This is a genomic window from Moorena sp. SIO3A2, from assembly GCF_010672265.1.
GTDB classification, from domain to species: Bacteria; Cyanobacteriota; Cyanobacteriia; order Cyanobacteriales; family Coleofasciculaceae; genus Moorena; species Moorena producens.
Map to the genome: position 1 here is coordinate 115,343 of NZ_JAAHHC010000015.1, position 115,343 is coordinate 230,685.

General features: G+C 43.3%; 94 protein-coding genes, 15 tRNA genes and 5 pseudogenes (2 of these 114 running past the window's edge). 41 read left to right on the forward strand and 73 right to left on the reverse strand.

Features of this window, described 5'->3' with window-relative positions; all coding sequences use genetic code 11:
* Together F6K64_RS17915 and F6K64_RS17920 are read left to right on the forward strand one after the other, a co-directional pair.
* A protein-coding gene (locus F6K64_RS17915) for a universal stress protein (RefSeq protein WP_287265938.1) crosses the window boundary here: on the forward strand, nucleotides 1–171 show its 3' end. 264 nt of this gene lie to the left of the window's left edge; only the last 171 of its 435 coding nucleotides appear in the window; its start codon lies beyond the left edge, outside the window; its stop codon occupies nucleotides 169–171.
* Nucleotides 172–284: 113 nt separating this feature from the next.
* Nucleotides 285–1,097 (forward strand): carbon-nitrogen hydrolase family protein, encoded by an 813-nt coding sequence (locus F6K64_RS17920; RefSeq protein WP_287265940.1) that lies wholly within the window; start codon nucleotides 285–287, stop codon nucleotides 1,095–1,097.
* Between the two features lie 98 nt (nucleotides 1,098–1,195).
* Here the strand turns inward: F6K64_RS17920 and aroF (F6K64_RS17925) are convergent, their stop codons facing one another.
* The 6 genes from aroF (F6K64_RS17925) to F6K64_RS17950 all read right to left on the reverse strand — a co-directional run bounded on the left by aroF (F6K64_RS17925) (nucleotide 1,196) and on the right by F6K64_RS17950 (nucleotide 6,196).
* A complete protein-coding gene (gene aroF / locus F6K64_RS17925; protein ID WP_287265941.1) occupies nucleotides 1,196–2,260 on the reverse strand; it encodes a 3-deoxy-7-phosphoheptulonate synthase in 1,065 nt (354 codons plus the stop codon).
* 526 nt (nucleotides 2,261–2,786) lie between these two features.
* Nucleotides 2,787–3,296 (reverse strand): PAM68 family protein, encoded by a 510-nt coding sequence (locus tag F6K64_RS17930; protein ID WP_008188495.1) that lies wholly within the window; start codon nucleotides 3,294–3,296, stop codon nucleotides 2,787–2,789.
* A gap of 35 nt (nucleotides 3,297–3,331) precedes the next feature.
* A complete protein-coding gene (rpsO, locus tag F6K64_RS17935) occupies nucleotides 3,332–3,601 on the reverse strand; it encodes a 30S ribosomal protein S15 (RefSeq protein WP_008188496.1) in 270 nt (89 codons plus the stop codon).
* A 60-nt stretch (nucleotides 3,602–3,661) separates the two neighbouring features.
* Entirely contained in the window at nucleotides 3,662–4,117 is a 456-nt protein-coding gene (gene ruvX, locus F6K64_RS17940; protein WP_008188497.1) for a Holliday junction resolvase RuvX, read from the reverse strand.
* 109 nt (nucleotides 4,118–4,226) lie between these two features.
* A complete protein-coding gene (locus F6K64_RS17945) occupies nucleotides 4,227–5,465 on the reverse strand; it encodes a GNAT family N-acetyltransferase (RefSeq protein ID WP_044494888.1) in 1,239 nt (412 codons plus the stop codon).
* A 428-nt stretch (nucleotides 5,466–5,893) separates the two neighbouring features.
* The gene (locus tag F6K64_RS17950) at nucleotides 5,894–6,196 is read right to left on the reverse strand and encodes a hypothetical protein (RefSeq protein ID WP_008188499.1); all 303 of its coding nucleotides are present in this window, start codon (nucleotides 6,194–6,196) and stop codon (nucleotides 5,894–5,896) included.
* Between the two features lie 1,008 nt (nucleotides 6,197–7,204).
* Here F6K64_RS17950 and F6K64_RS17955 point away from each other — a divergent pair.
* Entirely contained in the window at nucleotides 7,205–9,496 is a 2,292-nt protein-coding gene (locus F6K64_RS17955) for a DNA polymerase III subunit gamma/tau (protein ID WP_008188500.1), read from the forward strand.
* A gap of 274 nt (nucleotides 9,497–9,770) precedes the next feature.
* Here F6K64_RS17955 and F6K64_RS17960 read toward each other — a convergent pair whose 3' ends face one another.
* Together F6K64_RS17960 and F6K64_RS17965 are read right to left on the reverse strand one after the other, a co-directional pair.
* Nucleotides 9,771–11,855, reverse strand: coding sequence for a tetratricopeptide repeat protein (locus F6K64_RS17960; protein ID WP_008188501.1), 2,085 nt, complete (start codon nucleotides 11,853–11,855; stop codon nucleotides 9,771–9,773).
* Nucleotides 11,856–12,390: 535 nt separating this feature from the next.
* Nucleotides 12,391–12,606: a hypothetical protein gene (locus F6K64_RS17965; protein WP_008188502.1), complete on the reverse strand. Its 216-nt coding sequence runs from the start codon at nucleotides 12,604–12,606 to the stop codon at nucleotides 12,391–12,393.
* On the opposite strand from F6K64_RS17965, the gene F6K64_RS17970 reads away from it, so the two are divergent.
* The gene (locus F6K64_RS17970) at nucleotides 12,593–13,417 is read left to right on the forward strand and encodes a fimbrial biogenesis chaperone (protein WP_008188503.1); all 825 of its coding nucleotides are present in this window, start codon (nucleotides 12,593–12,595) and stop codon (nucleotides 13,415–13,417) included. The two genes, F6K64_RS17965 and F6K64_RS17970, sit on opposite strands and share 14 nt — an antisense overlap.
* A 977-nt stretch (nucleotides 13,418–14,394) precedes the next feature.
* On the opposite strand, the gene F6K64_RS17975 is transcribed toward F6K64_RS17970, so the two are convergent.
* Nucleotides 14,395–14,925 (reverse strand): hypothetical protein, encoded by a 531-nt coding sequence (locus tag F6K64_RS17975; protein WP_008188505.1) that lies wholly within the window; start codon nucleotides 14,923–14,925, stop codon nucleotides 14,395–14,397.
* A 286-nt stretch (nucleotides 14,926–15,211) separates the two neighbouring features.
* Between F6K64_RS17975 and F6K64_RS17980 the strand changes: the two genes are divergently transcribed.
* Nucleotides 15,212–17,884 carry a carboxypeptidase-like regulatory domain-containing protein gene (locus tag F6K64_RS17980; RefSeq protein ID WP_008188506.1) on the forward strand — a complete coding sequence of 891 codons (2,673 nt, stop codon included), beginning with the start codon at nucleotides 15,212–15,214 and terminating at the stop codon, nucleotides 17,882–17,884.
* A 424-nt stretch (nucleotides 17,885–18,308) separates the two neighbouring features.
* Here the strand turns inward: F6K64_RS17980 and rpsF are convergent, their stop codons facing one another.
* Nucleotides 18,309–18,638: a 30S ribosomal protein S6 gene (gene rpsF / locus F6K64_RS17985; RefSeq protein WP_193374718.1), complete on the reverse strand. Its 330-nt coding sequence runs from the start codon at nucleotides 18,636–18,638 to the stop codon at nucleotides 18,309–18,311.
* A 566-nt stretch (nucleotides 18,639–19,204) separates the two neighbouring features.
* On the opposite strand from rpsF, the gene F6K64_RS17990 reads away from it, so the two are divergent.
* Nucleotides 19,205–20,005, forward strand: a complete 801-nt coding sequence (locus F6K64_RS17990) for a fumarylacetoacetate hydrolase family protein (RefSeq protein ID WP_008188508.1) — start codon at nucleotides 19,205–19,207, stop codon at nucleotides 20,003–20,005.
* Here the strand turns inward: F6K64_RS17990 and F6K64_RS17995 are convergent.
* Together F6K64_RS17995 and F6K64_RS18000 are read right to left on the reverse strand one after the other, a co-directional pair.
* The gene (locus F6K64_RS17995; RefSeq protein ID WP_287265942.1) at nucleotides 20,002–20,478 is read right to left on the reverse strand and encodes a Tic20 family protein; all 477 of its coding nucleotides are present in this window, start codon (nucleotides 20,476–20,478) and stop codon (nucleotides 20,002–20,004) included. The genes F6K64_RS17990 and F6K64_RS17995 overlap by 4 nt on opposite strands.
* A 169-nt stretch (nucleotides 20,479–20,647) precedes the next feature.
* The gene (locus F6K64_RS18000; RefSeq protein WP_008188510.1) at nucleotides 20,648–20,845 is read right to left on the reverse strand and encodes a hypothetical protein; all 198 of its coding nucleotides are present in this window, start codon (nucleotides 20,843–20,845) and stop codon (nucleotides 20,648–20,650) included.
* Between the two features lie 730 nt (nucleotides 20,846–21,575).
* Between F6K64_RS18000 and F6K64_RS18005 the strand changes: the two genes are divergently transcribed.
* From F6K64_RS18005 to F6K64_RS18020, 4 genes are all read left to right on the forward strand, one after another.
* Nucleotides 21,576–22,835, forward strand: coding sequence for an RNA-guided endonuclease InsQ/TnpB family protein (locus tag F6K64_RS18005; RefSeq protein WP_008188511.1), 1,260 nt, complete (start codon nucleotides 21,576–21,578; stop codon nucleotides 22,833–22,835).
* A gap of 230 nt (nucleotides 22,836–23,065) precedes the next feature.
* The gene (gene glyA / locus F6K64_RS18010) at nucleotides 23,066–24,349 is read left to right on the forward strand and encodes a serine hydroxymethyltransferase (RefSeq protein WP_287265943.1); all 1,284 of its coding nucleotides are present in this window, start codon (nucleotides 23,066–23,068) and stop codon (nucleotides 24,347–24,349) included.
* 315 nt (nucleotides 24,350–24,664) lie between these two features.
* Nucleotides 24,665–24,787 carry a hypothetical protein gene (locus F6K64_RS18015; RefSeq protein WP_267872101.1) on the forward strand — a complete coding sequence of 41 codons (123 nt, stop codon included), beginning with the start codon at nucleotides 24,665–24,667 and terminating at the stop codon, nucleotides 24,785–24,787.
* 1,193 nt (nucleotides 24,788–25,980) lie between these two features.
* The gene (locus F6K64_RS18020) at nucleotides 25,981–26,778 is read left to right on the forward strand and encodes a PEP-CTERM sorting domain-containing protein (protein WP_008188514.1); all 798 of its coding nucleotides are present in this window, start codon (nucleotides 25,981–25,983) and stop codon (nucleotides 26,776–26,778) included.
* A gap of 343 nt (nucleotides 26,779–27,121) precedes the next feature.
* On the opposite strand, the gene F6K64_RS18025 is transcribed toward F6K64_RS18020, so the two are convergent.
* Nucleotides 27,122–27,247: a hypothetical protein gene (locus F6K64_RS18025; protein WP_287250949.1), complete on the reverse strand. Its 126-nt coding sequence runs from the start codon at nucleotides 27,245–27,247 to the stop codon at nucleotides 27,122–27,124.
* A 111-nt stretch (nucleotides 27,248–27,358) separates the two neighbouring features.
* On the opposite strand from F6K64_RS18025, the gene F6K64_RS18030 reads away from it, so the two are divergent.
* A complete protein-coding gene (locus F6K64_RS18030) occupies nucleotides 27,359–28,954 on the forward strand; it encodes an efflux RND transporter periplasmic adaptor subunit (RefSeq protein ID WP_287265945.1) in 1,596 nt (531 codons plus the stop codon).
* 249 nt (nucleotides 28,955–29,203) lie between these two features.
* Complete coding sequence (locus tag F6K64_RS18035; RefSeq protein ID WP_287265947.1) at nucleotides 29,204–32,446, forward strand: efflux RND transporter permease subunit; 3,243 nt, start codon at nucleotides 29,204–29,206, stop codon at nucleotides 32,444–32,446.
* A 161-nt stretch (nucleotides 32,447–32,607) separates the two neighbouring features.
* On the opposite strand, the gene F6K64_RS18040 is transcribed toward F6K64_RS18035, so the two are convergent.
* Both F6K64_RS18040 and queA read right to left on the reverse strand, forming a co-directional pair.
* A complete protein-coding gene (locus tag F6K64_RS18040; RefSeq protein ID WP_008188518.1) occupies nucleotides 32,608–33,351 on the reverse strand; it encodes a Uma2 family endonuclease in 744 nt (247 codons plus the stop codon).
* 216 nt (nucleotides 33,352–33,567) lie between these two features.
* Entirely contained in the window at nucleotides 33,568–34,752 is a 1,185-nt protein-coding gene (queA, locus tag F6K64_RS18045; RefSeq protein WP_008188519.1) for a tRNA preQ1(34) S-adenosylmethionine ribosyltransferase-isomerase QueA, read from the reverse strand.
* A 139-nt stretch (nucleotides 34,753–34,891) separates the two neighbouring features.
* Here queA and F6K64_RS18050 point away from each other — a divergent pair, with 139 nt between their 5' ends.
* Nucleotides 34,892–35,281: a hypothetical protein gene (locus F6K64_RS18050; RefSeq protein WP_008188520.1), complete on the forward strand. Its 390-nt coding sequence runs from the start codon at nucleotides 34,892–34,894 to the stop codon at nucleotides 35,279–35,281.
* 294 nt (nucleotides 35,282–35,575) lie between these two features.
* Nucleotides 35,576–36,937 (forward strand): 3-phosphoshikimate 1-carboxyvinyltransferase, encoded by a 1,362-nt coding sequence (gene aroA, locus F6K64_RS18055; protein ID WP_008188522.1) that lies wholly within the window; start codon nucleotides 35,576–35,578, stop codon nucleotides 36,935–36,937.
* Nucleotides 36,938–37,335: 398 nt separating this feature from the next.
* Here the strand turns inward: aroA and F6K64_RS18060 are convergent, their stop codons facing one another.
* Nucleotides 37,336–38,487 carry a DUF1972 domain-containing protein gene (locus tag F6K64_RS18060; protein WP_008188523.1) on the reverse strand — a complete coding sequence of 384 codons (1,152 nt, stop codon included), beginning with the start codon at nucleotides 38,485–38,487 and terminating at the stop codon, nucleotides 37,336–37,338.
* 1,489 nt (nucleotides 38,488–39,976) lie between these two features.
* Between F6K64_RS18060 and F6K64_RS38940 the strand changes: the two are divergent.
* Together F6K64_RS38940 and F6K64_RS38945 are read left to right on the forward strand one after the other, a co-directional pair.
* Nucleotides 39,977–40,975 (forward strand): annotated as a pseudogene (locus F6K64_RS38940) (acyltransferase domain-containing protein); the annotation flags it as partial.
* Nucleotides 40,955–42,130, forward strand: a complete 1,176-nt coding sequence (locus F6K64_RS38945; protein WP_502708046.1) for a thioesterase domain-containing protein — start codon at nucleotides 40,955–40,957, stop codon at nucleotides 42,128–42,130. The pseudogene F6K64_RS38940 and the gene F6K64_RS38945, both read left to right, overlap by 21 nt.
* Before the next feature lie 202 nt (nucleotides 42,131–42,332).
* On the opposite strand, the gene F6K64_RS18070 is transcribed toward F6K64_RS38945, so the two are convergent.
* Entirely contained in the window at nucleotides 42,333–43,535 is a 1,203-nt protein-coding gene (locus F6K64_RS18070; RefSeq protein ID WP_008188526.1) for a glycosyltransferase family 4 protein, read from the reverse strand.
* Between the two features lie 216 nt (nucleotides 43,536–43,751).
* Between F6K64_RS18070 and F6K64_RS18075 the strand changes: the two genes are divergently transcribed.
* From F6K64_RS18075 to F6K64_RS18085, 3 genes are read left to right on the forward strand one after another with little or no spacing between them, the layout of a single operon-like run.
* Nucleotides 43,752–43,874, forward strand: coding sequence for a hypothetical protein (locus F6K64_RS18075; protein ID WP_008188527.1), 123 nt, complete (start codon nucleotides 43,752–43,754; stop codon nucleotides 43,872–43,874).
* Nucleotides 43,875–43,925: 51 nt separating this feature from the next.
* Nucleotides 43,926–45,110, forward strand: coding sequence for an AAA family ATPase (locus tag F6K64_RS18080; RefSeq protein WP_008188528.1), 1,185 nt, complete (start codon nucleotides 43,926–43,928; stop codon nucleotides 45,108–45,110).
* On the forward strand, nucleotides 45,110–45,685 hold the full coding sequence (locus tag F6K64_RS18085) for a DUF4276 family protein (protein WP_008188529.1): 576 nt from the start codon (nucleotides 45,110–45,112) through the stop codon (nucleotides 45,683–45,685). Before F6K64_RS18080 ends, F6K64_RS18085 begins: the two co-directional genes overlap by 1 nt.
* A gap of 81 nt (nucleotides 45,686–45,766) precedes the next feature.
* On the opposite strand, the gene F6K64_RS18090 is transcribed toward F6K64_RS18085, so the two are convergent.
* Nucleotides 45,767–46,801: a sulfotransferase family protein gene (locus F6K64_RS18090; protein ID WP_287265948.1), complete on the reverse strand. Its 1,035-nt coding sequence runs from the start codon at nucleotides 46,799–46,801 to the stop codon at nucleotides 45,767–45,769.
* A gap of 245 nt (nucleotides 46,802–47,046) precedes the next feature.
* Nucleotides 47,047–48,447 (reverse strand): hypothetical protein, encoded by a 1,401-nt coding sequence (locus F6K64_RS18095; protein WP_287265949.1) that lies wholly within the window; start codon nucleotides 48,445–48,447, stop codon nucleotides 47,047–47,049.
* On the opposite strand from F6K64_RS18095, the gene F6K64_RS18100 reads away from it, so the two are divergent.
* On the forward strand, nucleotides 48,447–48,644 hold the full coding sequence (locus tag F6K64_RS18100) for a hypothetical protein (RefSeq protein ID WP_287265951.1): 198 nt from the start codon (nucleotides 48,447–48,449) through the stop codon (nucleotides 48,642–48,644). The genes F6K64_RS18095 and F6K64_RS18100 overlap by 1 nt on opposite strands.
* 116 nt (nucleotides 48,645–48,760) lie before the next feature.
* Nucleotides 48,761–49,867 carry a glycosyltransferase gene (locus tag F6K64_RS18105; RefSeq protein ID WP_287265953.1) on the forward strand — a complete coding sequence of 369 codons (1,107 nt, stop codon included), beginning with the start codon at nucleotides 48,761–48,763 and terminating at the stop codon, nucleotides 49,865–49,867.
* A 139-nt stretch (nucleotides 49,868–50,006) separates the two neighbouring features.
* Here the strand turns inward: F6K64_RS18105 and F6K64_RS18110 are convergent, their stop codons facing one another.
* The 15 genes and pseudogenes from F6K64_RS18110 to aroF (F6K64_RS18180) form a co-directional block, all read right to left on the reverse strand.
* A complete protein-coding gene (locus tag F6K64_RS18110; RefSeq protein WP_008188534.1) occupies nucleotides 50,007–51,080 on the reverse strand; it encodes a sulfite exporter TauE/SafE family protein in 1,074 nt (357 codons plus the stop codon).
* Between the two features lie 500 nt (nucleotides 51,081–51,580).
* Nucleotides 51,581–51,886, reverse strand: a complete 306-nt coding sequence (locus F6K64_RS18115; protein WP_008188536.1) for a glutathione binding-like protein — start codon at nucleotides 51,884–51,886, stop codon at nucleotides 51,581–51,583.
* 99 nt (nucleotides 51,887–51,985) lie between these two features.
* Nucleotides 51,986–52,066: pseudogene (locus tag F6K64_RS18120) on the reverse strand (glutathione S-transferase family protein); the annotation flags it as partial.
* A 299-nt stretch (nucleotides 52,067–52,365) separates the two neighbouring features.
* Nucleotides 52,366–53,454 (reverse strand): SGNH/GDSL hydrolase family protein, encoded by a 1,089-nt coding sequence (locus tag F6K64_RS18125; protein ID WP_008188537.1) that lies wholly within the window; start codon nucleotides 53,452–53,454, stop codon nucleotides 52,366–52,368.
* A 113-nt stretch (nucleotides 53,455–53,567) separates the two neighbouring features.
* Nucleotides 53,568–54,743, reverse strand: coding sequence for a cupin domain-containing protein (locus F6K64_RS18130; RefSeq protein ID WP_008188538.1), 1,176 nt, complete (start codon nucleotides 54,741–54,743; stop codon nucleotides 53,568–53,570).
* Complete coding sequence (locus F6K64_RS18135) at nucleotides 54,740–54,925, reverse strand: hypothetical protein (RefSeq protein WP_008188539.1); 186 nt, start codon at nucleotides 54,923–54,925, stop codon at nucleotides 54,740–54,742. Before F6K64_RS18135 ends, F6K64_RS18130 begins: the two co-directional genes overlap by 4 nt.
* 167 nt (nucleotides 54,926–55,092) lie before the next feature.
* Complete coding sequence (locus F6K64_RS18140) at nucleotides 55,093–55,398, reverse strand: FAD-dependent monooxygenase (protein WP_008188540.1); 306 nt, start codon at nucleotides 55,396–55,398, stop codon at nucleotides 55,093–55,095.
* A gap of 93 nt (nucleotides 55,399–55,491) precedes the next feature.
* Nucleotides 55,492–56,952 carry a cupin domain-containing protein gene (locus F6K64_RS18145; RefSeq protein WP_161603191.1) on the reverse strand — a complete coding sequence of 487 codons (1,461 nt, stop codon included), beginning with the start codon at nucleotides 56,950–56,952 and terminating at the stop codon, nucleotides 55,492–55,494.
* A gap of 129 nt (nucleotides 56,953–57,081) precedes the next feature.
* On the reverse strand, nucleotides 57,082–58,284 hold the full coding sequence (locus tag F6K64_RS18150; RefSeq protein ID WP_287265954.1) for a 4-hydroxybenzoate 3-monooxygenase: 1,203 nt from the start codon (nucleotides 58,282–58,284) through the stop codon (nucleotides 57,082–57,084).
* Between the two features lie 83 nt (nucleotides 58,285–58,367).
* Nucleotides 58,368–60,095: an NAD(P)/FAD-dependent oxidoreductase gene (locus F6K64_RS18155; protein ID WP_287265955.1), complete on the reverse strand. Its 1,728-nt coding sequence runs from the start codon at nucleotides 60,093–60,095 to the stop codon at nucleotides 58,368–58,370.
* A gap of 68 nt (nucleotides 60,096–60,163) precedes the next feature.
* Nucleotides 60,164–62,764 (reverse strand): condensation domain-containing protein, encoded by a 2,601-nt coding sequence (locus tag F6K64_RS18160; protein ID WP_008188544.1) that lies wholly within the window; start codon nucleotides 62,762–62,764, stop codon nucleotides 60,164–60,166.
* 84 nt (nucleotides 62,765–62,848) lie between these two features.
* Nucleotides 62,849–63,103 (reverse strand): acyl carrier protein, encoded by a 255-nt coding sequence (locus F6K64_RS18165; RefSeq protein WP_131827248.1) that lies wholly within the window; start codon nucleotides 63,101–63,103, stop codon nucleotides 62,849–62,851.
* A gap of 49 nt (nucleotides 63,104–63,152) precedes the next feature.
* A complete protein-coding gene (locus tag F6K64_RS18170; RefSeq protein WP_008188546.1) occupies nucleotides 63,153–64,691 on the reverse strand; it encodes a class I adenylate-forming enzyme family protein in 1,539 nt (512 codons plus the stop codon).
* 39 nt (nucleotides 64,692–64,730) lie between these two features.
* A complete protein-coding gene (locus F6K64_RS18175; protein ID WP_287265956.1) occupies nucleotides 64,731–65,336 on the reverse strand; it encodes a chorismate--pyruvate lyase family protein in 606 nt (201 codons plus the stop codon).
* A 79-nt stretch (nucleotides 65,337–65,415) separates the two neighbouring features.
* Complete coding sequence (aroF, locus tag F6K64_RS18180; RefSeq protein WP_287265957.1) at nucleotides 65,416–66,513, reverse strand: 3-deoxy-7-phosphoheptulonate synthase; 1,098 nt, start codon at nucleotides 66,511–66,513, stop codon at nucleotides 65,416–65,418.
* Nucleotides 66,514–67,449: 936 nt separating this feature from the next.
* Between aroF (F6K64_RS18180) and F6K64_RS18185 the strand changes: the two genes are divergently transcribed.
* Nucleotides 67,450–67,635 carry a hypothetical protein gene (locus F6K64_RS18185; RefSeq protein WP_008188549.1) on the forward strand — a complete coding sequence of 62 codons (186 nt, stop codon included), beginning with the start codon at nucleotides 67,450–67,452 and terminating at the stop codon, nucleotides 67,633–67,635.
* 141 nt (nucleotides 67,636–67,776) lie between these two features.
* Here the strand turns inward: F6K64_RS18185 and F6K64_RS18190 are convergent, their stop codons facing one another.
* From F6K64_RS18190 to F6K64_RS38950, 4 genes and pseudogenes are all read right to left on the reverse strand, one after another.
* Nucleotides 67,777–72,093, reverse strand: coding sequence for a type I polyketide synthase (locus tag F6K64_RS18190; protein ID WP_287265959.1), 4,317 nt, complete (start codon nucleotides 72,091–72,093; stop codon nucleotides 67,777–67,779).
* 307 nt (nucleotides 72,094–72,400) lie between these two features.
* Complete coding sequence (locus tag F6K64_RS18195) at nucleotides 72,401–72,565, reverse strand: hypothetical protein (RefSeq protein ID WP_008188552.1); 165 nt, start codon at nucleotides 72,563–72,565, stop codon at nucleotides 72,401–72,403.
* A 530-nt stretch (nucleotides 72,566–73,095) separates the two neighbouring features.
* A complete protein-coding gene (locus tag F6K64_RS18200; RefSeq protein WP_287253763.1) occupies nucleotides 73,096–73,233 on the reverse strand; it encodes a plasmid stabilization system protein in 138 nt (45 codons plus the stop codon).
* Nucleotides 73,226–73,408: pseudogene (locus F6K64_RS38950) on the reverse strand (hypothetical protein). The gene F6K64_RS18200 and the pseudogene F6K64_RS38950 overlap by 8 nt, the downstream one beginning before the upstream one ends.
* Nucleotides 73,409–73,931: 523 nt before the next feature.
* On the opposite strand from F6K64_RS38950, the gene F6K64_RS18205 reads away from it, so the two are divergent.
* On the forward strand, nucleotides 73,932–74,489 hold the full coding sequence (locus F6K64_RS18205; RefSeq protein ID WP_287265960.1) for a Uma2 family endonuclease: 558 nt from the start codon (nucleotides 73,932–73,934) through the stop codon (nucleotides 74,487–74,489).
* A gap of 17 nt (nucleotides 74,490–74,506) precedes the next feature.
* Here the strand turns inward: F6K64_RS18205 and F6K64_RS18210 are convergent, their stop codons facing one another.
* From F6K64_RS18210 to F6K64_RS18220, 3 genes and pseudogenes are all read right to left on the reverse strand, one after another.
* The gene (locus F6K64_RS18210; protein ID WP_502708047.1) at nucleotides 74,507–74,848 is read right to left on the reverse strand and encodes a DUF5615 family PIN-like protein; all 342 of its coding nucleotides are present in this window, start codon (nucleotides 74,846–74,848) and stop codon (nucleotides 74,507–74,509) included.
* Nucleotides 74,849–74,894: 46 nt separating this feature from the next.
* Nucleotides 74,895–75,125, reverse strand: a pseudogene (locus F6K64_RS18215) (DUF433 domain-containing protein); the annotation flags it as partial.
* A 200-nt stretch (nucleotides 75,126–75,325) separates the two neighbouring features.
* The gene (locus tag F6K64_RS18220) at nucleotides 75,326–77,416 is read right to left on the reverse strand and encodes a pentapeptide repeat-containing protein (protein ID WP_287265964.1); all 2,091 of its coding nucleotides are present in this window, start codon (nucleotides 77,414–77,416) and stop codon (nucleotides 75,326–75,328) included.
* A gap of 152 nt (nucleotides 77,417–77,568) precedes the next feature.
* On the opposite strand from F6K64_RS18220, the gene F6K64_RS18225 reads away from it, so the two are divergent.
* Nucleotides 77,569–77,844 (forward strand): hypothetical protein, encoded by a 276-nt coding sequence (locus tag F6K64_RS18225; protein ID WP_008188565.1) that lies wholly within the window; start codon nucleotides 77,569–77,571, stop codon nucleotides 77,842–77,844.
* A gap of 197 nt (nucleotides 77,845–78,041) precedes the next feature.
* The gene (locus F6K64_RS18230; protein ID WP_131827246.1) at nucleotides 78,042–78,254 is read left to right on the forward strand and encodes a hypothetical protein; all 213 of its coding nucleotides are present in this window, start codon (nucleotides 78,042–78,044) and stop codon (nucleotides 78,252–78,254) included.
* A 90-nt stretch (nucleotides 78,255–78,344) separates the two neighbouring features.
* Here F6K64_RS18230 and F6K64_RS18235 read toward each other — a convergent pair whose 3' ends face one another.
* The 3 genes from F6K64_RS18235 to F6K64_RS18245 form a co-directional block, all read right to left on the reverse strand.
* A complete protein-coding gene (locus tag F6K64_RS18235; protein ID WP_008188569.1) occupies nucleotides 78,345–78,479 on the reverse strand; it encodes a hypothetical protein in 135 nt (44 codons plus the stop codon).
* Nucleotides 78,480–78,604: 125 nt separating this feature from the next.
* On the reverse strand, nucleotides 78,605–78,829 hold the full coding sequence (locus F6K64_RS18240) for a hypothetical protein (protein ID WP_008188571.1): 225 nt from the start codon (nucleotides 78,827–78,829) through the stop codon (nucleotides 78,605–78,607).
* Between the two features lie 251 nt (nucleotides 78,830–79,080).
* On the reverse strand, nucleotides 79,081–81,765 hold the full coding sequence (locus F6K64_RS18245; protein ID WP_287265965.1) for a COR domain-containing protein: 2,685 nt from the start codon (nucleotides 81,763–81,765) through the stop codon (nucleotides 79,081–79,083).
* A gap of 107 nt (nucleotides 81,766–81,872) precedes the next feature.
* Here F6K64_RS18245 and F6K64_RS18250 point away from each other — a divergent pair, with 107 nt between their 5' ends.
* Together F6K64_RS18250 and F6K64_RS18255 are read left to right on the forward strand one after the other, a co-directional pair.
* Nucleotides 81,873–82,043 (forward strand): hypothetical protein, encoded by a 171-nt coding sequence (locus tag F6K64_RS18250; protein ID WP_287265967.1) that lies wholly within the window; start codon nucleotides 81,873–81,875, stop codon nucleotides 82,041–82,043.
* 154 nt (nucleotides 82,044–82,197) lie between these two features.
* Nucleotides 82,198–82,449, forward strand: coding sequence for a UPF0175 family protein (locus F6K64_RS18255; RefSeq protein WP_071104102.1), 252 nt, complete (start codon nucleotides 82,198–82,200; stop codon nucleotides 82,447–82,449).
* Here the strand turns inward: F6K64_RS18255 and F6K64_RS18260 are convergent.
* The 3 genes from F6K64_RS18260 to urtE all read right to left on the reverse strand — a co-directional run bounded on the left by F6K64_RS18260 (nucleotide 82,435) and on the right by urtE (nucleotide 83,998).
* Nucleotides 82,435–82,623: a hypothetical protein gene (locus tag F6K64_RS18260; protein WP_287247764.1), complete on the reverse strand. Its 189-nt coding sequence runs from the start codon at nucleotides 82,621–82,623 to the stop codon at nucleotides 82,435–82,437. The genes F6K64_RS18255 and F6K64_RS18260 overlap by 15 nt on opposite strands.
* A 147-nt stretch (nucleotides 82,624–82,770) precedes the next feature.
* Nucleotides 82,771–82,995, reverse strand: a complete 225-nt coding sequence (locus F6K64_RS18265; protein ID WP_287247766.1) for a hypothetical protein — start codon at nucleotides 82,993–82,995, stop codon at nucleotides 82,771–82,773.
* 301 nt (nucleotides 82,996–83,296) lie between these two features.
* A complete protein-coding gene (gene urtE / locus F6K64_RS18270; RefSeq protein ID WP_287247768.1) occupies nucleotides 83,297–83,998 on the reverse strand; it encodes an urea ABC transporter ATP-binding subunit UrtE in 702 nt (233 codons plus the stop codon).
* A 172-nt stretch (nucleotides 83,999–84,170) separates the two neighbouring features.
* Between urtE and F6K64_RS18275 the strand changes: the two genes are divergently transcribed.
* Nucleotides 84,171–84,314 carry a hypothetical protein gene (locus tag F6K64_RS18275; protein WP_287265969.1) on the forward strand — a complete coding sequence of 48 codons (144 nt, stop codon included), beginning with the start codon at nucleotides 84,171–84,173 and terminating at the stop codon, nucleotides 84,312–84,314.
* An 85-nt stretch (nucleotides 84,315–84,399) separates the two neighbouring features.
* Here F6K64_RS18275 and urtD read toward each other — a convergent pair whose 3' ends face one another.
* The 6 genes from urtD to urtA all read right to left on the reverse strand — a co-directional run bounded on the left by urtD (nucleotide 84,400) and on the right by urtA (nucleotide 89,886).
* The gene (gene urtD, locus F6K64_RS38955) at nucleotides 84,400–85,536 is read right to left on the reverse strand and encodes an urea ABC transporter ATP-binding protein UrtD (protein ID WP_287265970.1); all 1,137 of its coding nucleotides are present in this window, start codon (nucleotides 85,534–85,536) and stop codon (nucleotides 84,400–84,402) included.
* Between the two features lie 182 nt (nucleotides 85,537–85,718).
* Nucleotides 85,719–85,850: a hypothetical protein gene (locus F6K64_RS18285; RefSeq protein ID WP_267872103.1), complete on the reverse strand. Its 132-nt coding sequence runs from the start codon at nucleotides 85,848–85,850 to the stop codon at nucleotides 85,719–85,721.
* Complete coding sequence (urtC, locus tag F6K64_RS18290) at nucleotides 85,840–87,006, reverse strand: urea ABC transporter permease subunit UrtC (RefSeq protein WP_287247773.1); 1,167 nt, start codon at nucleotides 87,004–87,006, stop codon at nucleotides 85,840–85,842. The genes F6K64_RS18285 and urtC overlap by 11 nt, the downstream gene beginning before the upstream one ends.
* Nucleotides 86,990–87,166: a hypothetical protein gene (locus tag F6K64_RS18295; protein ID WP_287247775.1), complete on the reverse strand. Its 177-nt coding sequence runs from the start codon at nucleotides 87,164–87,166 to the stop codon at nucleotides 86,990–86,992. Before F6K64_RS18295 ends, urtC begins: the two co-directional genes overlap by 17 nt.
* 14 nt (nucleotides 87,167–87,180) lie before the next feature.
* Nucleotides 87,181–88,350 (reverse strand): ABC transporter permease subunit, encoded by a 1,170-nt coding sequence (locus tag F6K64_RS18300; protein ID WP_287247777.1) that lies wholly within the window; start codon nucleotides 88,348–88,350, stop codon nucleotides 87,181–87,183.
* Nucleotides 88,351–88,602: 252 nt separating this feature from the next.
* Complete coding sequence (gene urtA / locus F6K64_RS18305; RefSeq protein WP_008188596.1) at nucleotides 88,603–89,886, reverse strand: urea ABC transporter substrate-binding protein; 1,284 nt, start codon at nucleotides 89,884–89,886, stop codon at nucleotides 88,603–88,605.
* Between the two features lie 515 nt (nucleotides 89,887–90,401).
* Here urtA and F6K64_RS18310 point away from each other — a divergent pair.
* The 3 genes from F6K64_RS18310 (at nucleotide 90,402) to F6K64_RS18320 (ending at nucleotide 96,836) form a co-directional block, all read left to right on the forward strand.
* The gene (locus tag F6K64_RS18310; RefSeq protein WP_008188598.1) at nucleotides 90,402–92,195 is read left to right on the forward strand and encodes a sensor histidine kinase; all 1,794 of its coding nucleotides are present in this window, start codon (nucleotides 90,402–90,404) and stop codon (nucleotides 92,193–92,195) included.
* Nucleotides 92,196–92,606: 411 nt separating this feature from the next.
* Nucleotides 92,607–94,223: an iron uptake porin gene (locus F6K64_RS18315; protein WP_287247781.1), complete on the forward strand. Its 1,617-nt coding sequence runs from the start codon at nucleotides 92,607–92,609 to the stop codon at nucleotides 94,221–94,223.
* Between the two features lie 1,299 nt (nucleotides 94,224–95,522).
* On the forward strand, nucleotides 95,523–96,836 hold the full coding sequence (locus F6K64_RS18320) for a TMEM143 family protein (protein ID WP_008188605.1): 1,314 nt from the start codon (nucleotides 95,523–95,525) through the stop codon (nucleotides 96,834–96,836).
* A 145-nt stretch (nucleotides 96,837–96,981) separates the two neighbouring features.
* Here F6K64_RS18320 and F6K64_RS38960 read toward each other — a convergent pair whose 3' ends face one another.
* Both F6K64_RS38960 and F6K64_RS18325 read right to left on the reverse strand, forming a co-directional pair.
* A complete protein-coding gene (locus tag F6K64_RS38960; protein ID WP_499882043.1) occupies nucleotides 96,982–97,188 on the reverse strand; it encodes a QAALIT motif small membrane protein in 207 nt (68 codons plus the stop codon).
* A gap of 81 nt (nucleotides 97,189–97,269) precedes the next feature.
* The gene (locus tag F6K64_RS18325) at nucleotides 97,270–98,691 is read right to left on the reverse strand and encodes a GTP-binding protein (RefSeq protein ID WP_008188607.1); all 1,422 of its coding nucleotides are present in this window, start codon (nucleotides 98,689–98,691) and stop codon (nucleotides 97,270–97,272) included.
* 248 nt (nucleotides 98,692–98,939) lie between these two features.
* Here F6K64_RS18325 and F6K64_RS18330 point away from each other — a divergent pair, with 248 nt between their 5' ends.
* On the forward strand, nucleotides 98,940–99,950 hold the full coding sequence (locus F6K64_RS18330; RefSeq protein ID WP_044494882.1) for a GAF domain-containing protein: 1,011 nt from the start codon (nucleotides 98,940–98,942) through the stop codon (nucleotides 99,948–99,950).
* Between the two features lie 124 nt (nucleotides 99,951–100,074).
* Here F6K64_RS18330 and F6K64_RS18335 read toward each other — a convergent pair whose 3' ends face one another.
* The 3 genes from F6K64_RS18335 to F6K64_RS18345 form a co-directional block, all read right to left on the reverse strand.
* A complete protein-coding gene (locus F6K64_RS18335; RefSeq protein ID WP_008188611.1) occupies nucleotides 100,075–100,494 on the reverse strand; it encodes a hypothetical protein in 420 nt (139 codons plus the stop codon).
* Between the two features lie 418 nt (nucleotides 100,495–100,912).
* A tRNA-Lys gene (locus F6K64_RS18340) sits at nucleotides 100,913–100,984 on the reverse strand.
* An 8-nt stretch (nucleotides 100,985–100,992) separates the two neighbouring features.
* Nucleotides 100,993–101,065: transfer RNA gene (locus tag F6K64_RS18345), tRNA-Lys, on the reverse strand.
* Between the two features lie 281 nt (nucleotides 101,066–101,346).
* Here F6K64_RS18345 and F6K64_RS18350 point away from each other — a divergent pair.
* From F6K64_RS18350 to F6K64_RS18360, 3 genes and pseudogenes are all read left to right on the forward strand, one after another.
* Entirely contained in the window at nucleotides 101,347–102,207 is an 861-nt protein-coding gene (locus tag F6K64_RS18350) for an RNA-guided endonuclease InsQ/TnpB family protein (protein WP_008188613.1), read from the forward strand.
* A 715-nt stretch (nucleotides 102,208–102,922) separates the two neighbouring features.
* Nucleotides 102,923–104,620 (forward strand): group II intron reverse transcriptase/maturase, encoded by a 1,698-nt coding sequence (ltrA, locus tag F6K64_RS18355; protein WP_008182183.1) that lies wholly within the window; start codon nucleotides 102,923–102,925, stop codon nucleotides 104,618–104,620.
* A gap of 96 nt (nucleotides 104,621–104,716) precedes the next feature.
* Nucleotides 104,717–105,037, forward strand: a pseudogene (locus F6K64_RS18360) (zinc ribbon domain-containing protein); the annotation flags it as partial.
* 191 nt (nucleotides 105,038–105,228) lie between these two features.
* Here the strand turns inward: F6K64_RS18360 and F6K64_RS18365 are convergent.
* From F6K64_RS18365 to F6K64_RS18435, 15 genes are all read right to left on the reverse strand, one after another.
* Nucleotides 105,229–105,302, reverse strand: a tRNA-His gene (locus F6K64_RS18365).
* A 44-nt stretch (nucleotides 105,303–105,346) separates the two neighbouring features.
* Entirely contained in the window at nucleotides 105,347–105,823 is a 477-nt protein-coding gene (ybiA, locus tag F6K64_RS18370) for a riboflavin biosynthesis intermediates N-glycosidase (protein WP_008188429.1), read from the reverse strand.
* Nucleotides 105,824–106,012: 189 nt separating this feature from the next.
* Nucleotides 106,013–106,085, reverse strand: a tRNA-Thr gene (locus F6K64_RS18375).
* A gap of 54 nt (nucleotides 106,086–106,139) precedes the next feature.
* Nucleotides 106,140–106,775 carry a hypothetical protein gene (locus F6K64_RS18380; protein ID WP_008188427.1) on the reverse strand — a complete coding sequence of 212 codons (636 nt, stop codon included), beginning with the start codon at nucleotides 106,773–106,775 and terminating at the stop codon, nucleotides 106,140–106,142.
* A 365-nt stretch (nucleotides 106,776–107,140) separates the two neighbouring features.
* Nucleotides 107,141–107,217, reverse strand: a tRNA-Met gene (locus F6K64_RS18385).
* Nucleotides 107,218–107,219: 2 nt separating this feature from the next.
* A tRNA-Leu gene (locus tag F6K64_RS18390) sits at nucleotides 107,220–107,293 on the reverse strand.
* A 4-nt stretch (nucleotides 107,294–107,297) separates the two neighbouring features.
* Nucleotides 107,298–107,371 (reverse strand) — tRNA-Pro (locus F6K64_RS18395).
* A 4-nt stretch (nucleotides 107,372–107,375) separates the two neighbouring features.
* A tRNA-Leu gene (locus F6K64_RS18400) sits at nucleotides 107,376–107,449 on the reverse strand.
* A gap of 190 nt (nucleotides 107,450–107,639) precedes the next feature.
* Nucleotides 107,640–107,712 (reverse strand) — tRNA-Gln (locus F6K64_RS18405).
* Between the two features lie 28 nt (nucleotides 107,713–107,740).
* Nucleotides 107,741–107,814: transfer RNA gene (locus F6K64_RS18410), tRNA-Phe, on the reverse strand.
* A gap of 31 nt (nucleotides 107,815–107,845) precedes the next feature.
* Nucleotides 107,846–107,918: transfer RNA gene (locus tag F6K64_RS18415), tRNA-Asn, on the reverse strand.
* A gap of 4 nt (nucleotides 107,919–107,922) precedes the next feature.
* Nucleotides 107,923–107,997: transfer RNA gene (locus F6K64_RS18420), tRNA-Glu, on the reverse strand.
* Between the two features lie 4 nt (nucleotides 107,998–108,001).
* A tRNA-Trp gene (locus tag F6K64_RS18425) sits at nucleotides 108,002–108,072 on the reverse strand.
* Nucleotides 108,073–108,076: 4 nt separating this feature from the next.
* A tRNA-Met gene (locus F6K64_RS18430) sits at nucleotides 108,077–108,151 on the reverse strand.
* 171 nt (nucleotides 108,152–108,322) lie between these two features.
* Nucleotides 108,323–108,396: transfer RNA gene (locus F6K64_RS18435), tRNA-Asp, on the reverse strand.
* A 575-nt stretch (nucleotides 108,397–108,971) separates the two neighbouring features.
* On the opposite strand from F6K64_RS18435, the gene F6K64_RS18440 reads away from it, so the two are divergent.
* The 6 genes from F6K64_RS18440 to F6K64_RS18465 form a co-directional block, all read left to right on the forward strand.
* Nucleotides 108,972–109,715, forward strand: coding sequence for an urease accessory protein UreF (locus F6K64_RS18440; RefSeq protein ID WP_008188423.1), 744 nt, complete (start codon nucleotides 108,972–108,974; stop codon nucleotides 109,713–109,715).
* A gap of 278 nt (nucleotides 109,716–109,993) precedes the next feature.
* Nucleotides 109,994–110,119: a hypothetical protein gene (locus tag F6K64_RS18445; protein ID WP_267872098.1), complete on the forward strand. Its 126-nt coding sequence runs from the start codon at nucleotides 109,994–109,996 to the stop codon at nucleotides 110,117–110,119.
* Nucleotides 110,120–110,407: 288 nt separating this feature from the next.
* Nucleotides 110,408–111,661: a response regulator gene (locus tag F6K64_RS18450; RefSeq protein WP_008188422.1), complete on the forward strand. Its 1,254-nt coding sequence runs from the start codon at nucleotides 110,408–110,410 to the stop codon at nucleotides 111,659–111,661.
* A 237-nt stretch (nucleotides 111,662–111,898) separates the two neighbouring features.
* Complete coding sequence (locus tag F6K64_RS18455; protein ID WP_008188420.1) at nucleotides 111,899–112,270, forward strand: response regulator transcription factor; 372 nt, start codon at nucleotides 111,899–111,901, stop codon at nucleotides 112,268–112,270.
* 31 nt (nucleotides 112,271–112,301) lie between these two features.
* Nucleotides 112,302–112,862 carry a chemotaxis protein CheW gene (locus F6K64_RS18460; RefSeq protein WP_008188418.1) on the forward strand — a complete coding sequence of 187 codons (561 nt, stop codon included), beginning with the start codon at nucleotides 112,302–112,304 and terminating at the stop codon, nucleotides 112,860–112,862.
* A protein-coding gene (locus tag F6K64_RS18465) for a GAF domain-containing protein (RefSeq protein ID WP_229414716.1) crosses the window boundary here: on the forward strand, nucleotides 112,817–115,343 show its beginning. 2,867 nt of this gene lie beyond the right edge of the window; the window shows 2,527 of its 5,394 coding nt (coding positions 1–2,527); its start codon is at nucleotides 112,817–112,819; its stop codon lies beyond the right edge, outside the window. Before F6K64_RS18460 ends, F6K64_RS18465 begins: the two co-directional genes overlap by 46 nt.

Sequence of the window (115,343 nt, forward strand, 5' to 3'; positions counted from 1 at the left end):
GGAAATCCTGCCTCAAACATCATCGACTACGCCAGGGAACAAGCTATTGACCTGATTGTGATCCCATCTCATGGCTATACCGGTCTGAAACGATTTGTCTTGGGGTCAGTAGCTGAGCGAGTGGTTCGATTTGCCCACTGTCCAGTGCTGGTTCTGCGACGGGAAGTCTAACAGTGATTAATTTTTTTTAATTTGGTTTGGGGCATTCTGGGGAAAATATAGAAAATAGATTTAATATCAGATTTAATATCTGTCTATATTGAAAACTCTAGGGTTGAATCATAATGAAGTGCTATCTTGCAGCTGCCATTCAAATGACTAGCTCCCCTGACCTAGAAAAAAACCTAGTTCAGGCAGAAGAACTGATCGACCTAGCCGTGCGTCGTGGTGCTGAGCTGATTAGCTTACCGGAAAACTTTTCTTTTCTTGGTACAGAGGAAGACAAAATTACCCACGCTGATGCGATCGCAGAGCAAAGTGAACAATTCATCAAAACTATGGCGCAACGGTTCCAGGTCACCATCCTTGGTGGTGGCTTTCCCGTACCAGTGGGTACTAGTAAAGTCTACAATACTGCCCTACTCATCGGTTCGAGTGGCAATGAACTAGCTCGCTACCATAAAGCTCATCTATTTGATGTTAACCTTCCTGATGGGAATACCTATAGAGAATCAGAGACAGTTAAGGCTGGAACTGAACTACCCAAGGTCTACTCGTCCCCAGAATTCGGCAATTTGGGACTCTCTGTGTGTTATGATGTCCGATTCTCGGAACTATACAGACACTTATCCCAGAATGGAGCCGATGTATTGTTTGTGCCTGCTGCCTTCACCGCCTACACTGGCAAAGACCATTGGCAAGTTCTGCTCCAAGCTAGAGCCATAGAAAACACCTGCTATGTCATTGCCCCAGCCCAAACTGGTCGTCACTATGCCATGCGCTACACCCATGGTCATGCTATGATAGTAGACCCTTGGGGGGTAATCTTGGCAGATGCTGGAGACACACCAGGAGTTGCGATCGCAGAAATTGACCCAGACCGCCTCCAACAAGTCCGCCAACAGATGCCTTGTCTAGAACACAGAGTGTTTGTTTGATTAGTTCTTAGTTATCTTATTAGCTATCAGTCTTAATTAACCTGAGTTCTGGATCAAGTTAGTAATCTCGAACTCAGGTCATCACTAAGAACTAACTACTAATGAGTAGCAACAGGCACAGCAGATTCAGACCAACGCCCTACGGCTTTGCCGATGACCGCCATTTCTTTCACCAACTCGTCAAACCGCTCCGGTGTCAAAGATTGTGGTCCATCAGACAGGGCTTTAGCGGGGTTGGGGTGAACTTCGATCATCAACGAGTCAGTTCCAGCTGCGATCGCTGCTTTTGCCATAGCTGGAACATAATCCGACTTCCCTGTGCCGTGACTGGGGTCAATCATAATCGGCAAGTGAGTGAGGGTGCGCAAGACTGGGACTACTGAAAGATCTAGGGTATTCCGGCTGTATTTACGGTCAAATGTCCGAATTCCCCGTTCACAAAGAATCACATTAGAATTGCCCGCTGCTAGGATATATTCAGCAGCCATCAACCACTCATCAATAGTTGCTGACATCCCCCGCTTCAGGAGTACTGGCTTATCTTGAGCCCCCACTTTTTTCAGTAGGGCAAAATTCTGCATGTTACGGGCACCCACTTGCAGAACATCTGCTACCATACCAATTTTATCCACATCAGCCGTGTCCATCACTTCAGTAATGATGCCCAACCCAGTTTCTTCCCGTGCCTTGGCTAGCAAATCCAAGGCACTTTCTCCATGACCCTGGAACGAATAGGGGGATGTCCGGGGTTTGTAGGCACCTCCCCGCAGGAACTTGGCTCCTGATGCCTTAACCCGCCGTGCTGTTTCCACGATCATCTCCTCGTTTTCCACCGAGCACGGACCGGCAACAATTACCAAGGGATGGTGTTCACCGAACACAACAGGTCCATTCGGCGTTGGCACTAATACCTCACTGGCTTCCCCATGACGATACTCACGGCTAGCCCGTTTAAACGGTTGCTCTACCCGCAGTACCTGTTCTATCCACGGACTAATTTCCTGAATTTGTAGGGGGTCTAAAGAAGCGGTGTCACCGACTAGACCCAACACCACTTTATGCTTACCAACAATTTTTTCTGGAGTCAGCCCCCATTGGCTAAATTCCTGGCTCAGGCGAGTCACCTCGACTTCTGGAGAGCCTACCTTCATTACTACTATCATAAAAAAATCCTCGTGAGTTTATAAACCCCGCGTCTAATGACCGGGGAGGAAAAACGAGCCGACTAAGAGCCGATTAATTGGTTGTACATCAAAACAAACATAATTCTAAGGCTGAAACCCAAGATTTCCCTTAGAGTGTCTCATACAACTAGATTTTTAACAGCTTAGGGCCTTTAGTCCCAGTCTGGGAATGTGGGTGGGAGATGGTCGAGTTACTCCCTTTTACTCCCTTTGCTGTTGACAGAGTGCTTTAATTATTCTACAGAACACTTTCTTGCTCTAGATATGCCTTTTTGGCTTATATTAATGTTTAACTAGTCGCGATATCTGTTTTAAGCAAAATTTTGAGGGAACTCCCTGTCTACAATCTTTGATTTAGGCGGAAGAACGCAAAAATATAACTAATTAATATAATAATATGTTAATTACCATAACAAATTACTTACCCAGGTTAGTTAGGAAGCACTTTTGGGCTTCCTACCTGGTAAACTTATCCCCAAACTGAGATCATAGGATTCCCAAAGGGTTAACTCTTTGTCTTAGCAGCACGCCATGCTGATGTCAATCTGCCTAGGTTAGTGGTGAACTCTTGCCAACCAAAAAAAGTTCCTGGTATATCTTCCTCCCACGAAGCAGAAAGAACACCATAGCTCAACCCCAACACACCTAGACCAAAGCATCCCATACTCACCAGAATCACTGCCACATGGGGTAACTCTACCCCAACCTGTGTGATCAATAAATAGCTAACCACAAATGTAACTATCCCTAAGAAACTGGGAATACCACACATTAGACCCATCCGACGCACCATCCTTTTACTGACCACATCGGGGATTGCCATTGAGTCATTTGAGGCTGCCGTTGGCTGATCTTGCTTCTTATTTTGCTTCTTATCTTGCTTGACAGTAGTTTGACTGGGTTTTTCCTTTGGAGTAGTTTGGGGATTTGTTGATGAATTTTGGGCTTTAGGGTTCTTTTTGCGCTTTTGACGTGGTTCAAAAGGCAATCGCTCCCGTGACGGTTCAGTAGACATACACTCTTTTACACTAGGGTCTATTCAACTAGGGTCTAACCCCGAATACCTAAGCGCTCAATCAATTTTTGATACCGTTGTTGATCGTCTTGACGAATATAGCTAAGTAAGCGCTTGCGGCGACCGATCATCTTTAATAATCCCCGTCTAGACGAGTAATCTTTTTTGTGGCTTTGTAGATGGAGACTCAATGTATTGATACGCTCAGTCAGGATAGCCACTTGCACCTCTGCCGAACCAGTGTCAGTTTCATGGACCTGGTAGCCATTAATAATTTCAGTTTTACGTTCTTGAGTTAGACTCATTGATAAAGTTTAATTAGTATAAGTCAACAGTTTTCTATTCTATCACCATCAAGAAGGGATTCAATTCCCAGAGGCTGGGGGATTGTTATGATTAGCTGAGCGCCGCCTATCTAACCACTGTTGTAGGATAATAGCAGCAGCGTGACGGTCAATCAGTCCTTTATTTTGGGTAAGCGATCGCTTACTCGCCTTGAGTCGCGATTCAGCCTCCCAAGAGGTAAGCCGTTCATCGATATACTCTACCGGCAGCTGGAGTGCTGCTGCTAATCGCGTCGCCAATTTTTGCACCTTTCGTGCCTGGAAACCCAGAGTCCCATCCATCGAATAAGGCAAACCTACCACCAGTAGCTGCACTTCTCTGGTTTCAACTAACTCTCGCAGTTGGTCAACATCCCTTTGAAATGAGGTACGATCAATAGTAGTTAAACCAGTAGCAATCAAACCCGTCCCATCACAACCAGCCACACCAATACGTTTGCTTCCCAAATCCAATCCCAGTGCTGAAATTCTTTCCATAACTTAAGCTCCTATCTTATAAATTTACAGTCACAGAGCTAATTTTGGAAATGGCACATTAGGTATGAAGCTTTCTTACATTAGCTATAACCCAACTTGGAATCTCTAACTACTTCTGTGGTGAAGATTTAACCGACACCGTCTCCTCTTGAGAGACTACACTCTTAGACTGGGAAACCCCAATAGAGACCTTTTTACCCTTAGCACGGTGTTTCTTCGATGGGGATTGTGACCAGGATATGCGGCTGGGGATTGGGGTTCGGGCTGGCTGTAGCCCCTGAAGCACATCCGATAACTCAAAAGTTACAGACTTGGTTTCTCGCAACTTATGCCAGACAGAACGGGACATCAGCAGAGTATGCTCAATCCGTTCTGCTCCCAGCTGAGCTAGATACTCTTCCTGCTCAGCTTGATAGTCAGCCGTTGCCAGATGTAGGGATTGGGAAGGCAGTTTTTGGGCAATCCGTGCTATTTGAGACAGTAACTCTGGATATAGGTAATTGTAGGCTGGATGAACTGTTAACTCAGCTGAGTTGGTACGGTTACCATCACGGCACAGTCGCAGCCGAAAATAGCCAACGGCGACTTTACGCTGTGGTTCAAATACATAGGCACTGATCACTTCAGTATGATTTAGCCACTGCCACAGTGAATCAATGATTTTCCGTGACATACTGGTTTGAAAATCCTGGATATGGCGGTCAAAAACCTTACGCACTATTGGTGGCATTGATGCCGTATCCAGCTGATAGAGCAACTGAGCATCTGCGTTACTGACAGGCAACAGGTTCGGCAAATCTGGTTCACGAACCGCCAATTTTTCCAGCAGTGTTGGCTCAATCGCCCAATAGGTCATCTGAGCTAGGGGTTGGAATCCGTTTTGCCGATAAAGAGCCAGTGAACTTTTATGATTGATATTGACTTCCAATAACCAAGTTCGCGCTTGCCAAATTTTTTCAAAGCAATGGCGCAACAGAGCCGAGCCAATGTCTCGAGTTGCCAGGGTGTTACTCACTAGAGAATTGTTGGCATCAACTAACACCTGCTCCACCCGCCAAGTACTACGGGTGTGATTAAATGGGGAAATTTTGATCAGTCCGCACAGCTTTTGGAGTTGCTCAGCCACATACATACAAAAGCTGTACTGATAGGGGTTGGGAAACCAACTCAAAAACTTCAGCAACCAATACCAGCGTCTAACGTGTTTAAGTGGCTGTTGGTCAACTGATGGGCAGATCTTACTCTGCCCATCAGTTGCCTGTTGCAGTAGCTTCTCAATTGCTGCCAAATCATGGTATTGAAATGGGCGGATCAAGTTCTTCGGGTTTTCCGAGACAGGTGAAGTCATTTTGGGTACGGATGCCATGAAGCTGCTCGCTCTGTTTGACCCATGTTCTTGCGCTGTAACCTACATTTGCAAGACTAGGGTTACTGCCAATATATTAGCTATTTTCCCATCATCCCAGTTGTGACAAGACATATGAGTAATATTAAGTTGTGTTCATGGGGTTTAATCAACCACTGGGAGTGTTGAGTGTTAATCGTTAAGGGTCGGTCAAGGGTGAACACTCAACATAGTCTCAACATAGGTAAGCTATCAGCTATCAGCGTGTCGCGTATCAGCTATCAGCCTGTGGCCACACTACTTGAGGAGTACACCGCAATTGAATCAAATAACCTGACCGCTGACTGCTGACCGCTGACTGCTGACTGCTTACCAACATAGTCTCAAGGTAGTATAGGCATGCCCTTATCTAGCGCTTAGTCTTGTAAGGCTTAGTCTTCATCCATTATATTCCCTTTGTCTACCCGTTCTAACTGCCACAGAATTTGATTACCTTCACGCCTGACCCTTGAGACAACCCAGTTGCGCCAAGACCAGTGGTTACCCCGACTAGTGACAGCGCTGGCGTTCACATCCATTAAATCGGCCAGTTCAGAACTACTAATCAGGTAGCCTTGGCTGGCAATTTCATCCGCGATGTGTAGAGTTTCTACCAGATTACGCAGTTGAGCAACTCTCACCTCGCGGGGTAATTCGTCAGTAGTACTAACAGAAGAAGAAATAGCTGATTCCATAATTAAAACAGAAGATATATATCGATGAGGTAGAAATGCTCGATTATATAGTTTACCGAAAGCTCTGAGGGCTCATCCCCTAACTTATCGTTATGGGGATGAGCCCGAAGGGAATTTATTCCCCGTCAGCTAATTTTGATCTCGAATGCTGATACTGGCTCTGGTAGTATATAATCAGATAGTAAGGCACGCCAGTATTGGAGATGACCCTTTGATATAAGTAGGTAACGTAAAAAATGTGTCTTGAGAATGCACATTGCGTAATTCAATCTAACGATATGATGGCCTATGAAAGTCATTGGGCAAGAAATTAGAGAAAGCCTGGCAAGTCTGAGGAAAAACCCTGAGTACGGTGGGGCACACCGGAACTTAGATCAATGATTCTGAACGCTTGGGGAGATTTGACCTCTACTGTGGTTGGTGTAAACCTGTCACGGCAAGTCAATTCGGTGAGCCAAGAATCCCCCTGCTTATAGCTGTGGGGAGTGTCAAGTAAGGTAACCCATCAGTAGTATAGGAGTCTGATATCCCTGTTACTATCTTTGGTGAAAGATTACCACCGAAGATAAAGGTTTAACAAACCCCTGTCTCCAGCAATCCCTAAAAAGACCCCCATATGTCTTGCCTAAAATTAAAACACTATTAGCTAAACCGCGAGAAGCCCCGCACTTTACCGGATAGGCTAAGTGTACTATGGTCAGCGCGGGGCAAGGGTCGGAACGTCGAAATGCCAAATGGAGGCGCGCTTGACCCGTAATTTAATTCGCCATGGGTCGCGCCTCAAAGTTTTAACCCTTTCAGCCAAGCCTCCTAGCCATAAAGGCTGCCCCAGCGAGGGATTGCTCGCTGGGGTAACTTCTGACCGTGTCGTTAATAAAGTAACCCGTGTAACCTAAGCAGTAGCTGGTGTTGGAAAGAAGCCCGCACTGTCCCGTGCTTGGCAGCGTCGGGAGTATGTCACTAAAACACTACTAGAGCAATCTGGTAAGCCCCCCACAGCACAAAGTCGTGAGCTACGAACCCCTACATCACAAATATCGTCCCCAGAGATTTGCAGATTTAGTGGGGCAAGATGCGATCGCAAAAACCCTAACCAATGCCATCGAGAGTGAGCGCATTGCCCCTGCCTATTTGTTTACTGGCCCTAGAGGTACCGGGAAAACCTCTTCAGCACGGATTTTAGCTAAGTCTCTCAACTGTCTCAAGACTGATTTGCCAACTCCATTTCCTTGTGGGGAATGTCACGTCTGCCGTGAGATCGCTGGTGGTTTATCCTTGGATGTGACTGAGATGGATGCAGCTAGTCATACAGGTGTAGATAATATCAGGGAAATCATTGAACGGGCTCAATTTGCCCCAGTCCAGTGCCGCTACAAAGTGTATGTGATCGATGAATGCCATATGCTTAGTACCGCAGCCTTCAACTCCCTTCTCAAAACCCTGGAAGAACCACCGGAGCGGGTAGTCTTCATCTTGGCTACCACAGACCCTCAACGGGTATTACCCACCATTATTTCCCGCTGCCAACGCTTTGATTTTCGCCGCATTCCCCTAGAGGCAATGGTGTCTCATCTGAAGGATATTGCAGTTAAGGAAAATATAACTATTACACCAGATGCCTTAACCTTAGTGGCACAAGGGGCTCAAGGCGGGCTCCGGGATGCAGAAAGTTTGCTAGATCAACTGAGTTTGTTAGATGAACAGGTCACGGTAGAGCAGGTTTGGGATTTAGTGGGGGCATTACCTGAACAAGACTTGCTGGCATTGCTAAACGCGATCGCATCTTCTGAAGCAGTAGCAGTACTAGAACAATGTGGCTATCTGATCGATAGAGGTCGAGAGCCCCTAGTTATCCTACAAAATCTGGCTAGCTTCTACCGAGATTTGTTGATTGCTAAAACTGCTCCTGCTCGTAATAATTTATCAGCCATCACCCTCCCCACCTGGCAGAAGCTGTGTGAGTTAGCTAAACAGCTGGATGTGGAGAGTATTTTACGTGGTCAACAGCATCTAAAAGACAGTGAAATTCAGATCAAAAACACTACCCAGCCCCGTCTCTGGTTAGAAGTAACCCTAATGGGTTTATTGCCAGCGGCTCTTGCCTCTCAATCCGTAGAAACCTCAAAGTTATTCCCTGAAAATCCATCAGTCAAACCCTCAGCACCTTCGGTTAAACCTAGGCACCAGCCTAAACTACCACCAGTTGGGAAACATCAGCCCAGAAAAGAGCCATACAATCAATCAACCTCTGCTCGAGATCAGACTACTCCTAAACCAGAGCATCCAAGTAAACCAGCTCAGAAGCCCAAGACTCAGAAAACTGAGGAGCCTAAGCCTTCAGAAAGGTTAGGGTTTCAACCACACCCAGACACCTCTACCAATGGCATACCCAAAACCCCTGATTTAGCTACAACCTCAATACCGAATCAGGAGGTTGACCATAGCGCTATTGTTGAGCAAGATAGCGAGGTTAGCAACCAGCCCTACGAAATCGAGCAGGTTTGGCAACAGGTCATTCGTAATATTGAACTGGATGGGTCTAGAGAAATACTGCGTAGCAACGGCTGTTTATTAGCTTTCAATGGCCGAGAGGCATCTATTGGCATCAAAAAGAAGGGTGTACAACAGCTTATAAAAGGAATGTTGCCCCAAATTCAAAAGGCATTTGCCAAAGTCCATCCAGGTCATGTGAAAGTTAATTTCCAACTCGTAGGAGCAAACCCGTCCCAGACCGCTCCTCAATCAAGAGTGACCCTAGCAGCAGTACCAACTCAGAAATTACCTCCACCAATCACTACCCCAGCACCACAGGAATCTTCAAACAGCAAGGGGGATTCAAAGGGGGATTCAACCAAGGCCAAACTAGTTGTGCCACCTAGCACCAGTGACTCTTCAAAGCCAGCAGTAAACCCCTCCTCCCAACCATCCCAGCCAGAAAACCTTGCCCCTCCTAGCAATTCTGAAGCATCTGAAGCAGTGGACACTGTATTATCCAAGGGAGGTTATGATTTCTCTGACTTAGACTGGGATGCTGATCAAATAGAGCAAGCTTTAGGGAAAATTAAAGATTGTTTTGGCGGAGAAATTATTGATTTAAATGATGAGCTGAGTAATAATGAAGTGATGCCCAAGGAGCCATTAGTAGAATCGTTTGTCAATGATACTCAGGCTATCTTTGACCAAGAGCAACCCCAATCATCAGTAGCCGAAAATCAACCTGATCCAAGACCGTTTCCTAGAAAGATTCACAACAAGCCTCAACAGTTACAATATGATCAAGATGGTGAACTATCTTTTTAGAATTATAAATTTGGGAATTGGGCTAGCAAAGGGAGCAGAGAGTAGGGAATATGGCATCAAAAATTATTTGTGATAATTTTTGATATCTAGAATTGGTAATTTAAATTTAAATTTAAATTACTAGGCTCCTATAGCGTTGGTATTTGAGATGGAAACCTGTATGGTCTTTTTTTATTGGACAATAAAACTGAGGTTCTCTTTCCCCTATTGCTAGCATGCCTATTGCCTTTTGCCTTTTGCCCCAATTCGTGTGTTTACAACCCAGAGACAAACCCTATAGGCGATGCAAAATTTCTGGTAATAGCTGACCTGGCACTTTAGAAAGGGCAAAGCTTTGTCCCGCAGGACCATTTTCCCGAGAGAATGCTCGAATGGTGTGGATTAGGTAATTCAGAGAAATTTGGTAGGTTTCCGGTTGCTCAACTGTACCCATACAAGCTTGGACATGTTGGTGTAGGGCAGCTTCTAAATGAGTTAACTTAGACCCTTTGCTTAAGGAAAATTGTGGGTGTGTCGCTAGCTGGAAATTAACTAGCCCCAAGTTGTTGTAGGTAGCTATAATATCAAAATTAACTGGTACAGGTGATCTGTTATGGTTAGAGACTTGGTCAGAAGGGTGTGGTTGATATCCTGCGATCGCAAGAGCATTTTCATAAGCCGTTATACATTGCTTAAAGTATTCTGCTTTTGCCCCATATTCCTCCTTTAACTGGTCGGCTAAGTGCCAGTAGGCGGTACCTAGGTTATTCTGGGTTGCAGCATAGCCAGCTGGGTCAACCTCCGGTTTCCGGTATTTGAGAGCATCTTGATAGGCATATATGGCTAGCTTCAACCAGACTGTTGGTTGTTCGTGCTGGGCAAGACTCCAGTAAGTCGTACCCAGGTTATTTTGAATCATTGCCCAATTCTGAGGATTGGCTGTGGTGTCATGATGAGAGATGGCTTCTTGGTAGGCTGCGATCGCTTTCTTTAAATTCGGCACTGGTGATTGATGTTGCGCTAGATTCCAGTAAGCCGTTCCTAAGTTATTCTGGGTTGAAGCATATTTAACCAAGTCATGGTCAGCACCGCCATAGCGCAAAGCTTCTTCATAGGCGCGAATAGAATTTTCCAGATTTTTAGCTAAATCTTGGTACTGGGCTAACTCTCCATAAGCTGTTCCCAAATTATTCTGTATCATGCTAAAAATTTCGGGAGATTGTTCCGCTAAAAAGTCAGTTAGTGCTACTTGATAGCATTTAATGGCTTGCTCTAAATAAGAGAGCATCAGGTTGTCATTGTTCGGACAACGAGATAGCATCCAGTAGAAATTTCCCACATCATTGAGGATAGCGGATTCTTCGATAGGTGTGAATTGTGACCATTGCAGCGCCTGCTCATAAGCCTGGATTGCGATCACTAAGTTTTCCTCAGAGGCATCTCCTTGTTCAATCAGGTAGCGATAATGATTGCCCAATTCAAGATAGGTTTGGCCTGTAGATGGTTTTTGAGTTCCAGGTTGCAAGTTATTTGGTTCAGAGTTATCTTGTGGTGTTTCAGTTTCAGTTGTCGGTCGCAGGTTATTTATTTGTAAGTTATCTTGTGGTGTTTCACTGTGATTTTCAAGTCGCACATTCTTTGATTGAAAGTTATCGTTTAAAGCTTCAACATTAAAACTTTTAACTGTCAACATATCCTCTTGCCCTAACAGTGTCTCCACATCTTCCTGACCAGGATCGATTACTGTTGTTGAGGGGGGTAATGTGTAAGAAGCCTGTGCTGTATCAGCCACCCTTTGGGATAGGGGTGTTGGTTCTCCTTCAAACTCAAAGAAACCAGTGTGCTGTTGCCAAAATTCTGGTACCGACTGCTGAATGGAATAAAACCAAGGTCGTGGCAACCAGAGCAAGAAAGTCAGTTCCCAGTAGCTGAGATTATTCCCAATTGACTGTAAATGCCTGAGAAACAATCGTTGCAGTGCTGCGGGTTGCCGTGTTAAGTTTTCTATACCCAGAATCTGAAATCCCGGTATACTTTCAGAAGTGTAAGATTCCTCATGGTCGGTTAACCATTGACTAATCTGAGCTAAGGGATTGGGTTCGCTCAGATTTAAATTCAGGCTGACCAAGTTTGGGTAACCTTGGTGGTTCATTGACCCGTTTGCTGCACATAAGCCTAACTCCCGGTATAATTGATCTGCTAGCTGGTTGCGCAGATTCAGGTCATCACACACTGCCAAAAAAAGCTGGCGGCGCAGACCAATACTCAAAGCGAGTTTCAAACGTTGATAGGTTTGCCGATTCCAACTGGAAATTTCTTGATTTGAGGCAATGTCCGTTACTATCATGCTGGCATAGGTGTCAGAGCAAAGGGATTCCATATCAACCTTTTCCTGGTTTTGTTGCCTAAGTCAGGATTGAACTTGAATATTCTGTGATCGTGGCTTAATTTATCACTACTTAGCACTCAGGACGATTTTAAGGTAAGTATTGTTTAAGTATCATTACAAAATAAATTACCTCTTCCTATTATCGGTAAGGCTTATAACATCAGGATTTTTATTTTGTAAAACAGGTAATTTTTTTTGTGTGACTACTTACAAATCACTTAGCATTGCTATATCCGTATTTATAACGATTGTTGAAAAATAATAGTATATAAAAATCAGTAATTTTAACCATAGCTATTACCATAAATTTAGTCAACAATAGATTAAAGTATAGCGCTACGCGCAAGGCAATAGGCAATAGGCATGCTAGCAATAGCTGAATATAATAGCTTTTGCTGCTTTTATAAATGTCCTAACCTTAATGGGTAGTGCTATATATCGCTGTTTACTAAATTATCGTAAGCATATGCGCTACAGATGGTGCTACTTGAGGTGCTATCAGCTATCAGCTGTCAGCCGTCAGCTGTCAGGCGTTGGCCTTTGGCACCTCAATTATCGTGGCATAGGCTTCGACGCTGGGACGTAGCGCATAAGCTAAATCCTTACTTTGTATAGTAAATAGGTACAAATATTTTTCCCGATTCCCGATTCCCGATTCCCGATTCCCGATTCCCGATTCCCGATTCCCGATGACCTGTTCCCTGTTCCCTGTTCCCTGTTCCCTAGAAATGATTAAACTCAATCAACATTTAATAACTTATTTAGGTAGCTGCGCCTTATCTGCACTGGTGCTATTTCCAGGATTAGCTAAAGCTCAGGTTCAAGTTTCTCCCTTAGTTATTGAAGAAGAAGCAGAACGAGGTCAAGCTAGAGGTATCATCAACGTCACCAATCGCAGTAATAAGGCATTTCGAGCCCGTGTCTATGCGACACCTTTCACCTACGATGAAAATGGGTTTGAAGCATTGGAATCTAGCTCTAATGATTTAACCCCTTATCTACAATTCTCCCCTCGTGAATTGGTGGTAGAACCAGGCGTAACTCGCCGCATCCGAATGATTTCCCGCTTTCCTCCTAGTATGGAAAAAGGGGAATATCGGGCAGTGATTTTCACAGAAAATCTGGAACATTCCCAGAATAACCGTGGTGGTGTCAGTATGGGCATCGTACCTCGCATTGGTGTGACTGTCTATGTACGTCATGGAGATATTTCTCCCAAATTGACCGTAGAGGAAGCGAGCTTTGATCACAAGAGTAAGCAGATTCTGTTACAGGTTAGCAACAGTGGCAATGCCACTGCACGACCCAAGGTGGAGTGGACTCTCAAGCAGGGAACCACTACGGTCACCACTGGCAAACAAAACGAATGGACAGTGATTGCTGGGGGGGAACGGAAGATTTCTATCGGATATCCTAGTGATGCCAAGGAATTGACAGCTGGACAATACCAATTGACTGGAACCTTGCTTTGGGGCGAAGAAGAGAATCGACAAAGTGTGCCTTTTAGTATTAATCTGACTATGCCCAGCAGCACCACTGCTCAGAGTAGGTAAATTCAGAGTACGCCAATCAGCAGACCTCTTGCAAAAGTCCAAAACTAGTCTCCACAATCCTGCCAATATCCAAAGTTATCTACTTCTCCAAGAAGCCGATTTGATTAAGTCGAATGGCACTAACTTAAGCAAAAGTAGAGAGGTAGCATGCTATCTCTCTACAAGACTGCAAAGACTGAATTAAAAAGGTAGTATTTAACACAGATATTATCTTTTTATTAATTAAAAATTATCCGGTTATCTGCTCCGAATTTACCTGTTTCCTGTTTCTTTTAAAAACTAATTATGATAAACTCCAGTTGTAAGCATTCAGCTGTCAGCTAATGGGCTACGCGCACGCTACGGGAACAGGTATCAGCTTATGCGCTACAGATGGTGCTAGTTGAGGTGCTAGCAGGCGCTTTAACTGCACGGGGTCGGATGAGTACAACGAGCAGGGATTTTCAACCAGCCATACCACCACCCCCCAGCTGGTTTACTACCTCCCTTTGATTACCTGACGGCACATCAAGTAGCGTGGCCTACGGCCAACGGCTGATAGCTGAATGCTTACATCTACTTGAGCTAGGGTAAACTGGTGGTGTAAAGGAAATTTTTAGAAATTATTTTAAAAAAATAAAAACTGTAACCATTCAGCAAAGATACCGAAATTTTAAACTAATTTAACTTGATTAATATGTAGAAAATTACGGGTAATATAGTAATATTTTTTATAGGATTATGGTGGTTTTTATTCCCATAGTAAATAATACAGACCCTAATTGTTTTTACTTAAATCTGTCTGGAAAGGCTGTTCTAGATATTGACAGAACAATTAGCTGATGTTAGATTATTATAAATCAACGGTTTGTTGGTAAAGTCTCCGTAGGAAAAATCGGGTGAAGCCGATTCCCACGGAGACAACTAAAAATATAGAGGTTAATTGCAGTTCAATTTTCCAGCGGAATACGTCGCTGGCTTCCAGCCAATAGTTGAGTTTAGTCAGCTGTAGCTGTCACCGTAAACTTATAGGCATAATCACCACCTTTAAGGGGTAAAAGTCCCTCGATCTCCATGTTAGCTTCAACATCGTATTGGTTAGGAGGTAACGATTGGGGTGGCAGTGCAGGTCCTTCCTTACTACGCCCAATCTCGCCAACTGGTCCACCCCCAAGATCAAAAAAAGTAACTCCATACTCGTAGTTATTGGCGGTGTCTAAAAGTTCTTCAGATAGACGATTCATCGGCATCAAATCCCCAAGAGAGACAATTGCGCCACTATTACACACCATCACACCTGTAGCAGGATCACCTTCTACGTCATTAGCAACTAATACTTCGGGAAAAGGGTTTGCTAAATTACCAGGTTGAACATTTAAAAAAGAACATGTTCCCTCTACTGTGCCGTGGAATTCAAACTCCTGCTCTGTCTCAGGAGCTTCCTGAGCAAAGGCACTGGTAGCACCAACAGCAACACCTAAAGCAGTCAAGGCGGAAATAAATAAGGATTTACCGAATTGGTTTCTCATGTCCTTTATCTGGTGGGAATAAACTGTTTGTTTGTAATTTGTTTGTAATTCTATTGTTTCCTAATTTCCTAACTGGATACATCCGGAAAGATACCGAATTTAAAATTCATTGAATTTGATTAAGGTGGATAAAATTACGGGGAATAAGGGAATAGTAGTGCTACTGCAATAAACCCGATGTATCAAACCCCTTAGTTACTGTTACTTGATCTGACCAAATTGGAAAGTATGTATGTAGTTTCCCTTAAAAAATTTAGTCAGCATTTAGTCAGCTCATAGGTGTTGGATGAAAATTATTTCACTAGCTTATCTAGCTGTAACAACTCTCTTGTCTTCTTTGATTACCATAACTTCCGTTGTTGCCCAAACACTAGCACCTGAAATCCCAAAACCGGAAGTCGCCGCCACTACCTCTAGCCCAAGGCGAAACGATAGTGATCAATTGATTATTCTTCCTGTAGGCGTCAATCTGGGAAAACAGAATGTGATTCCTAGTACCTTAGTGCGGGGATTTGAAGATGGTTCCCAGGCAATTAATTTTGAAAAGTGGCTGATTCCCTTAGATGATGTGATTAAGGGCTTGAAATTAGATGTCAAACCCTTAGAAGATGGTCAATTAGAAGTGCGATCGCCTGGTTTAGTCACCCGCATCAATCCAGAAGACTTACCAACTGACCCAGAATTAGGATTAGTCATTCCCGTCAAAACCATCCAAACTCTTCTAGGAGTCCCGACGGAGTTTGACATGATTGAATACGCCATTAGGTTTAATCCCCCCTGGTTGAATGTGCGGCGCAAAGGTCGGCGAACTCCAGAAATCCCAGTCGTACTTGAAGGATTATCTGAGATTGATGCCCCTGCCTTTAGCATATCCGCGATCAGACAACGGGTAAATATTAGTGGCAGAGGGGGTGGTAGCAGTTCTCTGTCTAATTCCACTAACTATACTGGAGAATTTACCACCATCGGCACCTTATTAGGAGGTAGCTGGTTTCTGAGGACTCGCCAACCGGATTTAACCGATACTGGGACGTTTCGGTTACAGGAAGCCCAGTATTTTCGCCAAACCGATGCAGCGGATTATGTCCTAGGTTCCCAGCCCACCTTTTGGCGAAGTCAAGGGACAGGTCAATATTGGGGTGCGACCACTATCCAGCGCTGGGGATTTATCCCACCACGGTCATCGGGGGGTGGATTTAGTCCTAGCCAACGGTTACAAGCCAATGACATTGGACGCAGCATTACTGGGGAAGCTGAACCGGGTACGTTAGTCCAGCTGACCCAAGGTTTTAATGATGTGGTAGTGGATGAAATCCTAGTGGACTCCTCTGGGGTTTACCGCTTTGAAAATGTCATAACTGGACGAGGCGGTAGCAATACTTATCGCGTCTTTCTATATCCCGATGGACAGCTTACTGCGGAACCGGAAATTCGAGAGGCAAAATTTTCTATTATACCGGGTCAATTGACCAAGGGAGCCTCTGCTTTAGTTGTTTCCACTGGCTTGAGTCGGGAATCGAGCCAGAATGGGAATTTCTTTGGTGAGTTTACAGACGTGCGGGGGGGAATTGCCTATCGCTTAGGAGTCACAGAAGACCTGACTTTGGGGATGGGGATGGTTTACGACGAGTCAGTATTGGGGTTAGGGGAACTATTCTATCAACCTGCTGGATTTCCCTTAAAGGTAAAAGTGTCGGCTCTTTTGGGTACAGAGGATGAGGGGATAGACTATGATGCCAGTATTAACTTCCAACCCTCCCCTAAGCTGAGCTTTAACTTCAACAGTGATAGTCTAGCGCAGCGGTTTCGGGTCAACTGGCAAGTCTTTCGTGGTTTAACCTTGAGAGCCAGTGGTAACACTCGGGAAGAAGCCTTAGCTGCTGGTATGAGCATTTCCCACACTAGCCAAAATTTCTCACTCTTTGCCAGTGCTGACATGGACACCAATAATAACTTGCGCTGGAGTTTGAGGTCTAACCTGGGAAGTCTGAGACTGTCCCATCGAGGCAATGAAATCACCACCAATTCCGAACTAATCTATTATTTGTCCGATAGCAGTGCCTCTAAAGGACATTCCCTGCTACTGGGTTACGAAACCCGGGATTCAAATAACCGTGATGATCACCTCGCTCGCTTAGCTTGGCGCTATCGTTCTCCACAACAGTCTAGTGATGGTCGATATCTATGGGACTTGGATTTCGGCTATGGCTTCGGTTCTCGGGGTAATGGATTGATTGCCTCAGCTTCCAGTGCCGTGATTCCCGGATTAGTATTGCGGTTACGTTATCAGGAAATATCTACTACCTCTGATGGCAGCACGTTCAGGATTGAGGTCTCTCCCAATATCAATGTCCAATCAGGGATTAGCGCTGCCGACACCCGCTTTGACCGCTTACGCAGCCGAGGGGGATTGTTAATTCAGCCTTTCTTTGACAACAATGGCAATGGTAAACGAGATAAAGGGGAAGAGATTTACCTCGAAGAGCCGGATTTACTGTTACTGCTGAATAATAAATCGATTACCTCTTTTCGACCAGACATTCGCAACAATGGGATTTTTGTCAAACTCGACCCTGACACCTATCGCCTTGACCTTGACCCCGCCGGATATCCCATCGACTGGAAACCCGAGGAATCGGCCTATGCGGTGGAGGTGGTGCCCGGTAGCTATACTCCAGTTACTGTGCCAATGGTACTATCCTACACCTTTGCAGGTGTAGTCACTGATGCTGGGGGAGAAGCGGTGGAGGGTGCGAAGGTAGAAGCAGTACCAGTTGATTCAGGAAAATCGATTTTTTCGATTACCAACGGTGCTGGGGTCTTTTATTTAGAAGGGTTGCAGCAGGGTAAGTATAATTTACTGATTAATGGTGAATCGGCTCAACCCAATCAAATCGAGATTAAGCCAGATTCCGAACCTTTCCAAGAACTGAATTTATCGATACTCCTTAGTCCTTAGTCTTTAATCCTTAGTGTTTTGTAGCCAGCAAAGAAGTAAGCATTCAGCCCTTAGCGGTCAGCCCTGGGCTTTTGGCCCACCCTGGGCGAACAGCTTTGTGGCACAGGCTTCGACCCTGGGACTTTCCTGATATTAAACGAATGCTTACCTGTTTTCTTGATCCCAAGCGCGAGTGGGGGAAACCCCCTTTGGCTGACTGCATCGCTTATTCAAAAGCTGTTCGGTGTAGCTTGCCCTATGCCCATAAGCACATCAAGTACCGTGCCCGCCCATAAGCTGATAGCACCTCAAGTAGCATGCGTGTAGCGCATATGCTGATACGCGACACGCTGATAGCTGAATGCTTACGTAATAGGTAATCCTCAACTACCCATTACCCATTACCTGTTACCGATTACCGATTACCCCCTGGAATACCGAGAGTTCAAGCTTCAACTTCTGCTGGTTCTGGTGTAGGGGCTGGGGATGATTCCTGTCTGATGGTGAGGTAGCGAATCACATCTTGACTTAGACGCATTGCTCGCTCAATCTTGGCCACATGGGTACCTGGTCCATTATAGTTCATTTGAATATAAATCCCTTCCCGGTACCTATCTATGGGATAGGCTAAACGACGCTTGCCACGATGCTGAATCTCGATTTGCTCTCCACCTAGTTCCTGCAACAGGTCTCGATATTTGCCGATAGCTTGATCTACTTGTTCCTCGCCCAAATCAGGACGCAGGATGTACATCATTTCGTAAGTGTTTTTCACTGGTATTAATCTCCTTATGGACAATTTGGCTTCTTTTTATCCGATACACAGCACTAACAATCAGCACTAACAATCAGCACTAACAATCAGCACTAACAATCAGCTTTCCTTGAACCACACCAAAGGTGAGAGTCAAGGTTGGGTAATTGACTTGCTTGCTACTGGATAGTTAAAGAAGCAAGGAATTGATCTACCGCTACTCAAGCGGACAGTTACCGGATCGGTAAGTTTGTGGGGTTGTTACACTTATCTGAATACTTTGATCTCAATACTTTGATCTCAATACTTTACAAGCATTACCCCTTCAGCATTTTAACCCCTTGTGCAACCAATTTCAATTAAATTTCAATTAAGTTGTGCTCAAAGAAAGTACATTCGTCAAAGGGGAATAACACTAGACACCACCAGACACTACTAGAAGATGCTATGTCTGAATGCAGCTTGTTATCTATTGTACTGTTAAGGACAATCTGTTATCGGTACTCAGTACTGACGTACTACCAACTCAATACTACCTTAGGTAAAGTAGAGAATTTTCGTAATATTATTAAGGAACATCTATTGTTATGACACAGCGTTACGTTCGAGTTAAATCTTCTAAAGGACAGACCTACTACGGCTTGTTACAGGTGACCCGCACTATTCAGGTGCTGGATGCACCACCTTGGTTACAGGGACAACCCATAGATTTAGAGTTGGAACCAGAAAGCTATCAATTGCTGGCTCCGTGTGCACCAACTAAAATCGTGGCTGTAGGCAAAAACTATACTGAACACGCAGCGGAATTGGGAACATCAGTTCCTGAGGAACCTTTACTGTTTCTTAAACCCCCTACCACTATAATTCCTGACTCTCAAGCCATCCAGTATCCGCCTCAGTCTCAGCGAGTAGACTATGAGGGAGAATTAGCACTGGTAATCGGTGACTATTGCTTAGACTGCACACCAGACGAAGCTCAATCCAAAATTTGGGGTTATACGATCGCTAATGACGTAACGGCTCGGGATTTACAAAAGCGGGATGCCCAATGGACCAGGGCTAAGGGATTTAATAGCTTTTGTCCCCTCGGACCCTGGATAGTCCGGGAATTGAGTGCTGGGGCAAAATTGCAGACATTTCTGAATGACAACCCTGAGCCAGTACAATCAGCTTTAATTAGTCAAATGGTATTTCCGCCAGATGTTCTGGTATCTTACATTTCCCAGGTGATGACCCTAGTACCAGGAGATGTGATCCTTACGGGGACACCCCAAGGAGTAGGACCAATGGAAGTTGGCGATCGCGTCCGGGTGGAAATTGAGGGAATTGGCCAGTTGGAAAATACGGTGAGCTTACGCCCTTCACAGGCCAAGACTAAGGAATACTAGGGGACTTGGCTGTAAACGGCTTGACTAAGGCTTGGTATTTCTGCGTAACGACCCATCAATGATTGAATCATGGAGTAGCCGCAGGCGGCAAGGATTCCTAAAAATACTACATTATACAAGGTTTCTGTTAGCAAGTTAACCCCTAGTGCTTGGCGTAAAATTGGCAACAATAGAAAACCCAAAACTAAAAGAATGTCTAAAAGAATCGCCTGCATGGTGTTAAAGCGAACAAAATGGCTGATTCGTGGGTTTCTGACTACGGCTAAGAACAAAACAAAGAAAATAATTAACCCCGCCAACGGCAAACGGTAGTAAATTGAAATTAATGGTTTTAGTGGCAGGTAAATAATGCCCAGAATGGGAAACTGTCTTAGCAGAAATTGACCAAAGGGCAAAACCACAATTAGAGGCAGTATATATGCAAGGGCTGCAAAAATCCGGTCTTTAACATCTGTTGATCCGCGCCAAGTCATCGTGATTTCTCCTTGAAGATGTTCAGATCAGGGTTACACTAACTATTATTCAGCATAGCGCAGCACAACACTCTACCCCATCGCAACCTGAAATGCGATTGACCTTTGGTCACGCTTCGCGATCGCTTAGTACAAAAGTTCTTACTACAAAAGTTCTTACTACAAAAGTTTACTCCATATTTACCAGACGGAAGCCCATTTCACACTCATACTGTTGAGCTTGCTTCTCACTTAGCTTCTTGAGGAGATGAGCACACACCAATTTGCCTTGATGCCAGCGAGGTTGACCACTTGGGTCAGCCAGTAAACAACATTGGCAGACAAGGTCGGGGGAAATTACTTGGTTGTCCGTTAGAATTACTAACATAGCACTAATCCTGTTACGCTATCAGGGCTGATGCCGAAGCAAGATACTCTAAGGTCTTCTCAACAGGCTGGAGGATAGGGAAAAATGTTTATTTGCTCACGACACCTTATGCCCATACTAATCGAGAAACTCTTGACCAATCACCTTAGTGCTTAAGTCTTGTTTATAAGTGCTGTTGATTAGAACTATTGCTTAACCCTATTCTTATCTTATTAGATCCCCTGGATGATAAGTGTTGTATAATAAATAATTTAACATAATAAAAACTTTAAGTTTTGCTAAAAATTGGCCTAATCTGAGTCTGAATCGTTCCAGAATCAAGCTTTAAGCTCATCCTTACCGATGAATTGTTTGACAGGACTTATGAAAAACTGGTGAAAAACTGGGCATCAAACGCCCATATGTAGTAGGAATAAGTAGTAGGGATAAGTAGTAGGGATAAGTAATAGGGTGCGTTAATAACCAACCCTGTAGGTATATTTACTGGGTAAGTCCTGTTTAAGGGTCGTGTCCAACTAAACGGGCAAGGGGTCTCCCGTTATAATCGCGTGATTTAACGGGTTAGAAGTTACCGTAAGACAGTTGAGCCTTATTTCATATAACTTAAACTTATGACTCACAGACTGTCGCTTATAAAGGCTAAACTGTCTAAGGCGCGCGTCTCCGGGGAATTGCCCGACTGGGTATATTGGTTCTTGAGATATTGTTTGAGTTGTTTAACTAAGGGCTGATGATACTGACCTACTGCTACAGAATTAAGCCGAACACCGAACAAGTAGCCATCATGGAAAGATGGCTAGAACTATTGCGCCGTCACTGGAACTATGCTCTAGGGCAAAGACTTGATTGGCTCAATAGGAGTCGTTGCTCTATTGATAGATGTAGTATCGTTAGTGAACCAATTGGTGAAATACCAGAACCACTCAATTATTACACTCAGCAATCAGCCCTCAAGGAAACCAAACGGTTGTTCCCTGAGTACAAAAAAATTTACGCAGAAACTCAACAAGTTAATCTACAACGACTTAATAAAGCGTGGGAAAGATGGAGGAAACCTGTCAAGGGTGGCAAGCGGGGTGGAAGACCTCGTTTCAAGAAGCCTGGAGAACTTAGATCTTTTGTCTTTCCTAGGGTGAATAGTTCTAAAGCGGGGGCGCACTTAATTGATGGAGTTTTAAAACTAAGCAAGATCGGTTCTATTCCTGTGGTAATGCATCGACCATTGCCGGATGGATTCACTCTCAAGCAGTGTACTATTGTCAAAAAAGCTGATGGTTGGTATTGCTGCATTTCAATGAAGGATCATACCGTCCCTGAAATATTACCTATAGATTCAGTTAAGTCTGCTGTCGGAATTGATGTTGGCTTAGAAAAGTTTTTAACTACATCTGACGGTGAAGCAGTACCGATCCCACAGTTCTACAGGAAGGCTCAAGACAGACTGGCATTAGCTCAAAAAGCGATGTCCCGTCGTGTCAAGGGTTCTAACAACTGGAAAAAAGCTAAAAAGCAAGTTAGCTTGTTGCATCTTCACTTAGCTCGTTGCAGAAAAGAGTTTCATTATCAGGTTGCTCATTGGTTGTGTAATAAATATGACTTAATTGCTCACGAAAATTTAAATATCAAAGGACTTGCTCGAATAAGACACGCAAAATCAATACATGATGCTGCGTGGGGGTCATTTCTAGAAATCTTACAAGCAGTGGCGGTCAAACGCGGTTTGTTAGTCCAGGAAGTTAATCCACGGGGTACAAGTATCGAGTGTTTCAATTGTGGAGCTTCAGTTGAGAAAAATCTCGCTGACAGAGTCCATCATTGTCCTGATTGTGGAGTAAAAATTGACCGCGATTGGAATAGTGGCATCAACATTTTGAATCGTGCATTAATGGCGGTTGGACTGCCGCTCAATGGCTGTGGTAAATCGATACAGGATATCGAGGAGCAGCAAGTCTCATTTGCGAATTTGAGAAGCCCACATCATAATCTCTGATTTGATGTGGGAGTGGTCACAAAATCTTCAGGGCGACTAAAGCTGCTATGTCGGTACCGGTAGTCGCTGATGGGATAAACCCGTGCATCAAAGCGCTACCTCAGTTTTTGATTCCCGCTCCTGCCTAGACGGGGCTTGATTGCCTCAGAGGATTTTTTGTAAGCATATACACCTTTAAGGTTGTTGTGTCAATACCCAAACGTGATCGATCCTAGGAACAAGTAAAGAAAGTGACTCAAACTAACTTCGATTTTCTCGCCGAAACCGATCCCACGATAGCCACGTATCTGGGAGAAGAACTCCAACGTCAACGGGAGCATCTGGAACTTATTGCTAGTGAGAACTTCACCTCCCCAGCGGTGATGGCAGCACAAAGCTCAGTGCTAACTAACAAATATGCTGAGGGATTGCCCGGAAAGCGCTACTATGGCGGCTGTGAGTTCATTGACAAAGTCGAACAAGTAGCGATTGACCGTGCTAAAGAACTTTTTGGTGCTGCTCATGCCAATGTGCAGCCCCATTCTGGCGCTCAAGCGAACTTTGCAGTATTTCTAGCCTTACTAAAACCTGGTGACAAGATTATGGGGATGGATTTGTCCCATGGCGGACACCTTACCCATGGGTCACCGGTCAATGTGTCGGGCAAATGGTTTGAGGTGTGTCACTACGGTGTCAGCCAGGAGACTGAACAATTGGACTATGGTCAGATTCGGGAACTTGCTCTGAAAGAGCGTCCCAAACTGATTATTTGCGGCTATTCCGCCTATCCCCGAATCATTGACTTTGAGAAATTCCGGGCCATTGCTGATGAAGTGGGTGCCTACCTGATGGCGGATATGGCTCACATTGCTGGTTTAGTTGCTACTGGTCATCACCCTAACCCCCTTCCTCACTGCCATGTGGTCACTACTACCACTCACAAGACCCTGCGTGGTCCAAGGGGTGGCTTGATTCTGACCAATCAATCGGATTTGGGTAAAAAGTTCGATAAGGCAGTGTTTCCCGGAACTCAGGGGGGTCCGTTGGAACATGTGATTGCTGGTAAAGCTGTTGCCTTTGGGGAAGCCTTGACCCCAGCATTCAAAACCTATTCTGCCCAGGTGATTGAAAATGCTAAGGCTTTGGCAACGGCACTGCAAAACCGGGAGTTAAAGATTGTTTCTGGTGGTACAGATAACCATGTATTACTGGTAGATTTGCGCTCTATTGGTATGACAGGTAAGCGAGCTGACCAACTGGTGAGCGGTGTCAAGATTACGGCTAACAAAAACACTGTTCCCTTTGACCCAGAGTCGCCCTTTGTCACCAGTGGCTTGCGCCTAGGTTCCCCCGCCATGACTACCCGAGGCATGGGAGTGGCAGAATTTACTGAGATTGGTAATATTATTGCCGATCGCTTACTGAATCGAGAGGATGAGCAAGTGGCAACTCAATGTCGCCAGCGTGTGGCACAGTTATGCGATCGCTTTCCTCTGTATCCCCATTTGACCATTCCTTTACCAAGTTTGGTCTAAGGGTTGAGGGTTGACGGTTGAGGGTTAAGCGTCAGCATAAAACCAACAGTAGGGTGGGCTAATAACGCACCCTACTGTAGTCTTCGCTTTGGTTTATCAGGGAGTCGGGAGCGGTGCGCTTGACCCGTAATTTAATTACGGGTCAAGCGCACCGAGGGAGTCGGGAGTCGGTAACTTCGGATTAAAAGAACTGTCCGCCGTAACCCACCAATAGTCAGCGATTTCAGTTGTCTTAAGATTTAGTTTATAAACAGTTTCTAAGTCCTATTCTGTCAACATCAATAATGGAACAGCCCTTATTCACACATTTAAATTGTGAATAGGGGCGCTTTGGGGAGATGGGGAGATGGTCAGAGGGTAGACCGGCTTTTTCACAAGTGGATTGACCGTTGGTCACGCTACGGGAACGATTGGCCGTTGGCCAAGCTACGCGATTGACCGTAGGTCACGCTACTTGAGGTGGAAATTTAAATGCATCTTAGGGAACCCAAGTATAGCGTTTTTATTTGAGATGTAAACATAGGACTGCATCAATATAGGGAACAGGAAACAGAGAACAGGGAAGAGTAGGAAGGGTGCATCTCATATTTGTAAAAAAGATCGGAAGTGTGGGGCCCGGGCGCGGGGAGTGTGGGGCCCGGGCGCGGGGAGTGTAGAAATTTTCGCCCGAATTTTTGCCTAATTGCAAAACTGAGATGCACCCAGTAGGAAAGAGCTCCGAATAGTTTTTGATGTTATCAGAAAGCGATGCAGCGCGGTCATGGGGGGAACCCCCATGACCGACTGCATCAAGACACAGCAATATTGTTTATGACCTATTGGTAAATGCTATATTGACTGAATTATCTCTTATCAAAGAATTTTTCATTAAAACTTTATTATTTTAAAGATTGAGTAAATTTTACTTGGATTAGCTCAATTTTTCCAGATTTATATGTAATATTATTCTTTGGAAATAAATCAGTCATCAACGTTAAATCGTTCATGGTTGTCATAGCTACCAACCTAAAGCAGTAAAAGAAAAGACCTCCCTCTGGGGATAATAATCAACAATGAACTCTATCTTGAGAGAGCGCTGCTTGAGTTCGTAGCGATTTTTCTGATTAGTTACATCCATGCTTAAACTAGTTGGCTTGGATGTGTCAGATCATGGTGCTTGCGTATTAAGAGGCTCTAGATTTTAGAATTAATTGATTTGAGCCCCTTGATATTTAGATGTTCTGACTTATAGCTTTTATGGCCTTGATGAGGTATGGTTATCAACCTCAAAGTCCTCCTTACAAATGGGGACCAACGGGGGATCGCTTTGTACCTCATTGAAGAGAGAATTGCTATATTAATAAATTCTCCAATACTCTCCAAACCGATGCAGTGGCTCATAGGATAAAGGGTGCATCTCATTTTTGCAATTAAACAAAAATTCTAATAAAATTCCCAAACTGCCTACACTACCCACCCTCCCTAAAATCCCCACGCTTCCGACACTTCCGGCACTTCCCTTCTTTTTTACAAAGATGAGATGCACCCTAGGATAAACCCCCTTTTGCCGCGCTGCATCAAGACATAGTTACAGCAAATAGTGTCGTCGCGAAAACCATCGTATTTTCCCTAACAAAGGAGTAATCAAGTTTATGTCTACTCGCCAATTGTTCAATGTCTTAACCCTATGCTCAGGTACAGTAAGTTTAGTTAGTGCCGCAACTCTTTTAAGTGCTAACCCAGCTTTGGCAATTGTCAATGGCAGTTTTGAGACTGGTGATTTCAACCCATGGGCAACCATAGGCGACACTAGTATTGAGACAGCAGAGTTTGGAAGTGGTCCAACAGATGGAGACTTCCAAGCTTTACTAACTACTGGTGTTGGCTCAGTTCCTGTCTCGGATATAGAAACATTCCTAGGATTAACAGCTGGAAGCTTAGCTACTATCCCTAATCTTCCCAATGTAGATACTCCCACAGAGGGTTCTGCAATTCAACAAACCTTCACTGCCTATGCCGGAGATATTTTGACTTTTGATTGGAACTTTCTCACGAATGAATTTACATCATCTTTGAATCCAGAAGATTTTAACGGTCTTCCCTTTGTTAATCCAGAAGTTTTTAACGATTTTTCCTTCGTCAGCATCTCTCAAATGGTAGATGGACTAGCTGACACCAACTCCCCACTATTCATAGAATCTTTGACACCTTTCTTTCAGACACCTTTCTTTGAAGAGACTGGCTTTCAGAGTTTTTCTTATACCTTTGAAACTTCTGGAACCTTTAGTTTAGGACTTGGAGTCTTGGACGAGGATGATCCTTTTGTTGACTCTGGACTGCTGATTGACAATGTTCAGCTAACACCCGTTCCGGAACCTGCTTCAATTTTGGGCTTACTAGCATTAGGTGCTTTGGGAACAGGTGCAGCTTTCAAAAAAAAGACTGCTTAAGCATATGCGCTACGCGCACGCTACTTGAGGTGCGGTCAGCGGTCAGCGGACAAAATAAATTCTTGTAATTAGTTTCAATTAATAATCATAAAACCCCACTGGTTTAAGACACTGGTGGGGTTAATTTATGATTTATGATTTATGATTTGTAATTTTTAATTTGTCCACAAATTGACCAAGATTTAAATGCAGCAATTAATTTATCCAGTCTGGCGTACAGCTGAAAGCCTATAGAGGGGTAACCGCTTCCTACTCCCTACTCCCTACTCCCTACTCCCTACTCCCTACTCCCTACTCTCTACTTTAATACAATTATCCCTAGGTTTTAGTACTTATCCTGATTTCAACACAGGTTTTGAAGCTGTATACTTGACAAAACTTCCGGTAATCCTATACCACCGGTTGATGGCAGGGTTGCTCCAACTGATATATTATGAGTTTCTGCTCGTTCTGATTGCCCCTGTGGCATTTCTCTAGAAACAAACTCCTTGGTTACAGGCGATATCCTTTATATAGGGTAACTAACCCCATACTGTGCAACTCAAAAGTACTTAAGACTTGATGCTACAGGAAATAAACAATGAAATCAAATCCTTTGCCTCAAAAGCACTTGTCCTCACCTCAACCAATTCAGGAACACATTGATCAAGGGGTTGAACAGCAACCACAAGACCCATTACCCGAAGTAGAAACGGAAGCTGCCAGGGAAGCAACCAATACCCCCGCCAATCCCTCCCGTAAAAAGCGACCGATGTGGCCTTTTCTGTTGCTAGGTATCGGTATTATAGCATTGGGTGCGATCGCTTTCAAACAGTCCCAACCTAATCCCGAGGTATCACAAAACACCATCACAGCAGCCCCAGCTGAACCTAACCGGTTACCTGTACGAGCCACCCCAGTCAAAATTTATCCACTGCAACAGTTAGTTTTTGGCAATGGTTTCGTTTCAGCAGTGCGAGGCAAACACCTGACCTTCCAAACCTCAGGAACTATCACCTATCTCAAAAAAGTTAATGGACGGGATCTACGAGAGGGAGATTTTGTCAAAAAGGGTGAATTACTAGCAAAATTAGATGACCGCAGACTGCGAGCAGAGCTGGCACAAGCTCAAGCCCAAACTGCTGAAGCTCAGACCCAACGGGTAACAGCACAAGCAAATTTGTCTCAATCTCAAGCAAATGTAGAACAAACCAAAGCACAAGTAATCAGCGCCCAAGCCCAGTTTGAAGCAGCAAAAAATGATTTTGATTTAGCGATATCTGAATTCAAACGCCGTCTAGAACTTTTCGATGCCGGTGTAATCTCAGAGAGTGATGTTGATGTCTACAGAAATAGAGCCGAGGATGCTCAATCCCAAGTCAGAGCAGCACAAGCTCAAGTTAATGCTGCCTTGAGCAATGTCAAAGCTGCTGAAAGTCAGTTAGCATCTGCCCAGTCACAATTAACTGCTACTCAAGCCCAGATTGCTTCAGCCAAGGCTGGGCAAACTCGCTCTACCATTAGTTTAGAAGATACGGAGATTGTAGCACCCTTTGATGGAATTGTAGCCCACCTTAATATCCGAGAGGGAGACTTCTGGACAACCCAAATTTTAAACAGTGTAAACACTAGTAATTATCAGACTGTAGTCGATTCAGTGCCGATCATTGTCAATGACCCTAGCGCTTATGAAGTCGATGTCGAACTCCCGACCTTTTATGGCCCATTGGTGCAACCCGGTCAATCAGCTTATGTGGTGTTAGATCAAGACATGAGTAGTGCCTCTAGTAGAGGCATGACCCAACAGGAATTGTTTCGCCTTGCTAAAGCCCGAGGCGCAATTTTTTCAGTCAGTCCTTCGGTTAACCCTGGTGAGCGTTCTGTAAACGTGACCATCCGCCTGTACCAAGGAAGTAAGAATGTACTGGATAGGGAGCGAGTTTCTGTTTGGATTGCTGTGGAAGAAAACCCCACAGCCCTAAGTGTTCCTATTAATGCAATTGTCTACCGCGACCATAAACCCTATGTATTTGTTGTAAATCAACAAGAAAACGTCGTCAAACTGCGTCCGGTAACAGAGGGTATTAAGGGGATTTCTATGCAAGAAATTAAAAGTGGTGTTGAACCTGGCGATTTAGTTGTCACAGAAGGACTCAATCGCTTAGTTGATGGCACACCAGTTGAAGTTATTAACTAGTAAGGAATAATTTGGGCAGTTGGTAATTGGTAAGCATTCAGCGGTCAGCGGTCAGCTATCATGCAGACGTAACTCAGATTAAACAAATGGTTACCTGTTTTATTCAAAAGCACCGATTGCGCGTAGCCCATAAGCTGAATGCTAATAGCTAATAGCTAATAGCTATTAACTGAATGCTGAATGCTGAATGCTGAATGCTGAATGCTTACGGTAATTGCTAAGATGACGTTTTCCTTTGGTAGGTAATTGATGAGTAGTAAGCTGGTTTCCTCCAACTCTAAACCTGAGGTTTTACAGGATAAATTAGATCATAATGGGCATAATGGGCATAATGGGCATGATGTGCCTGATGTTAACCGAGCCTCAGGTTTAGCTAAATTCTTTTTCCTGAAAACAGTATTTGGTATTCTCTTGATCGTTTTGCTAACCTTGGGTGGATTGATGGGTTATCAGTCCATGGTCAAAGAAGCCGATCCAGATGTGGAAATTCCCATGGCGATAGTGACTACTACTTGGCCAGGGGCTGACCCAGAAACCATAGAAACTCAAGTTACCGATAAAATAGAAAAAGAACTCAAATCCCTCAAGGGATTGAAGAAAGTTGAGAGTGCTTCTTTCAACGGTTTCTCCCAGATATTAGTTGAATTTCAAGCTAATGCCAATGTTCAGGAGTCGATGGCACTGCTGCGGCAAAAAGTGGATGATGCTGAACCGGAGATTAATTCAGAGGCTGAGCAACCCAATATAGAGCAAATCTCTGCCCAAGATGTCCCAATTTTCTCGATTGCTTTATATGGTAATCTCGATCCGGCGGTGTTCAGTCGGGCGGCGGAAGATATTCAAGAAAGACTCGAAAAAGTCTCGGGTGTACGGGAGGTTAATGTAGCAGGACAACGGAAAGAAGTTATCAATGTCCAACTTATCCCCAGCCGCATGATTACTTTGGGGATTTCCCCAACAACAGTAAGTGACCGCCTCAGAGTTGCTAACCAGGATATGCCCTGGGACCAGATTGAAAATGAACAGATTGGGGCTCAGGTACGATTGTACGGTAGGTTTCGTACCTTGGAAGATTTACGTAGCTTGCCTATCACTCGTTTGGGTGGTGCTGATGGTAGGGTAGTGCGCCTCGATGAAGTTGCCTTAGTACGTCGGGATTTGGAAAGGGAAAAGACTCGTGCCTTCATTAGTTGGCAGGGTTCTGAGTTTGAACCCACCGTCAGCATGGATGTAGTGAAAGTACCAGGGTCTGACTCAATTAAGGTCATCGAAAAAACCTTAGAAGAACTGGAGTCTCTCAAGCAAGACCTCAATGTCTGGCCTTTTGGGATGGATTATCGGATTACCTACAGGCAGGACGAACAGATTCACGATGAGCAGAATAACCTGATCAGTAATGTGATTCAGGCAGTTATTGGTGTTTTTATCATCTTGTTCATTGCCCTGACCTGGCGAGAAGCCATAATTGCAGGGTTATCGATTCCTTTAACCTTTCTCGGAGCTATATTTCTGCTCTGGCTTAGTGGGTACACCCTTAACAATATGATCTTATATGGGATGGTCATAGCACTAGGATTGCTGGTGGATGTATTCATCTTAATGATGGAGGGGATGCATGATGCACTGTTTGTGGAGGGGTTAACCTTTAATCAGGCAGCCCTTAAGACTGTGAAAACCTATGCAGCACCAGCGTTTTCCGGTCAGCTCACAACCATTCTAGCTATGGCACCCCTGCTGGTAATTAGTGGCACGATGGGCAAGTTTGTACGGTTGATGCCCATCACAGCAATTATCTGTCTGTTGCTCAGTTATGCGATCGCTTTATTAATCGATATACCCTTGTCTCGCTTTGTGTTAGGTAATGTTAAAGGCCGGATTCAAAAAACCCGCATTGATAAACTAACCGAATCCGCCTCTGAATGGTTTAAAAACTGGAGTCTCAAGTTTACAGTACGTAACCGAGCAATAGCTGGTGCTTGGATTGTCGGAACTGTAGTTATTTTTATTACCTCTTTGGTTGCGGTTGCGCAATTACCAGGAACGCTTTTTCCTGATGCTGACACCCGCCCCATCAGTATCAATGTGGAATTACCCCCCACAGCCACCTTGGCAAAGTCTCAACAAGTGGCAGATGATTTAGGAGAAATTTTGCGTTCCAAGGATTATTTTGAAAGTGTCACCAAATTAGTTGGTCAAAAAAGTGCTTTAGTGGCAGAGAGTGGTCTTAAGCCGACACAGGATAACTATTTACTAGGTTTCTCAGCACTATTTACCAAAAAAAACGAGCGCGACCAGTTCTCCTATGACTATATAGATGACTTGCGAACAGAACTGAATCAGGCCATCCGTAATTATCCTGGAGCATCCCTAGTCATCAATGTTCCTGGTACTGGTGAAGGCGGAGACCCGATTGCCATTGAGCTAAAAGGCAATGACATGAACACACTGCGGCAGATTTCCGGTGAAGTCCAATTAGCACTGCGCCAGATTGATGGGACTGAAGATGTCCGTGATGGCTTGGGAGACTTGCGCAACGATATCAAACTTCGACCCAAACGGGAAGCTATGGATTTTTATGGCATCAGTGAAAATGACCTAGCCCTGCAGGGACGCTACATTATGACCGATAACGAGATTACAGACTCTGCCATTAGAGCAGGAAAAGACGACTTAGAAATTCGCCTGAGTACTGCGTGGCCCTCCCGCAATGGCGCTGTAGGTGGTCCCACTCGTCGTGATGAGTTGAGAATGATTCAACTGTTTTCATCAGACCACGGAGCAATATCGGGAGAGGCGATATTGGATATTGAGCAGAGCATGGCTCCCCTATCGATTACCCATACAGATACCGAACGCACAGTTACTGTTTATTCTAAAGCTAAAGGTCGCACTCCTGGAGAGATTTTGGCAGAGTTACAGCCAAAATTAGAGCAAATGAAGAAAACATGGTCTCCAGGTTATGATTACAAATTTGGCGGACAGGCTGAAACTCAAAGTGAGACCTTTGGTTCCGCAGTTAACATGTCCTATGTATCACTTTTCTTAGTTTTTTCGGTACTGGTGCTGCAATTTGGCTCTTTCAGCCAGCCTTTCATTATTATGCTCTCTATCCCCTTTGCTTTGATTGGCACTTTTAGTGGTTTCTCTTTGCTCGGGATACCCCTTTCGTTTCCTAGCATGATTGGGATTATTTCTCTAGTGGGGATTGTAGTTAATGATTCCATCGTGATCGTAGAAACCATGAACAAGCATCGTTCAAGTGGAATGAAAGTGCGACAAGCTGCAGCTCATGGTGCTTCTGACCGACTGCGCCCGGTACTCACCACCAGTATTACCACCATGGTTGGTTTGATTCCTTTAGCACTAAGTGATCCCATTTGGTTTCCGTTGTGTATGGCAATTATCTTCGGTTTATGTGCCTCAACCTTGAGTGCTTTGCTGGTGATTCCTTGTTTATATTTACAGTTGACGCCAGCTAATACTAATTCTTAAAAGATAGGCAAGAGGCAAGAGGCAAACGTTGGTTTTACTGTCAGTTATCAGCTATCAGCTATCAGCTATCAGTTAAAGGCTCTCAACTATCAGCTAAAGACTGACGGCTGACCGCTGACCGCTGACCGCTGAATGCTTAGAGAATTATTAATTCTTATTCTTCAAACTTGATCTGGATTCACTCCCATTGCTCGTAAGCGAGCAGCCAGTTTTTCAGCCCTTTCTTGAGCGATCGCCGCTTGTTCTTGAGCGATCGCCGCTTGTTCTTGAGCGATCGCCGCATTTTCTTCAGGAGTAGGTAGCACAATTCCCTCCAAAGTAGCCCAACGCAGCCAAGTGGCCTCCACATCCTTGTAAAAGCCTGACCAACGCACTAAGGCTAACCCTAATATTTCGCTAACTAGTCGCTCCTGTTCATCTTCACTTAAAGGTTGATAGACTCCATTGTCTAAGCTAAATCCGGCAAAATCCTTTGGATTAAACGGGTCGTACCAAAAATACTCTGGTACTCTAACTTGGTCTTGATAAACTAGCTTTTTGGTAGTTTTATCGGTCTTGGCTGTACTGTCAGAAATTAATTCAATGATCACATCAGGTGCTTTACCTTCTTCCCAAACTACCCAACTAAGTCGTTCGCCTTTGGGAACTCCAAGCACTACAAAGACATCTGGACCTCGGAAGTCTTGATTTTTAAGTTGTGCTTCACTGAAATGAAGAAACATATTACCGCCCACATAGCCATCTTCCCGCTGGGCTAACCACGGCAATAACGGATCAATCAGCAATTGCATCTGGAGTTTATGTCGTTCAGTTTCCATCGGAATACCGTCATCACAGGGAAGGTCATACTGAGTTGGCAGTAAAGGAGTATCAGGTACAACAGCAGAGGTCATGGTTTTAGACATAGCGATCGCATTACCTACTCAAATTTAACGCCCATAGCTACGGTATCGTTGAAATTTGGGAAAAAACCCAGCGCTTGGATCTATCTTTTTGGCTAAAAATCTGGTACGGAAGTTCAAAATTAAATTATTGTTTATAGCGTTTCTGATAGTAACCAGGTACACAGGATTTTTTACCTCTTCCCCATTCCCTACTCCCTACTCCCTATTCCCTATTCCCTATTCCCTATTCCCTATTCCCTGTTCCCTGGGAACATCTCTAGCTTCTGGCAAAATTAACATCGCATCACCAAAGGAATAAAAGCGATAACCCTGAGCGATCGCATCCTGGTACAAGGTCAGTAACCGCTCCCTACCTACCATGGCGCTAACTAACATTAATAAACTCGACCGAGGTAAGTGGAAATTGGTAATCAATCCCTCCACTACCTGCCACTGATAACCTGGGTAGATAAATAAGTTAGTCTTACCACAATAGGGTTGTAATTCCCCATCCACAACAGCTCCCTCTAGAGCACGGACTACCGTTGTGCCTACGGCAATAACTCGACCTCCCGTTGCTCTAGTTTCCTGAATTTGCTCCACAGTTGATTGGGGGACTTCTAACCACTCTCCGTGCATGTCGTGTTCGGTAATATCCTCCACTTCTACAGGTCGAAATGTACCAACCCCCACGTGTAGGGTGATATACCCTAGCCGAATTCCCCGTTGGCGGCAGTTTTCCAATAGCTCATTGGTGAAATGGAGTCCAGCGGTGGGAGCCGCAACAGCACCATTCTTTTGAGCATAAATGGTTTGATACTGGTCTGGGGTAGCTTGAGAGTCTTGGATATAGGGGGGTAGAGGAACCTGGCCATACAACTCCAACAGGGTTTCCCAGGATACTCCCTCTGGGAAATCAAACTGCAATATCCGCCCACTGGTTGCTTCATCTGTTGCCAGAACAGTTGCTTTAAGAGGAGGTAGGGGGGTAGTTAGCTGTTTCGAGACGCTACTATCGTTGAGCCCAACTTGGGATGAGGGGGTAAACCAAATCTCTGCTCCTGGCTTAAGACGCCTACCTGGTTTCACTAAAGCTAGCCAACTCTGGTGTTGTCCCTGATGTTCTCGCTCTTCTAACAACAATATCTCCACAGGCGCACCAGTGGATTTACGCCCATAGAGTCGAGCGGGGATAACCCTGGTGTTATTGAGGATCAATAGGTCACCCGGTTGCAGTAGCTGAGGTAATTCCCTAAAGATGTGGTGGCTATGGTGAGTTGGTGAATCTACCACCAGCAGTTTTGAACCATCCCTCTCGCTCAAGGGTGTTTGGGCAATTTGCTCTTGGGGTAGTTCATAGTCATAGCTTGAGACTAATTGGTCGATTTGGTGCTTGGATGTCTGTTTGTCAATCCCTGTCATGCTGTTATTCCTACATTGGGGAATATCCCCTATCTAAGATCGGGGGAGTATCCCCTACCAGTTAGCAATCCTGGCTTGCGAAAATAAAGATATCGGATATGATATCAAGCCTCAGTTGGTTACTAACTAACTCCTCTCTATGGATTACCTTTACTTTTTAGCTAATGCCAGTCTAACTCTGCGAGTCGTTGAGTATCTAAAAGACTCGCCCCAGCTACCTATCAAATTTGCCACGGTGATTCATCGGATTGATGGCTGGGTGGTTAAGGTCAAGATGGACACACCTTTAACCGCTCAACAACATGGAGACTTTCGGGCTTATATGAACGAGTTGGGGATTCCCTACAGCCCTGACATTCGTGTGCAAATGGCTCTGTGGAGTCTGGAAACCGGACAGTCACCGGTAGAGGTCATGCGTCGCTACCAAGTTGCTGTGGTTTCTCATGGTAGTCCAAACCAGAGCGACATAGAAGCTTTTTGCGAACAATTTACCATGGGTTTGGGATATTGTCCAGAAACCTTGGCTTGAGCAACGCTCAATTAATGTAGGGTGGGCAGTGGATCAGTTCATGTAGGGTGGGCAGTGGATCAGACAGATTCAGAAGCTGACAAAGCACCTTGCTAGGCACTGCCCACCGTAGGATTAATCACTGGAGGAAGTTCATGTAGGGTGGGCAGTGGATCAGACAGATCCAGAAACTGACCAAGCACCTTGCTAGGCACTGCCCACCGTAGGATTAATCACAACGGTGCCAGATCTCAGTAATACCTAGAATTTTGATAAAATCGGTTATGATTCAGCACGGTAATGTAACCGAAGTCTATGCCCTTGCCAGCAAATCTAGTCACCCTAACTACGACGGAAAATCAACAGACTTTAAGCATAAATCCCCCAACCTCTGGTCTATCTTTGCAGGGAGTTATCAGCATACCAGGGGATAAATCGATTTCCCACCGAGCCTTAATGTTGGGAGCGATAGCCTCAGGAAAAACTACCATTAAAGGGTTACTGTTGGGAGAAGACCCCCAAAGCACTGCTAGCTGCTTTCGTGCTTTGGGCGCAGATATCTCGGAACTTAATACTGAACAAGTGATTGTTAAGGGTATAGGACTAGGGAAACTGCAAGAACCCGTTGATGTCTTAAATGCAGGTAACTCGGGTACTACCCTACGACTGATTCTGGGACTACTCGCCTCTGCTGCTGACCGATTTTTTACTGTAACCGGTGACAAGTCTTTGCGATCGCGTCCGATGTCCCGTGTGGTGAAACCCCTACAACAAATGGGAGCCAGCATCTGGGGGCGTGAAGGTGCAACGCTCGCTCCCCTGGCCATTAAAGGCTCCGTTCTTAAACCAATTCACTACCACTCTCCCATCGCCTCAGCTCAAGTAAAATCCTGTATTATCCTCGCTGGTTTAATGACCGAAGGACAAACAACTGTCACTGAACCAGCCCTCTCCCGTGACCACAGCGAACGGATGCTCAAAGCCTTTGGAGCTCAGATTATTACTGACCCAAAAACCAATAGTGTTACGGTGACAGGACCGGCTCAGTTGCAAGGGCAAGCCGTAATTGTTCCTGGTGATATTAGCTCAGCTGCCTTTTGGTTAGTAGCCGGAGCGATTGTACCCGGTTCAGAACTGATTGTGGAAAATGTGGGTGTTAACCCTACCCGTACAGGTATTTTAGAAGCCCTATCCATGATGGGGGCTGATATTGAGCTGTTAAATCAGCGAGTAGTGGCTGGGGAGCCGGTGGCAGATTTGCGGGTACGTCACGGTAACCTCATCAAAGGATGCACCATTGCGGGTGACTTGATTCCCCGCCTGATTGATGAAATTCCGATTTTAGCAGTAGCAGCAGTCTTTGCCCAAGGAACTACTATCATTCGGGATGCAGCAGAACTGCGAGTTAAGGAAAGCGATCGCTTAGCGGTGATGGCATCCCAGTTGAACCAGATGGGAGCTAAGGTCACTGAATTGCCCGATGGTCTAGAGATTATTGGTGGTACTCCCTTAACCGGTACAGACGTGGATAGTCATACTGACCACCGTATTGCCATGAGTTTAGCGATCGCAGCCCTCAATTCCCAAGGTACAACTACCATTCACGGTGCTGAAGCGGCTGCCATCTCCTATCCAAACTTCACTACCACCTTGCAAGAGGTAATTAAGGCTTGTTGACCGTAAGTATTCAGCTATCAGCTATCAGCTATCAGCGGTCAGCTGTCAGCTTTTGAATACAAGAGGTAAGCATTCGTTTAATAGTCACGAAAGCACAGCGCTTGTGGCCTGTGCCACAAAGAAGCCTGTGCCACAAAGCACCGATTGCGCTACGCCCACGCTACGGGAATGGCCAAGGGCTTTTACCCAGACTTTCAATTCTGATTAATCTTGAACTATTAAATTCTATCCTTAGAGGTTTATTTTAAGCATTAGGCTGACGGCATTAGGCTGACGGCTGACCGCTCAAAATAAATAAAAGTAAAGGGTAAAAGTTTCTAACATTACCCTTTACCCTTTACTAGTTACCCTTTAACCCAAATTTTTCCCCGAGCAGCTAGCCTAACTTATGAAGGCTATCACTCTATTTCAGGGATTGGAGAACTTAACAAAGCTAGTTTATGCAGCTGCTTGGCTTTGGATAGGAACAACCTTTCGTAGGCTTTAATATCCTTATCCTGAGCAAATTCCTGATAGTAGCGCTCTTTGCTGGCTAGTTTCATTTTTTGCAGTTCATCACCATCATTTAGCAGTATCTCCAGCTTCTCGTCCAATTCCGATTCATTTTTGAAATAGTGAGCACCAGGTCCTGCAACCCAACGATTGAAGCGATTATTGTTTGCCAGAACCGGTTGACCAGCGCTGAGGGCTTCTACTAAAGAAGGATTAGTGCCACCAACTTGATGTCCATGAATATAGAGTCGTGCGTGGAATCTCAAGGCATTAACCACTGACTTATTATAGATAGCACCAGGAAAGATCACCTCATCACTGGCTGCTTCTAAAACTTGTTTGTGATAGGGTATCTGATCAGGTAAATAGCGACCAAGCACCACCAATTTAAGACCCCGATGTCGCCTGGAAAAGCCAGAAACAATCTCTAGAATCGAGTTTTCTGGTTCAGGTCTGGCAATCACCAAAGCATACTCCTTCGGAACCAGATTATAGGGGGTTAAAAGTTGTGAGTCGGCATCAACAACTTTCTCGGTTCCATAAGGAATCATCGTGATTTTATCAGAAGCTACTTTTCGGGTCAATAAATGACTCTTGATTCCTGGATGATCAGCAATTAAACTGTTAGCTAACCAACACCCAGCCCATTCATTGAGATATAACCAAATTTTTTCAGGAAGCCTCCATTTACTGCGTTTCCATTCCAGACCATCCATATTCATAAAATTGGTAATCCCTTTGAGGCGATACCAAATACTGAAGATGGCTGTGTTATAGCCAAGGGTAAGCACGATACCCTTTTGTTTGACCGCATGTAATGTAGATTTCCAGTCAAAAATAATCGATCCCAGTGCGTTGCCATAGGGAACCGGTATATGAACCAGACGAATACCATGCCAGTATTCTTCAAACATCTGATTTTTGTGCTCTTCCTGACAATATACTGTGACTTCCCATCCCTGAGATACAAGATATTTTGACAGCCGTTCCGCGAAAGTTTCAAATCCACCATATTGGGCGGGAATGCCACGGATACCAAGAATTGATAGTTTCAACATTTTAGATGCCCGAGTCTAACAGTATACAAAGGAAAAAACTTGCCTTCCCAATTCACGATTTACTTGGACTAAGTGAGCTAAATCACGAAAATGCACCGAACAGCCGATAACAAACGGCTATCAAAGCGATGCAGAGGTGCGACCCGTGGCGAATTTAATTCGACGACTGTAAGCGCACCTAAGCGGTCTTGGGGGAAACCCCCACTCGCTATTGCATCAAGACAGGTAGATAAACCCGATAATTTTTTTTGCCTACCTTGAGCTGCTTTATCAATCAAGTAGATTTCTAGGATAAGGCTAGGCCATGATTTGTCAAAACTCTGTTAGTTTGGCGCAGTTTGACAATGGACTATTACCTGCCATTACTGAGATAGTATTTATCAACAAACCCTTAAAACCATTAAGTATAATACGTTCCAGCGCGGTTGTTAATGTCAGACTTGATTTGATTGTAATACTGCTGGAACGCACTACCCGGAGCAGAGGGGATGTGACGCGCTTCACGCTGTGTCCCCTACAAATTTAGGATTTGTGTGATCAATAGTCTCTGAACTTTAGGCGGTCGTTGAAGCGGTTGTGCCAACTTGTCAAAACTGCCATAATCTGTTACCATTTCAGGATTTTTTAGGACGAATAACTTGACCATAGATGCAAGAATCACCATTAGTTTTCCAAACGGTTTAACGATGGCTTTGCTATTTAATCAGCCTTTCACACAGTATCTTAAAATCCCTGTCCAAATTCGATATTTTAACAAAAGTTAATGTTGTAAACAGCGGTCAATCAATTATCAATAAACTGCTACATATTGTAGTATCTCCCATTCAATCAACTCAACGGTGATCGACGTGGCACTGAGCGAGTTCATGGAAAAACCTCCAACAATTAAATTGAGCTGAAGCAACATCTGATTAGTGATCAGACTTGAGTGATCAGACTTGGGTAACAGGTTAATCAGACTTTGTGAAAAAACTGTGAACTCATCTATCCGGTAGAGTAAACAATTAGCTATTTTAAGGTAATAAACTACCTAGTGACGTAGATTTGATGATAAAAGTTCCAGGATTTATAGGAGTTACTAAATTTAGTTGGTTTTGGCTCGCTAACCCACCAAATATGGGGGGTAATACTCAAAAAATATACTAAGTTTGGTGTAGGAACGGGGGCAATGGGTAAGTCCTGATTGATCAAAAAAATCTCAAAAAAAATCTCAAACAGCGCGCTGAGTTGGCTTACAGTAAATCGTTTTACCCTGTTTTCAGGCTCAGTCTTGAAGAAATCCCAAAAAAAAGCTATACTGTATGAATTGAATAAGTAACGTTTGCTATATTAGTTTTGCTGTGAAATCTGAGCAATCATGGCTCCCGCAAGTAACCTAATCAGCAACTGGGAAATCAGGGATGTGTTAGAACCGAGTACTCGCCAACCCCAACAACTACCGAAACAATTACCGAAACAATTATTGATAAACGGCCAACAGCCCAAGCTTCAGCCGGTGGCATTTATGTTTCCAGGACAGGGAGCACAATATGTCAATATGGGGCTGGAACTAATCCATGAAATATCAACATTTCGTGATTTGATTGATCGATGCTCAGAACTCCTCAAACCCCATCTGGGTATTGACCTGCGCCATGTACTCTACCCAAAGCAGGAACAGACGAATCAGGCCACAGAGCAACTGAAACAGACTACTATTACCCAGCCAGCCATGTTTGTGATCGAGTACGCCCTAGCTCAGTTATGGATGTCTTGGGGAGTCAGTCCCCAAGCGATGATCGGTCACAGTATCGGTGAATATGTGGCAGCCTGTGTAGCTGGGGTCTTCTCCTTAGAGGATGCATTATCTCTGGTTGCCCTTCGAGGGCAGATGATGCAACAACTGCCTGGTGGTTCAATGCTTGCTGTTCCTTTACCAGAACAAGAGCTGCAATCCCTGCTGGGTCAGGAACTATCCTTAGCAGTGATTAACGGGCCATCCCAATCAGTGATTTCTGGTCCTACTGATGCGATCGCATTATTACAAAACCAATTGGATCAACAAGGGCTAGAGTACCGCAGGCTACATACCTCCCATGCCTTTCATTCCAAGATGATGGAACCGATCTTGGACTCCTTCACCAACCAGGTAAAACAGGTTAGTCTCAATCCCCCACAAATTCCCTACCTATCTAATGTTACTGGCACTTGGATTACAGCCGAGCAAGCAGTCAATCCAGGCTATTGGGCTCAGCATCTGCGGCAAACTGTGCGATTTTCTCAAGGTGTGCAACAGCTGTTGAAACAACCAGAGACGATCCTGCTAGAAGTAGGGCCTGGGCGAACCTTGAGCACATTAACTAAACGACACTCTCAGAAAGCGGTTGAGCAGCTGGTGCTAACGTCGGTACGTCATCCACGACAGGAGCAATCGGATCTAAGCTTCTTGCTCACTACCGTAGAACAGCTCAGGGAAGCAGGGGTATCAGTGGATTGGGATGGATGCTATGGTCAGACACCTGACCAGCAAGACATCCCAAGGCACAAAGGCCAAGAAGAGGATGCCCAAAAAGACAACAGTACTCTGGTAGCACCTGACCAACCTCAGCCAGACTCATCCAACACCTTTGTTGCTCCCCGAGATGACTTAGAACGTCAATTGACCAAAATTTGGGAAAACGTCTTAGGAATCAAATCTATCAGTGTTACAGATAACTTCTATGACCTAGGAGGAGACTCTCTCCTAGCCGTGCGCCTGTTTGCTGAGATTGAGAAGGTTTTCCAGAAAAAACTGCCCTTAGCTTCTCTGCTGATGGCTCCAACTGTAGCCCAATTAGTCAACCAGCTGCGCCAAGACCAAGGAGCAGCACCTTGGTCCTCAGTAGTATCAATTCAGCCCAATGGTTCCAAACCGCCTCTATTCTGTATTCATGGAGCCGGTGGTAATGTTCTCAGTTTTCGGGATTTGGCACATTATTTGGGTTCCGAGCAACCGTTTTATGGACTACAATCATTGGGTCTCGATGGCAAACAGACTCCCCTGACCACAGTTGAAGATATGGCTCGCTGCTACCTCCAGGAAATACGTAGTATTCAGCCCAAGGGTCCCTATTTTCTGTCAGGATACTGCTTTGGAAGTAAGATTGCTCTGGAAATTGCTCAGCTGCTCCGCTTAGACGGTGATACAGTGGCTTTGCTAGCTCTCCTTGAACCTAGCCCTCTTGAATTCTCCACAAGTGAAAAGCAACTTCCCTATAAGCGCAGCTATAGTGACCGATTAAAAGGACTGTTTCAGCGATTGATTCACAGAGGTTTTCAAGACGTAATCAAGCAGCAATTCCTAAAGCTTGTTTCTAAATTATATCAGTCCTTTGGGATTTCTTTACCGCAATCTCTCCAAATCATCAAAGTCCAAGAAGCTAACACCTTCGCTTCAAAAAACTATGTGGCCAAACGCTACTATCCAAACCCAGTAACAATGTTCTTGACCAGTGAGCGGATTGCCCAGTCTCCAGAACTCCAAAAAGGCTGGATAGATTTAGTTACTGGAAACCTGGAAATCCAGGAAATCTCTGGTAAGCACTTAGATGACCAACCAGGGAGTTTTCTCAAAGACCCCCATGTAGAGCTACTAGCTCAAAAAATTAGGGCTTGCATAGATTAGGTAATGGTTAGTTAATTGTTAATTTAAACCTAAGCATTAAGCCGTCAGCGATCAGCTGTCAGCCATCAGCCATTGGCCACGCTGCGCGAACAGCTTTATTCAAAAGCACCTCAAGTATCACCATCTGTAGTCCATAAGCTGAGAGCTGAGAGCTGATAGCTGAATGCTGAGAGCTGATACCTGATACCTGATACCTGAATGCTTACGAATTTATAACTTCCTGATATAGATTCAACATTTGTTCACCGATTATCTCCCATGACCAATTCTCTGAAACTATCACTCGTCCTTTTAGTCCCATAGATATGCGCTTTTCCCCATTAGTTGCTAACTGCAACAGTGCTTGATCTAAATCATTGATCACTTGGGATAGGTTATCGACAGGCACTTTAATTCCCCAGTCTTCTTGAACCATCAACGACGGTCCACCAATATCGAGACAAACCACAGGTCTACCAGAAGCCATTGCTTCCAACACCACCGTCGGCCAATGATCATGGAAGCTCGGATGCATTAACACGTCCACCTCTGCCATCCGTTGTAGCACCTGATCACGGGAAAGCTTCCCCCAAAAACGTACAGCATCACCGCATCCAAGGTCCTTGGCCAATTTCTGTAGCCTCTCCTTTTCAGGACCATCACCAATCAGCCAGTATTCACTAGTAGGTCGTTCACGATGGAACTGGGCAAAGGCACGGATGCCCAATGCAAACCCTTTCCAACCCAAAAATCTGCCGATACTAACCACTCGAAAGGGTTCGTCTTGGCGCTGGGGCAGTTGACCTAATCTTTCAATATCCTTTTGATTAAGACCAAAGGGAGGAAAAGCCTTAACTGGTAAATTGTCTGACCATTGGCTCGCTTCCCGAGATAGAATTAATTGGGCGCGAGAAGCAACAGACCACTGGGTAAAGCCACCTAGAAGATTCATCGACACCATCCGAATCCGTTCCATCATGGCCGATTGTAGGGATAATGTCTTCAAGAGTACCGAAGGAATTTTATCTTTAGCTCCACCATTCCAAATGAATGGTACATCTAGCCAGCCTATCCATGTTGGCAACCAGGAATTTTGATAAGTGACATGGTGAACTAAATCAAAGCCAATTTCGCTCTGGAGTTTTTTGGCCACAAAAAATGCTCTAATCTGCCAGGCGATATAGTACAAATAATGGGACAATCCTGAATTCCGAGACCCTTCAGACATTGCTACAAAGATAAAGGTGACATTGTCTAAAGGTGAATTAGCCAATTCCTGTTCAATCTGAGATTGATCAGTTATGTTAGTGAGCACCCAACACTTATGGCTATGGTCTTTAGCTATTTGTTTTACGACATTCCAACCTATACCATATTCAGACCCTCTTACTGGGGAACAGCCATAAGCAGAAATCAGGATATTCATGATTCTTTTTCCCTGATTAATTCAGCTGATAATTAGTTATATTTTAACAGTTAACAGACTTAGGCGTCTGACTAGGGAGTATGTTACCTTTGGAATTAGGTAAATTGATCCCCTCCGATCACAGGATAGACTATCCTGAAGCACTATAGAAACATCCAAGTGTGGGTCAGTGCTCACCAAAAACAGAGCTAGCCTTGAGAACTTGATTGGGCTGTAATGGCTGTATGGCAGACTTGGGAACAGTCAGCGGAGATTAATCTAGGGGTGGTGGCGGCGGAGTTGAAGGAAGTCGATCGAGATTTGGTAGAAATTGATGCTACGATCGAGGGAGTTTTGTGATTAGTTGGGGATAGATGCTCCTTAAATGTTTGTTTAGGTAAATTAAATAGTATGAAAATCCTTTCCATAAAAATCAAAAACTATCGTGTCTTTGAAAACCTTGAAATAAAAAATATTCCCGCATTTTTTGTGATCGTTGGTGCCAACGGTACCGGTAAATCAACCCTATTTGACATATTTGGTTTTATCCACGATGCTCTCAAAAATAATATTCGTCAAGCTCTCCAAGTTCGTGGCGGTTTCAATGAAGTTATTACCCGAGGGAAAGAGCAAGAAGATATCGAAATAGAACTGCAGTTCCGTATGAAAATTCTTGGAACTCAGCGCCTGGTCACCTATATTCTGATCATTGGACAGGAGAAGAGACGACCGTTCATAAAACGAGAAATTCTGCGTTATAAACGTGGCAAACAAGGTAAACCTTTTCATTTCCTAGACTTTCGAGAAGGAAAAGGATTCGCTATCATTAACGAAGAAAACTTTGAACAAGCTGACACAGAACTAGAAAGGGAAGAACAACAACTTGAATCCAGCGACATTTTAGCAATAAAAGGCTTAGGACAATTCCAACGCTTCAAAGCCGCCAGTGCCTTTCGTTCCCTGATCGAAAACTGGCATGTTTCCGACTTTCATATCAATGAAGCTAGAGGCAGCAAAGACGCACTCTATGCCGAACACCTCTCCCCCACAGGAGATAATATGGCATTAGTAGCCCAATACATCTATCAAGAACATCCCGAAATATTCGAGAAAATTCTCCAGCGAATGCAAGAGCGAGTCCCCGGCATTTCCAAAGTAGAAGCCAAAAACACCGAAGACGGCAGACTAATCCTAAAATTTCAAGATCAAGCCTTTAAAGACCCCTTTATCGATCGCTATGTTTCCGATGGCACCATGAAAATGTTTGCCTATTTAATATTGCTCTTCGATCCTAAGCCTCACCCCCTGCTCTGTGTCGAAGAACCCGAAAACCAACTTTACCCCAGCCTTTTACATGAACTCGCCGAAGAATTTGCCAGCTATGCCCATCGTGGTGGCCAGGTCTTTGTGTCTACCCACTCCCCTGACTTTTTAAATGCCGTTCCCCTGGAGAGCATCTTTTGGCTGACCAAAGAACATGGGATCACCAAATTTTCAAGGGCTAAAGATAATCCAACCCTTGTCAATCTAGTCGAAGCTGGAGACTTACCCGGCTATCTCTGGAATCAAGGCTGGTTTAAAGGAGTTGCCCCCTAATGAGTTACGACCTAATTTTTATGCTAGAAGAACCCTCCATGAAAAACGTTTTAGATCAACTACTACCCCAAATTATCCCCAATGAAATTACCTATATTTGTATTACCCACCAAGGCAAACAGGACTTATGGAAATCTATTCCCAAGAAAATTCAAGCCTTTCAATATAGTCCTGACACTAGATTCATTATCGTCCATGACCAAGACTCCCATGATTGCAAAAAACTAAAATCCGAACTATTAGAAATTTGTCAAACTGCCGGAAAATCCAAGAATGTGATGATTCGGATCATCTGCCATGAATTAGAATCCTGGTTCTTAGGAGACTTAGCCGCAGTCGAAAAAGCCTATAGAATGAAACCTGATAGCCTCAGTAAACAACAAAGTAAACAGAAATACCGTAACCCCGATCAGCTTGATTCTGCAAAACAAGAGCTTAAACGTTTAGTTAAGGAATATTATCCAGGAACCCATTCTAAAAAAATTGCACCTCATTTATCTTTAACTGACAATACATCCCACAGTTTTCAAGTCTTTATTAAAGGTATTAAACATCTCCTATCGGTATCACCATGACCAACAAAATCTATGCCTTTTGCCTTTTGCCTTTTGCCTTGTCAACATCCACGGTTTATGAGACTTATGCAAGAGGTCTATTTACAAGCGTCTGCGAATTGCTTCTACAATGTTTCGGGTTCGGTGAAGATTCATTAACAAGGCTAGGGTCAATTTTACCGGTAAAAATGCCCAGCTTAATGCTAACATCAAGGGGTTGGGTTTCATCGAAGCATAGGAGTAACCATGGTTGAGCATGTTAGTATAGGTTACTTGCTGGCAAATATGAATCTCTGTGACGGAAAGTCCGCCACGCCGCCATTTTCCAGTGGTATTGGGGTCAATCCCCCGACTTTTTGGTGTAATTTGCTTATGGGATGAGACACCACCTTCATTTTGAGGAACGTCCAACATTTGTGATTGGAACTCCAGACCCAGAAACTGGCACATCTGTTCCACAGTCTGCTCTGGATTTGTTACCAAATCTTCAAATCTCACCGTACGACATCGGGGATGATTGGCAAATTTTTCAGCAGCGTTAATCGAGGCATTCCAAAGTTTTGAGATGGTAAAGGGATGATAATTGCACCAAGACCGGAAGGCTTCTCGATAGGGAATATTCTTAGCACCCAGGAATTTGATTCGCCACTTATATTTTTGTGACAGCAGTACGTCTCGGGGGTCACGAACCATATTAATAATCCGGCTTTCGGGATAAAGTTCCAGGATTTCAGCGATGTATAAAACATTGCGCGGAGTTTGCTCACAAGGAATCTTCTTACCGTTTTTACCAGCTTTGTATTCCAGAAATACCTTAAAGACATCCCCAGAGGTGAGCTTTTGCTCCGGAAGCTGGGAAATAATTACTTTGGCTTCTTCACTAAAGTCACTGGGATCCCCTGGACGCAAAACATCACTATGCTGAATTGATAGGAGACGAGCCGCTAGCTGTTCTGCTTCTGCCTGAGTCAGGTAAGAGTCCCGATGCTCCTCGGACCATAACTGCCCAAAAAAATGGAGTTCCTCAAAGGTGAAAACCTCTGAATTTAATCCCAATATTAGACCCATCAGAGTAGTTCCACTACGGGAGTTTCCCACTACAAATATCTGTTCCACTCTTGGTTGATGATCAATCATGATGGGCTGATGGGGTAATAGGGTGATAAGGGAATTGCCAACAGTATGATGATAAGTATATCAGCACTAAGGATTCACCATAGCAAAAAAATGCTTGTCTTTTTTTGATACTGTTCTCTTTTGCATTTTGCCTTTTTCCTTAAAAAGTGGTGCGTTACGGGGCTACTGGCTACAAAGTTGAATATGATGGTAATGCCGCCCCTAACGCACCCTACTCCTTTTGCCTGTTCCCTATTCCCTGTTCCCTATTCTCTATTTCCTTGTTGAACAGACCAGGAATTAACTACCAATCCAGCCAGTAACCAAAAATAAAAACTAAAGGGTCGTAGTTTAAATGTCCGTTCCACAAAGGTGTAAAAGAAAGAAACAATAATTATAGTACAAACCATCACCCCAAGGGATTTGTATTCCAGGGATGAAGAGGATTTAATCAGAGATTGAGAGGTTTGGTAAAGCCGTAGCAATATTAGCCAGAAAATCCCCAAACCAACAATTCCAAAATATCCCAGGAATGCAAACCAGTAGGCATCTTCTAGGAGTTCTACATGCCAGGATAAATGCCGTTGTTCATCTGGGGATAGAATCACAGAATTTTCTATTCCTCTTTGTAAGGCACCAGGCTCTGGACCAAAGCCAAACCAGCCTCCTGAATTCATCAAACCATTAACAATAGTCTTGGCTGCCCAACCCCGCTGAGCTTCTAAGTTGTGTTGCCAGTAATCTGGAGAAAAAATCGAGAAGAAATAGGAAGTCAGATCAGGTATTTCACCGTCTTCAGACACTGAAGCGGCTGATGTTTGAAGATTGAGTAATGGGGAAATTAATACTACACTTATCAAAAGTGCTGTAGCAAACCAGAGGATGAGGGCAGTATCTCTTTTTCGTTTGAGATGAACTAAGACTAGAATAGGAATTAGTAAAGATATCATCAGTCCAGCTCGCTTTTTGGAAGCAAAGTTAGCGAAATAGAGCACTAAAATACTAGCGGAGTCTTTGAAGGTGGGAATAATATGACTAGAGTTGGTGTAGACATGACTAATAAATACTGAAATTGCTAACATCAGGAATCCTGACAAGATGGCACTGTCGCCAAAGGTGCCAATGCTGGCATTTTTGGCAGCCATTGTGCCGGAGTGGATGACTTGCCTGGTGAATAGTTTTTGACTGATGCTGGCGGGTAAGAAGTATTGGATGGAGGCTATACCTGCCTGGATTAAACTGGCTATTCTAATACTTTTTAATAATAGGGCAAGCTGTTCGATAGAAATGTCAATATTAACGACAGTATAGTAAACTGAGATATACCGAAAGTTAGTGCGTAAATTTTTTATGCTCCCTGCAATTCCAGCATGGTTAACCACAATGGAAATAATGCTACCAATGAAAAAGGCAATAATTAGGATATCTAGGGGAGTTTTTCGTATACCTTTACCAGAATATAGCCGCAGGTAAATTACCCTTACCATTAGGATATAAAGGATAATTTCGGGAACAAAACGGATTAATGCTATTAACGGTGATGGTAAGGGCAGCCAGTTAAGAACAAAGTCTTCAAAAGGTTGGTAGATGGTAAGGGTTAAAATTATAGCAAATGGTAGTTGCCCTGTTTGCATCGCCCATCTATACCAGGCAATTATTTTGTTCATTGTTGGGAGTTGAAAGTAGGGAGTCGGGAGTAGGGAGTCGGGAGTCGGGAGTCGGGAGTCGGGAGTCGGGAGTCGGGAGTCGGGAGTGGAAAGTGGAAAATTTTCTAAATGCCTGTTCCTTTATGATTTTATTCAGTGGTATTGTAACTAAGTTAGAAATTATGCCTACATCTAAGCTACAGCGGTTTTCATATTAGTGGAGTACACACACGGATTTTTTGCCTGTTCCCTATTCCCTATTCCCTATTCCCTATTCCCTATTCCCTATTCCCTATTCCCTATTCCCTGTTCCCTGTTTCCGGTGCTATAAGCTATGTCTGTTGCTTTAATTGCCCATTACCTTGGTCCTCGCTTAGGCATTGGGCAGTATCTAAATCGATTACTACCACCTCTAGTTGAGGAACTGATCAGCCGAGGCACTAAGGTGAAAATCTTGGCTTCTCCGAATGCGTTTGAGAATACCCCTACCCTACAGGAGTTGGCAGATAGTGTTAATATCCTACCACCGCTGGATTACTCCCCAGCTAAGCGGTATGGTTGGGTGGCGACTCGCTTGAATGGGTATTGTGCTCAAGCAGGAGTAGAGGCTCTTGTCTGGCTATCTAACCCGATCGTTCTGCCGTGGCATCCACCTACTATTGCAGTGCTTCATGATGTGAATGAATGGAAAGCGGCTAATAAGTATGGCGATCGCATAAAAACGGCTTTGCGATCGCTAATTTACCTGGATGCCTCGATTCGTTTTGCCCAGGAGATTATCGTGGTCAGCAAAGCTACCGAGAATGACCTGCTACACTTTCGTCCTAACCGAAGGATTCGACAGAAGGTGAAAACTATTCCGAATGGAGTAGACTCAGCCTTAGCTAAGTTACCGACCGTATCAATTCCTGCTCCCAGTGGACCATTCTTGTTATCGGTAGGTCGCATCGACCCAGCGGCTAAGCGTTTACCGGAAGCTGTGGCATTAACAACTCAACTCAGAGAGCTTAGTGGTGAACCTTGGGAATTGCATTTAGTGGGAGGGATGAATACTTCCACCCAAGCTAGCGGTGAAGCGTTCCTCAAGTCAATTGAGAGCTTGCCTTGGGTTCAGTATCATGGCCACATAAGCGATCGCATTCTGGCTCAATGGTATCGAGAGGCAACAGCGGTAGTGTTTCTATCTGACCGGGAGGGATTTGGACTACCGATTGCCGAAGCGGCATCATTTGGTCGCTTTGTGGTGGTATCTCAAGGGAATCAAGCTGGTTTGGAAGCGGGGGGGTCTGCCATCATTACCGTTGACCCTGATCAGCCCAGGGAGGCAGCCGAGAAGGTAATGGGTGGCTTGAAAGAAAAACAATTAGCTGAGATTAGTAGTAATTTGCCGAAGTGGGAAACAGCAGCAATGGCTTATGCTGATGCCATTAATGAACTATAGTGCAGGGGGCTGCTGAAATCTCTTACCCTGCTCCCGGTTGTACCGTTTTGTCAAAGGGGAACCTCAAGTGGGAGGACACACGATTGTGTTTACTCCCACTGATGCTTCACTTTTAATGATAAAACCTAGAATCACTCAATTAAGCGCGTCTCAGTTTTGTGCGATACATCAGATAATAAAATGAAGTAAATAAAATCAGGGCAAACAATCCAGCCGAAACTACGGATGTCGTGAGCGGAATCAACAGTAAAGAAGTCAGCAATTCAATTACAATTAAACTAATCAAAATCCCAACCACCATTTGGCGTTCCATAAGACTACAAAGAATTGCTCCGGTTGGCGCACCCACTACCACAACCGGAACCGCTGCTAACCAATAATTACTGACGGGAGTGACAAAATCCCCCAGGATAAAGTTATGAATTAAAAAGCCTGTGACGGCATTAATTGCCATCAAAATCACTGAAGTTGGAGTGCTAACTTTCTCACACAAACCAAACAGTAACACCATTACAGAGTAGGCAAAAACATCCATTCCACTCCCAACTAACCCACTAATCATACCGCCCATTACTCCGACGACTAGAGATAAAATTTTTTCTCGTTTACCCCAGTGTTCAATCGTAAAATTACGTTCAGTCTTAGTTAAATTTAATTGAATTAAAATGAGGGCAAAACTGCTCACCATCATTGTAAATGAAATTTTTATGACTTCGGGAGGAAGTAAAGGAGCCAGAAAAGCTGTTCCCATAAAAATACCTGGAATTCCCCCTAAACTCACCCAACGAATTAACTTCCATTCTACTGGAGTTTTCATAGCAACAATCGTAAAAGATGCGGCACTCATTCCAATACTTTGAATGGCTAAAGAAAAGAGTTTTGCATCGGGGGGAGAGACGTGAAGCCACTTTGTTAAAGCTGGAAAAGCAACTGCGCCTCCTCCCATACTTGTCGCTCCTGCAACCATGGAACCAAAGACCATTGTGAAGGCAAATTCCCAATGTTCAATCAGCTTATAAATAGCTCGACTGGGTTCAAGAATAATCAGCCAGCTTGTCCAAACTGTGAGTACACACAATAGACTATAACGAATAGAACGTTGGGATAAAATAAACTGAAACAATGAATACATAAAATTTAAAAGATTGAATATTATTTGATTGATATGGAAAATAATTTTAGAAGCTTTTTGATTTCGGTTTTGGTAAAACATAATTACTATTGTTTAGCTTTATGATTATCAAAAAATGACATGAGAGAGATTTAAAGCATCATCAAAATATGATAATTTAATCAACAAACAAACTATTGAGTTAAGTTTCATCAGTTGTAACAAAAAATCTAATCAGTTGAGCATCAGAAAGTGAAGGGTTTTTGATCTTTGATAAATAGTGTTTTTAAATAGTCGAGTTCAACTACCATCAATAAGGGCAGAGCTGTTTCATTTTCAGGAATAAATTTACAGGTCAATCGGTTGAAAGGGAGCTGGGGTGCTGGAGAGAGAGTATTTTTAGTAAGAAAAATATCCCTATCTCCCTACCCGTGAAATTTTAGTCGAACTATGAAACAGCCCTGCCTCAATAAGGGGGATCTGAAGGGAGTAAAAGTAAAAATCTAGAGAGAGATAAGAAAGATGTCTGGAATCAGAAAATTGCAGAATGCATAATATTTATGTTGAAATAGCACCAGACATCTCTATCTATTGTGATGAACTTAGAAAGGAAGAGGCCCAGGAACTTGAATTCCTTTCTGAACCGCAGGACGTTCTGCAATTTGATCATGCCATGGGATTAAGCTGGAAAACTGATCGAAGCTAAATCCCATACGTTTAGCAGTATAAATCCAACCCCAATGGGCAATATCTACAATGGAGTATTCATCACCGCAGAGATATTTTTGCTGCTTCAAACGTTGTTCAAGGACACCATACAGCCTTTCAGTTTCTTTGGTATAGCGTTCAATTGCGTAAGGGATTTTTTCGGGAGCAAACAAGGCAAAGTGTGCTCGTTGTCCGAACATTGGCCCAATAGAAGCCGCTTGGAAAAAGAGCCATTGAATTGCTTCCCAACGACCTTGAGTTGATTGCGGTACTAACCGTCCAGTTTTATCTGCAAGATAGAGTAAAATTGCACAGGATTCAAATACCGTTTGTCCAGTTTCTTGATCTACAATTACTGGAACTTTAGCATTAGGATTGAGTGCAACAAATTCTTATTTAAATTGTTCTCCTTCATAGACATTTATATGCTTTACAGTGTAAGAAAGTTCAAGTTCTTCCAAACAAATAGAAATTTTGTGACCGTTTGGGGTATTGTGTGTGTACAGTTCAATCATTGAAGACTCTTGGGTTGATTAGTGAAATGTTCAGTGAACTTGAGAGGAAATCATCAAGATTTAATTGTTTTAAAATAATTAAATCTTGCTTGATTTGTTTTAATTTTTTATACTCTCAATATCTTTATATTACTACAATTAATTGTAGCTTAATTCCGGATGATTTATCTTGTTTTTTTTGATAAATTATTACTCACAAATAATAATGCCAATACAATCACTAATCCGGAATTAAAAATTGAAGGTTCAGGTACAGATTGAAGGGGATATTCTTGAGTCGCTTTGACAATACTCAGCACTTCAGAAACCTCAGAAAGAGATTTCTGAGCCTGATTTGCAAATAAATTATGAGAACGAACAGTAGGATGAATGGGATTCCAGAATACAAATTCATCAGGATTGGTTGCATTCGTATCTAAAAAAGCCTCTGTGACATTAGAAAAGCCAAAGTTAGCTGGATTTTCTATAGCTTGATTCAGGGCTGAATACATATCAACCTGAATAATATTGATGTCTGAATTTTGTTCAACTTCTTCTAAAGCTATTTGCAACGCCGCATTATGATCTCGGGTAGCTTGTGCCAGTCTTTGCTGAACTTCAGGAGAACCATTAACAGCAAGGGGAATTGCACCTAAATCAAAAATATTAGGTATCATAATATTTTTTGCCCCTGCATCGGCTAACTTATCAATTGTTGTTAATAAGTTGGTAATGGGTGTATCAACTTCCGTTAAACTTAAACCCACATAATCATTACCTCCTCCCCAAACCATATAAAGTGCATCGGGATCGGCAACGGGATTTTCGGCGACAAAATCATCAATTTGTGTTTGGATTCCCGGTAAAGGCAGTAGGTTATCGGGTAAAACATCTGTTCTCGGATTGAGAACATTATCGGTTCCTGTCGTTGCACCTCCATGGGCGACATTATTTTCAGGATTGATCTCTAAACCCAACTCAGGGATTAAAGTTTCAATCCAAATTATCCCATTGGTAAAACGTCCTTCAAAATTTGGAAATTCTGGAAAAATACCGTTAGTCAGTTCAAACAAATTCCCATCATCAGAAAAACTATCTCCAAAAACATAAACATCGCTAAAAAGTTTGCCGGGAAGATAACCCTGATATTGACCAACTGTTAGGTAATGATCAATGGGACTCTTGGCTGTACCATTTGCGATCGCATCAGCCACTTCTGGATATTGAGAAAGATAAAAATCCTCATCAAAGATTTGATCGATAGTGATGCTCATCAAAAATTTATCCTTGTCCTAGTTGATTTATCAATTTAAGTCCTAGAGCGGGATTTTTACCCACTCCAGTTTTGAGTTTTTAATATTGAAAAAGTCTGACGCTAAACTTCTGTTTATACCGTTTTATAATACTTTTTTTTAGATGAATTAAACATGAAATGACGTTCTACATTCCATTGATTTGAATTACGATTTTTGAGCATTAAGCCTGCACCTATTGCACCAAAAGCTAACAAACCAATAGGGAAAGAAGACTCAGGTATTGATATTGTGCTAATAATAGCCTGGTCTGCTAGCAGACCAATAAAAGCTCCACCCGTAGGATTTTTTAAGAATAAGTCAATGGTGTTAATGTCATCAGGTAGGGGAATATCTATACTTTGAAAACTCTGGCCAATACCAAACTCAATGGGGATTTCAGTTCCAGTGCCTAGAAAAATGCTACCACCAACGATATCCTCAACAGCACCAGTGCGGATTACGTCTACTGTTGCTACAGAAGACCCTTTCTCAGTGAAGAATTGATTACCGGCAAACTCTAGTGAGCTAGGAAATATAAGCCCGTTTGCTGGGGCAGCTTCCAAAAGTTCTTCAGGATTTACAGGAGGTTGATTAAATGGATCTGTTACGGGCTGACCGACTTCCCGGAAAAAGTCTTCAACTCCTGTAGGTTCATAATAAATGAGTAGCCTCGCCAAATCTGATGTCTGATTTCGGAAGGCGTGCTTGCCATTTTGGGGGCCAAAAATAAGCGTTTCAGATGGTGTCAGTGCTGTTTGGTCTTCTAATTGAAACTCTAAAGTACCATCCAGCATGAAAAACCACTCAGCTTCATCTTCATGGAAGTGTAATGGAGTACCACCGCCAGGGACAACAACGACATCTAATAGTGTGTACTGTTCATCAGTGGTCTCGCCTGTTTCGACAAAGGAAATTCGTCCACCTGCGACCCATGCAGTTTCTAAATCTTGGTAGAATAAAGATGTCGATGATGTATCATCTAACCCGGCTAAATAATCAGTGATAGGCGTGGGAATGGGGCCATTCAAAAAATCAGAGATATCAATCGAGCTAGATGTTACTGTTGAGGAATCCTGTTGTCCATGCTGATGGAAATCAAAACCAAAGTGAGCTTCTGCGGGAAAACTAATTCCCAAAGTTAATAGAAATGAGCTAGCGACGTAAAATGCGGTAGACTTAGTTTTGAGATTCATGGGTATACCTACTAAAAATTTTGACAATGTAATGGTCTGAAATTCCCTGATCTTCCAAGGAATTTCAAAAATCATACAATACCAACGTAGTTCCGGGCAACATTTTTAGCAAAAGTTAATGAAGTTGTCAGTTGAGAGAGTTTGGATTCACTTAACTTGCGTCGAAAACGCACATCTTCTAAATATTCTCCTTCTGGTGAGTGCAGCATGGTTAACAAGCTGTAAGAGAATTCTTGAGCACGCCAGATGTAGGGCAAGCGAATTTCGGAGTACTGCTCAAGATAAGAAATATCATTGTTTTCGAGATAAGCTGTTGAGCATTTAGATTGGGATACCTAAATTGCTCAAAGGGAACAGGTAACAGGGAATAGGGAACAGTAAAACAACCATTTAAATGCGCAACAGCTTAGTAGCTAATCAATGTTTATGCTAGGACTACTGCATCTTGCACCGCTAAATTTAAGCCTTTTCCACCCATTGGGGTAATAATATGAGCCGTATCTCCTACTAATAATAATCGCTGATAACCCATGGGTTCCATCACATAATTTCGCAGCTCCATAATATGCTTTTGAAAGATTTCACCTTCATTTAATGGGCATCTTTTTTTAGCAAGCCGCTGGTGTAAATTACTCCAGATGCGTTCATCTGAGCAATCTTCTAAAGTATCGGTGCTGGGAAATGGAAACCCTGGTTTATCTTGCTCATCTTTGGAAAACACACGACTCATGCTTGTCTATTTATTGTGGGGAAATTTAAAATATTTAATTCCCCCTAAATTTCCAAGATAAATGTTTGTTATAATGGTCTCAGGAAACCTTGATCAAATTAATTTGACTCGAAAATTAATATTCTCATTTAATGATTTACGATTTTTATTCAACAGAGCGCCTGCACTGCAAGCCATGAGTAGTAAACCGGAAATCAAAGAAGGCTCAGGAATATTTACATTCTCTTCATCATTTGTAACACCAAATGTTTTAACAAAGTTTTCTAATTTATACGGATTATCAGCCGTAAATAGTAGAGTGCGAGCGGACAATTGTCCCAAGTTACTAAAACTGTACTTGCTTCCTTCTGGCAAGTAAATAAAGGTATTCGGATCAGCACTAAAAGATTGATCGGCAACATTAATAGTTAGCTCTCCATCCAACGTGTAGAGTGCTAAATCAGTTGGAGCTATTAATAATTCTTCAAGCCCTGAGTTTTGTTCGGGAATAAATACATCGAATAATGAGAGCAGTCCTTCCGTTTGATTCACGTTAGCAACCTGTGTATAATTACTTCCACCTAACCAAAAAGAATTCGGATTCGGATCAGGGAGTAACAGAGGAAAATCATCCGGAGAATACCCATCAATTAAGGTGTAAGTATTATCCTCACCCAAGGTTAAAAGGGCTTTATTTTGTAGGAGTGCAATACTGGTATCAATCGGATCAACTAAGGTCAGTTCAAAGTTCTGATTTTCTGCACCTTCAATACCCGTAATCTCTACGTTCTGAATTCGTTCTCCATCCCCAAAGGTAACAGGAATTTCAGCAACAGTTGAGTCATCTTCAGGATTACTAACAATCAGTGTCGCACTCGCTTCTCCATCAGCTTCACCCGGACGAATAACCACAAGTTCAGGATCACCCTCTTGGGTAATTCCAAATTGAGGGGGAGTAATGAGTAATGAGTCAGGTGCCACCACCCCAAAATCGCTCAACAGTTGGAAGCCACCCTCTATCAATTCAGGGGTTGGAAGTTGAGGAAAAGGTGGATTATCAGAGGTTCCCGGTTGACCCAGCCCTTCAAATAGGCCATCAATTCCAGCTGGGATTACAAACTCTATGTGACGGGCAGGTTGTTCACCTGCATTAACAAAAGCGTGGAGAACATCTTTCGGTTTAGAAATGAAGGTTCCAGGTGTCGCCGTAAAGAGTTGATCTTCCAGTTGATACGTGATTTCTCCATCAAGAACGTAGACAAACTCATCTTCAAGGGTGTGATAGTGAGGGAGTGGCCCACCCGGTAAGGTAGTGAAATCAAAGACTGCTAATTGCCCATCAGTATTGTCACCGATTTCAACAAACTCTGCGTTGTCACTGAATAGCCAAAACCCTGGACGATCTACATCAGGTAATACAACTGGAGTGTCACCATCTGCTGTGATTTCAAGAGTATTTGAAGCTTCAGTAGCATTGGTCGGAATGGTAAAAGAAGAAACATTTGAAGAATCCTGTTGTTCATGCTGATGGAAATCCCAACTAAAGTGAGCTTCTGCGGGAAAACTGATTCCCAAAGTTAAGAGAAATGAGCTAGCGACGTGAAATACGGTAGACTTAGTATTAGGATGCATGGGTATACCTAACTAAAAATTTTGACAATGTAATAGTCTGAAATTCCCTGCTCTCCCAAGGAATTTAAAAAATTATACAATACCAACGTAGTTTCGGGCAAAATTTTTAGCAAAAGTTAATGAAGTTGTCAATTGAGAAAGTTTGGATTCACTTAATTTGCGTCGGAAACGCACATCTTCTAAATCTTCTCCTTCCGGTGAGTGCAGCATGGTTAACAAGCTGTAAGAGAATTCTTGAGCACGCCAGATGTAGGGCAAGCGAATTTTGGAGTACCGCTCAAGATAAGAAATATCATGGTTTTCGAGGTAGTAGCTAATCAGTGTTTCTGCTAAAACTCCCGCATCTTGCACCGCTAAATTTAAGCCTTTTCCACCCATTGGGGTAATAATATGAGCCGCATCTCCTGCTAATAATAATCGCTGATAACCCATGGGTTCCATCACATAATTTCGCAGCTCCATAATACGCTTTTGAAAGATTTCACCTTCATTTAATGGGCATCCTTCTTTAGCAAGCCGCTGGTGTAAATTAGCCCAGATGCGTTCATCTGACCAATCTTCTAAAGTATCGGTGCTGGGAATTTGAAGGTAATAGCGAGAAATCTTGCTATTGCGAAGCATATGAGCCGCAAAACCATCTGGATGTACACCATAAAGAGTATGCTGAGCCGAAGGGGGAGCGTAGGCTAAAATGGCTAACCAGCGATAGTTATATTGTTTGCTGTAAATGTCTACAGCTTCAGAGGGAACAGATTGACGAGCTAAGCCATGATAACCATCACATCCAGCTACAAAATCCGCTTGAATCGTTACAGTTGTTTGATTATCTAAATCAGAACATACAACTTCGACTTTGTCATCACTTTGAATAATCTTTTTGCCTTCATGATGAAAGAGTAAATTACCGCCATCCTTGATATATTTTTCAATCAAATCATCGTTGAGATCGCTTTGAGGATAAACATAATGAACATCTCCTCCACTTAAGTTTCCATATTCAAAATTTAGGCTTTTATCGGGATAGCGAAATTCACAAGAACCGTGAGTATAAGCCTTTTTGAGCAGGGTATTCGCCAGGTCATTTTTTCTGAGGATTTCAACCGTTGTACTTTCTATAACTCCGGCTCTTCCTCTGGCATAAATTTCTTCACGATTGTATTTATCAATGATAATACAGTCTATCCCATTTCTCAGCAAAATACTTCCGAGCACAATACCAGCAGGGCCAGAACCGAGAATACAGACCGATGTTTTTAACTGTGTATAAGTTTCCATAGTAAACTCCTGATATGTGTCATTTTTGCTTGAGCAATAATGTGAGTTAAATACCCACATTATTGCTCAGTTTAAGTGAATCATTAAACCGTCACAAGTTGCTTGACAACTGAAGGAAAATGAATTTTTTTTCGTAGCTGTTGAGTCATTGGATGTAAGTCACGGGGTTGAGTTATGGGGCGGAATAATCCATCCTTTTCCCATCGGTGTTCATTGAGGCTAATTGCCCAAGCATTTAACCAGGCAGACTCCGGAAAATCAGCTAATTTTTCAGGCATTGTATCTTCAAGTGCCATGCGAAAAATAACCTGGGCAAGTTCCTCAAACATTTCTAAACTAGCAATATGATCATCGATGAGTTGCTGCTCAGTTTTATTGGATTGTAAATTACGCGATCGCAATTGCTTGATGAAATCCATTTCTAAGTAATCAAGATACTCATAAGTTCCCCGATTTTGCGAGAGTTCTGCCCAGTCTATAAACAACTTTTGCATCCGGTGAGCTAACAAAAAGAATTGACCTGAACCTTGACGAATTTTTGCCCGTTTTTCAGAGTCAAGGAAAATCGAATTAAACATCAGAGGCGCACTAAATGCCCAGCCGGATAAGGTATCCCAAATCACCTTAATGGCCATGACCAAATCTTGATCAAAGCAGGAGTAAACTTTGTGAATATTATCTTTTACCCCTTCGGAATAGGTGAGTAAAAAGCGATTTGCTTCCGCCACTATTTCTGAAGTTAACTTGCCTTGCAAATCCGCTTCAATCATCTGAGTGACGAGAGAATTTCCAAATCCAATTAGGTCAGTGCCAGGAGAATAGAATGGATCGGGAAATACCCCAGCTTCACCAACACAAGCCCAACGATTATTTGAGAAAACTTGCTTAGAGGAATAGCTATAGTGAGGCATCTTCATAAATTTTTGAGTTGAAATCCCTTGAAGATGATTAGCTAAAGTAGGTTCATAGGTTTGGAGCCAATTAAATGCTTTTTCCTCAGTGTTATGTTCTCCGAAAGGATGAACCGTTTCATCAGTGACAATCCCAATACTGGTATAGTTACCGGGGAGCGGAATCATCCAAATCCAGTAGCCTTTTCCACACAAGTGATTAGTTGAATAATATCGTTGATTTCCAGGGACACGCTCATGCCAGTTTTGGTTACTTTTGGGAACAAAATCACTGACATCCACCCGTTCATTGACCCAGAACCAAACCGCACTATGTTTAGAACTATTCCGTTGAGCTAAACCCAGTTTTTTCTGCAAAAATCGACGACGACCCATCGCATCAATAACCCATTTAGCTTTAATAATATTTTTTTGCTTCGTGTCATCTTGAGTGTAAACAATTTCATGGAATTCTTGATTATTTTTAGATAGTATAATATCAATAATCTTACAATTTTCTAAAGATTCAATTCCTGCTTCGATGTTTAAGTTTCGCAGATCATTTTCAAACTTACCTCGGTCAATTTGATAAGAGGAAGGGGAATGAAATTTAGAGAGTCCGAGTTCAGGACGTTCTTCAAATTTACCTTGAGCATCACCTAAGAAGAAACGGAGTCCCAACTTTGGCATATGATTCAGTTTAAAATAATTATCGCTAAACTGAAGTATTTCAGCAAGATAATAGGAACCGACTTCAACCGTTGATTCTCCAACTTTAAAAGCACCTTCAGGTAGAGGTCGAGCCAAACGGTCGAAGACAATAATAGAAAGATCAGGCATTGTTAACTTCAACTGTCTAGCTAAAGTTGAACCCGCTAAACCACCACCGCAAATTGCTACATCATAAGTCATTGTATTCATTATAAAATCTCCTGCTGTATTGAGAGTAAACCTGATTTTAGTTAACATTAATTCAAAGAAAAATGAGACTAACCTAAGCAAGCCTTTAAAGTCTCAGCTAAGACCTGTACATTCGGTTGATCAAAAATTGAATAATGGTCTCCCGGTACATCGTAAATTTCTAATTTGTCGCTTGCTAAATTACCCCAGCCCTGTTCAGGGTCACGAGTTTCCCAATCTGCTTGATTCGGTAAATAAAACTTATTGAATTTAGCAGGTTTTTTAGCCCGAAACATGGTAATTTTACCGGAATAAACCTGTGGTGAATAAGCCCACTTTGCCTGCATATTCGCCTCAGCTACGATAGCACGACTGAGATGATGAGGTAAAGGTTTTCCTAAACCTAGATAAAGCTTGCAAAGGATGGCTTGCAGTTGGCGTTTAGTAACGTCTTTGAGTTCCTCAAATAGTGACTTGGATAGTCCCAATTGGGATAAGTATTTGAAGTAGTGTTGGTTTCGGAATACAAGGCGAGGAAAAGCACTTTTATTGAAAGTGTCAAACATCACCAGCAATGCCACCTTTTCTCCTTGCTGTTGAAGTTGTTGTGCGGTCTCAAAAGCAATCGTACCTCCCATAGAGTTTCCTCCGATAAAATAGGGGCCATGGGCTTGAACACTGCGAATTTCTTTAAGATAATTAGCCGCCATTGCTTCGATTGTAAAGTCAGGCATTTGTTTGCCATCTAACCCTTTAGCTTGCAATCCATAAAACGGTTGCTCTGAACCTATAGATTTGGCTAATTCTCGTAAGTTCAACACATTTCCTTGTTGTCCATGAATGCAGAAGAAAGGCGGTTTAGAACCACGAGGTTGAAGTGGAACTAATGAAGACCAAGGGAGAGAAGATTCGTTTTCAGCAAGAATTTCGGCCAGTTGTTCAATGGTTGGAGATTTTAGTAGTGTTACCAAGGGTAAAGTTTTACCAAAGGTTTGTTCAATTTGAGTAAACAAACTCATCGCCATTAAGGACTGTCCACCTAAATCAAAGAAGTTATCTCGAATTCCAATGGATTCAATTCCTAATACTTTACTCCATAATTGAACGAGTTTGAGTTGAGTTGAATTGCGGGGTGCAATATAAGCAGGTTTAGACGAATTCCTGGATGGTTTGAATGTAGATTGATTGGCTCGTTTCTCCTCTAATTGTTGCTGTTCAGTTGCGCTTAAAGGGAGTACATCCAAGATAGACTGCTCTGGATTGATTAAAATGTTTTCCAGAATAGTACGATAATTCTCCTGCATTTGAGCAATGGTTGCTTCCTCAAATAAATCAGCATTGTATTTGAATATAGCAGCCAAAGTATCACCTTCTTGAATCAGATAGAGATAGAGATAAAAATCCGCTGTTCCGCTATCAAGATTGAATGTTTCGACATTTAAACCTGGTAATTTTAAGGTATGAATTGTTGTATTTTGCAGTGCAAACATCACCTTAGATATAGGGGTTTGCAGTAAATTTAGAGCGTTAATAATTTCTTGAATGGGTAAATCTTGATAAGCGTAACCTCCGGAGACAACCTGACGAACTTGACTCAAACACTCCCGAAAAGTTTGGTTTACTTTAAACTGTGTCCGTAGAATCAGTAAATTCGCAAAGTAACCGATTAATCCCTTTGTTTCTTTCCGACTCCGATTCGCAATTGGACTACACACAAAAAAATCGTCTTGGTCAGTGTAGCGATATAATAGCACCTTAAATGCAGCTAATAACGTTGCAAATAACGTTGCTCCTTCTTTTCGACTGAAGCTTTTAAGTTGAGTCGTGAGTTCAACAGAAAGTAACTGTTTATTGTAGGCACTAGAATGGGTAGGATTAGTCGGATAAGGATGGTCAGTTGGCAGCTTTAAAGCTTGTAAATTATTGCCAAGTTGTTGCTTCCAATAGTTTAGCAAAGTCTCTTTAAACTCACCTTGAATACATTGACGTTGCCAAACAGAAAAGTCCGCATACTGCACTGGAAGTTCTGGGAGGGGTGAAGATTGACCGAGAGAAAATGCTTCGTAGAGTGTTGCTAACTCCTGAAATAAAACTCCTTTTGACCAGGCATCGACGATAATATGGTGAACATTCAGTAACAGAAAATAATCCTGTTCATCAAGTTTAAAAAGTCTTCCTCGAAACAGAGGCAGTTGAGTCAATTCAATCGGTTGCTCAATATCTACCTTCACTAATTCCATTACCTTCTTTTCCCGTTGTTTTTGAGGGAAGCTCTGTACATTAATTACAGATAAACTAAAGGAGAAAGAGGAGTGAATGACTTGAGTGGGTTGACCTTCAACTAAGGTAAAAATCGTTCGCAAAGCCTCGTGACGTTGAATAAGTTCATTCAGACTTTGCTCTAAAGCCAATGGATTGAGTGAGCCGGAAATGCGAAACCCAAACGGCATATTATAAGCAGCAGCTTTTCTTGGTTCCAACTGTTGTAAAAACCATAACCGCTCTTGAGGAAAAGAGAGAGGAAGTGGATTTTCTCGGGAAACAGAGACTAAGGGTGGAGCTTGATTTTGTAAGCTAATGACCGTTCTAATTGCTTCCCATAGCTCCTTTTTAGCAGCCACTGATTGAGTTGAATTATTGGCAACTGGAGAAGTTTTATGTTGTTTTTTGTTCAATGTTTCGAGTGACATATCAGAGCCTAGATACTGTCCAGAGAGTTGGTGAGGAAGCGGCTGGAGTAAAAAATACTCGCAGCCTAGATAGATTTTAAAAATTTAACAACTTTTTTTTTCTTCAATCATCTCCACAATTGTTGAGATATTTTGAAAGTTATCAAAACTAATCTCACTCACATCTAACTGAATTTCAAAAGTCTCTTGCAAGTTAGAAATTAGAGTCATCGTGTTAATCGAATCTAGACCCAAGTTGAAGATATCTACATCGTATTGCAAATCTTCTAGGGTCACATCGGGTATAACTTCCAAAACTAACCCTTGAACTTGTTCTTGAATTGTTGTAGTTGTCATCATGGTGTTAGGCTCCTTAAAATTTCAGTATTTGGACTGTGATGATATCGGTTTAAACTAATTCCTTTCTCATAATTTTTCCGAGTGGACTTTTGGGAATTTCTGGGCGGAATTCAATGATTTTTGGAACTTTAAACTCCGCTAGACGCTGCTTACAAAATGAAAGAATCTCTTGATACTCACAATTTTTTAGACCTTTTTTGACAATTACAGCTTTAACCAACTCGCCAGCATAAGACCCTTTTACACCGACAACAACAGCTTCTTTAACGTGAGGATGATTCATCAAAATATCCTCTACTTCTATCGGGTCAACTTTGCGACCTCCGGTATCAATGAGCAGCTTCTTGCGACCGGTAATATACACTCGACCCCACTCATCTTTTTTCCCTAAATCACCTGTATAGAAACATCCCTCCTTAAAGGCTTGTTGATTCAGTTCTGGCTGATTAATATAACCTTGGGTTAGAGAACGACTTTTTATCACAACTTCTCCACTCATTCCCATGGGTTGTTCATTCCCACTTTCATTAACAATTTTGAGTTCAACATTATTGAGCGGAAACCCAACAGAGTGATAAATTTTGTTGATGTCTTCCTCTAAATTAATTGCCACAGAGCCAGCCTCAGTACAGCCATAAAGCTGTCGAATAGGAATCCTAAATCGCTGCCAAAACTTATCGAAAATGTCTTTGGACAAGAAGTTTCCGGCTGAAAAGCATAATCTCAAACTAGATAGGTTCACCGAGGTTTTTGTTCGAGTTTCTGCTAAAGCCTTGAAGATATAAGGCACTGCTGGAAAGATTGTAATCTTCTCCGTTTCAATCAGTTCAAAAACTCGCGGACACCGGAAGACAAAGGGAACCTCAACAGGTGTACCATCCTTTTGCAAAACCTGTTCTAAAATAACTAAGGTTGCACCATTACAAGTTGCTGCGAGGAGACAATTTCCTAACCCATGGGCATGATACATCGGAACTGCACAAAGAATCTTGTCTGAGGGCTGAATTTGGGTGGTTTCTGCGAAGTTTTTAACCTCATGGTAAAGACTCGCTTGGGTGCGTGCAATTCGTTTTGGTTTCCCCGTTGATCCGGATGAATATTGATACAGAAGCTCAGAAGAAAGAGCGTTTTCTGAATACTCTTGATGTTGAGATTTTCCTGGCAGAATTAGATGGTAGAGATAGTGGCTTCCCGGATAAACACCATCCACAACAATTAACTCAATTTTTCGGTCAATATTTGCAATAATATCCTGAAAAATTTTGGCACGCTTGAGGTCAGTAATTACTGCTTTTGCCTTGCTATCACTGAGACAATAACTCAGTTCTTCGGCTTTGAATAAATGATTGAGGGGCAGAACAATTCCCTGTAACTGAGCAACAGCATAGAAGCTATAAACAAACTCAGGACAGTTGGGTAAAACAAAAGCGACACAATCACCTTGACCAATTTCTAGAGAACTTAATCCCTCACTTAATCCTTGAACTTTGGAGTCAAGTTGCTCATAGCTAATTCGGGACTCATTATAGACAAGTGCTGTATGTTTTGGAAAGGAATGGGCAGCTTCTTTCAACCGTTTAATAATCATACTTTTACCTCTATTATGGGACCTTATCAACCGATACTATTAGAGCTTTCGCCTAAAATTATTTTCCGGAAACTTTTCTGTAATCATCATAGTGTACTGATGATTGGAGATGACGCAGTAGGTTCTATACAGGAGATTTTCTTCGGGTTCAATCTGGAAATAATCTGCTAAATCACCTGCATGTTCTTTGCCAAGTTCGACATTTTCTTTGAAGATTTCCACTTTGTTCTCGACCCAGAGTTTACCAATGGGAGTTTTGGTCTGTAACAGTTGGGTTCGCATTTTTTCATTCAGTCTGTCGAGAACTAAAATTGAATCGGCATAGACATAGTTGCGGTCACTCATCTTACCTTGAAGTAGCACTTTGCGAGCGATGACTTCTGTGCCTTTTTTGAGGTTCATCGGCAGGATGTCTTCTTTGATTGTAATCTTGTCTTCAAACAGCTTTTTGATTTTGATTGCTTCCCCCGAGTAGGCTTCAATCATATCCGTAACAGTGCCGTTTGTCGTCAGCAATATTCGCTGAAATGGGCTGAGTAATACAGGTTCGATGTAATTCCGCTTTCGCGGAAAGTGTTGGGAAAAAATTGGCCTTAAGACTAGGGTTTGAGCGTTCATTTCCATTATTTCTCTAGAATTGGGCAAAAAGATCTGTTTGATGAGATATTGTGAGTTGAATCAATCTAAGTTAGCCTTCAATTTTTTCTTCAACTCACAACAAGTTTTAAACAATGGCACTGAATTTTTGGGTAGCTTGAGGGCATGAAGGGGTGAGGGCTAACTTTTCCGGCCAACGACCCACTGTTTCACCAATAACTGCCATTTCTTGCATCAGTTCTTGATAACGATGAGGCGTCAAGGATTGAGGGCCATCAGACAGGGCTTGGGAAGGGTTGGGATGAACTTCTATCATCAGAGCATCAGCTCCTGCTGCAATTGAAGCCATTGCCATTGCCGGGACGTATTCGGCTTTACCAGTCCCGTGACTGGGGTCAATCATAATGGGAAGATGAGTCAATGTCCGCAAGACAGGAATCACGGATAAATCGAGGGTATTGCGGGTATATTTGCGGTCATGGGTGCGAATTCCCCGTTCACACAAAATAACATTGGAATTTCCGGCTGCTAAAATATATTCAGCCGCCATTAACCATTCCTCAATGGTTGCGGACATTCCCCGCTTCAGCAGAACCGGTTTCTCTTGAGCACCAACTCTTTTTAACAGAGAAAAGTTCTGCATATTACGAGCACCAACTTGGAGAATATCTGCAACAGTTGCTATCTTTTCAATGTCGGCTGCATCCATTACCTCGGTGATAATTCCCAAGCCTGTTTCTTGACGTGCAATGGCCAGCAATTCCAAAGCACTCTCACCATGCCCTTGAAAAGCATAAGGAGAAGTCCGAGGTTTGTAGGCTCCACCACGTAGGAAATGAGCACCTGCTGCTTTAACTTGTTGGGCGGTTTCGACAATCATCTGTTCATTTTCAACCGAACAAGGGCCGGCAGTTTGAACGATGGGACTGTGTTCGCCAAAAGCAACAGAACCGTTCGGTGTTTCAACAATAATTTCACTGGGTTCACCATGTCGGAAGTCTCGACTCGCCCGTTTAAAGGGATGTTCAACTCGTGATACTTTTTCAATAAAAGGACTGACAGCCTGAATTTTTAAGGGATCGAGTTCAGCCGTGTCACCGACTAAACCAATCACCACTCGGTGTTTGCCGATGATTTTTTCGACGCTGACTTTGTATTGGGACAGTTCGTGTTTAATGCGTTCAATTTCGACTGTCGGAGTGGCTGCTTTGAGGACAATTATCATGCTTTATTTCCGTTGAGATTGGGTTTTATGATTTGGGAAGTGATTAACCGGACTTGATCTAACATCAACTTAGTTTTGACGAAGATCAGAAGTTGATATGTAGAGTGTGTAGGTCTTGGTGTGCATACTGAAAAACCCTTGATTGTTAGCTTCTAAAAACTTTTCGGGGTTCAGCGTATGTTTTATGCCGAAGAACGATTTTTTTTTCGAAACTTCTCAAAACTGACCTAGACCATTGGGTGAACAAGATTCACCGAAGCCTTGCTCCACTTGAGCTCAAACCAATTTCCAAACCTAGGTCTGATCAAGGGAACAGGACTTACTCAAAACTGGAATCCAAACCCTATAAGTGGTAAGTTGAGTTAGTAACGCACCCTACCAGTAGCCCTTGAGATTGGGTTGTCTGATTTGGGAAGTGATTAACCGGACTTGATCTAACATCAACTTAGTTTGGACGAAGATCAGAATTTGATATGTAGAGTGTGTAGGTCTTGCTGTGCATACTGAAAAACCCTTGATTGTTAGCTTCTAAAAACTTATCGGGGGTCAGCGTATGTTTTATGCCGAAGAACGATTTTTTTTTCGAAACTTCTCAAAACTGACCTAGACCATTGGGTGAACAAGATTCACCGAAGCCTTGCCCCACTTGAGCTGAAACGAATTTCCACACCTAGGTCTCATCAAGGCAACAGGACTTACTCAAAACTGGACTCCAGGAAAATTGGCGTACACCAATTACCAATTACCGATTACCAAGTCAACTTCGTAAGTCCTAGCAGGAATGAATACTTCCACCCAAGCTAGGGGTGAAGCGTTCCTGAAGTCAATTGAGAGCTTGCCTTGGGTTCACTATCATGGTCACATAGCGCGTTCGCGTAGCGTGGCCGAAAGGCCATCGCATTCGCGGCTCTTTGGTATCGACAGGCAACAGCGGTAGTGTTTCTGTCTGACCGGGAGGGATTTGGACTACCGATTGCCGAAGCCGCATCATTTGGTCGCTTTGTGGTGGTATCTCAAGGGAATCAAGCCGGTTTGGAAGCAGGGGGGTCTGCCATCATCACCGTTGATCCTGATCAGCCCAGGGAGGCAGAAGATCAGGAAACCCCCTGGAAGAACTCCTAGCTGCGATCGCGGTAGAGCAACCACCCACGAAAAACTTAGCACTAGCCAGATATCCGGCTGCTGACTGGATTACGAAACAGGTAATAGTCAGGACAAAACTAACTCCATCTTTGCCCCTTGGGGAAGAATGATGGATCCAAACTAGGACTTGGATAACTTCTTTTTAAAGACATCCGAGTTGAACTTAGCAGCGATTAGTTGAGGGCTGTTGGACCCCAGAAGGTATGGCAAAATGGTGATGGCTTCTTCTGGTTGCCATGGGTCTACTCCTATGCGCTTCAATAAGGTCTTGACCTGTTCAGACACCATGGCACTTCCAGACCAGGGTGCCCAATTGATGCTCAAAGCAGGTAATCCTAGGGCTTGACGATGATGTGCGATCGCATTCAGGAAAGCATTAGCAGCAGCGTAATCAGCTTTTCCCTGACAGCCCCACAGGGAGGCAATCGAGGAGAAGCAGACGAAAAAGTCTAGGTTCATCTCTTGGGTAAGTTGATGGAGCAGCCATGCCCCCATTACTTTAGGTTGCAGGGTAGCCTGAAATACATTCAGGTCCATCCCTTGTATCTCCTGATAATTTTCAATCCCGGCAGCATGGATAACACCTTTGAGGGGAATCTGAGTATTACGCAAGTGTTCAAATACCTCAGACATCTCATCCTGATTACTGACATCAGCCTGAGCCACAATCACCTTGGCTCCCATGGCTTTGAGTTCTTTAACCGCGTTAACCCGTTTCCAAGACTCACTGTCTTGGGGTAAGCTTGCCCACTGATCTGATGGTGGAAGTTCTCGGCGTCCTAGTAGCACTAGGTTTTTTGCCCCTTGTTCAACCATCCACCGGGCAACCCGGAGTCCTAAACTGCCCAAGCCACCAGTAATCAGGTAGATACCATCAGCCTGCACTGTTAAACATTCCGTTTGAGTGGGTTTGCTAGATACCAGGCGAGCCAGATAGCGTTGTCCCTGGCGGAATGCTACATGGTCTTCCCCGTCTCCCTGGCAAATTTCTGAGAACAGAGCCATGGCCTGTTGCGTAGCACCCTTATGATCAGAATTATCAGAATTATCAGAATTATCAGATATAGATGGGTCTAAATCCAGTAGCCCTCCCCAAATTTCAGAGTGTTCTAGGCCAATTACTCGTCCCATGCCCCACAAAGAGGCTTGAGCCAGTGCTACCGGAGCAGGGTTGGCTTCCACTGCTTGGCTGCCAGAGGTTACTAACCACAATTTCGGTAAGGTTGAACTACCAGTATTGACCAGTGCCTGAACTAGTCCCTGAACTAGGTGCAGTACGCTTCCACAACTCAATACGTGAGACTCTTCGAGAGAGGATGGTGTGAGTGCTTCAGACTGTTCAGTCTCTAGACTCCACAGATGAATTACTCCATGACAGGGCAATGGATTATTTCCAAGAATTTCCTGGAACAGCCGCTTAAAATGATTGGGATCAGCAGGGTTGATGGTTCCAAGTCCTCCTGGTAGGCTTTGGTCAACTTCACCTGGATAAATCAGGCAACAGCTGTGACCATGCGATCGCAAATTTTCTGCTAATGCCTGTCCTACGCCACCGTAATCCGCAAAGATCACCCATTGACCAGGCTCAGTTGCTTCAGTGGCCTGAGTTTCTGCTTCGGGTGTACGCTCTTGAAGTTGCCACTGAATCTCGTACAGGGAATCCTCGACCAGGGAATCGGTCAGGGACTCTGGGGTAACCTCCTGTTGCTCTTCCCCTACCAACAAGTTCGGTAGTGGTGTTTGAGATGGTGTTTGAGATTTCTGCTCGACCCAATACCGTTCTTTCTGCCAAGGGTAGCAGGGTAAACTCACAACCCGAGAATTGGAAGATCGGAATAGTTTATGCAACGCGACTGTAAAGCCCTGGGTGTAGAGTTTACCTAGAGAGGTGAGCATGGTGGCCCGTTCCCCCTGACTAGGGCGTAGGGAGGGTAAGACAACCCCCGCTTGATCGAGATGGTTGAGGGTTTGAGCAATATATCCGGAAAGGACAGGGTCAGGGCTAATTTCTAAGAAGATGGTATGACCAGCTTCCACTAGCGCTTCAATAGCTGGAGCAAAGCGGACAGCTTCCCTGATATTTTGCCCCCAGTAGATAGCATCGAAAGCTGAACCTTGACTAGAGCTACCGGTAACTGTAGAGTAGATGGGAATAGTTTCTGGCTGGGGTTCGATCCCTTCAAGTGTCTGCACCAATTCCTCTTGAAATGGTTCCATTTGGGAACTATGTAAGGCATAATTCACTGGCAGCAATTGGCATAACACCGACCGTTGCCGCTGTGCCAGGAATTCAAGGAATAATTCCATTGCTGTAGACTCTCCAGACACCACCGTTGAGGTGGGACTGTTAATTGCTGCGATGCCTAGGTTGGGGTTTGCCGATTCGAAAATAGGATCGTATTCAGACAACAGTTGTTCTGTATCCGCTACGGAGAGTTCCAATGCTGCCATCTTGCCATTGCCTGTGGCTTGCTGCATCACGCGACCGCGATCGCAAATTAACTTCACAGCATCGGTTAAGCTCAGAGTACCAGCAATGTGAGCTGCTGCAACTTCACCTAAACTGTGACCCACCACTGCTTTTGGCTCTATGCCCCAAGAACGCCACAGCCGAGCCAGGGCAACTTGTAGGGCAAAAATAGCAGGCTGAGCAATTTCCGTTTCCCCAAGGCGGGATTCAGACTCGTCCGCTGTTAACTCCGCTAACAATGACCAGTTAGCCTGGGAGCGAATCAGGGCATCGCACTCCTCTATAGCCCCTCGAAATACTGGTTCCGATTGCAGTAGCTCTCGTCCCATCCCCCACCATTGAGGCACCTGACCAGAGCAAACAAAAACTAGATTCGGGGGGTGGTTGTTCCCTTCACTACCACCAGCTAGGTCAACATCTGAGGGGTCTTGGAGTAAATCTTGCAGGCGCTCCTTCGCGTCTTCAGGGGAGTTAACTACCACAGCTAAGCGGTGTTGATGGTTAGTGCGCCGGACACTAGCGGTGTAGCAAATGTCCTCTAATAAGGTAGGGTCGATATCTCTAGTGGCTAACCAGTCTTGATAAGCCTGAGCCAGGGATTTGACCGCTTCTGGACTATGGGCTGAGAGCGGTAGTAAGTAGGGTGGCTTGAGGGGTCTTGTCTGATCCGGGACTTGGGAGGATTCAGGAGCTTGTTCTAAGATCACATGGGCGTTAGTACCGGCAAACCCAAAGGAACTGACCCCAGCCTTGGCTAAACCAAACTCCTCAGGCCAAGGACTTAGAGTCTGCTGAACCCGTAGCGGTAGAGTATCGAAGGGAATATCGGGGTTAGGGTCTTCAAAGTGCAAGCTGGGGGGTAGTTGTTGATGTTTGAGGGATAAGGCAACTTTGATTAAACTAGCAATGCCAGCAGCAGCTTCCAAATGGCCAATATTGGTTTTAACTGCTCCGACAGCACAATAGTTTCCCTCCTGACGATCAGTGGCAAGCACGGAAGCGAGGGCGATCATTTCCATGGGATCTCCCAGGGGTGTGCCAGTACCATGGGCTTCAATGTAGCTAATTTCCGAGGGTGCTACGCCAGCATTGTCTAAGGCTTGAGCGATCAGTTCTTCTTGAGCTGAACCATCGGGAACCGTCAGTCCCTTGCTACGACCATCGTGGTTAACCGCACTGCCTCGGATAGTGGCGTAAATCGGGTCATTATCAGCTAATGCCTGGGATAGGGGCTTGAGGACAATGCAACCTGCTCCTTCACTGCGAACGTAGCCATTGGCTTTGGCATCAAAGGCTTTGCAGCGACCATCGGGAGACAGGGCTTTTAGCTTACTTAGGGCAATGTGACCAATGGGTGACAGGATAATATTCACACCCCCAGCCAAAGCCAAGGTAGACTCTCGAGTCCAAAGACTCTGACAGGCCAGGTGAACTGCAACCATTGAGGAAGAGCAGGCGGTGTCGATTGCGATCGCAGGGCCTTTAAAGTCGAATAAATAGGAAAGGCGACCAGCGGCAATATTCAAGGCATTACCGGTCAGATCGTATCCTTGGGGCTGAGTGGAATACTCTGGATGAGTGTAGCTGTAATCATTGTTGGAAATTCCCACAAATACTCCAGTTCGGGAGCCAGCCAAGTGGTCTCGCACCTGTCCTGCATCTTCCAGGGCTTCCCAAGCCACCTCTAGCAATAGCCGTTGTTGGGGGTCCATGGCAGTGGCTTCTTGGGGGGAGATGCCGAAGAAGTGGGGGTCAAACTGGTCTACTTGGGGCAAAAAGCCCCCGTAGCGAGAGTTCATTTTGCCAGGAGTATCTGGGTCAGAATCATAGAGGTCATCGAGATCCCAACGGGTTTTGGGGATTTCAGTAATGGCATCGACTCCATCACATAATAATTGCCAAAAAGCCTCTGGATTTTCGGCACCAGGAAAACGACACCCGATGCCAATTATTGCAATTGGTTCCATGTTAAAAATCCTTTTAATTACAACGTAATAGTCTTGAAATTGAGTCTTATTGATTAGTCAATTTATGTGTGGCGTGTAATAGTCAAGACTAAAGTTATTGGGGAGCATCCCATTGCTGTCAATCTAGGATCTAAACCAATCAATTGCAATACTAGAGAGAACAGCATTTTTTCATGATACTTTTTCCAAATTGTAATGCTCCGATTTATTGTTAAAACTATGAATCTTGAACTAAGCGCTGAGCAAGTTATTCAACTGTTGGATAGTTAAAAATTAAGACTGGATTAAATTCACGTCCAAGCCACTTTTATAACCGTCCCAGCAAAATCAAAGCCTGGCTATAATCTAAATCATAGTTATCAAAAGGCTCATTAATATCAATATCAGCTGGTTCCATTTCCAGACGCTCAGCTAACTGATCAATTAACCAAGTTTTAATTTCGTCTTGAGTAATAGTAATAGATTGGGCCATTTGCCTAACTCTGGTATTTTTTTCATGGTGACTACAGTAAGGTTTGGTTTGGTTTGGATATCAATTATCCTGTCAGCCTGCAACAACGTTTTACTGCCTTTTGGTAATTGGTAATTTGCAATTGATAATAGCGGTAATTTTACCGAGCATCGATTACTAATAACCCGACAATCTTTTGTTGCATCCCTTTTAGAGAAGGGGTATGATATTCAACTTATTGTACCAAGTTGTTCTATTTATTTGTCTGGGTCACTCAGAGAAGTTACGCAGCTATTTACAAAACTTTATAATTTTTCTGCAATGGTAGTAAAAGTTACCAGGGGGCGGGCGTTTGGGGAGATGGGGAGATGGGGAGATGGGGAGTTGATGTAGGGTGGGCAGTGGTTGATACAGATCAGATTAGCTGACCAAGCCCGTTGGTAGCCACTGCCCACCATCGGATTAATCACAATGGTGCCAGATCTCAGGAGTCCAGTAGGGTACGTTAATATAATGTAACGCTCTCAATAAATATAGAAACTATAGCATTTTTAATAGCTATTAGGATTATGCTGATTATCAGCCAGTAATCTTAATTTTGCTTCAATTTTTGGCTTTAAATTCGGTTCACGTTTAATGATTGCCTTAAAAGCTCGTTTAAATGATGAAGTTAAAATTAAATTAGTCATTGTTTAATTCGGCGATAACATCATCAACTGTACCCCGAAAAACGTTACCTTGTTGATATTATTGGTGAGCTTTAGTAATATTAACAGTGATTTCTTCTCTTCTTTGTTCAATTTGTCTATGTCTAACAATATTAATTAAATCGTTCTGTTCATCTAAATAAAGAGCGTCAATCATTTATAAAATTTGATTGAAGTTACTTGTTATAATTTTTTCCTCTTTTGTCAAAAAAAATCTTATTTTACTCTAATTTAATCTAATTTATTCCTAGAGGGGCGACAAGCGCCCCTCTAGGTTGTATGTAAGCATATGCGCTACTTGAGGTGCTGCGCGAACAGCTATCAGCCGTGAGCCAAAGGCTCACGCTTGGCCTTGGCCGTTGGCCACGCTACGCGAATGGCCACGCTGCTTGAGGTGCGAACAGCCGTCAGCTAATTAACGGGAGGTAGTTCACCTAGGGTGGGCAGTGCTTAATACAGATAACCTTACAAAGCCCGTTGCTAGGCACTGCCCACCCTAGCCATCTTTTAGGGTACGTTACTATAATGTAACCCACCATCTCAATAAACATAGAAACTATAGCGTTTTTCATAGCTACGAGGTACACATAATTTTTTACTTATTGCCTCTTGCCTCTTGCCTCTTGCCTGCTCCCTGCTCCCTAAAAAAAAGTACCTCACCTAATTCAAAACCGCTATATATGACCACTGCCACTCCACCCCTAACCTTAGAGGAGTTCCTCAAACTCCCAGAAACCAAACCCCGATCAGAATTTATTAATGGGGAAATCGTGATTAAGCCCATGGCACAAGGCCAACATAGTCTGCTTCAGATTGAGTTGTGTCAAGCTATCAATCGAGTCGCTAATCCCAACAAAATTGCCAAGGCTTTTCCCGAATTGCGCTGTACCTTTGGGGGTCAATCAATTATTCCCGACATCACAGTCTTTCGTTGGGAAAACATCCCCATTGAACCAACTGGCAAAATTGCCAACCGCTTTGAAATATCTCCAGATTGGGCAATCGAAATTCTTTCCCCAGACCAAAGACAAACCAAAGTCCTGAGCAACCTGATCCACTGTTTGCGTCACGGAACTGAACTAGGATGGTTAATTGATCCGGAAGAAGAAAGTATTATCGTGATCGATCAGACTCAACGATTGGAAATTCTTTCAGCAACGTCTACGTTACCGATTCTCAATGGAGTAGAGTTAGAACTAACAGTTGAGGAAGTTTTTGGGTGGTTAACTCTAGGGTAGACCGTATCAATCTTAATTTAGGGAGTATTGGTTATTTCCACAATCATTTCTCCTTGCTGCAACTGTTCTAAAGCATCAGGCAAAGTAGCGCTTAGTAATTGCCGTAAGTTGCGGTTTGTGACGTTACCACAGGTTAGCCACAAAATTTGAGGAGGTGTTCCCAAACGACATACTAAATCGATGAAGTCACTATCTTTGGTCATAATAACAGCGTTTTGAGATCGTGCAGCTTCAAATATCTCGATATCATGAGCATCTCGAAGATCCAAGTCTCGCAGAGCAAAAGCCTCTAAGCCAAAAGTGGTTGACAGCCAATTTGCTAATGTTGGAGGCAATTGAGCATCAATCCAAATCTTCAGGTGCGACCCGTGGCGAATTTAATTCGCCAACGGAAAGCGCACCTAATGCTGTCAGTCTGGGAAAATCAGTGCGTCGTGCAGCAAAAAGTAGACAAGCTTGAATATCTGCGAGTTCCAAATCGGGGAAATCTTCTAAAATTTCAGTAACACTAACATTTTCAGCCAACATTTCTAAAATATCGGTAACTCGAATTCGCATCCCTCGAATGCAGGGACGACCACCACACTGACCAGGGGTTTGAGTAATGCGAGCGATCAAGCTAGTTTTTGAATTCATGAGGGTGTCTAAAAGTTGCTTTGTTTGTCTCCATTTTACTTACATATGTAAGGATATGCGCTACTTGAGGTGCGGTCAGCGGTCAGCGGTCAGCCGTCAGCTGTTGGCCTTGGCCTTGGCCTTTGGGCCACGCTACGCGAATGGCTGATAGCTGATAGCTGATAGCTGATAACTGATAGCTGATAACTGATAGCTTACCCCTAAGCCTCCCCCCATCCCTCAATGGTAGCTACCAAAATGTTAACTAAAGGATGGTCTAGGGCTTCCTTGAAAGCTTCCACTCCTCCTGCTTTCAGGGCATTGATAACCTTAGCTTTTAGGGTTGGGTTATTCTCAATTTGGTCAACAACTTCACTGACAACTATCATCTTTTCTTGACTTGTTGTAGTGGGATTACTCTGGGATAGTTGGTTTAGAAGTTGCTGGATTTCAGCTGCTGCTTCGGCTAGGCTTTGTTTTTGCTCTGGTGTCGCATTATTATTCTCAATATTTTGTGTAGCGTTGTCGCCTGTTGCGACCGGAGCATTAGCATTAATAGCGTGCCTTTGGTCTATATTAAAATTACGTGAATTATCTGACATATTATTCTCCGCTTCAGCTTTATTTATAACTTTGACTATAGAATTGGATGACTGGTTACTGATCAAAGCGTCTATAACATCTTTGAAGTTATGAACATAGCGATTGTTAGCCTCATATTTACCCTCTAGAAAAGCAATTATTTTAGCATCTTCCAACCTAGCATTATCATAACTTTCCAAAAATTGTCTCTCAACCTTACCCTTATCTATTGATTCTGGAACTTCCAAAGTAAGTAAAACATCATTTCCCTTCCTCTCAATTCCTTGAATCGAATCACCAGTAATTTCATGATTTTCCGCCATTAATTTTTGAAAGGCTTGACGAAATGCTTCTGGATTAACCCCATTACGCAGAAGAATCTGCACCGTATTCGTAATCTGCTTATAAAGCTTGTCAAAATCCCCTGGTTCAAAAACCCGATTAAAGTCATGGGGACGACGCTCTCGACTTCCCATATCATTGGGATTCTCTAGTAAAAATAAAAACCGACAATCAACCTTAGTTAAGGTAGTTGTTGAATCAATATTCCACGCTTCTAAACAAGCTCCCGTAAGATAAGCATGGGTAAAATCAGTACCAACGCAATTAGCTTTAGTTAAATTAGCCCATTCTAAATTAGCATCCTCTAAAGTTGCTTCGCTAAGATCAGCCAGTTTTAAATTAGCCTTATTTAAATTAGCCCCTTTTAAATTTGTACCTCTAAGATTACCATTAACATAAGACTTATTGTAACCATTACCACTAACCAATAATTTTCTAACAGCCGTATCAGCTAAGATAGTATTACCAGGTCTAGCTCGGTCAAGCTTAATAGTATTTTTCCAACAAGTACGAGTAAGATTAGCCTCTCTTAAATCTGTACTTTTAAGAATAGCTCCCGTAAAATCAGCATCGGTTAAGTTAGCCTTGTAAAAACTTGTTCCTCCTGTGGCAGCAAAAGCAATAGCAATAGTGCGAATCCAGGCATCTCTGGGGTCCCCCTTTAGAGCACGCCAGCCCAGGTAAGTGCCAAGTAAAACGAAGGCTCCGGCTCCGGCTAAGGCTACGGCTACGGCGAAAGCTACGGCTTCGGCTAAGGCTACGGCTAAGGCTACGGCTACGGCTACGGCTACGGCTAAGGCTAAGGCTTCGGCTACGGCTACGGCCACAGCGAAGGCTACGGCTAAGGCTACAGCTACGGCAAAGGCTACGGCTACGGCTTCGGCTAAGGCTCCGGCTGCGGCTTCGGCTAAGGCTACGCCTACAGCTTTGGCTACGGCTACGGCTACGGCTAAAGCTACGGCTAAAGCTACGGCTAAGGCTACGGCGAAAGCTACGGCTCCTCCGATGCCTTGACGAAGGATAACAAAAAATAAGACAATTATTACAACCAGTGCTATCCAGCCGAAAATTTGTACCTCTACCTTGCTAGACACAAATATTGACGTTATTAACACCCCACCCAATAAAGAAATAATTCCTGATAGTCCTGACGTTATCCAGGAAACCAACAGAAGAACAATTACCTGCCGTTTTTGTAATCCAGCCTTTGCCTTACAGAACTGAGTTTCCTTTAGAATAGCATTCTTAAAATTTGTTCCTCGAATATCAGCGTAACTAAAATCTGCTCCTGAAAGGTCTTTCTCCTGAAACGATTGACCTCTAAGATTTACCCCTTGGAAATCCCGTTGTCCTGCTGCATATCGTCTCAGAACTTTTTTAGCTTTCATTAGCGATAATTATATATAGTTGAATGAAGGCCGAATCGCTCCTCGATGTAAACTACAGTCGATGAATCAGGATTCCGGAAATACTTACGTAGGAATAAATTTACTTGGTCACATAGGTGTTCTTGTAACCCTGTTACCGTCCCACCCCTGGGATGCGCTACGCACAGCCAAAGGCGATTGGCCTACGGCCACGCTACGCGAACGCAGGTATTCAGTTAGGTTCATCTGAACTAGAACACTGTTACCAGCAGTGCGATTGGCCTACGGCCACGCTACGCGAACGCACCAGTACCAAGAACCAACATTCCAATTCAAACGCGATCGCACCAGAACCAATATCCCAATTCAAACGCGATTGGCCTACGGCCACGCTACGCGATCGCACTCTTTGGCAAAAACCAATCATCCCAATTCAAGCCCATCGCTAATTAAAACTTGTTCAAGAATAAGCTAAGTTTAGAGGCTCCAGCTATTTCCCAGTTTCTTTGCCATCTTCGTATATCCAGCACATTCTTTCCGGATTTTTTACAAATATGAGATAAACCATTAGCAGCTGTGTATACCCGCACAGCTGATCACACAGGTGCATCTTACTGATTACTAAATTACTATGTTGGACTTCTTTTTGAGCCGCGACACCAACTGGCTGTTTGAAACTGCCATGGACAACCCCGAATTGGCTCCGTCCGTGGTTGAACTGCTCTTCCTAGAAGAGATTAAGTACAACGTTCGTGACAGCTCAATCTTAAAACACGACTATCATCTGACAAATTTAAGACAAGTCTATGTTGACACTCTCCGGTCTAAAGACCCGGGGCAGGATAGTAGTTATCAATAGTGCTAAGATAATAAGTTGCACTATATATAAATAGTTCATGTAGGGTGGGCAGTGCTTGATACAGATCAGATCAGCTGACAAAGCCCGTTGCTAGGCACTGCCCACCATCGGTGTAGCCCCAATCGGAATCTGATCGGATTGGCCGTTGGCCACGCGGGGCGCGATCGCACTTCCCAATTCCATTAAATTAAAACCAAAAAAAATAGCCGTAGAAATACTATCCACGGCTATTTCACTGCTGTAAACCCTATGTCATATCTATCAGTTTCCGAATCAATCCGCATGTGATCCTACGCGAACAAATCGGATCCTTTGACCGGGGGGGGAAACCCCCCCAGAAATTTAACCTATTAACGCCAAGTCCGATACTTGGTTGCAAAACTAATTACTTCCCCTGGAATACCCGTCGGCTGCAAAGGGCTCCACTCGGAAACATCTGCATACCCCAGTACATAAAGGCCGTAAATAGTATTAGTTACTGCTTCAGGAGAACCCTTAATATACTTAATACGTTTTTTCTTCGGCTTAGAATCATCAGCATTATTGTCTTGATTCGGAATAAAGTCTGTAGACATGACTAAAAAACTCAATTACGTTTATAATGATTATTGTAATGATTATAGTTTAATTTTTCAAGGGTTTTGAAAAATTTTTTTTGGGGAGGTAATTTTAGGAGAAATTGTCAGGGTGGGCAGTGCTGAATAGGGATCACCTTAAAAAGCCCCTTGCTAGACACTGCCCACCTTACGATTCATCTAGCTTATGTAGGCTGGGCAGTGCTGAATATATATCCTCTTAAAAAGCCCCTTGCTAGACACTGCCCACCCTAGGATTCATCTAGTTGCTCTTGTTGTGTTGCTGGATCTGGACTAAACCATTCTATTACCTTGTCATTAAGAAGTCCGCCAAACAGCCAAGCCCCTAATCCTACAAATAAGGTCGCTATTATGCTGATCAGAGCAAGTTTATTTGAGAGAGTCCATTCCCCATTTCTGGGGTTCGGTGTAGGTCGTGGGTCGGGTTCAGGCTTATTATTAGTAGGTGGTTGGAGATCTGGTGTGATCTTCCCTAAATCTATATCATAATCATCAATTAAACTTGATACCTCAACTGTGTTATAGGGAGGAATATCACATTTATCCGTATGCTCACCATAAGCAATCCGCTCTCTTAATTTATCAAATTCATAGAAATGAGGATTTTGACTGTTTTTACAAGTAGAACAATTACAGGGGATTAACTTACTACACCTCAATCGGTTATAAGACTCATGGATCTTATCTAGTTCGTTAGTAACAATAGTCAACCAGTCTCGTTTATGTCTACCAGTAACTCTAATTTTAATTTCTGGCTGTTCGTAAGATTCAATTACTTCTGCTTTGGTGTTATCTTTGTTTAAAATAACACCACTTTTCCACACATATTGCTGCTGGTAAATCCACTTATGCATTACTACAATAAACCGAGTAATAATACCTTTCGGCATGAATTCATAGGTATAGCGGAGAATTAGATTGTCAGATTCATCCCAATCATACTTAGGTTGATTTAACGTTAGTAGTTGTGGCGCGATGTAGCTATCTTTCCTCCCAGGGATTAGATAGCAAAGTTGAAACTTGATCATCAATTGTAGCAGTTCATCCTGCATATAAGCATATTTTTCTTCCGACCAAATTTTTTCTAAATCAGCGCGGTTAAAGCAACCTAGATTGCGACTAACGTCATCGTTATCCAGCACTTTATATACAGCATCAGTACCCCATTCCGGTTTGAGAATCACCGTTTTCTTTAACAGAGGGTCATCTTGAAAATGCAAACACACTCCCAGATCGTGTAGGTACCCGCTTAACTGTAATTTATCCTTGTATAAAGTAAACCCATTTTTTGAGCAGATCCTTAGATATTCCTCCAGACTGATGTGATTACGGCTATCTTCTTCTAAAGCTTCTCGGACTTGTTTCCATGTTCTAGGTAAAGCTGCTTCCTTGATGTGGGGGAGGTTGCTAATATCAAATTTAATTTGGGTAAGAATATCCTCTAAACCTCGGTTAGTCGCTAGGTTGGTTGCTAGGGTTTTTTTCAGATTGGTAAACTGTCCCCGTAAGGCGCGCTCGTTTATTTCTCTATGACGATCTTGTTTCTCGTTCTTGATAATTAAGAGAGGACTGTTGTCGCTTAAGAGTTCTACTATCTTAAGCCAGTAGTGGAAGTCTGTGTCTTCTTTCCTGGTATCTGCTACTAGGGTGTAAAGGGAACGTTTGGTCAGGAAGAATTGATGGGTGGCGTGATAAATTTCTTGTCCCCCAAAGTCCCAGATATTAACCCGAAATTCTCGACCGTTATCCAGTGGAAATTCCCATTGGATAATGTCAATTCCTTCGGTAGATTTTTCGTTTTCCTGTAGTTGATAGTCTGGGTTTTCTATCTTTTTGGCTAGTGTTGTTTTTCCAGCACCTGCTTCACCGACAATCAGGAGTTTTGCTTCATAGATATAATCTTTTCCTTCTTTCAGTTGTCGGAAATAATCTCTGATTGCTTCAATACCATTTTTTGCAATTTCTATTGGTGGAGTTTCAAGGGGATTTATCCTTAAATCAAGCTGGGTTAATTTGGTAAGCTTGGTGATGGAGTCTGGGACTGTTTTTAATTGATTATCGCTTAAATCAAGCTCGGTTAAGTTGGTAAGCTTGGTGAGGGATTCTGGGACTGTTGTTAATTTATTATCGCTTAAATCAAGCAGGTTTAAGTTGGTAAGCTTGGTGAGGGATTCTGGGACTGTTGTTAATTTATTATCGCTTAAATTAAGCTCGGTTAACCTAGATAGGTTTCCGATGGATTCTGGGACTGTTGTTAATTTATTATCGCTTAAATTAAGCTGGTTTAATTTGGTAAGCCTACTGATTGACTTTGGGACTGTTATTAATTTATTACTGCCCAAATCAAGCTGGGTTAAGTTAGTTAGCTTTCCGATGGATTCTGGAACTGTTGTTAATTGATTATCGCTTAAATCAAGCTGGGTTAATTTGGTAAGTTTAGTGATAGATTTTGGGACTGTTATTAATTGATTTTTACCAAAATCTAACTGGGTTAAGTTAGTTAGGTTTCCGATGGATTCTGGGACTGTTGTTAATTTATTATATTTTAAATTAAGCTGGGTTAAGTTAGTTAGGTTTCCGATGGATTCTGGGACTGTTGTTAATTTATTACCTGTTACATTAAATTGGGTTAAGTTAGTTAGGTTTCCGATGGATTCTGGGACTGTCGTTAATTTATTACCTGTTAAATTAAGCTGGGTTAAGTTAGTTAGGTTTCCAATGGATTCTGGGACTGTTGTTAAGTCATTAAAGCTTAAATTCAATACTTCCAACTGTGGTAAATTAAAAACTTCAGTTAGGATTTCAGTTAACTGTTCACCATCGTACGAAACCAAAGCCCTGCTTAAATCTAACTGTTTAAGCTGCTTCTCTTTTGCTTCTCTTATTCTATAAACAATATGTTTTGGTACAGCCATTTTTATCACTTATTAATTAGAAATTATAGCGGTTTTAAATAAATTATAGCGGTTTTAAATTAGGTGAGGTACAATTTTTTTTAAGAAACAGGGAGTAGGGAGCAGCGATGCAGCGCGGTCTTGGGGGTTTCCCCCATGAGCGACTGCATCAAGACGGGAGCAGGGAGCAGGTAAAAGGCAAGAGGCAAGAGGCAAGAGGCAAGAGGAACCCACCCCTAACCCCTCCCAGGAGGGGAAGGCAAGAGGCAAGAGGTAAAAAATCCTATGTACCTCATTAAAATAAAAACTGCTATACTTATCAAGTTCGTAGGGTGCGTTAGGGACGGGGGAGCGATGATTGTAGTGTTAGGATAATCCCTCCCGTAACGCACCATCCAAACGGCAAAAATGAGATGCACCCTTTCAAGAATACCAAATTTTAGCATATAACTAATGTCAGAAGTCACAATTAACTTACCTGAAGACGTTTTTAGTGCCCGTCGCCTTCCCCCAGAAGAATTTGTGCAGGAAATGCGGCTTGCTGCTGCTATCTACTGGTATCAAAAGCGGGAAATCTCGATGGAAAAAGCAGCCTCCGTCGCTGGGTTAAACCGTAGGGACTTTCTTGCCGCCCTAGCCCGGGAACAAATTGATGTCTTTGCTGTTGACTTTGACGATCTAGAGCGTGAGTTAAACCGTGGCTGAACTTCCTGCTATCAACACCTGCTCACAGATAAAAAAGTTATAATTTGGGCGTTGCGTCAGTCTTTGAATGAATAGGAGTAGAGTGGGCATCCTGCCCGCCCGAAAATAAGGAGGAAACTGGCAAGATGCCAGTTCTACACAAGATGCCAGTTCCACGTCTGATGCCCATTCCACCTGACTCTTAAAATCATTCCATTATTAAGCAACGCCATAATTTGAGTCGAGTAGTAACTCACTAAAACGAGATTTGTCTCTGAGTAATGCTGAGAACAAAATGTTGGTATCAACTATAACTGGTTGGTTTTGTCCAATCACAATTTACTACTTATCAAGTTTAGATTTCACCTTAGACCAAACCGTAGAGTCAATCTCATTAGCTAATTCAGCCGCCACCTCTTCTGTAAGTTGACTGCGCTGGCTGATTGACTTGAGTTCAAGATAGTTGAGGAGTTGGGTCAGTTGCTGATAATCAATTGCTGTCTTATCAATCTTGATGATGATCGTTTGGTCATCAACACTAAGATTGTAATAAGGATTGTTAGACATAAGTTATAATCCAATACAGTAGTATTGTAGTATATTCCATATAAGTAAGCATTAAGCTATCAGCTATCAGCTATCAGCTTATGCGCTAATTGAGGTACTTTGCGAACAGCTTTTGAATAAGCGATGCAGCAAGGGAACAGGTAAGCAAAAGTTTAATCTGAGTTACGTTACATCCATTAAGCCTGTGCCACAAAGCATCTCAAGTAGCGTGGCCTTTGGCCAAGGCCAAGGGTTTTCCCCAGACTTTCAATTTTATTTTAAGCTGAATGCTGATAGCTGATAGCTGAATGCTTACGCCGATTCAAACCGCTAAGAATTGCTGAATCACATCCTGGCTCAGTTCACTAGTCGCCCCTGATGCCACAATTCCACCCTTCTGCATGGCATAGTAGCGGTCAGCTTGTCGGACAAAATGTAGATGCTGCTCCACTAAGAGCACGGAAATCCCAGTGGTTTTAATAATCCGCCGCACAGCTGCTTCAATTTCTAAAATAATCGACGGTTGAATCCCTTCCGTGGGCTCGTCTAACACTAATAACTGAGGACGTCCCATTAATGCCCGTGCGATCGCTAATTGTTGCTGTTGTCCACCACTCAAGTCACCACCCATCCGGGACAACATTGATTTTAAGACTGGAAACAGCTCAAAGATACTGTCTAGGATGTCGTCTTCAGCCTTTCTACCCCCTCGACGTGCTTCTAAACCCAGCAACAAATTCTCTTTCACCGTTACCCGAGGGATAATCTCCCGCCCTTGGGGCACATAGCCAATCCCTAATCTGGCTCGTTTATCCGTCGATAGTTTGGTCAGCGGTTGACCAGCAAAGGTAATGGTGCCAGTGCGGGGTTTGAGTAATCCCATAATCGTTTTGAGTAGAGTAGTTTTGCCCACACCATTCCGTCCAATCAGGCAAACCATTTGTCCTGCTGGTACATTCAAATCTACATTTCTGAGAATGTGGCTTTCACCGTAGTAGACATTTAAATTGGAAATTTGCAGCATAAGAGTTTTTTAGAAGTTAGAAGTTAGAATTTAGAATTTAGAATTTAGAATTTAGAATTTAGAATTTAGAATTTAGAATTTAGAATTTAGAATTTAGAATTTAGAATCGGAAATCGGGAATCGGGAATCGGGAATCGGGAATCGCAAAAATCCCGATATAGTAGATTAACTCTTGCCTATTGCCTATTGCCTATTGCCTATTGCCTCTTGCCTCTTGCTTCTTGCCTCTTGCCTTCCCCTCCTGGGAGGGGTTAGGGGTGGGTTCCTCTTGCCTATTGCCTCTTGCCTCTTGCCTTCCCCTCCTGGGAGGGGTTAGGGGTGGGTTCCTCTTGCCTATTACCTATTACCTATTACCTATTGCTAGCATGCCTCTTGCCTTAAATGCTATAACACTTTACCCTTTACCCTTCTCCTACTTCTGCTTCCAAGCTTTTTACCACTTCTGCTGGCAGATCCAACAGCTGCACCAAGTTTTGGTAAGCCGCTGCTTCAGCATCGTTAATTTTTGGTTCGGTAGGTGTACGGGAACTTGATTTAATCACTTCATAAGCCAGCTTTACGATTAGTTTTCGTTCTTCAATAGTTTCTATGTCAGTAGTCAACTCTTCGATGGAAACATTAAGTGCTAAATAATTTTGTAACTCTTGTTGTAATTGTTGCTTTTGTTCTGCATCTGTAGCAAACACTTCGCTAAAGCGAGATATCATCACATCAATTTCTTCTGGTGCCAGATTACCATCAGACCAAGCCATAGCAGACACAATCCGTAGCATTTTCATTTGCTGTGCTGTAATCGATGGCTTTTGTCCTAAATACACTTCAATCACGCGGGGGTCATTTTGGACTTGATCCATTGTGCCTTCACACAACACTGAACCCTGATGTAACACGGTTACTTGACTAGCAATCTGGCGCACGAATTCCATATCGTGTTCAATCACAATAATGGAATGACTCTTAGCTAGAGCTAACAGCAAATCTCCGACATTTTCTGTCTCTTCATCGGTTAAACCAGCCACCGGTTCATCTACTAGTAATAAATCCGGAGACTGAGCCACTAACATCCCAATCTCTAACCGCTGTTTTTCTCCATGGGAGAGTAACTCCGCCAGTAAATTCGCTTTTTCCACTAAACCAATGGTGTGCAGCAAACCAGCTACTGTCCGTTTTTCCCCGGGTAATGTACGTCCAAACAGGGTGGAAAACACATTCTTATCACGATTGCAGGCTAAATCTAAGTTTTCCCGAACCGTTAGATTTAGGTAGACTCGTGGTGTCTGAAATTTTCGACCAATGCCGAAGCGAGAGATTTGGTGTTCCGATAAGCCTCGCAAATCCCGTCCCTTAAACAACACCCGTCCCTCCGTTGGCTGTACTTTCCCAGTCACTACATCCAGAAACGTAGTTTTCCCAGCACCATTAGGACCAATCATCACTCGCAATTCCCCAGCATCCATACTGAAATTAAACTGGTTAATTGCTTTGAAGCCGTCAAAACTTACGGTTAAGTTATCAATTTCAAGAATTTTTGATTTCATTTGTAGTTTGCTAATGGTTAATGACTTTAGAAGTTGTAAGCTATCAGCTATCAGCTATCAGCTATCAGCTATCAGCTATCAGCATATGCTTAGATGGGCTTTTCCCCAGACTTTCAATATCTCATGAATCTCGTATAAAATTCTCTCGTTTGCGTATCGGCGCACGCTACGCTGGGTTTATTTTAAGCTGTTCGCGTAGCGTGAGCTTTTAGCTCACGGCTGACAGCTGACAGCTGACGGCTGAATGCTCCCTGCTCCCTACTCCCTTGCTGTAATAACCATGCAATGGAAATCAAGACCAGCTTAATGACCAATCTCTTCTTTTTCCCGTTGGACTAGTGGGTCTTTTTCTAGGCTGGGATAAGTTGTTATCACTGGTTTTTCGGTACCAAAAAGCGATCGCATTTGTTCAATTCCCTCGTCTCGCAACCAGCCGACAATACCATTAGGCAGTACTGTCACTACAATTAGGAACAGCGCGCCCTGGAAAAATAGCCAAACTTCGGGAAATTGCTCACTCAACAAGGTTTGACCTAGTCGGACTAATAAAGTACCCAGAATTGCTCCGACTAGAGTTCCTCGTCCTCCCACAGCCACCCAAATCACCATCTCAATGGAAAACGCTACTTCCATATAGCTGGGGGTAACAATCCCTGATTGTACCGTATAAAGGGCTCCAGCCACTCCAGCGATTCCCCCAGAAACCGCAAATACCAGGACTTTGAATCCGGTAGGATCGTAGCCAGAGAAACGCACCCGATTCTCATCATCCCGTATGGCAATTAACAACCGACCAAAACGTCCACTGGTTAACCAACGGCACAATAAGTAGATCAGAACCACACACAGGATACTAATTTCGTAGAAAGCTAACTGAGCTTGTTTGGAACTTACTAACATCCCAAACAGGGTTTCTGTATCAGTTTTTAACCCATTAGTACCATTAATTAGCTTTTGCTGTCCATTGAAAAAATTGAATAAAACCAGCAGTGCGGCTTGGGTTAAAATCGAGAAATAAACCCCTTTAATCCGGTTACGAAATACCAGATAACCCAGCAATCCAGCCACGATACTGGGAATTAAAACAATAGCAATTAGGGTAAAAGGAAAGGAATAAAATGGTTGCCAGAAGAATGGCAGTTCCTTTACACCATAGAGGGTAAAGAATTCCGGTATTTCTCCTTCTGGTAATTGCAGTTTGAGGTGCATAGCAAAGGCATAGCCCCCCAACGCAAAAAATATACCATGTCCTAGACTCAGCAGTCCGGTATACCCCCAAATCAGGTCAATCCCAATCGCGACAATAGATAATGACAAAAAACGCCCCAACAGCTTGAGGCGAAAATCCGGCAAAATCACTGGCATTAATAACCCGAAAACTAGAGCAATTCCTACGATTGCTACTATTTCTATAATTAACTTTCGTCGCCGCTGCTTTTTAATGGCTTGTGTTCTAGATACATAGGTCATAATTTCTGAAAATAGCAACTATAGCATTTATCAATTTGGTGAGGTACTTTAGCAAAGGGAGTAGGGAACAGGGAATCGGGAGTAGGGAATCGGGAGTAGGGAATCGGGAGTAGGGAATCGGGAATAGGGAATCGGGGGAATAAAATTGACTGTACCTCATAAATGTTGAAAACGCTATAATTCCGCCGTGCGTCCTTTTTGTGGGAATATTCCTGAAGGTCTCACTTGTAAAAAAGTAATAATTAAAGCGAAGACCATAACTTTTGCCATACTGGTGGTCGCAAAGAAGGTAAAGAAGTCCGTTACCGGTTTAAGAAACTCTACTGGCATCAACATAAAGGCTATGCTTCCCGAACCAATAATATAGGTAAGTGTACCAATTGCTAGGGCGGCTATTATGCTTCCGAATAAGTTTCCGACACCGCCAACCACCACCACCATAAAGGTATCGACGATATAATTTTGACCAGTATTGGGACCGACAGAACCTAGTAATGTAATCGCACAACCTGCTACACCAGCTAAACCAGAACCTAGGGCAAATGTTAACGCATCTACCTTTTGTGTAGGGATACCTAAGCAAGCACTCATACTGCGATTTTGGGTAACAGCTCTAATTCGTAATCCCCAACTGGAGCGATTTAAGAACCAGTAGGTACCCAATAGACAAATAATCGTCAAAATAATGATAAAGATCCGGGCATAGGGCAATTGGAAGTTACCAATCGGAAATCCCCCTTGAAGCCATGCCGGTGCAGTCACGTCTACATTTCTGGCACTAAACCAAGGTCGAGTAATTCCCCGTTGACCCGTTTGTCCTAACAACACCCCAGTTACGATCGCAATTCCTAGAGATAAGAATACCATCAAAGCCATCGTCCAATTGCGAATTCTCTGCCAATCTAAACGACGGCTGAGAACCCACCTTGACCCAAAAAACAGCAGGCAAAATACCGCAATTCCAATCACCAATACCCAATTTACACTGCGGACAAACTGCCGCAATATCAAACTTACCCCCCAAGTAGCGAGAAGGGTTTCCAAGGGTCGCCCATATAGATAACGAATGACCCCCCTCTCCAATACCAGTCCTACCAACGCTGCCACCAGAAAAGCCATGGGCAGGGCAAATAAGATGTAGACATTAAACAACGAATCGCCAAAAAAGGCTTTAAAGGTATTTTGGACAACATACGTTGTATAAGCGCCCAACATCATTAACTCGCCATGAGCAAGATTAATCACGCCCATCAGTCCAAAGACAACAGCTAGTCCTAGGGCAGCGATCAGTAGCACGGAGCCAATACTAATCCCGTTAAAAATTCCTTCTAAAAGTGGCAGCACAATTGAATTAAATATGAATTATGAAGGATGAATTATGAAGGATGAATTATGAAGGATGAATTATGAAGGATGAATTATGAATGGTGAAAACTACTTGATTTTTATGTTTTTGAAGTTTATAGTAAGCACTCAATACTCAACTAACAAAACTCAATTTTAAATGCCTTAAGGCGCGCTTTCCAATGGCCGGGGAACCCGGCCTTGGGTCGCGCCTGTAGTTTACTTCATAGGTCATAATTCATCCTTGATCACTTATGCTTTCTCCTTTTTGTACTTCCCTCCCTTATTGGGATCGCTCCAGTCACACCCATACCCTTTCGTTTCTGCTACATATTGATTCCAGGGGATGGGAGGAACGGGTTTAGGTGTGGATGAGACAATTTTGAACTGACCATCGGCTTGGATTTCACCAATGCGCACTGTCTTAGAAATGTGATGATTTGGATACATCTCTACTGCTCCTTCTGGTGCGCCAAATTTTTGACCGATAGCAGCTTTGCGCACAGGCTCTAGGTCAGTAGTTCCAGCTTGCTCTACCGCCTGCTTCCATAGGTAAACCATAATGTAAGCCGCTTCCATGGGGTCGTTGGTTACCCGGTCTTCGCCATACTCGGCTTTGAAGGCTTCCACAAACTGCTTATTGTCGAGGCTATCAACAGATTGGAAGTAGTTCCAGGCGGCGTAGTGACCAATTAGAAATTCTGGACCAATCTGCCGGACTTCCTCTTCTGCAATACTCACCGACATCGTGGGATATTTGTCTGGAGTGAGTCCAGCACCTTTGAGTTGTTTGAAGAAGGCGACGTTACTATCCCCGTTGAGACTGTTGAAGATTACGCCACCATTTGGTAGTGCAGCTTTAATCTTAGAAATGATCGGGGTAACTTCTGTATTACCAAGGGGAAGGTAATCCTCGCCCACGGTCTCTCCACCCAGGGCTTTGAGTTGCTCCTTAATAATCGTGTTAGCGGTACGAGGGAAAACATAGTCCGAGCCCACTAAGAAAAACTTTTTGCCCTTGTTTTTCAGCAACCAATCTACCGCTGGCTCAATCTGCTGATTTGGTGCAGCACCTGTGTAGAAAATATTCTTGGAACACTCCTGCCCTTCGTACTGCACAGGATACCAAAGCATATGGTCTTTGGATTCAAACACTGGTAGCACAGCCTTACGGCTAGCCGATGTCCAGCAACCAAAAATAGTAACAACTTGATCCTTATCAATCAGTTTGGCAGCTTTCTCAGCAAAGGTTGGCCAGTCAGACGCACCATCCTCAACAATAGGCACAATTTTCTTGCCTAATACCCCCCCGGCTTCATTAATCTCCTTGATGGCAAGCTTTTCAGCTTCCACCACAGTGGTCTCACTAATTGCCATAGTACCGGTCAGGGAGTGGAGAATACCCACTTTGATCGTGTCTTCACCACTAGCATCTGAACTCTCGGTGGCTGTGGAGCAAGCCTTCAACAGAAGACTAGTTCCCAATGCCGCTGAGCTATAAAGCAGAAATTTACGTCGTCCTAATCCACTTACCATACTTTCGTACAATCCTCTACCAAATTTAGGCGTAGCCTCATTGAAAAAATTGCGAAGCTAGGGTGTGATATTAGACCTAGGATTGCAAGTAAACTGTTAATTAGGATACAAAAAAGCTAAACTTTCGATCAGTTCATGAAAAATTGACATTTTTTAACATTTTTTAACATTTTTTTGAATCAGATCTACCCATGCTGAGCACTATCTATTCACATTCTGTTAATGAACTCTTTACAGCCTGGATAAGCAAAACCTCCTTTACAAAAGCAAGAGAGAGCAGGCGAAGCCAGGACCGGTTACTATGGTTCAATAACCTCGAAAAAAGCCTATTTTTGCCTAAAAATATAATATTGCCGCCATTAGGCATCATCTATTCAAGCTTTATTGCTCAACTTCTAAACTTACGGTTGTCTTGTAACCTATTGTCTTGTAACTCAGTGTACAGATTGACCATAAGGTTGATGTATTAATAAACACTAACGACTCATGCGCTAACATTTGGCGAGATTTAAGCTTTGTCAGGGGAGGATTTCCAAGGATGTCACACTGGATGTCACCCGAACTCAGGGGCATCCAGAATCAACTGGATCAATCAATTCCTAGCCAGTGCGAGCATTCGGCAGAAAGTTTTTGTTGGCTATGCACTCTCCATTGGTTTGGCCATTTTGGGAACAACGACTGGATTAGGGATTGGCCAGCATTACCAAAAGTCAGCACTAGCTGAACTCACTCGTGCCCAAAAACAAGAACATCTGCTGAAGAATTTACAAATCGCGATTTTAGACCTACGTTCCTATCCCTACTTAGGTGCGCTTTCCGTGATGGCGAGCAATCCCTCGCCATCACGGGTCGCACCTCCTGTTGCTGTGCCCTTGGAAGACCTACAGCCGCTTCAAGAGAAAATTGACCAAGCTCAGCAACTGCTGTTGGAAGCGCAACGGTTTGTCAGAGAGTTTGATACCTGTTCTAAAACAAATACCAATCATTTACTGGATTTACTCAAGACCTACAGGATAATTATTGATTCCTACAACACTCTCATTCAATCCCTGTTGCCGGAAAGCGCACCTGATGATCAGCTTAAACTTGCCCAAAGGCAACTGTTGCCACAGAACAATCCTGAATTAACCACTGCCCTAGAACGCTTTTTTGAGCAGTCAGACCAGCTGATTAGAGCAGCTCAAGTCAAACAGCAGCAAGGGTTGAGCGCCCTTAACCGTGCTGATCAGTTGTGCTTTGGGATCATTGTCAGCAGTATGATCGCCTCAGTTGCGATCGCAATCCTATTAGCTATTCATACCAGTAATGCGATCGCACAGCGAATCAAAAGCCTGACTGAGATCACCGAACAGGTCAAACAGGAGTCTAACTTTACCCTGCAAGCACCAGTCACGACCCGAGATGAAGTGGGTGTGTTAGCCACTTCTCTCAATCAGCTGATTCACGGTATGGCTGACTACACCCAGGAACTCCAGCAAACGGAAATCCAGCTGATTCAAAACGAAAAAATGTCCAGTTTGGGTACTATGGTTGCTGGTATTGCCCATGAAATGAACAATCCGATTAACTTTATCTACGGCAATCTGTTCTTTGCCAGCGATTATATTGAGGATTTACTCTCTCTGGTGGAACTCTATCAGCAGTATTATCCCAACCCTGACCCAGAGATTAAAAATCGGCTCGAAGAGATTGATCTGGAATTTTTGGCCCAAGACTTGCCTAAAATCATCGCTTCCATGAAAGGCGGAGCTGAGCGCATTCGTGAAATTGTGCTTTCGATGAGGAATTTTTCCCGATTGGATGAAGCCGAGATCAAACCGGTTAACATCCATGAAGGAATTGACAATACCCTCGTTCTGCTCAGCAACCGCCTCAAGCCAGGGATTGAGGTGATCAAGCAGTATGGGGATTTACCTGTGGTGGATTGCTACCCAGCTCAACTGAATCAGGTATTTTTGAGTATCTTGGAAAATGCCCTTGATGCCATAGAACAGGATGCTACAGAACACAAGGCTATAGAACACAAGAGTGTCGAATCTTGCCCATCCCCAGTCTTCACCATTCGGATTCAAACGGAGCTAGTTGATCAAAACTGGGTAGTTATCCGAATCGCTGACAATGGCCCTGGGATTGCCGCAGCCATTAAAGACCGGATATTTGACCCATTTTTCACTACCAAAGACCCAGGCCAGGGAACTGGCTTGGGACTCGCCATTACCTACCAAATTATTACCCAGCATCGAGGAAAAATTGAGGTGGCTTCAGAACCAGGTCAGGGAGCCGAGTTTGTCATTAGTTTGCCAAGATAAAATCTGAAAACCTCAGGTGCGATTGACCCATTAAGAATTAAATTCGCCACAGGTCGCACCTTCTGCGACAAGGGTTAAGTAAAGGTAAGCTATCAGCTATCAGCCGTCAGCAGTCAGCTAATCAACGGTCGTAAACAAGAATCGGGGGTGCTGGTAGCACAGGCTTCTAGCTGGTGGCACAAGCTTCGACGCATCGGACCAAACCCATTAGCTGATAGCTGACGGCTGAATGCTTACAAGTAAAGAATTCCTATTACTTATAGGGTTTCGTGCGCAGTTGAGCCTAAGTCCTGACAGCGTACCATCAACAGTCAACTATATAAGTAATATTTTGTATCAAGGACTACAAACACCTGGTCAGAGGTTTGTTACTTTCATCCATTAGACTGATGACAGGTGTGAGTGAGAACAATGAATAAACAATTACGCGCGATGTTACTGATGAGTCCATTGATGTTGGTATCCCAATGGGCAGCATCCAAGGTCGCGATCGCACAAGAGGTTTCACCAAACCTTGACCCAGTAAACCTGGGGCAAATGCCTGCACAATCAAAGCAGGTGTCAGTTGATAAACTGATCAAACAGAGTAAACAAGAGTCAGCTTCCATGGGTCAAGTCACCAGTGTTTCCCAACTGCGTGATGTATCTCCTGGAGACTGGGCTTATGAAGCGCTACGGAGTTTGGTAGAGCGCTACGGTTGTATTGCAGGATATCCCAATCGCACCTTTCGCGGGAATCGCGCAACAACCCGGTATGAATTTGCCGCTGGTTTAAATGCTTGCTTGAACCAGATTGAGCGTTTAATTGCTGCGTCTACCGCCGATTTTATCACTCGTGAGGACTTAGAAACCCTGCAACGGCTGATTCAGGAGTTTGAATCAGAATTGGCTACTCTCGGTGCACGAGTGGATAACTTAGAAGGACGGGTGGCATTTTTAGAAGACCATCAGTTTTCTACCACCACCAAGCTAGAAGGGGAAGTGGTCTTCTCTATTGCCAACGCCTTTGGTGAAGACAGTGACAACCAAGTCGTGTTCCAAGACCGGGTACGTTTAGCGTTTGTCTCCAGCTTCACCGGTAAAGATGCCCTCTACACCCGTCTGGATGCCGGTAATGCAGCTACCTTTGATGGCACAGACCAAGGTGCCTTTACTTACAGCTTTGACAGCGGCAACGACCTGGGTATTGGTTGGCTAGCCTACTACTTCCCGATTGGGGATAATATTGATGTCTATCTGCCAGCTGCCTTTCCCCTTTGGCAAGATTTTGTCCCCACCATCAGCCCCTACCTGGATGACTTCACTGGCGCTAGCGGTGTTCTTTCCAGCTATGCTGAATCGAGCCCCATCTATAAAATTGGTTTAGGCGCAGGTGGTGGACTAGGCATCAACTTTAGCCTCGCCGATGCCGTAGTATTGAGTGCAGGTTACTTTGGTGGCAATTCCTTTGACCCCTCTGAAGGTCAGGGTTTATTCAACGGTGAGTTTTCTGCCTTAGGTCAGCTGACATTTTCCCCTAGCGACAGCTTTCAGTTAGCCTTCACTTACGTTCGTGCCTACTTCAATGACTTTGATGATGGCAACGCTATCTTTGATACGGGTGTTGGAACTGAAAACGCCAGGGCACCCTTTGGTGATGGAGGAGATGTCACAGCAAACACTAACTCCTACGGCGTAGAAGCCTCTTTTCAATTCTCTCCCAATTTAGTAATTAATGCCTATGGCGGCTACACCGATGCTGAACAAGCTTCTGGTGGCAACGGTGATGCTGAGATTTGGTACTACGGTCTAGGACTGGCATTACCAGACTTTGGCAAAGAAGGTAACTTACTTGGTATAGTTGCCGGTTCTGAGCCTTATGTTGGTGGTGATGATGATACCGCCATTCATGTTGAAGGCTTCTACAAGTATCAGGTAAATGATAATATCTCGATTACTCCCGGATTAATCTGGATTGCTGCTCCCTTTGGAGACAGTGATAACGAGGATGTCGTGATTGGTGCTCTTAGAACTACTTTCAAATTCTAAGACCTGATCCCAAGTCCGGTTAATCACTTATAATACTGTAGAACCCATGGCTTTTCATGACTTGAAAATTGAAAATTGAAAATTGTTAACTTTCAAGTCACGAAAAGCCAAAAATTATAAGAAGTTAACCGGGCTCGGTATTAGCAAATTATTAGTAATATCATGTCCGCTTGAATACTTATACTAGGGGCGAAAGCAAGGCATTTGGCATTTGGCACCCACCCCTAACCCCTCCCAGGAGGGGAATGGCAGAAGTAAAGGAGTAAGGTTTCAAGGGATAAAGTTTTTTATAACTAATTATCCGAACCTGATATAAGCATATGCTAATAGCTAATAACTGAGAGCTGATAGCTGATAGCTGATAGCTTACAATTATTGAGACGTCTTAAGATTTTTTTCAGTTTGTTTAAACTTGTTTAAGCCGCTTCAGCTAGCTAAAGATTGTCGCTATCGCGTGGATGAAATCGATTACTACTCCAGTCCCTCAGATATGTGGATAGCATTGCCAGTAATGATTTAGAAATTGCTGTCAATGCTTGATCTTATCGAATTATTTATTGTTAATTTGCTTGAATTATTGTAACTAATAAGGTAGTGAGCGCTCACTGTCTCAGGAATTGCGATCAGAAATTGCGATCGCTTCTTTGTCCTCTATGCATAATCCTGGTCATTTGTCAATCAATACCGGGTATTAAGCTTTTTTAAGATTTTTGTTCTTGCTGTTTAAGCTGGTTACCCTTGGTTCTACTATAAATTAATAACTTAAATCCAGATCGACCTTTCCCCCTCATCCCCACTAAGCCGACTTGGCTAGTGTAGTCATACCTGATTATGGTTAGGGGGAAAGGGTAAGTTTGTAGCAACATGATCACAATAAAAAAACCGAGCCAGCAATTAATGTTGGTTCAACTTAACAAAAATAAACAAATTAATTATATCAATTCTGAAATAACTTCCCAATCTAAAAGTTGGAAACAGCTTAGGTGGTTAGATAATAACCTAACCCAGACTAACCTGGTCTGGCGGTTGTGGGTTATTTTGATGATAGTAGTTACTCATCATTTAAGCAATCCTAGACAATTCCAATCCTAAGGCTGAACAACTTTTCGGAAGCTTCTAGCTTAGACCATTGATTGATTAGAAAAAAATTTTAATTTTAGTCCTGGTGAGTTGTTAGCTTTCCAGGATTGGCTGGTAACTCAATAACTATAGCTCCAGTCAATTTGTTCGTTAACCGGTGCTCATTCTCTAACCAACATAATTTTAACGTGAACTATACAGCAATTTAGTGGGACAATGATGGCTATATATCAAGACCGGGAAGCCTTTATCCCTTACCGTCGAACCGATTTGATCGAACTTTGTCTTGAAGATGGAAAACTTGACCCTACCAACTCCCAGAAGTTTCGGGATTTTTGCGAAATTCTGTCAGCCTATTATCATTTTAACTTCCATGAAACCCTGGAGAATTTAAAGGATAACTTTGCTCCCTTTAATCCTGATGCTGACACCAAGTCGATCAAGGAACTGACTCCAGATCAGAAGAGTGAGAGGGAAACTAAATTGATATCGACCTTGACAACTCTCCTGAAAAGTGCAAATTACTTTTCCTTACCTAAAAATATCCTGGAACAGGCTGTGTCAGAACACTCATTGATTGAACTAAAGACTGAGATAGATTTTGATGACTTTGAAGAACTAGTTTGCTATGGTAGAGGAGACAAATCTAAAATTTATTTTTTGAACAAACTTTTAAAACCAACTGAACAAAACATTGAAATCTATGAACGAGTAGTTTTATTGATTAAATTCAAAGATAAATCTTATTTTGAATCAAAAACTTCTAAAAAACTGAAAAATCTCAACTTTGTTCCCGGTAAAATTTATGTTTATCTCTATGGCAATATTCCCAAATTTGATCTAGAATTCTTATTTCCAAATGTTCAAATAGGAATGACCTGGAAAGACCGCCTATTATTTGGTTTACCTGCCATTGGAGCTGCCATTCCTCTTCTGGTCAAAGTTCTACCCCAACTTATCTTTATCCTGGGAATAATTTTGTTCGCTATGGGAGTGGAAAGCTTCAGAATTGACCAAGAAAAATCCCATGATATTATGGCTGTACTGCTCACTACTTTATCTGTGGTGATCGCCTTCGGCGGATTTGCATTTAAACAGTACACAAGTTATCAAAATAAGCAGATTAAATTTCAAAAAAGTGTTACCGAGACCCTTTTCTTCAAAAATTTGGCCATTAATGCTGGTGTGTTTAAGTCTTTGATTGATGACGCTGAAGAAGAAGAATGTAAGGAGATTATTCTAGTTTATTATCATTTATTAACTAGTAAAAAGCTACTTAACCCTAAAGAGTTGGATAACCACATTGAAGCATGGATGGATGATAAATTTGACACCAAAATTGACTTTGATATCAATAATTGCCTGCGTAACCTCGAAGAAATAGAGGGCAAAATTGTAAAGGATAACCTAGAACAAGGGAGTAGATGTCCAATCCCTCTGCTGACCTATGATCACCAAGGTCGTTGTCAAGTCTTACCCCTACAGGAGGCTAAAACCTTGATCGATTATGTTTGGGATAATGCATTTGGTTAACCATCTTTAGTCTCCTCTAAGATTCATGGTTCATAGTTCATAGCAACAGTACTAATCAAAACTAATGAACCATGGACAATTAACTATGGATAATTAACCAGCCCACAACCCCCAGAAAAATCGGTTTGGAACACCAACCGATGGTCTAGCTCAAGACATAGACAAGTTTCACGTCTGAGGGTGACAAATTGGCAGGCTGCTGACTGTCTGGTTGTGTGAGGTTTGCAATTAGGTGAAGCAATAAAGTGAGCATGGCGGCTTGAATTAGTCTTTGGAACATGAGTGTTCTCCTGAATCCCGATGGGCTGGCAGTGATTTTTCTCTGTTGAATATCTACAGAATATCTACACATTCCCAATCTACGACTCCGGTAAAAAACTTGTCAGGTATAAAATTTAGGTAAAATTATGGAAAATTAAGGAATTAAGTCTTATCACTCTACTAGCTGTCTTTCCAATTCTTGCCGCAGACGGAAAAGAATAGTGTCCGACTCCACCCGGTCTAGAATTTCTTTAATGACGGTACTTGCTCCTAGTGGTCCGAAAGAGCAACCTTGTTCGAGATAAACCTGTGCCGCTTGACCAACAGCATACGCCCCATAACCTGCAATTCCAGCTTGGGTAATTGCTGCCCCAGCAAAGGCACCCAAGCCACTCGGACCGATAACCACTGAGGCACTCTTACCTACACCAAAAAGCACACTGGTACCCAGTTCACCTAGCAGTAACCCTCCAGAACTGATCAAAATCTTTTGCCATAGCTTACCTGCTTCATAGCTAGTCATAGGTAGACCATACAGCCGCGCTAGAGAACGAATCATCACCAAGTCAGTCAGAGTACCCCCTAACACATCTAAAATTCCAATCGGATTGAGGGCGACTGCTAGTGCTTTATACTTGGCAAACTGCCAGATTAAGTCTTCTGCTTCCGTTTTGTGTAACTCAATGGCTTTTTTGGCAATAGTATTCTGAGTATTGCGGGCTTGAAATAGAGCGTTGAGGGCTAAAAGTGATCGCCCTTCTCGGTTAAGTAGACTGAAAATTTTCTGTTTAAGCTGATCCACATTCGGAGGTGGAGTTTCCCATTCATAGGTCACTCTACCATCAGGCCACTCCACCCGTACTTCCATAGAAGCTGGTTCTGCTGCCACTAGGACAATTTCATCCGCTGACAACATCTTTTGTAAACGCCGATCCTTGGGGCTACCGGTACTGAGTTTTTGCAACTGTTGATAAATTGCCTCCCGGTCTTGTTCTGGATAGAGGTCAATTTTGTTAAATACCAAGATTAGAGGCTTTTGACTTTGCCGCAGTTCACAAAGAGCTTGATATTCAGTGCGAGTGATATCACCAGCCACGACAAATAAAATTAAATCGGCTTGGGATACCACCTCCCGCGCCATCTGCGCCTTTACTTCTCCATGGATTTCGTCCAATCCTGGCGTATCAATCAACTCGAAGAGGACTTCACTTTCGGAGCTAGGTGTCCACCGTACCGACTTGGGCCATTGAGTGACACCGTGAATCGGACCAGTTTTAAGAATTTTTTGTCCCAGCAAAGCATTAATTACCGCTGACTTACCACGACTAACCAAACCAAAAGCGGCAATGCGAATCAATCCTTGGTCAAGTTTGTCTAGGCTAGATTGCAAAACCTCTAATTCAGTTTGCAGCAAGGCTTCCATTTCCACATCAGCAGGATTCCCCTGGGAACGATGAAAATTGGTGTACCAGGACAAGGCTTGCTGTAAACTGGCACGAGTGCGGTTGAAGAGAGTTTTCTGCTGGTTGTTGGTGCCATAGGATGTCTGATTACCACCAGCTGGTTTAGATTGGGAAGATCCAGGATAACTCAAGGTTAAATAGGGAAAGACCAGTTACAGTTACTATTTTTACCTAAGCCTTGATGAGAAAATACCCATTATCCGATAGCAATTACCTGATACCAAGTTGCAGTCAAAGAATAAACAAAAAGGAATTGGGAATTAGGAAATTTCCCCCAATTCCTCCTGACCCCATAGGTAAATTAAACGTCAACAACGCCACTTGCTATAAGCCTGTAGACTAATGTGGGATTGGCGCAGGCTGATTGATGGAGGTAAATATGAGTGATGTGAATAAATCTAAACAACAGCTGATTCAGGAAGTGAAAGCACTGCGCCGACAAGTGGATCAACTTAAAGCTACACGAATCGTCTTCAGTGCTCAACATCAGCTATTTAAAACCTATGCCACCATGATGCAAACCGCCTCTGGCTCCCTGATGCTTAGAGCTTTGTTACAAGATATACTCCACGTTGCTGGTCGGCTCACTAAGGCAGAGGAGAGTAGCCTGTTTTTACTCAATGCTGATGGTATGGTCACTGAGAGTCTTCTAGCTCGCGGTGCAACCCTCCCACGATATAAAAAGCAGATCATTGGTCAGGTTCTAGACCAAGGTTTAGCTGGTTGGGTTAGCCGCCATCGGGAAGTTGGGCTGATCACTGATACTATGGATGATGACCGCTGGCTTACCTTACCTGGTCAGCCCTATCAAGTACGCTCAGTATTAGCTGTTCCTATTCTCAGGGGCAAGAGGTTATTAGGCATTATCACCCTAATGCATTCCCAGGCGGAACACTTTGGTGCTAAATCTGCCCGTTTAATGGAAATGACTGCTGAGTCCATGGCTTTGATCTTAGAGAATGCTCAACTCCACAGTCAACAACAACACCTAGGGCAACAGTCTCCTCAGAACTATCAAGTTTTCTCCCCACCCAATCAGCTCACTGAGAGTTCAGATAATTTCTCTTCCCTGGGAATTTACATAATTTATAGTAAAGGCGATTTTCTATATGTTAATCCCAAAATGGCGGAAATTTTTGGCTATTCCTTTGGTGAACTTATTTCTCTGCAATCCTTACTACACGTGGTGGCAGAAGACAAGCGTAAATTTGTGGATGATCGAATAACTAATTGTCTTCAGGGTCAGGGTAAAAATCTCTACTTTACCTTTCCTGGTCAGTGTAAAGATGGCAGCAGGATTAACCTAGAAATTTATGGTTCCCGAACTAAATTATACGGTAAGTTAGTAATCATTGGAGCTTTGCGAAAACTTAATCATTTAAGGGGTTAAGTTCTATGATGTTTGCTCGATTATGTTTGCTCGATGGTGTTTCCTCTAGCAATACTATTGCCCTGAGATATAGTCATCGGCAGGTTTAAAAAAATAAGTTTTATAAAAATTATGGATAGTGTCTCTAATTTTTTGATAGTTTAGAGCTGATTCGCTTAATATTTCTGGAACGGCTAGCAATGGTAGCTTTCCCTTTACCGATTTGTACAAATACTTTACCAGAGAAAAGATTACTGAGAGCTGGGCGTTGGTAAACTACAAAATCATCTAGCTTTGATGTTTCCTCAAACCCCATCTCGGTCAGAGCATCATTGAGAGCAGCAGTAAAAACTTTCTTACTCCTGAATTCTAGGGATACTGTAACGGTTCGATTGAAGTAGGTACCTAATAAACCACCGATTAAGCCAAAAATTATACCAACACTATAGGGCATCCCTGTCACCAGACTTAGCCTCAAAACTTGCGAGGAAAAGACAGTGGTAATTAGGGTTGTACAGGTGAAGTAGTACAAGAATGTTATTAATAAACCAGGACCGAGCTGCATAGAAATTTTATTTGATGTTATAACTATACATTTGCCATTAGTTTAAGACATTTTGAATCTGTTTCAACAGGTGCGACCCGTGGCGAATTTAATTCTTAATGGGTCAAGCGCACCTTTGTTTTTTCCAGAGCGCGTTCGCGCTCTGCTGACCATCTCCATCTTCCGAGAGAGGTAAATCTCGGTCTCTATCCAGGGATGGATTGGGGTAGTGAACGGATTAACATACCTTAGTCTAGCTGATCAACTGGTTCACAGGGGTTGATCAAGTTAGCGATCGCTTTTAGCGGAAGCGAAGCTTCATCGCGTGTAAATCCCTTTCATCTGCCTAGGGTCTCATGGTCAATGGTTCCGCTAAAAGCCGTTAAATACCGGTTTGTCAAAGATACTGATTGTGCTGTTTAAATAGATGAATTATAAATGGGCGGTATAGGAGTCGAACCTATCTAGTACGGATTAAAAATCCGTTGCACAGCCGCTATGCCAACCACCCAGATTCTATGGGAATGACAGGAGTTGAACCTGCAACAATTCGGTTAAGAGCCGACTGCTCTGCCAATTGAGCTACATTCCCATCACAAAAGCAAAACCCCTCTGGGTCGAGTTGAACAACCACATCTAAAATTAGGACTGTCAGTGCCAGTTCCGCGCTTCAGAGGGAAATCCACCAGGGAGGTACTGACCCTCCTACCACTGCGTTATAAAAATCCTTTAGAGCCGAAAACCCCTTGTCTAATGACCGGGGATGAAGGCTCACAGCGGCTTGACGCGCCGTGAAAAAAACATTCTGAAACTTTCCAAATTTTTATTCTGAGTATGGTAAATTAAAATAATAACGGTAGAGGTCGATAACCGATGATCATATTAGAGTTTAAAGCGAAAGGCAAGAAACATCAATATTCTGCAATAGATGAGGCTATTCGGACAGTTAAATTCATCCGAAATAGTTGCCTAAGGTATTGGATGGACAATAAAGGGGTAAACAAATTTGACCTCAATAAATACAGTGCTGTCCTTGCTAAAAAATTCGCTTTTGCAAATGAGCTAAATTCTACCGCTCGTCAGTCCAGCGCTGAAAGAGCATGGTCATCAATTGCCCGATTCTTTGAAAACTGCAAGAAAAAAGTACCCGGAAAGAAGGGTTTTCCTAGGTTCCAAAAACACTGCCGCTCAGTCGAATATAAACAGTCAGGCTGGAAGTTGTCCCCCGACAATAAATCGATAACGTTTAGCGACAAAAAGGGAATTGGAAAGCTCAAACTCAAAGGTACATGGGACTTGTGGCGCTTTGACAAGAAACAAATAAAGAGGGTTCGGATAGTCCGTCGAGCTGATGGCTATTACGTTCAGTTCTGCGTCTCGGTTGATATTAATGAGCAGTTAAAACCTGCTGACGCCACCATTGGCTTAGATGTCGGCCTAAAGGATTTTTATACCGATTCTAGAGGAAATACTGAACCTAACCCCAGATTTTACAGAACGGGAGAAAAACGTTTAAAGTTTTACCAACGCCGGGTTTCCCGGAAAAAGAAAGGCTCATCCAACCGCAAGAAAGCAATTAATAGACTAGGTAGGACACACCTCAAAATAAGTAGGCAACGTGAAGAACATGCCAAGAGACTGGTTAGAAGTTACCGCAAGAAGAGTGCAGCCTTTATAGTTGGTAGGCTATGCATCAAAGGTGGCAGGTTTTGTTGTAAGGCTGCACTCTTCTAAGGTTTCGTCTCCGGCGCGTTGCGTGGTTCGATCTAACGATTTGGTCGCTTACGAAGATTTGAGGGTTAAAAATTTGGTTAAAAACCACTGCTTGGCTAAGTCTATTAATGATGCAGGTTGGTATCAATTTAGGAGTGCGATTCGTTGGTGAGAAACCATACCATGAATGTATGGGGGATTAACCGCTTGGTCCAATAGAACCACGACAACTTGATAACCATGAAGGTGAGAATCCTTCCCTCGTGAAATCCGAGTGACAGCCTTACCCTGATTCATGAACCTAACAAACTCATGGATTAATGCAAGGGTCGAACAGTGAAGCACCCTTAACCTGACCAGGTGTTAGTAACAGGCAAAGAACCCACGGGTACGAGAGAAAGATACGTCTGAATCATCGTCATGATAACGTAGCGAAATAAGGTTTGATACGCTACAGACAAATAAGTCAATGGAAGAAGGTTTGAATAGTTTTCTAATTATTCAAAGATTTCCCAGAAGTCTTCCCGGTGAATAGTATCACCCTAAAGGTTCACAGAATGGTTATCAGGAACGAAGTAACCCTCATACATACTCTCAGAAAGGTCGAATATTCTGAGTAGGTAGTTAGCCGCAAGTTAGATGAGGGCAAGATTGAGTCAGAAGCAAATGCCTAGAGTAATAACTAGGATACGCTGACCGACTCACGTTATAGGAAAAAGTATAGTCGTAAGTAGTAATGAAAAAGTCTAATACTCTGGGATTCTCCCAAAAGTCGGAATGGAATAAAGTCAACTGGCGAAAGCTAGAAAAGACTGTATTTAAGTTACAAAAACGAATATACCGAGCCTCACAACGTGGTGATGTCCGCGTGGTAAGAAAGCTACAAAAGACCATGATGAAATCATGGTCAGCTAAGATGATTGCGGTCAGACGGGTAACTCAACAAAATAAAGGCAAAAAGACTGCCGGAATAGATGGGGTCAAAGCTTTAACGAATAAGCAACGCCTCAAATTAGTAGCCAGCCTGAAAATCCTAAAGAAAGCTCAACCAACCAGAAGGGTATGGATACCTAAACCCGGAAAGAAAGAAGAGCGTCCTTTAGGGATACCCACCATATATGACCGTGCCCTACAAGCCCTAGCCAAACAAGCATTAGAACCAGAATGGGAAGCCAGATTTGAACCAAACTCCTATGGGTTCAGACCTGGACGCTCATGTCACGATGCTATAGAAGCAATATTTAGCAATATATGTCATAAACCAAAATGGGTTCTAGATGCAGATATTGCTAAATGCTTTGACAAAATAAATCAGGAAGCTCTACTAGAAAAATTAAATACTTATCCATCCATGAGACGTTTAATTAAGTCCTGGCTTAAAGCTGGTGTGATGGATAAAGGAATATTCTCACCTACAGATAAGGGCACCCCTCAAGGTGGAGTTATATCCCCACTTTTAGCAAATATAGCCCTTCATGGCATGGAACAGGCGGTATGGAATCACGCCAACTCGGTGAAAGGAAAGAAAACCTATTATAAAAGAGGATTGTCCCTAATCAGATATGCAGATGATTTCGTAATAATGCACCCTGACCAGAACGTGGTAGTAGAATATCAACAAATAGTCAACGAATGGTTAGGAAATATAGGGTTAGAACTGAAACCAAGTAAAACTATAATAGCCCACACATTTAATGGTTTTGATTTCCTAGGATTCAATATCAGACAATATAAAGCGGGGAAAAACCACTCAAAACAAGGTTTCAAAACTATCATCAAACCATCCAAGGAAAAAGTGAAAGAGCATTATGAGCAGCTCTCATCAGTAATAGACAGATATAGAGCCGCTCCGCAAGAGGCATTAATAAGCCATCTTAAACCCATTATAAACGGATGGTGTAATTATTACAAATCTGTATGTAGTAAAGACACTTTCAACAGTTTAGGGTATAGGCTTTGGAACAAACTTCAGAGATGGGGATATAGGAGACACCCTAATAAATCAAAGACCTGGGTAGCTAAGAAGTATTGGGGAACCATCGATGAGGATAGGTGGACTTTCATGAAAGATGTGAACCATTTTCTCCCGAAGCATAGCAAAACGGAGATAGTCAGACACAAGAAAGTCCAAGATATAAGAAGTCCCTATGATGGAGACCTAATCTATTGGAGTACCAGAATGAGAAAGCATCCTGAGATGACCACTCAGAAGGGAAGGCTTTTAGAACGGCAAGAAGGGAAATGCGCTCATTGTGGTCTTACTTTCAGGGATGGCGACTTATTAGAAAAACACCACATCTTACCACGTGCTCTAGGAGGTAATAATAAGGATGAGAATCTGGAGTTATTACACCTACACTGCCACGATGCAAAACACGGAAAGAGAATAAACACCTCAAGTCTAGATGACAATCCGTTAATGAGGTACCAATGACAATGGTTCCTATGATGAGGAGCCGTGTGATGTGAAAATGTCACGCACGGTTCTGAAGACGAGTCAGTGGGGTGATTCACTGGCTTAGTTTAATAATGGTTGGAGCATTTTGGAACCAAGTTTGGTAGGATCACTGTTGCAGTAAACCCCGCCTACACCAGCCAAAACTGCTCTGACTGCGGTGAAGTGGTCAAAAAGTCTCTGTCAACTAGAACCCATGTTTGCAAGTGTGGTTGCCAGTTAGACAGAGACCACAATGCCGCAATAAATATACTCCAAAAAGCCTTGGGTACGGTAGGGCATACCGGAACCTGGATCCTGGATCCGAACACTTTGGGAGATCTGTCCTCTACTCTTCCTGGTTCCGACCTGGTTGAGCAAGACGGTTCTGTGAACAAAGAATCCCCGCGTCTTTAGACCGGGGAGTGTCAACAGCACAGTGCCTCGCTTTTCGGCTTCTGGTGGCTAGAGGAAGATGGAGGAATCGAACCCCTACAACATCGCTGCCGTACCACGGTTTTCAAGACCGATTGCCGTCCACTCGGCGGCATCTTCCTTAAGGTGCGCTTTCCGTTGGCGAATTAAATTCGCCACGGGTCGCACCTAAGGGTGTCTGACGGGACTTGAACCCGTTATGACTGGTTCCACAAACCAGCGCCGCGACCACTTTGGCTTCAGACACCAAGTTGTTTAAAACAATACAAAGTTCTAATTATTTAGTGCTAATTATTTAGGATTGCTATCGTTAGCATCAAGTTCCTTGTCACGCAATATTGCCCTGACTGTCATTAAAATCTCTCCTAGTTTGTTTTTCCCACTACCATCAGCACCACAACCCCAGTAATAATCTATGGGTGAATTCTCAACAATTAGCTGATCACCTGTAGCAAGTAGTAACTGGCGAAGATCACCATGGGTTTCAAATTTTTGTAACACTCCTCGCTGCATAATCTCATCTTTGACTTTTTCCCAATCATCACGAAGAGGATGAGAGCGATTGCGTCCCATTTTTGCTGCTTCCTTTGGTGTTTTTGCCTCACGTATTTTGTCATACCAAGAGGAATCAGTAGTCACAAATTTTTGGGCTTGGAAGAAATGCTCACTAGTCGCCCACCACAATTCATCTAGCTCAAAGCCATGTCGGGAGAAGTTGGAAAAACAACCATAGGGTTTTTGGCGAGTACCGTAAAAATAGATTGTCATAATTGTTGCTGAATAATGAGAATGCTGACCACTCAGCCAGGTGGAAACCTCAAGGTTTTATGGAACCTAAAACCATAGTCCCTGGATTTTATCGATGGTTGACTTTTATGGTTTGAAGGTTGATAAGCTAAGGTTTGATGATTGAGGTTTAAGGGTTAACCGTTAACCTTTGACCTTTAAATTTAGCTTAAGATGGAGTCGGATTTGAACCAACAATCAATGATTACAAATCATATGCTCTACCAATTTGAGCTATCCATCTTACTTAAAAACCATAAATTTAGAGATTTTCGAGTGACCAGCACGCATCACCATTTTAATCAGGAATTTCGATCATTGTCCTAGCATTGCTGATCGAGAGTACTCGATCAACTGTTGACTTGAACTGTTCAATAAAGGTTTGTCGTCTTTCAAGTTCTTCAGCCAGGTTAGTAGGATCCAGTAGTTCAACCCCTTCTCTAGCTAGAAAGCTATCTGACAAGGATTGATACTTCTGTGAACCAACCGATGCATTCTGTCCTAGCACTTCTAGAGCTAGTTTATCAAGTCTGTCTTTGACTCGTGCTTGTGCCGTCTTATAGTGATTCAGGGTTTTAGTATATGCTGACTGCATAGTACCGATAACTGCTTCATAATACATGATAAACATCTTCATCTCAATGGCTTCTGCCACAGTCATCTCTTGGTCAGCAACCGTAACCATTGTAGACGCATTGGATAAGACAATTACTCTCTTGATCGTCCGCCTTCTGGCAATCAAGGCATCCACTTTTTGCAAAGCTGCTTTAGCTTTTATCTCATAATCTTCTCGTGATTTGAAGCCTGTTGGCACTTGACCGACTTCAACCACAGAAATTAAGGTGTTGTTGTCCAAAGCTGCTCTGGCTGAGTCAATGCGCTTTTGCAGCAAGGTCAACTCTGCTAGAGCATCTGTGACAGTCATAGTTGTCATTTTACCCTCCTTATCTCTTCATTTGTATCTCCTAGCTCATCACTTGTCAACCATGGTGTTAGTGTCAGCATTCAGCTCTCAGCTGTCAGCCGTCAGATTAAAATAAACTTCGTTCGCGTACCGTGCGCATCCCACAAACGGTAGAATTGAATAGTTCGACATTAATGACAATTGAAAGTCTGGTAAAAAGCCCATTAAGCATCCCGCATAAGCTGATAGCTGATAGCTGATAGCTTACGTTATTTGTTATTTGTTATTTGTTATTTATTATTTGTTACTTTATAGTTTTTACTTGACAAACCCCTTTCAATAACTTTCAATAATAAGTATTCAACCAGAGATGATATTACATCATGGCTGCAAATTGGTGGCAGGGGTGAGAATTGCACTCACTGATTTCCAGGGTATGAACCTGGCGAGCCTACTCTTGCTCCATCCCTGCGATACCCCTGGCAGGATTTGAACCTGCAAGACACTCGTTCTGGGGGAGTGATGTCTACCAATTGCATCACAGGGGTAAAGTCGGGGTGACAGGATTTGAACCTGCGACATCTTGCTCCCAAAGCAAGCGCGCTACCAAACTGCGCTACACCCCGTTAGTACTCCTGGTGGGAGTCGAACCCACAACTGACCGTTTTTAAAACGGTCGCCTCTGCCAATTGGGCTACAGGAGCATATTTGATACCAAGTTGCTATCAAAATTGATTTGGTTTGAAGGTTGAACGCGATCGCGTGGCCTTAAGGCCTACGGTTGTTTGGTTGTTCGCCTTTGGCGTCCGAAGTAGGGTAGGTTGTTTGGTTAAAGCTTACAACCGGTTAACCTTCAACCGGTTAACCTTCAACTGCTTAACCTTCAACAATAGAATGCCGGAGTTGGACTCGAACCAACCTCTCCGTGATTCAGAGTCACGGCGACTTGCCAATCGTCCATCCGGCATTGAGCACTTGCAATAGCAAGTGACAGCCCCCCAAGGTCGGCATCGAACCGACGACCTCTCGCTTTTCAGGCGAGCGCTCTACCCAACTGAGCTACCGGGGGATACAAAGGAGAAAGATCAAACCCCTCCTGACTGCCCTGGCAGGGATCGAACCCGCGACCATCGAGTTAACAGCTCGCTGCTCTTCCAACTGAGCTACAGGGCATTCATCGTGCCGACGGGGATCGAACCCGCAATCACCTGCTTGAAAGGCAAGCGGCTTAACCAAATTTGCCTACGGCACGGGAGCGCGGAGACTGAGATTTGAACTCAGATCAACGGTTTTGGAGACCGTCATGTTGCCAGTTACACCATCTCCGTATGTGGTAGCAGCGGCGGGACTTGAACCCGCACCCACCTGGTTATGAGCCAGACGCTCTACCTTTGAGCTACGCTGCTTGGAGTCACTGCTTGGAGTCACTGATTGGAGCAGGATTTGCACCTCCAACCGATAAAAGCGACTGCAAAGAGCGATGCAGAGGTGCGACCCGTGGCGAATTTAATTCGCCTACGGAAAACGCACCATTACGGTCTTGGGGGTTTCCCCCATGAGCGACTGCATCAAGACAGCGAGGCTGACGGGAATCGAACCCGCGACTTCCTGTTCGACAGACAGGCGCTCTGACCGTCTGAGCTACAGCCCCAGGACTTGAGCAGTTTATCCGTTGGAGTTTAGATCAATCTTTTAGATAAATCTTTGAGTTCACTCTGTGGGGAATCAACCCAAGGGTCTATCCCCACGTGATGAGCAAACACAGTTATATCCAAACATGAATCAAAAGGTATGTTACATATTTAGTTGTCAAGGTTCGGTGTAAGCTTTTGGATTCGAGCTTTTTGACTCTTTCCTCTGCGCTCTGTTTATATACTACATAAATACTACAAGCGGTGTCAAGGGTTTGGGCAAACTTTTTTTGGAAATTTTGAGGAGTTATGTGGATAGTCCCCAAAAACCATACATGTAGTGTTTTGAGATAAAAATACACACTATATATATATTTAGGGGGGTAACTCCTCATTGCTAGAGGGGCAAGGGATGGTTTAACCGATGTAATGGATGACAGGATCGAGCAGGTCTCGATCAGGAGAAACATGTTACTCAGTTGTTACTGGTGCCTCTTCCCCCTCTTCGGTCTCTTCTTCAATCCTGAAGGAGGGTGGGATTGGGATTCGGTATGATGTACAGACAGTGCACTATGGCAATAAGCAACAAGCAAGAATGCATTTAGATCCCCTAGTCCCTAATTCTTTGTTGAATCTTTTGCAACTGGCTAGTCCCGTACTACCAGTAGGTGCTTACGGCTATTCTGAGGGTTTGGAAACTTTAGTTGATATTGGTGTGATTCACAACCAGGCTACTCTGCACCAGTGGCTAGAGCATCAACTGCGCTATGGAGCCATTCGATTAGAAGGTTATGTTATGGTCCGAGCTTACGAAAGTTATGGCAAAGGGGATTTAGAGGGTTTGAACTACTGGAATGCTTGGGTAAGTGCTGCTAAGGAAACTGCTGAATTGCGGACGCAAAGTTGGCAGATGGGTAACTCGTTGATGCGGTTACTGCTGGATTTGCACCCACCCAGTGAAACCATTGTGGAGAGAACTCATGTAACCTCTGAAGCAAATGTAATCTCTCTACACGATGTAGCATCAGCTGTGGGTCAACCCTGTAATTATGCGATCGCGTTTGGGATTGGGGCTGCTCACTGGCACATTGACATTACAGCCACAGTCTTAGGTTACTTACATAGCTGGGCATCTAATGTGATCGGTGCTGGGGTCAAAGTGATTCCCCTTGGTCAAACCGTTGGTCAACAGCTACTCCTAGCACTCAACCATAGACTTACTCTGACCACCGAAGATGTTTTAACTTTGGCGGATGAAAAATTAAGTAGTTGTGGCTGGGGATTAGCCCTGGCAAGTATGGCTCACGAAACTCAGTACACACGATTATTTCGCAGTTAATTCTTTTGAAAATAAATAATCCTTTTTTTAAAGACTTAATAAAGTTAGCTATATTTTGTTGCTGATGTTACTGAGAGATGCTAGATTTTCTAGTTAGCAAAGTATCCTACGACAATTAGCGTATCTTAAGACTTATATCATAGTTATGATTAAGCCAGAATAAATAAAGTTAAGTTTAATTAATTTTATTTAAAAAACAACCTTAATGAAGCTAAAATTTATCAAGGTCAGCTACTAATTTACCTTCATTTTGGCTAACCGGGTTTTGCTTATGGTTAGTGAAACTCGATAATGGTGCATCTCCACAACCTTGGCTTGACTTGTCTGCTAACATTACCAGTTTGGTGCATTCCTACAAAACCATGATTTACGGAAAACTGGGCGAAAAACCCGATATTTTGTAAACAATATACAAATATAGTGGCTGCGTAAGTTCTGAAAACTATACACAATATCAGGATTCACAATATTATAATTCACAATATTACCTATTAGGTATCTAGGTATCTAGGTATCTAGGTATCTAGGTATCTAGGTATCTAGGTATTAATTAAAACAGGAACTATTGACAACATCGGTGCTAATAGAGGCGCTATAAAACTATGATTATTACTTGTTAATTATTCATTTTTAATTGTTAGTTAATAGTTACTAATTACTAGTGGCATTGCTATATATCCATAGAGACACCAATGACGACTGACAAATTATTGACTACCGACAAACTGGCACAACAGATTCAAGCTTGCGCAAAGGCGCAATTGACTGGTCGGTTGAAGATTAAAGATCCCCACGGTCAGCAGTGGAGTCTTTCTTTCCACTTGGGTCGTTTGATTGGGGGTGCTAGTAAAATGCATCCGATTCGTCGTTGGTGTCGGCAGTTGTCTGTACACTGCCCAGAACTATCAGCATTTCCTGTGTGTCAGGGATCGTCGGTTCAGCCGGTGTATTGGGATTACCCATCTCTAGCAGAACTAGTCAGACAGGGGAAAGTACCGCTAAAACAGATGAGGTCGGTTGTTGTTGGCAACTGTACAGAAATAGTTTTCGATATCATCCAACGGCAGGAACAACTCCGCTGTGGTTCATCAGAGCAACTAACTTACAGGCAGATTCCTCAAGACACTATTGATTCAACCTCTGATTCAACGTCTGATTTAACCTTTGATTCAAAGTTGGTAGTAATTCGAGCTGATCAGATTTGGCAACAGGCAAGCCTTGCTTGGGAGCCTTGGCAACAGGCTGGTTTGGTAAATATTTCCCCTTCTTTGGCTCCGGTGATCTGGGATGCTGACAAATTGCGACAGCAGACCTCATTACTTGCCTACCACAATCTAACTACCTTGGTGGATGGCGATCGCACTTTGAGGGATTTAGCTCTCAAGTTGAAACAGAATCTTTTGGCTCTGGCCCAATCAATCATGCCCTACATCCGAGATCAGGTGATGGGTCTGATCGAGGTTGGGGACTGGCGCTGTGATACTCACTTTACTAAAGCCACTAACCCAATGCCAGAAAATGCTCGAAGGTTTGGAGGACCAGTAATGACATTACCAGCTAGTCCCTTGGTAGTTTATATCGAAGACAGCCACATCGATCGGCTGACCATGAGTCAAATTCTTGCCAATGCTGGCTATCGATTTATCAATGTTCAAGACCCCATCAAAGCCTTGCCGACCTTGCTAAAGTGCAAACCACAGCTGATCTTCTTGGATTTGGTCATGCCAGTTTTAAACGGGTATGAAGTCTGTGCACAAATTCGTCGGGTTTCGGTGTTTCAAGACACGCCAGTGATTATGGTCACCAGTAATGACGGAATTGTAGACCGAGTGCGGGCAAAGATGGTCGGTTCTACAGACTTTTTAGCAAAGCCTATTACTCGGTCAAAGGTATTGACAATTCTACAAAGGTATCTCGGGGTTAGTCGTAATATCCTGTCCGGTTGACTACTTACTTTAATACTTTAGCAAAGTGAACAGGGAGTAGGGAGTAGGGAACTTTCGATAAAAAATTATCACAATTAATTGAGTATACCTATTAAAGTACTAATTATTAATTTTTTTTATGGTAAATTAAAAAAATTGCAAATCAGGGCAAATATATTATAATATAAATAATATTTACTAGTTATAATATATAAAAAAAAAATAACATACTCAATACTTTTATATTCAAAATAAATTATGACTACAGTCCTTTTGGTTGAAGATAGCTTGACAGAAAATGAGATGCTAAGTGGTTACCTCAGAGAAGCTGGTCTCAAGGTAGTTAGTGTCACAAGTAGTGAGGATGCCCAGATCAAACTCCAGTCCCAGAAACCAGATGTGGTGATTGTTGATGTTATTTTGCCAGGACAAAGCGGGTTTGAACTGTGCCGGGAACTCAAGACTAATTCCAACACCCAAACCATCCCAGTGGTGATTTGCTCAACTAAAGGAACTGATGCCGACAAACTCTGGGGTTCGATGCTGGGAGCTGATGCCTATTTACCTAAACCGATAAACCAACAAGAACTAATACAAACAATCCAGCAATTGTTAGGCATTAGGTCTTAGGTATTAGGTCTTAGGTCTTAGGTATTAGATAATGTTGAACTCCCTTGACCCAGTGGTAACACAAACCAATCTTGACCTACTGAATTTAGATCCACTAACCCCAGAAACCCGAGTGCGGTTGCTGCGTTTTCCTCTTGGCTTTGAGGATAGTATTCTGTTGCCCCTAGAGCAGATTACAGAAATTATCAGGGTGAATCTGCCGGACGTTCTGCTGGTGCCGGAAATGCCCAGTTGCATTTTGGGAATTGGTAATTGGCGCTCAGAAATGCTCTGGTTGGTAGACCTAAACCAGCTGCTTGGCTATCCACCTTTGTCGGAGCAAGGGCAAGTTTCCCTATCTCCTGTGGCAATAGTGGTTCAGGTCAATGACCAGTCTGTGGGTTTGGTGGTGTCGCAAGTAAATGATATTGAGTTACATGAATTGGAGCAACTCCAGCCACCGGCTTCTGGCTTATTTCCTCCTAGGTTACTGCCTTTTGTCCTGGGGTACCTACCTGGGAATGGCGGTGCAGTCTTGGATGTCACGGCTATTACTCAGTGTCCCCTATGGCAGACACATCAAGCAGGGGAGTCTTGGGGAGGGGAGTCTTGAGGTTTTTCGACTTAGCCTCCTCCGAGATCTGGCAATTGATCAGGGCAATTATGACGAGTTTTGATCAACCAAATCAATCCCATCAAACCAATTATGACTGGTTGGCAAGCTCGTCACTAACTCTGCCCATTGAACAGTCGATTGGCAGGGTTACTACCGACTCGATTGCCTCTGAGATGCCATCATGGTCGGAAATTTTACCATTACCAGATGTTGAACAAACCGAAACTATAACTATGCCACAATTTGAGAAATTTGATCAATCTGAGGAAATACTCAGTTCTAAGTCCCAACTTAATCAATCATCGAGTAATGGCAATGGCAAGGGGACACCTACCGGGGTGAAGTTCCACCTAGCCGTGGATATTGAGCAACACTGCAAGGGTGAGCGGCAGTGGTTATTCCACCTGGCCACTCAGATGCGCAAAGCAGAAACTAGTGATGCCCTGTTGAGAACCACAGTGACTGAGGTTAGTCAGGGTTTACGGGTAGACCGAGCCTTGATTTTTCGCTTCCAGTCCGAGAATCGGGGTACAGTGCTAGTTGAGTCGATGGTGGGTGGCTATACTCCCAGTCAGGGGGAGTACCTACCAGTGATTGCTTTTGGGGCAGAGAATCCCTCAGCCTACGAGGAACAGGAAGTTGTAGCCCTTAATGATATTAATGACCGGGCTCTGAGTCCGTTTCAACTCCAACTGCTAGAACGATTCCAGGTCAAAGCCAGCTTAAGTCTACCGATTTTGATCGATGGGCAATTGTGGGGCTTACTGGTGGTGCAGCAATGTTCTGGTTCCCGGGAATGGCAGGAAGCTGACATTAGTCTGCTCTACCAAGTTGTTACTGAACTGAGGCTAAGTCTACAGCCAGTGGAATCTTTTACCCGACGGCGAGAGCAGGTGAAGCAGGAAAAGGTCTTGGCTCAAATCTTGGCCACAATTCCACCGTCTTCTGATCCCAATATTGCCCATGGCAACATTTGTCAAGAAGTGCGCCTATTTTTCAAGGCTGATCGGGTAGTGGTTTATCGCTTCAATCCTGACTGGAGTGGTGAATTTGTGGCTGAGTCGGTTGCAGAGGGTTGGGTGAGCCTGCTCCAAGACCAAAAGCAAAATCCTAACCTGACATCACCAGATCTATTGTCCTCTAAGCGCTGTACGGTCAAGCAAATCGGATCCGTTGCCAGCCCCAATACCGATACCTATTTAAAGCAGACACAAGGGGGCAGCTATTTCAAAAGTCAGCAGGTACAGCGAGTTGACGACATCTATGCCGCTGGTTTTTCACAGTGCTACATTGAAACCTTAGAAAAATACCAGACCAATGCTTATATTATAGCCCCAATCTTTGATGGTGAACACCTCTGGGGCTTATTTGCCGTTTACCAAAACTCTCGCCCTCGGCGCTGGCTTGATAGTGACGTGGTGCTGCTGTCACTACTCAGTGACCGTCTCAGTAGTATTCTCAAGCAATTGGACATGGCAGCCCAGCTACAGGAGAAATCGGAGCAACTGGATATTGCTGTTGAGGGGGAAAAAATAGCCAGTCGGTTGCTTGATAAGATACTTAAGAGTTCCGACTTGAACAATGTTTTCCAAACTGCTACTAAAGAAATCCGGCAGCAGCTGAAGTGCGATCGCGTGGCTGTGTATCGCTTCAATCCTGACTGGAGTGGTGAGTTTGTGGCTGAGGATGTGGCACACGGTTGGATACCGTTAGTTGAACCGAGTATTAAAAAAGTCTGGCGCGATACCTATTTGGAGGACACCGAAGGCGGTCGGTATCGCAATAATGAAACCTTAGCCGTTGATGACATTTACTTGGTTAATTACGATCAGTGTCACATTGACCTGTTAGAGCAATTTCAGGCTAAAGCTTATGTGATTGTACCGATTCTGCAAGGGAAAACCCTGTGGGGTTTACTCGCAGCTTACCAGAACAATGGCCCTCGTCACTGGCAGAAAATGGAGGTGGGTATACTAGCTCAGATGGGCCGACAATTTGGGGTTGGCCTCCAGCAAACGGAGTATCTTGAGCAACTGCGAGCAAAATCCAGCCAACTGCTATTGGCTGCAGACCTAGAAAAATCAGCAGTCAAAATAATCAACAAGATCCGGCAATCTCGGAAACTGGATACCATTTTCAAGACCACAACCATAGAAATCCGTAAGCTCCTGATGGCTGACCGGGTGGGTCTGTTTCGCTTTGACCCTGACTCCGATTTTAATGATGGAAAGTTGGTGTCGGAAGATGTGGTCAATGGCTACGATAGGATGCTGGGTAAGAAGATTCACGACCATTGCTTTAGTCAAAAGTATTCCCGCCACTATGTCGAAGGGCGAGTACACGCAGTTGCTGATATCTACAATGGGGACCTGAGCGATTGCTACATTGAGCTGCTGGCTCAGTTTCAAGTCCGGGCTAACCTGGTGGTGCCATTGCGTAAAGGAACTGAACTCTGGGGATTTTTATGCATTCACCAAT

Excerpts from the sequence above, each read along its gene's own strand:
- F6K64_RS17920 (WP_287265940.1), top strand. The coding sequence starts at position 285 with ATGAAGTGCTATCTTGCAGCTGCCATTCAAATGACTAGCTCCCCTGAC.
- aroF (WP_287265941.1), bottom strand. The coding sequence starts at position 2,260 with ATGATAGTAGTAATGAAGGTAGGCTCTCCAGAAGTCGAGGTGACTCGC.
- F6K64_RS17930 (WP_008188495.1), bottom strand. The coding sequence starts at position 3,296 with ATGTCTACTGAACCGTCACGGGAGCGATTGCCTTTTGAACCACGTCAA.
- rpsO (WP_008188496.1), bottom strand. The coding sequence starts at position 3,601 with ATGAGTCTAACTCAAGAACGTAAAACTGAAATTATTAATGGCTACCAG.
- ruvX (WP_008188497.1), bottom strand. The coding sequence starts at position 4,117 with ATGGAAAGAATTTCAGCACTGGGATTGGATTTGGGAAGCAAACGTATT.
- F6K64_RS17945 (WP_044494888.1), bottom strand. The coding sequence starts at position 5,465 with ATGACTTCACCTGTCTCGGAAAACCCGAAGAACTTGATCCGCCCATTT.
- F6K64_RS17950 (WP_008188499.1), bottom strand. The coding sequence starts at position 6,196 with ATGGAATCAGCTATTTCTTCTTCTGTTAGTACTACTGACGAATTACCC.
- F6K64_RS17960 (WP_008188501.1), bottom strand. The coding sequence starts at position 11,855 with ATGGAATCCCTTTGCTCTGACACCTATGCCAGCATGATAGTAACGGAC.
- F6K64_RS17970 (WP_008188503.1), top strand. The coding sequence starts at position 12,593 with ATGATTAAACTCAATCAACATTTAATAACTTATTTAGGTAGCTGCGCC.
- F6K64_RS17975 (WP_008188505.1), bottom strand. The coding sequence starts at position 14,925 with ATGAGAAACCAATTCGGTAAATCCTTATTTATTTCCGCCTTGACTGCT.
- F6K64_RS17980 (WP_008188506.1), top strand. The coding sequence starts at position 15,212 with ATGAAAATTATTTCACTAGCTTATCTAGCTGTAACAACTCTCTTGTCT.
- F6K64_RS17990 (WP_008188508.1), top strand. The coding sequence starts at position 19,205 with ATGACACAGCGTTACGTTCGAGTTAAATCTTCTAAAGGACAGACCTAC.
- F6K64_RS17995 (WP_287265942.1), bottom strand. The coding sequence starts at position 20,478 with ATGACTTGGCGCGGATCAACAGATGTTAAAGACCGGATTTTTGCAGCC.
- F6K64_RS18000 (WP_008188510.1), bottom strand. The coding sequence starts at position 20,845 with ATGTTAGTAATTCTAACGGACAACCAAGTAATTTCCCCCGACCTTGTC.
- F6K64_RS18005 (WP_008188511.1), top strand. The coding sequence starts at position 21,576 with ATGATACTGACCTACTGCTACAGAATTAAGCCGAACACCGAACAAGTA.
- F6K64_RS18020 (WP_008188514.1), top strand. The coding sequence starts at position 25,981 with ATGTCTACTCGCCAATTGTTCAATGTCTTAACCCTATGCTCAGGTACA.
- F6K64_RS18025 (WP_287250949.1), bottom strand. The coding sequence starts at position 27,247 with ATGCCACAGGGGCAATCAGAACGAGCAGAAACTCATAATATATCAGTT.
- F6K64_RS18030 (WP_287265945.1), top strand. The coding sequence starts at position 27,359 with ATGAAATCAAATCCTTTGCCTCAAAAGCACTTGTCCTCACCTCAACCA.
- F6K64_RS18035 (WP_287265947.1), top strand. The coding sequence starts at position 29,204 with ATGAGTAGTAAGCTGGTTTCCTCCAACTCTAAACCTGAGGTTTTACAG.
- F6K64_RS18040 (WP_008188518.1), bottom strand. The coding sequence starts at position 33,351 with ATGTCTAAAACCATGACCTCTGCTGTTGTACCTGATACTCCTTTACTG.
- queA (WP_008188519.1), bottom strand. The coding sequence starts at position 34,752 with ATGACAGGGATTGACAAACAGACATCCAAGCACCAAATCGACCAATTA.
- F6K64_RS18050 (WP_008188520.1), top strand. The coding sequence starts at position 34,892 with ATGGATTACCTTTACTTTTTAGCTAATGCCAGTCTAACTCTGCGAGTC.
- aroA (WP_008188522.1), top strand. The coding sequence starts at position 35,576 with ATGCCCTTGCCAGCAAATCTAGTCACCCTAACTACGACGGAAAATCAA.
- F6K64_RS18060 (WP_008188523.1), bottom strand. The coding sequence starts at position 38,487 with ATGTTGAAACTATCAATTCTTGGTATCCGTGGCATTCCCGCCCAATAT.
- F6K64_RS18070 (WP_008188526.1), bottom strand. The coding sequence starts at position 43,535 with ATGAATATCCTGATTTCTGCTTATGGCTGTTCCCCAGTAAGAGGGTCT.
- F6K64_RS18075 (WP_008188527.1), top strand. The coding sequence starts at position 43,752 with ATGGCTGTATGGCAGACTTGGGAACAGTCAGCGGAGATTAATCTAGGG.
- F6K64_RS18080 (WP_008188528.1), top strand. The coding sequence starts at position 43,926 with ATGAAAATCCTTTCCATAAAAATCAAAAACTATCGTGTCTTTGAAAAC.
- F6K64_RS18085 (WP_008188529.1), top strand. The coding sequence starts at position 45,110 with ATGAGTTACGACCTAATTTTTATGCTAGAAGAACCCTCCATGAAAAAC.
- F6K64_RS18090 (WP_287265948.1), bottom strand. The coding sequence starts at position 46,801 with ATGATTGATCATCAACCAAGAGTGGAACAGATATTTGTAGTGGGAAAC.
- F6K64_RS18095 (WP_287265949.1), bottom strand. The coding sequence starts at position 48,447 with ATGAACAAAATAATTGCCTGGTATAGATGGGCGATGCAAACAGGGCAA.
- F6K64_RS18105 (WP_287265953.1), top strand. The coding sequence starts at position 48,761 with ATGTCTGTTGCTTTAATTGCCCATTACCTTGGTCCTCGCTTAGGCATT.
- F6K64_RS18110 (WP_008188534.1), bottom strand. The coding sequence starts at position 51,080 with ATGTTTTACCAAAACCGAAATCAAAAAGCTTCTAAAATTATTTTCCAT.
- F6K64_RS18115 (WP_008188536.1), bottom strand. The coding sequence starts at position 51,886 with ATGTTCGGACAACGAGCACACTTTGCCTTGTTTGCTCCCGAAAAAATC.
- F6K64_RS18125 (WP_008188537.1), bottom strand. The coding sequence starts at position 53,454 with ATGAGCATCACTATCGATCAAATCTTTGATGAGGATTTTTATCTTTCT.
- F6K64_RS18130 (WP_008188538.1), bottom strand. The coding sequence starts at position 54,743 with ATGATTTTTGAAATTCCTTGGAAGATCAGGGAATTTCAGACCATTACA.
- F6K64_RS18140 (WP_008188540.1), bottom strand. The coding sequence starts at position 55,398 with ATGAGTCGTGTGTTTTCCAAAGATGAGCAAGATAAACCAGGGTTTCCA.
- F6K64_RS18150 (WP_287265954.1), bottom strand. The coding sequence starts at position 58,284 with ATGGAAACTTATACACAGTTAAAAACATCGGTCTGTATTCTCGGTTCT.
- F6K64_RS18155 (WP_287265955.1), bottom strand. The coding sequence starts at position 60,095 with ATGAATACAATGACTTATGATGTAGCAATTTGCGGTGGTGGTTTAGCG.
- F6K64_RS18160 (WP_008188544.1), bottom strand. The coding sequence starts at position 62,764 with ATGTCACTCGAAACATTGAACAAAAAACAACATAAAACTTCTCCAGTT.
- F6K64_RS18165 (WP_131827248.1), bottom strand. The coding sequence starts at position 63,103 with ATGATGACAACTACAACAATTCAAGAACAAGTTCAAGGGTTAGTTTTG.
- F6K64_RS18170 (WP_008188546.1), bottom strand. The coding sequence starts at position 64,691 with ATGATTATTAAACGGTTGAAAGAAGCTGCCCATTCCTTTCCAAAACAT.
- aroF (WP_287265957.1), bottom strand. The coding sequence starts at position 66,513 with ATGATAATTGTCCTCAAAGCAGCCACTCCGACAGTCGAAATTGAACGC.
- F6K64_RS18190 (WP_287265959.1), bottom strand. The coding sequence starts at position 72,093 with ATGGAACCAATTGCAATAATTGGCATCGGGTGTCGTTTTCCTGGTGCC.
- F6K64_RS18195 (WP_008188552.1), bottom strand. The coding sequence starts at position 72,565 with ATGGCCCAATCTATTACTATTACTCAAGACGAAATTAAAACTTGGTTA.
- F6K64_RS18200 (WP_287253763.1), bottom strand. The coding sequence starts at position 73,233 with ATGACTAATTTAATTTTAACTTCATCATTTAAACGAGCTTTTAAGGCA.
- F6K64_RS18205 (WP_287265960.1), top strand. The coding sequence starts at position 73,932 with ATGACCACTGCCACTCCACCCCTAACCTTAGAGGAGTTCCTCAAACTC.
- F6K64_RS18220 (WP_287265964.1), bottom strand. The coding sequence starts at position 77,416 with ATGAAAGCTAAAAAAGTTCTGAGACGATATGCAGCAGGACAACGGGAT.
- F6K64_RS18225 (WP_008188565.1), top strand. The coding sequence starts at position 77,569 with ATGCGCTACGCACAGCCAAAGGCGATTGGCCTACGGCCACGCTACGCG.
- F6K64_RS18240 (WP_008188571.1), bottom strand. The coding sequence starts at position 78,829 with ATGTCTACAGACTTTATTCCGAATCAAGACAATAATGCTGATGATTCT.
- F6K64_RS18245 (WP_287265965.1), bottom strand. The coding sequence starts at position 81,765 with ATGGCTGTACCAAAACATATTGTTTATAGAATAAGAGAAGCAAAAGAG.
- F6K64_RS18250 (WP_287265967.1), top strand. The coding sequence starts at position 81,873 with ATGCAGCGCGGTCTTGGGGGTTTCCCCCATGAGCGACTGCATCAAGAC.
- F6K64_RS18255 (WP_071104102.1), top strand. The coding sequence starts at position 82,198 with ATGTCAGAAGTCACAATTAACTTACCTGAAGACGTTTTTAGTGCCCGT.
- F6K64_RS18265 (WP_287247766.1), bottom strand. The coding sequence starts at position 82,995 with ATGTCTAACAATCCTTATTACAATCTTAGTGTTGATGACCAAACGATC.
- urtE (WP_287247768.1), bottom strand. The coding sequence starts at position 83,998 with ATGCTGCAAATTTCCAATTTAAATGTCTACTACGGTGAAAGCCACATT.
- urtD (WP_287265970.1), bottom strand. The coding sequence starts at position 85,536 with ATGAAATCAAAAATTCTTGAAATTGATAACTTAACCGTAAGTTTTGAC.
- urtC (WP_287247773.1), bottom strand. The coding sequence starts at position 87,006 with ATGACCTATGTATCTAGAACACAAGCCATTAAAAAGCAGCGGCGACGA.
- F6K64_RS18295 (WP_287247775.1), bottom strand. The coding sequence starts at position 87,166 with ATGAGGTACAGTCAATTTTATTCCCCCGATTCCCTATTCCCGATTCCC.
- urtA (WP_008188596.1), bottom strand. The coding sequence starts at position 89,886 with ATGGTAAGTGGATTAGGACGACGTAAATTTCTGCTTTATAGCTCAGCG.
- F6K64_RS18315 (WP_287247781.1), top strand. The coding sequence starts at position 92,607 with ATGAATAAACAATTACGCGCGATGTTACTGATGAGTCCATTGATGTTG.
- F6K64_RS18320 (WP_008188605.1), top strand. The coding sequence starts at position 95,523 with ATGGCTATATATCAAGACCGGGAAGCCTTTATCCCTTACCGTCGAACC.
- F6K64_RS38960 (WP_499882043.1), bottom strand. The coding sequence starts at position 97,188 with ATGTGTAGATATTCTGTAGATATTCAACAGAGAAAAATCACTGCCAGC.
- F6K64_RS18330 (WP_044494882.1), top strand. The coding sequence starts at position 98,940 with ATGAGTGATGTGAATAAATCTAAACAACAGCTGATTCAGGAAGTGAAA.
- F6K64_RS18335 (WP_008188611.1), bottom strand. The coding sequence starts at position 100,494 with ATGCAGCTCGGTCCTGGTTTATTAATAACATTCTTGTACTACTTCACC.
- F6K64_RS18350 (WP_008188613.1), top strand. The coding sequence starts at position 101,347 with ATGATCATATTAGAGTTTAAAGCGAAAGGCAAGAAACATCAATATTCT.
- ltrA (WP_008182183.1), top strand. The coding sequence starts at position 102,923 with ATGAAAAAGTCTAATACTCTGGGATTCTCCCAAAAGTCGGAATGGAAT.
- ybiA (WP_008188429.1), bottom strand. The coding sequence starts at position 105,823 with ATGACAATCTATTTTTACGGTACTCGCCAAAAACCCTATGGTTGTTTT.
- F6K64_RS18380 (WP_008188427.1), bottom strand. The coding sequence starts at position 106,775 with ATGACAACTATGACTGTCACAGATGCTCTAGCAGAGTTGACCTTGCTG.
- F6K64_RS18440 (WP_008188423.1), top strand. The coding sequence starts at position 108,972 with ATGCATTTAGATCCCCTAGTCCCTAATTCTTTGTTGAATCTTTTGCAA.
- F6K64_RS18450 (WP_008188422.1), top strand. The coding sequence starts at position 110,408 with ATGACGACTGACAAATTATTGACTACCGACAAACTGGCACAACAGATT.
- F6K64_RS18455 (WP_008188420.1), top strand. The coding sequence starts at position 111,899 with ATGACTACAGTCCTTTTGGTTGAAGATAGCTTGACAGAAAATGAGATG.
- F6K64_RS18460 (WP_008188418.1), top strand. The coding sequence starts at position 112,302 with ATGTTGAACTCCCTTGACCCAGTGGTAACACAAACCAATCTTGACCTA.